The organism is Ciceribacter sp. T2.26MG-112.2 (assembly GCF_900492205.1).
GTDB lineage: Bacteria > Pseudomonadota > Alphaproteobacteria > Rhizobiales > Rhizobiaceae > Allorhizobium > Allorhizobium naphthalenivorans_A.
Map to the genome: position 1 here is coordinate 112,436 of NZ_UEYQ01000002.1, position 115,343 is coordinate 227,778.

Below are 115,343 nucleotides of genomic sequence, written 5' to 3' on the forward strand. Positions count from 1 at the left end.
AAATTTCTTCTCCGGTGGTTGGACGGCGCTCCACCTTGCGGAGCGCCGTCGAATGACCGTTCGGACCAGAACAGCGACCGCCTGCCGAGGGCGGGCCTGTCATGCGGATCGCAGATACTCGGATCAGTCGCCGTAGCCGACGATGCCCTTGATCTCGAGGAAGTCATGAATGCCCCAATCGGCATATTCGCGGCCATTGCCCGACTGCTTGTAGCCGCCGAACGGCGCGTGCGTGTCCCATTCCGGGTAATTGAGGTAGACGGAGCCGGCGCGCATCTCGAGCGCTACGGCCCGCGCATGTTCGATGTCCTGCGACTGGACATAGGCCGCAAGGCCGTAGACCGTGTCATTGGCAATGGCGATCGCCTCCTCCTCGGTCTTGTAGGGAAGGATCGCCAGAACCGGGCCGAAGACCTCCTCGCGCGCGATAGTCATGTCGTTGGTGACATTGCCGAACACGGTCGGGCGGACATAATAGCCGCGGTTCAGGCCCTCGGGGCGGCCAAGGCCACCGGTGACGAGGGTCGCCCCTTCCTTGATGCCGGCCTCGATCAGGCGCTGGATCTTGTCGAACTGCAATTGTGAGACGACCGGGCCGAGATCGGTGTCCTCGGCGGTCGGGCTGCCGACCTTGTGGGCTTCGGCGGCGGCCTTGGCAAATTTCAGCGCTTCCTCATGACGATCGGCCGGAACCAGCATGCGGGTGGGTGCGTCGCAGGACTGGCCGGAATTGCCGAAGCAGCCGCGCACACCCTTCCTGACGGCGCGCTCGAGGTCGGCGTCGGGCAATATGATATTGGCCGATTTGCCGCCGAGTTCCTGGGCGACGCGCTTGACGGTGTCGGCGGCGGTCTTGGCGACGATGATGCCGGCGCGGGTCGAGCCGGTGAAGGAGACCATGTCGACGTCCGGATGGCCGGCCATGACCTGGCCGACATCGGGACCGGTACCGTTGACGAGGTTGAACACGCCGTTGGGCACGCCGGCCTCTTCCATGATCTCAGCCCAGACGATGCCGGAGATCGGGGCGATTTCCGAGGGCTTCAGAACGACGGTGCAACCGGCGGCGATCGCCGGGGCAACCTTGCAGACGATCTGGTTGAGCGGCCAGTTCCACGGCGTGATAAGTGCGCAGACGCCGATTGGCTCCTTGACCACCATGGTCGAGCCGCGCTTCTCGCTGAACTCATAATTCTGGAGCGCCTCGATGGTCGACTCCATATGGGCGCGCCCGGCCCATGCCTGGGCATCACGCGCAAAGGACAGGGGCGCCCCCATTTCTTCGGATACGGCAACCGCGATGTCCTCGAAACGAGCATTGTAGACGTCGAGAATTTTCTTCAGCAATGCCAGGCGATCGGCGACCGGTGTCCTGGAAAAGCTGGCGAAGGCCTTCTTGGCGGCGGCAACGGCCCTGTCGACATCGGTCTTGGAACCGAGGGAGATACGGGTATAGGCCTCTTCGGTCGCCGGGTTGATGACGTCCAGGGTTGCCGGTACCGCGGGGTCTACCCAGACGCCGTCGATGAAGAATTTCAGGTGATGAGACATGCAAGGCTCCATTGAGAGGTCGATAAGGGCGAGGCAGGCATGCCGGGAGCAGCCGAGACGGCGATCGCCGTCGATCCTGGTTAGTCATAGAACGGGCGGCCCACGGCTTCCAGTGGTTCGACAGTTGCAGGAGAGCGATTGTCAGTCAGGCGACCGCGCGCAGTGCACCAGGCTGGTCCTGCCGCTGCTTTTGGCGCAGCGCCTCGTGCATCAGCACCTCGTCGGCGAAGGCGCGCGCATTGTCCCGCGCCTTGCCCAGGTTGCTGACGCTGGCAGTGGTGAGCGTGTGCAGCGAACCGCCGAAATCGAACACGTCGCGGAAGGCGGAGCGCTCGATGATCGGCGTGTCCATCACATGTACGCGCCGCTCAGCCAGCAGGGCCTTGACGGTCTGCAGCGCGCGTGTGGTGACCATCGAATTGACGCGGGTCAGAACGACCGAGAAGGGAATGTGGATGTTTCCCCTGTCGGCCAGGTATTGCATGAGTTCGATCACGTGGGCGCCACCCTGCGCATCCATCGAGCAACCCTGGATCGGGATCAGAACGTGGTTCGAATAGCCAATCGCCTTGGCGAGCAGCGGGGTGCGGGCGCCGGGCAGGTCGATCAATACGTAGTCGGCCTCGCGCTTGCCGTCTTGAATGTGCTTTTCGAGCGTGGCCTGGGTGACGTAGGGAACGACGTTGACCTTGGTCCGGTCGCCGGAGTTTTCCCGCCACCGGCTGATCCAGTATTGCGGATCGGCATCGAGAATGGTGACGCGGAATCCCATTCTCTCCAGCTCGGTCGCCAGCAGCAGCACCGCCGTGGTCTTTCCCGCGCCGCCCTTGGTATTGGCAAAGGTGATGACCGGCATAGTCGATTTCCCGCGTCTCAGAACTGATCGGAACCCATTGGGCTTGCGCCGTTTTCTACTGCGGATTCTCCGCCGGACATGGTTAATCTTGTTTGAACGGTCTCGGCGAATTGTAGCGCTGCGCTTTTCAGCGACGCCGATCCGCGGCGAGGATTTCATGGGCGACCAGTTCGAGCGGAACGATTTTGTCGACCCCGCCGCGGGCCACGGCCTCCTTCGGCATCCCGTAGACGACCGCGGTCGCCTCGTCCTGAGCAAGCGTATAGGCCCCGGCGTCGTGCATTTCCGCCATGCCGCGCGCGCCATCATCGCCCATGCCGGTCATGATCACGCCCATGGCATTCGATCCGGCGGCCCGCGCGGCCGAGCGGAACAGCACGTCGACCGAGGGCCGGTGTCGCGACACCAGCGGGCCTGAACGGACGGAGACGTGGTAGCGGGCGCCCTGCCGTTCGAGCAGCATGTGGTGGTCGCCCGGGGCGATGAGGACGTGACCGCGCAGCACGGGATCGCCGTCCACGGCCTCCTTCACCTCCACCTCGCAGAGCGTGTTCAGACGTTTGGCAAAGGCGGCAGTGAATTTTTCCGGCATGTGCTGCACGATGACGATGCCGGGGGAATTGGCGGGGAGCCGTTCGAGGAAATCACGCAGTGCCTCGGTTCCTCCGGTGGAGGCGCCGACGCAGACCACCATCTCGGTGGTCTTGGCCATCGCCTTGCCGCTCGGCGGCGGCAGCACGGCATCGGCCGTCAGCCGGGTCGCGGGGCCGCTCTGTGACGAGGCGCGCCTTGGCCGACCGATGATGCGGGCCTGGGCCGCACTCTTGACGGCCTCGCAGATCCGCATGCCAGACTCCGCCAGGTGATCGGCCGCGCCGATCTTCGGCTTCAGGATCACGTCGACGGCGCCGGCCTCGAGAGCCTGGAGCAGCGTTTCCGATCCCTGTTCCGTCAAGGACGAGCACATCACCACGGGTATGGGGCGTTGCGCCATCAACTTGCGCAGGAAGGTGATCCCGTCCATGCGCGGCATTTCGACGTCGAGCGTGATGACGTCCGGGATCTCGTCCTGGATCTTTCTCGCCGCCATGAACGGGTCCGAAGCCGTGCCAATGACCTCGATTTCCGGGTCGGCCTCGAGTACGCGGCTCAGTGTCTGCCTGACGCTGGCGGAATCATCGATGATGAGGACGCGGACTCTCTTGGTTATCAAGCTGTCTCATACCTTTTCGAAGACGGTGTTGGCCACCTGGCGGATCGGAAGGTCGAAGCCCGATACCGTCTCGGAATGTCCAATGAACAGGTAGCCCCCCGGGGCCAGGCATTCGATGAGCCGGGAAAGAACACGGTGCTGCGTCGGCTTGTCGAAATAAATCAGCACATTGCGGCAGAAGATGATGTGCATGGGGTCGCCGACGCCATAGCTCTGATCCATCAGGTTGAGGCGGGCAAAGCCGACCCTGGAGCGAAGGTCGGGATGGATGCGCACCTCGCGGCGGCTGGGATCGCGGGCCTGCATCACATAGCGGTCGTGATACACCGCGGGAACGGGCGCAACCATGTCCGCACTGTAGATGCCGCGGCGGGCGGTCTGCAGCACTTCCGTGCTCAGGTCGGTAGCCAGGATCGCATAGTCCTGATGCGGGTTTGCGCCGGTAAAGTCGTCGAGCACCATGGCGAGCGTGTAGGGCTCGGCACCGGTCGAGCATGCAGAGCTCCAGATCCGGAAGCGGCGCAGATCCCTTGCGGCCAGTTTCGGCAGGGCGTGATCCCGCAGGTATGTGAAGTGGTTCGGTTCGCGGAAGAAGTCGGTCTTGTTGGTGGTCACGGCATCGATCAGGTACACCTTCTCATGCTCGAGCCCGTCCTGCTTGAACAGGTAGTCGCAATAGTCGTCGAAACTCGAAATGCCCGTTGCCCGCAGTCGGCGGCGCAGGCGACCCTCCAGCATGGTCATCTTGGTCGGCGGCATCTTGATGCCGCTGTAATCATAGATGAACCGTGCGAGATGGTCGAAATTTCGCTTGCTGATATGGTCCTCGACGCAGGCAACTGTGGCGACTGCAGACATTCATTCGGCTCCAGTCGGATCAGGCGGCATTGCGCGCGGAAAGAAGGGCGGTGTCGCCGCTCGACAGAAGCCGGGCAAGATCGACGATGACGACGAAGCCTTCGTCGCGCCGCACGACACCGGCGATGTAGTCCGAACTCCAGCGCACGCCGATCTCCGGGGCCGCCTCGATCTGGCTGCGGCGGAACGGAATGACCTCGAATACCTTGTCGGCGACCATGCCGAGCGAGAGCACTCGGGTTTCGAGCGGAATATCAAGCACCAGCACGCGGGTACTCGATGTGGGCTCGGTCTTGGAGAGACCGAGCTTGAGTCTCAGATCAATGGTCGGCACGCCCTGGCCGCGCACATCGCGCAGCCCGAGCAGGTAGTCCGGTCCATTGGGAATGCGGAACAGTTCCTCGTAGTCGAGGATCTCGCGCACCACCCCGACGGGAACGGCAAAGACTTCCTTGCCCAGGGCAAAGGTGACGAACTGGGCTTCGTCGGACATGCCGGTGGCCATCATGCGCTCTCCTTGAATTCGTTGTCTGCGGCGTCCGGTCCGCCCATGCTGAGGTCGAGGGCAAAACCCTTGACCCGTGCCTGCTGGGCGACGACCGTCGAACTGACCTTTGCAGCCGGCCGTGACAGCGGCTTGGCGGCAGCTTGCGGACGAGCGACGGCAACCGGCTTCGGCTGAACGCCGCGGGCGGCGGTGTCGACCTTGAAGAAGGCGATCGAGCTTTGCAGTTCTTCGGCCTGGGCGGCCAGTTCTTCCGAGGTCGCCGACATTTCCTCCGAGGCGCCGGCATTCTGCTGGGTTACCTTGTCGAGCTGCTGGATCGCCTCGTTGATCTGGGCAGCGCCGATGTCCTGCTCGCGGCAGGCGGCCGAGATTTCCGCCACCAGTTCGGCGGTCTTGCGGATGTCCGGCACCAGCCGGTTCAGCATTTCGCCGGCATTCTGCGCCGACTGCACGGTCTCGCCCGACATGGCGCTGATTTCGGCGGCTGCCGACTGCGAGCGCTCGGCGAGCTTGCGCACCTCGGAGGCGACGACGGCAAAGCCCTTGCCGTGTTCGCCCGCACGGGCCGCTTCGACCGCGGCGTTGAGCGCCAGCAGGTCGGTCTGGCGGGCGATCTCCTGGACGATCGAGATCTTCTCGGCGATCGTGCGCATGGCGGCCACGGCGCGGTTGACGGCATCGCCTGAGGTCTCGGCATCCTTGGCCGACTGGCGAGCGATCTTTTCCGTCTGGGTGGCGTTATCGGCGTTCTGCTTGATGTTGGCGGCCATCTGCTCCATCGAGGCGGAGGCCTCTTCGGCGGAGGCGGCCTGTTCGGTCGCACCCTGGCTCAGCTGCTCGGAGCTAGCCGACAGTTCCTGGCTGCCCGACGAGACGTTGTCGGAGGCCGACAGCGCATCGGCGACAACGCCGCGCAGGCGCTCCACCATGCTGGCAAGCGAATGTCCGAGTATGTCCTTGTCGGATTGCGGCTTCGGCGTCACGGTCAGGTCGCCGTCGGCGATCCTTTCGGCAATGACGGCCATTTCCTTGAGGTTGGCGGTCATGCGGTTGATCGTGTCGACGAGGTCCTTGATCTCGTCATTCGTCTTCATCTCGACGTTCTGGTCGAGGTCGCCGATGGCGACTGCCTCGGCGACAGCCATGATCTTGCGCAGGCCGGCACTGATGCCCAACGCAATCCAGACGGCAGTGACGACGGCAATCAGGGTCGCGACGACGGAGGCGATGATCAGTTCCAGGCGCGCGAGTTCATATTCCTCGTCCGATGCCAGCTTGGCTGCCTGCATGCGGTCGCGATTGATCTGGACACCCTCGTCGAGCTTCGCCGTCAGGGCGACGGCCTCCTCGTGGCTCTTGCCGGCCGAAAGTGCCATTGCGGCTTCCTTGTTGCCGGAGCGCACGAGATCCTGGACGCGGTCGTCACTTTCGATGAAATGGTCGAGCACGACCTTCAGCTCGTCCCAATAGGCTTTCGTTGCCGCGCTTGCGGTCGAGGAGAGCTGGGTGAAATGCTGCTGGAGTTCGGCGTGGCCCTCGTTGCTCGCCTTGATGAAGCTTTGCGTCTCCTGCGGCGTGGCGGCCAGGATCATGCTCTTCTGCGCAGTCACGACATCCCTGGTAAGCGCGTTGAGTTCGTGGATCTGGTCGAGACGGGCGGCGGAGACGTCCACGACCTCGTCCATGCCGTCCTTCATGAGGGCGAGGTTGAAAATACCGAAGCCTGCGGAGCCCGCCAGCATGAAAATCAAGAAACTAAAGGCCAATGCCAATTTAAGTTTGATGGTAAAACGCATTCTAGTCCCCATTCTGCCCAAGATTCGCGGAAGCCAAGGGCATCCGACGGACTGCGTGTGTTCCGGAGCAGGGGGGCGATCCATTCACGCCTGCCTATTGTTGTCCTTCGACGGGATGGTCCGGGGCTCATGCTCCGGACCATCCTCCTGGCAAATTGCCGTGGACGAGAGGTCTGACGACCGGAAGGGTCAGGCGCTCTCCTTGAACTCGTTGTCCGCGGCGTCCGGTCCGCCCATGCTGAGGTCGAGGGCAAAGCCCTTGACCCGTGCCTGCTGGGCGGCGACCGTGGATGTGGACGTTGCCTGGCGTGGTGCGGGACGGGCCGGGCCCTTTGCCGGGGAACGGCTCACTACGGCTACCGGCCTCGGCTGAACGGCGCGGGCGGCTGTGTCGACCTTGAAGAAGGCGATCGAGCTTTGCAGTTCTTCGGCCTGGGCGGCCAGTTCTTCCGAGGTTGCCGACATTTCTTCCGAGGCGCCGGCATTCTGCTGGGTCACCTTGTCGAGCTGCTGGATCGCCTCGTTGATCTGGGCAGCGCCGATGTCCTGCTCGCGGCAGGCGGCCGAGATTTCCGCCACCAGTTCGGCGGTCTTGCGGATGTCCGGCACCAGCCGGTTCAGCATTTCGCCGGCATTCTGGGCGGACTGGACGGTCTCGCCCGACATGGCGCTGATCTCGGCTGCGGCCGATTGCGAGCGCTCGGCCAGCTTGCGCACTTCGGACGCGACGACGGCAAAGCCCTTGCCGTGTTCGCCGGCGCGGGCGGCCTCGACCGCTGCGTTGAGCGCAAGCAGGTCGGTCTGGCGGGCGATTTCCTGGACGATCGAGATCTTCTCGGCGATCGTGCGCATGGCGGCCACCGCGCGGTTGACGGCATCGCCGGAGGTCTCGGCATCCTTGGCCGACTGACGGGCGATCTTTTCCGTCTGGGCGGCGTTGTCGGCGTTCTGCTTGATGTTGGCGGCCATCTGCTCCATCGAGGCGGAGGCCTCTTCGGCCGATGCTGCCTGTTCGGTCGCGCCCTGGCTCAGCTGTTCCGAGCTTGCCGACAGTTCCTGGCTGCCCGACGACACGTTGTCGGAGGCCGACAGTGCATCGGCAACGACGCCGCGCAGGCGCTCCACCATGCTGTTGACATAGCCCAGCAGTTCGCCGATTTCGTCGCGGCTGGTGATCGCCGCCGTCTTGGTGAGGTCGCCTTCTGCAACATCACGCACGACGCTGACGGCGCGGCTAAGGCCACGGCTGATCGAAAGCGAAAGCCAGATCGCAGCGGCGACGGCGAGCAGTACGGCCACGCCGGCAACGCCCGTCAACAGCGTACGGGTGTCCGCGTAAAGTGCCTCATTTTCCGCGACGGCCGAGGTGAGTGCAGTCTCGTTGCGGTCCACGCTGGCATAGGCCAGCTCGGAAATCTCCGGCAACATATTGCGCAGTTCGCCCGACGAGATCTCCTTGGCGGCCAGCATGTTGCCGGCCAGGTGGAAGTCTCTCATCTTGGCATTGAGGGACTTCAGCGTTTCGCCGAGCGCGATCGTGCGCTGCCAGCTCGCTCGGCCCGTCTCGGAGGACACGACGAGCGACTCCTGCGCGTATTTGAGAAGCGCGTCGATGTGGCTATCCGCCGTCTTGTAGAAGCTTTCTGCCTCAGCAAGGGTCTCGGCGAGAAGTGCGTTCTTCTGGGCGCGGACGGTTTCGGCCTGTTCCGTCGTCACGCGCAAGGCATATTCCAGGCGCTTGACGTTGCCAGTGACGAGTTGCTCGGCCGATGAATTGATCGTGCTCAGGCTGGTGATGCCATAGAGCGTGATGCCCACCAGCATCAGGATGATCGCCGCAAAGGCGATCGACAGTTTCAATTTGATAGTCACGCGCATCTTACCCCTCTGAAGATCCGTTGGCTCACGCCGCCGCTGCGGCGTCTCGCTTCGCCGAGAAAATTTCGTTCAAGTTTGGAATGATCACGAAGTCCGCGCCCCGCTTGACGAGGCAGTCGATGTAGTCGGCGCGCCAGCGCATGCCGATGCTGGGAGGATTTTCCCGCGCCGCCCGGCTGAGTGTCGTTACCTCGTGCACCTTGTCGGTGCGCACGCCGACCAGGGTCGCCTCGCCCTCGATTTCGAGCTCCGCGACGATGATCCGGCTGTCGATGGTCGGCTTGGTCGCCGCCATGCCGAAGGCGAGCCGGATGTCGGCCAGCGGAATGACCTTGCCGCGGAAATTGATGACGCTGCCGACGAAGGGACGGGCGCCGGGAACGGCTGTTTCCGGCAGGAGATCGAGGATTTCCTGAACCATCGTGGCGTCGAAGGCGAAGGTCTCGCCGGCGAGGTCGAACGTCAGAACCTCGCGTTCTTCCTTGTCGCCCCACTGATCGGTCGTCTGCTGAACTGCTGTTTTCATCATCCGGCCGCACGCAATTGCGCCTCCTGTTGCTGTCCGGCCGCCACCAGGTGGGCGACGTCCAGAATGAGTGCCACGCTGCCATCCCCGAGGATGGTGGCGCCCGAGAAGGTCGCGACGTCGTGGTGAAGCTTGGACAGCGATTTGATCACCGTCTGGTGATCCCCGATGATCTGGTCGACGACGAGACCGACCCGTTCCGAGCCTGTGGAAATGACGACGATCTTCTGGAACGGATCGGGTTCGGTCCGGGTGTTGAAGAGTTCTCTCAGGCGAATGAACGGGACGAGGCTGTCGCGCAGCGAGATGAAGCTGCGACCGCGCGAGCGAAGGTCGGTTTCCGGCGAGAGCTCCAGGCATTCTTCCACCGCCGACAGCGGGATGACATAGGCACCGGTGCCGATGCGCACGAGGAGTCCGTCGATAATGGCGAGCGTCAGCGGAATCCTGAGCGCGATTTCCGAGCCGTTGCCGGGTGTGCTGGTGACTTCGATCGCACCACGCAGGGCTTCCACGGTCTTCTTGACGACATCCATGCCCACGCCGCGGCCCGAGAGGCTGGTGATCTGCTGGGCGGTGGAAAAGCCCGGCTGGAAGATCAGATGCAGCAGTTCCTGGTCGCTCAGGGCTGCGCCCGGCTGGATCAGGCCCGAGGATTCGGCCTTGGCGCGAACCCGCGCGCGGTTGATGCCGCGGCCATCGTCCTTGACGGTGATGATCACTTCGCCGCCCGACTGGCGCGCCGACAGGCGGACGTGGCCCGCTTCCGGCTTGCCGGCGGCGCGGCGCTCGTCCGGGGTTTCGAGGCCATGGTCGATCGAGTTGCGCACCAGATGGACCAGCGGATCGGCGAGGCGGTCGATGACCGTCTTGTCGACTTCGGTGGTCTCGCCCTCGGTCTCCAGTTCGATCACCTTGCCCGTCTCGCGGGACAGGTCGTGCACCAGGCGGCGGAACCGGCCGAACAGGCTGGCGACCGGCATCATGCGCAGGACCATCATCGTGTCGCGCAGTTCGCCCGACAGGCGTTCGATGTCTTCCGACACGGCACGCAGCTGGATTTCGATGCTGGCATCGGCAAGCTGGGACAGACGCGACTGGGCAATGACCAGTTCGCCGACGCGGTCCATCAACTCGTCGAGGCGCTCGGCCGGAACGCGAACATTTTCTGCGGCCTTTGACTGTTTCTGTTCGGTCGCTGTGGATTGAGGTGCGGGCGCTGCGGCGGGTGTCGCGGACCGGGCGGCAATCACCGGAGCCGGGACGGGCACGTCTGCGGCTGCGGCTGCGGTCCCGACGTCCGCTTCGGCCACCGGCTTCGTCTCGCGCAGGATCGGTTCGATCGACAGTTCCATCTCGTCCATGACGAAGATGAACACGTCCTCCACCGCCGTGCGGTCGGCATCGCCCAGGAGCTCGACGGTCCATCCGAGATGAATGTCCGACGGGTTGAGGCTGTCGAGGGGCGGCAGTTTGCTCTTGTCGACGGTGATGCGGCAGTCGCCGAGATCGCGCAGCTCGTCGAGAAGGCCGAGCGGATTGGTGCCGTTGGCCATGGCATTGGCCGGCAGCCGGAAGCGCACCGTCCAGCCGGCGCGATCGCTGCCGTCCTGTTTGACCGGCGCCGTTGCCTCCGGCTCGGCCGGTGAGACGGCAGCCGAGTTGCCGCTGCCATTGACGGCGGCATGGAGCGAGCCCAGCAGGGTGCTGCTCTTGTCATCGTGGTCGCCGTGCGGCGCTTCGATCAGGGCCTTCATGTGGTCCTGTGCGGCAAGGACCGCGGCAACCAGTTCCTGGCTTGCCGGCACGTCGCCCTTGCGGACCCGGTCGAAGGCGGTCTCGCAATGATGGGTAAAGGCGGCAAGGGCGTCGAAGCCGAACATGGCGCCGGAGCCCTTGAGCGTGTGAAGGCCGCGGAAGACCGCGTCGATCTGATCCTTGTCGTCGAGCCTGTGGGTGAGGTCGAGAAGGCCGATCTCGATCTGCTCGAGAAGTTCGGCGGCCTCCGTGAGAAAGACGGCAATCGGATCGGTGTCACTCATTTGCCGAGGACTTTCCGGGCGATCTTGACGAGGTTTTCCGGATCGAAGGGCTTGGTCAGCCAGCCGGTGGCGCCTGCGGCCTTGGCCTGGCTCTTGATCTCGCCATCGGATTCGGTGGTCAGGAAGATGACCGGTACGCCGGTATGCGCCGGCATCTTGCGCAGCTCCCGGATCATGGTCAGCCCGTCCATGTTCGGCATGTTCAGGTCGGTGACGATCAGATCGAATGTGCCGGCCGAAAGCTTGGCGATGCCGTCAGCCCCGTCTACGGCCTCCGTCACCGCATAGCCGGCATTGGACAAGGCGATCTTCGTCGTCATTCGAATGCTGGCCGAATCGTCGACGGTGAGAATATGTGCGCTCATTGGGCGGATCCCTTGTGAAGCCAGAAGAGTGCGTCCTCGTGCGACGCGTTTTCGATGAAGCCGGCTCGACCGAGCACGTCGAGCAAAGAGCCGCTGGCCGGTTGCGACAGCGACAGCGTTTTTCCATGCGTGCGGGCAAACAGCCGTGCGGCTTCCACGACCTGGACGAAGGCGAGGTCCACCTCGGGCTCGTCGGCGAGATCCAGTATCACAGGTTGCGTGCCGGAAAGTGCGGCCGATAGTTCGGGATAAAACTTGGAGATGTTTCGAATGCCTGTAGCTTTCTCTGGTTTAACTACAGTGCAGTTAAGGCCGTCATTTGACATTACTTTGAATAATCCACCCGAATAGCCTATCTTCCTGAAATCTTGGCGATCGTAAATTAAAGAACTGTAAAAATACTTGGCGACTTTAGGCACGCCAAATCAGGCGTGGAAAATGGGTGCGCGTCCTGGTGGCGTTCCATTAACTAAGCTGCCTTGATTTTTTCGATTTTTATCATGCTGTTAACGGGCGGAAGGGATGGTTTGCCGAAAGCGCGATTACCGGACGACGACTCGAGGATTGCCCTTAAAAATTGAGGGGTAAATACAGATTCGAAGTCAAACCTAAAGTAACGCGTTCTAAAGTTCTAAATTGAATAAATAGAAAAAGACTCTCGAAGCGGAGAAAAAGGTGTCGAGGAATCAAGCATCGGCCTTGGCCACACGCGTCAAGCTTGCAACCGGTCTCTCCGCAGGCCTCGAAAATGCCCGCTTGAGAATCGAAAGCCGCTTCCTCGAAGGGGGCACGGTTCTGCTTGGGGTGCTCGAGTCCGTGTCGAGGATGATCGATACGCTCGACGCCATGATGGTTTCGCTGAGCGGCGAGACGGCTGAGCGGACGCGAGCGGATCTTTCCCGCATCATGGCAAGGCTGGCGGAGCTGCCGCGGCTGGAAGAGAACCGGCAGGAGAACCTGTCCAGGATCGCCGAGATCGAACGGGACCTCGCCGAAGAGGTGGGACGCATGCGCGAGACGCTGCGCTATCTGCGTACCTTCGCGCTGACCGCGAAAATCACCGGCGCCGGCGTCAGCGAGTTTGCCGGTTTCGCCGAAGAGATCATCGATCGCATTCGCTACGGAAGCGACCAGGTCGAGAGCTTCGCCGCCAAACTGGTGGATCTTTCCAGGCAGCTCAAGCCGGCCGCCGCACGCGGCCAGCAGATCCTTGCGAGCTATCGCGATCTGGTCCCGGCGATTGCCGGCGAACTCGAGCGTGGCGCGGGCCAGTTGACGGATCATCACAACCAGCTTGCCGCTGCCGCCAACCAGGTGCGCAAGCTCGCCGGCGCTGTGCAGGCGAAGCTGGCGACCGTGCTTTCGGCCATGCAGATCGGCGACATCACACGCCAGCGCATCGAGCACTGCCAGTCGAGCCTCGCCATCATCGACGACTATCTCGACAGTGCAGCCGGACAGGCGCTCGACGGCGAACAGCGCCGGCGTCTGCGGGCCTGCGTCCTCACTCTCGTCAAGCGGCAGATCGACCAGACCTGTGCCGACTTCCGGCGGGACACAGCAAAGATCGTCTCAACCGTCAGCAGCTTCAAAACCGATGTTTCGGCCATCCTGTCCCTGCGGCAGGGCATGAACGACGACGAGAGCACGGGCAACAGCCTGATCCGGCAGCTGGAAACCAACATCGCCAGCGCCCAGGATGTGGTCAGGACCGTGACTGCGGCGGCCGGCGAGTCCGACGAACTGAGCCGATGCACCGGCCAGATCGTTCGCGAACTGCTGGACGGGATCGAGATCGTGCGGGTGGTGCGGACCGATATTCAATATATGGCGCTCAACACCAACCTGCGCTGCAGTCGCATTGGCGAGGAAGGCCGGGCGATCAATGTCGTAACTGCCGAGCTTCGAGCCTTTGCCGGCCAGATGGATGAGAGTGCCGAGGAAATCCTGTCCGATCTTCACCGGCTCGGCACGTGCGCCGATGCCCTTGGGGGCAGTGGTGAGGCGGCGGCGGAGAGCGAGATCGGCCTTTATCAGCAGCTGGCGCAGGCCCTCGACAGCATCCGCCAGTCGGCTGACCGGATGGAGCAGAGCCTTTCGGCGGTGGACCTGCAAGGCCGCCAGGCGGTCGAGCAGATGGAAGTTACCATCCGCAAGCTAGACTTTCAGGCAGAACTCGGCGACGTCCTTGACGACTGTGCCGCGCAAATCGCCGAAGAAGCCTTGTCCGTCATCCCGGACACCTCCGACATGGCGGGCGATATGGCAGAGATCGGAACGAAGATCGGGCGGCTCTATACCATGGCCGCCGAACGGGACTTGCATGCCGGGATCTTCGGCGCATCATCGGCCGTCGCGGAAAGCCAGGTCGTGGCCTCGGCTGCGCCAGTGTCGGATGAAGAGCTTTTCGACGACGCATTGTTCTAGGAGCGGCCGGACCAGAGGATGCATGTCCGTTGCGCCGGTGCCCTGTTGGCCTGTATGGGTCAAGGCGCGCCGCCGAGGGTTTGAACCACGCCCTCAGCCGGCCATGCGCCCTATTTCCGCTGTGGAGGACAGAATGCAGATCGCCATCGTTACCGTATCGGACCGGGCCAGCCGGGGGCAGTACGAAGACCTCAGCGGACCCGCGATCGAGGAATGGCTGAGGGAGGTCGTCACTTCCCCTTACGAGATCGTCAAGCGGATTATCCCGGACGGCGTCGCCTCGGTGCGCGACACGCTGATAGCGCTCTGCGACGAAAGCCAGGTCGACCTGATCCTCACCACGGGCGGGACCGGACCCGCGCCGCGCGATGAAACGCCGGAGGCCATGCGCGAAGTTCTGGTCAAGGAACTGCCCGGTTTCGGCGAGCAGCTCAGGCGTGCCAGCCTCGAACAGACGCCGACCGCCATCCTGTCGCGCCAGACGGCCGGCACGCGGGGCAAAACGCTGATCATCAACCTGCCGGGCAAGCCGAGCTCGATCCGTTTCAGCCTCGATACCATCTTTGCCGCCGTTCCCTATTGCCTTGACCTGATCGGAGCGGGCCGGATCGAGACCGATCCAGCCCGCATCAAGGCCTTCCGCCCGGCTTCCTGAAGGCAACGGCCGAAGGCAATCGAAGACTTTCGGGACAAGTCAGATGTCCCGCACCTCGACATCGAGGAAGGGCGCATATTGCTGTGCGCCGAAGATGTCGGCGTCGCCCGGGCTACCGCTCGGGCGAAGGCGCAGGATGGTGAACTTGATCGCATAGGCCGGATCGTATTCGACGAAGTCGGTGAGCCGGGCCTGGTCGATGCCGAGGATGGCGCAGACCGTTTCGGGCGTCAAAGCTTCGGAGCGTTTCACCCTTTCATAGGTCTCCCGCTCGCGGAAGATGATGTCGAAGGTGATCTTGTCGGTCCCGGCATTCTTGCTGCGGATCGTCTTGGCGAGATCGGAGAGTTTGGTCACGGTCATTGCGCAGCCTCGAGCTGTCCGTTGCCGATGATGGCGGTGTGGGTGGGGAAGAGCTCCAGCGGATCGCTGACAGCCATGGTGTGGTTGAGGGTCCAGCGGTAGGCGGGACTCGCCTGCATCACCTCATCGAGCACGAAGGAAACGCCGCCGGCAGTACCCTTGACGTCGGGGAGGCGGGCGTAGAACAGCTGGCGCGTGCCGGTGATGGTCACTTCCTCGGCCATTTCCTTCGTCGGTGCGACGCCCTGGACGACGATCATCAGTTCATGACCCGGCTTGTCCTTCAGCGGTTCCATGTCGCCCATGATGCCGTTGCGGCCGAAGACGTTGTAGTGCAGTTCCCAGCCATCCGGGCCGAAGCGCTCGCGCACCTGGGTTCGCGCCCATTCGATGACCTCGTCGACATGGGCGATGGTGTAGGGGTCGCGAATGCCGGCCATGCCGACGAAGCGCTCGCCAAGCTTGCCGGAGCCCTCAAGTTTGACCCGGAAGTCGGTTGCGGGAACGAATTCCATGCCGGTGACGCGGGTGGTCTTTTCCGAGACCTGCTCGTAGACGCAATTGGTCATGTCGAGCATGCCGCCGGCGACATATTCGAAGAAGGGATTGGAGCGCTCATACATGGCGTGGCCCGCAACCGAAGCCACGGTGCAACGCTGTTCCGGCGACATGGCTGTGACCTCGACCCAATCCTCGGTGATCTCGCCGAGAACCGTTTCCTTGGCGCCATAGGGCTCGGCGCAGAACGAGGCGCATTCCAGCACCTTGCCGAGATAGTAGGACTGCGCTTCCGGAAAGCCGCGGGCAAGGGCCGCGCAGGCAAACACGGCGCTGTCGGAGGATCGGCCGCCGATGATGACGTCGCAACCCTGATCGAGCAGCGCCCGGAACGGATGGACGCCGGCCATGGCGACGACGCGTTCGGTGGCGTCGAGTTCTTCTTCGGTCAGGGCCGGACGGGCGTCGAGTCCCTGGATTGTCGAGCCGGAACGGATCTTGGCGCGCACCAGTTCCTTGTCGACCTCGGAATAGAACCAGCCGATGCGGAAGGGCGGCAGGTTGTGCTTGGCGGCGATCTCGCGGATCATCTCGACATACATGTCGACCCGGCTGTTGGTGCCGGTATCGCCGGCCGAGCCGATGATCATCGGCACGCCGATGCGGCGCGAGGCCAAAAGCATTTCCTCGAGGTCATGCGCCTGCCAGGCCTTCGGGCTGGCGCAGGTGTCATTCCCGAGCGGCACCGGTCCGATGTCGTCGCTGCCGCTGTCGGCCGCGATGAAGTCGGGACCGGCATCAACGCCGATGTGGAAACTCTTGGGTTTCAGCGGCGCAAAACCCAGATGCCCGTTGGGGCAGATGATCTTCATAGATCGCATGCACTTTCTCCATGGAAGAACGAAATCCGTCTTGTCCTGGTGAATGCATGCACCGTGCCAAACGCGAATGGTTCGTTAAGCTGCTGTAATGTATTATGAAAAATCACGGACACGGTTTGCGCTCAGGGAGCTGCGCGAAACGCACGCCGCGTGTCGTGCAATGCGCGCCGGCTCAATCCGTGATCAGGCCAAGCTTGATCATCTGGTGGCGCATGGCGTGCCGGCTGATCTTCAGGGTTGTGGCGGCGCGCTGCAGATTGCCGCCGGCAGCCGCCAGTGCGGCCTCGATCAGATGCTTCTGGTAATGCGCCGTTGCCCCGTGAAACCCGAGCGACAGATCGTCGGCCGTCGGCTGGCCCCGGGCAACGGACAGGACACCCGCTGCCTTTGCCTTCACCGTGCGCAGGATGCGATCGGGTAGATGGCGCGGCAGGACCAGGTCGTCGTCTTCGAGGATGAAGATGCGCTCGATCAGGTTTTCCAGCTCACGGACATTGCCGGGCCAGGGATACTGCAGGAAGATCTGCTGCACCTCGTCGCTCAGCCCCCTGATGTTGCGCTTGTACTGGGCGTTGAACTTGTCGACGAAATGCTGCGACAAGATCAGGGCGTCGGAGGCGCGTTCCCGAAGAGCCGGCAGGTTGATCGCCACGACCTGCAGCCGGTAATAGAGATCTTCCCGGAAGCGGCCGGAATTCACCTCGCCAAGGAGGATCTTGTTGGTCGCCGCGACGAGCCGGACGTCGACCGAGGTCGAGGTGACGGCGCCGACCCGGCGAAAACTCTGGGTATCGAGGAAGCTTAAGAGCTTGGCCTGCAGCACGAGGTCCATCTCGCGGATCTCGTCGAGAAACACCGTTCCGTGGTTCGCCATCTCGACGAGGCCGGCCTTCTTGACCTGGGCACCGGTGAAGGCGCCGCGCTCATGACCGAAGAGTTCCGATTCCAGGAGGCTCGATGGGATGGCCGCGCAATTGATGTCGACGAATTCGCCCGCAGCACGCGCCGACTGCTGGTGCAGCATGCGCGCGACCAGTCCCTTACCGGTGCCGGTCTCGCCATAGATGAGCACGGTGCGGGCGGGGCTTTTGGCAACGCGCGTGATCAGCTTCCGCAGGGCATCGATGCTCGCATGCTCGCCGATCAGATCGCGCTCGTAATTCGCCATGGGCCGCCCTGCTTGAGACATGACGACTATACCGGCATTTCGAACAACCGCCACTCTCCCGAACAGGGATTGCCCTCGACAAAATGAAGGCTCGCCTTGTCGCAGCGGTAGATGACGGTCGAGATGGTCTGTGAGTCGTCGCGGCTGGGATGCTGGCAGAGCGGCGCCATGTCTGGCCCGTCCTCGGCGTGGCTCGCCATCAGGGCCGCTGCCGCCGCAACATTCCAGCGCCGGTTCGGCACCATGCGCGACAGGAAGTCGAACCGGATCGATGAGTTATCATCGATCCGGTCGCCATTCTCGAGAAGATTGCAGTCCGTCATTTTCGCTGTCACGAAATGATTGGTCCGCCAGGAAGCCGCGCCCCTCTCGATGCCAAATGTGTCGGTGCCGAACTCGATCGCCGCGGTTGCCCCGCCGCGGTCGGCAAGCACCAGGTTTCCGCCGCCGGCATGGCGCCGCGCGGCGATGAAGGCGACCGCCTCTTCGACCGTGCGGCAGGTCGCCAGGATCCGGGTCATGGCGAAATAGCGCAGCCAGCCGACACCATGGCGTTTGGTTCCGACATGGTTGTCGACAAGCGCGAGGCCCGCCGCATTGATCCCGCTGGAATAGGCGCCGGGGCTGCCGGCGCTGCCGACGCAGATCATCCGGCCCGTCGCGATGTCCGGGCCCTCATGCAGGAAGACCCGCTGCACGCCGAGATGGGTGCCGGAAAAGTCGCGGTTCTTGACCACCAGCGGCCCGTCCTCGCTGTCGCCGACCGCCCAGGTGCTGCAGCCGTCGGTGTCGATCTCCGCGGCCGTCTTGAGGTCGCGCAGGATGGTGATGTGCTGGTGGACGAAGAGATCGTCCTCCATCAGGCCGAAACCGTCGGCAATGCCGGCGAGTTCCGCCATCGTGTCGGGATCATGGTTGCTCAGGAAAGTGCGCTGCGCCTCAATGTAGCGCAGGCCGTCGGTATCGAGCAGGCCGGCGGCGCTGGCCTGGTCGACGCGGCCGAGAACGGCAGTGCGGATCTGCTCGTCGCTGACACCGGCCTTTGTCGCCTGAGCGCGGCCGCGCTCGTAAGCGCTGCCGGAAAGCAGAACAGGGCTGGCGGGCTTGGCATCGAAGGGCAACATCGCACTACCTCAGGATCGAGACATTGTCGTCTATCAGATGACAGGATGCCGTATGGCCGTCGCCGAGATCATGGCGCGGCGGCGCCTCGACCCGGCACAGGTCGGTCGCCAGCGGACAACGCGTGTGGAACTTGCAGCCGGGCGGCGGCGATTGCGGCGATGGCAGGTCGCCGGTCAGCCGCACGCGCTGATGCTTGCCCGGATGATCGACATCGGGCACCGCCGACATCAGGCTCTGGGTATAGGGATGGCGCGGATTGGACAGGACCGTCTCGACCGGTCCCATCTCGACGATTTCGCCGAGATACATCACCGCCACCCGATCGCTCAGATAGCCGATGACCGAGATGTCGTGCGAGACGAACAGGTAGGTCAGACCCATGTCGCGCTTGAGGCCGGTCAGCAGTTCGATGATCTGCGCCTGGATCGATACGTCGAGGGCCGAGACCGGCTCGTCGCAGACGATGAACTGCGGATTGCTGATCAGCGCCCGGGCAATGCCGATGCGTTGCCGCTGGCCGCCGGAGAACTGGTGCGGGTAGCGGTCGAGGTGGTTGGTCTTCAGCCCGACCTTGTCCATGATCGCCGCCACCTTGTCTCGCATATCGCGCCGACTGGCGGCGAGCCCGTGCAGCATCAGCGGCAGGCCGATGATGTCGGCGACCGTGCGGCGCGGGTTGAGCGAGGCATAGGGATCCTGGAAGATGATCTGCATGTGCCGGCGCATCGCCTTCAGCGCATCGGGCTTCAGTGCCGTGACCTCGGTCCCGTCGAAGACGACCTTGCCGGAGGTCGGCTCGTGCAGGCGCAGCAATGCTCGCCCGAGCGTCGACTTTCCGCATCCGCTCTCGCCGATCAGGCCGAGCGTTTCGCCGCGCCGGACCTCGAAGGAGACGCCGTTCAGCGCCCGGATGTTGATCGGCGGCTTGCCGGTTGCCCAGGAAATCGGGCCGCGCCGGCCGCCATAGTGCTTCACCAGGTTTTCCACGGTGATCAGCGGCGTATTCGAATTCTCGCTCATGCCTTGACCTCCGGCAGGCGGATGCAGCGCGCCCGGCGCTTATCGCCGAGTTCGCGCATGTCGATCCTGTTCATGCAGGCGTCCAGGCGTTCGCTGCAGCGGGAATAGAAACGGCATTGCGGCGGCAGGTCGATCAGCTCGGGCACCTGGCCCTCGATCGGCTTGATCTTCTGGCCGCGCAGGGAAAGCCGCGGGATGGATTGCAGCAGGCCCCGCGTATAGGGATGCTGCGGGTTCTGGATCACCGAGGCGGTCGGCCCTTCCTCGACCACCTGTCCGGCATACATGACCATCACCCGGTCGCAATATTCCGAGACCACGCCGAGGTCATGGGTGATCAGCACCACGCTCATGCCGAGACGCACGCGGATATCGGCGATCAGTTCCAGAACCTGGGCCTGGATGGTCACGTCGAGCGCCGTGGTCGGTTCGTCGGCGATCAGCAGCTTCGGCCGGCAGGCGAGTGCTATGGCGATCATGATCCGCTGCCGCATGCCGCCGGAGAACTCGTGCGGATAGTATTGGAGGCGATCGCCGGCCGAGGCTATGCCGACGAGTTCCAGCATCTCGACCGCCTTGGCGCGGGCGGCTCTCCGCCTTGCCATGCGACCTTCAGGAAGCGTCTCGTCATGGGCGTAGAGCACTTCGAGGATCTGCTCGCCGACCGTCAGTGCCGGATTGAGCGCGGTCAGCGCATCCTGCATGGTCATGGCGATGTCGCGGCCGCGGATCTTGCGCATGTCTGGCGGCGACAATGCCCGCAGATCGCGTCCTTCGAAGCGGATCGAGCCGCTGGCGATGCGGCCCGGCGCGCGCACCAGTCCCATGACGGAGGAGAAGGTGACGCTCTTGCCGGAGCCGCTTTCGCCGACGACGCCAAGACACTCGCCCGGATTGACGGTGACATCGACGCCATCGACGGCGAAGACGCGGCCGGCACGGGTTTCGAACACGGTCCGAAGATCCCGGACCTGGAGGAGGGGGGAGGGGGTGGTCGTCATTCGTTGAACCTCGGATCGAAAGCGTCGCGCAGGCCCTGGCTCGCCACGTTGATCACCAGCACGAGCAAAAGGATGGCAAGGCCGGGGAAGGTCGAGACCCACCAGGCTTCGAGGATGAAGGCGCGGCCGTCGGCGACCATGGAACCCCAGGAGGCGGTCGGCGGTTGAACGCCGAGGCCGAGGAAGGAGAGGCTGGCCTCGAGGATGATGACGTCGGCCATGCGGATGGTCGATACCACGATCACCGGTGACAGGATGTTCGGCATGATTTCGCGCAGCATGATGTGGAAGCGCGAGGCGCCGATGGCACGGGCGGCCTCGACATATTCGAGTTCGCGCACGGCAAGCGTTTCGCCGCGCACCACCCGGCAGGGAATGACCCATTCCTTGTAGGCGAGCGCCAGGATGATGTTGAACAGGTCGGGTCCCATCATCGCCATCAGGCCGATGGCGAAGATCAGGTAGGGAAAGCCGAGCAGGATGTCGACGAGCCTCGAAATGGCGATGTCGACCCAGCCGCGCAGATAGCCGGCGGCGAGGCCGGCGACGATGCCGATCGTGGTGGCGACCAGGATGACGGCAGTGCCGATGAAGATCGAGATGCGCGAACCATAGATGATGCGCGACAGGATATCGCGGCCGAGCCCGTCGCAGCCGAGAAGATAGCTCCATTCGCCGCCCGGCATCCAGGCGGGCGGTTGCAGGCGCCGGAAGAGGTCGGTCTCGTTCGGATCGTGCGGGGCGATCCAGGGCGCGAAGATCGCCATCAGCACGAAGATCAGCACCAGCACCGCGCTGGCAAGCGCCAGCCGGTTTTCGGCGAAGTTCTCCAGGTTGCGCTTGAACAGGGATTTGCCCTGATCGGCAGCCATTGCCGGCGCGGCGGCATCGTCGGCGACGGTCATAGTTTCACCCGTGGATTGAGCAGCGTGTAGAGGAGGTCGGCGACGAAGTTCACCAGCACGTAGGTGACGGCGTAGAACAGCACGGCGGCCTGGACGAGCGGGTAGTTGCGCACGAAGATGCTTTCGACGACCAGCCGGCCGAGGCCAGGCCAGCCAAACACCGTCTCGACGATCATGTTGCCGCCGAGCAGCGACCCGGTTTCGAGGGCGGCCACCGAAACGGTCGGGATCAGCGCGTTTTTCAGCGCATGGCGGAAGAGGATGCGGCGACGGCTGAGGCCCTTGGCTTCGGCGAAGGCGACATAGTCCTGGCGCAGCACTTCGAGCATGGAGGTGCGGGTGACGCGTGTCAGGATAGCCGTCATCGGCAGGCCAAGCGTGATCGCCGGCAGCAGGATATGCGACAGCGCGTCCCAGAAGGCGTCGAGGCGCCCGCGCAGCAAGGTGTCGACCAACAGGAAATGGGTAATCGGCGCCACTTCGCTGTCGAAGCCGATCCGGCCCGAGACCGGCAGCAGCCTGAGCTGGACCGCAAAGAGCATCAGGAGCAGGATGCCGAACCAGAAACCGGGCAGCGACACACCGAGCAGCGAACCGATCGTGGCGACACGGTCGATGATGGTATTCTTCTTGATCGCCGCCATCACGCCGAGCGGGATGGAGGTGACAAGCGCGATGATCAGCGCGACGAGGCTGAGCTCGATCGTCGCCGGCAGGCGCTCGACGATCACGTCGAACACCGGCCGCCGGTGGAACAGGCTCATGCCGAAGTCGCCGGTGACGGCGTTTTCGAGGAAGACCACGAAACGCTCGCCGATCGGCTTGTCGAGCCCGAGGTCCTGGCGGAGTGTCAGTTCCTCGGCCGGGGTGATCGGCTGGTCGCCGATCATGATTTCAACGGGATCTCCCGGCGTCAGTGCCATCATCAGGAAGACGATGGTGCTGACGCCCAGGAGAACCGGGACGAGCTGCAGAAGGCGCTCGACCAGTTTGCCCAATCGCATGACCTATTCCCGCCTGTGTCGGTTATTCGACGCAGGCGTCGTGCAGGTTGATGCGGCTGTCGGCGCTCGGCTTCCAGCCCTTCAGGCGTTTTGACACGCCGTAGATATCCTTCGGAACCCAGAGATAGATGTAGGGAAGCTCGGCGTTCACGATCGCTTCCGCCTGCTGGTAGAGGGCAGCACGCTTGGCTGGATCGAGTTCGATCGCACCCTGATCCAGAAGGGCGTCGACTTCCTTGTTGGAATAGCCGGAGGCGTTGCCGCGGCCCATCGTGTAATGGGTCGGCACGAAGATATCGAACGGATCGAGCGAGCCGTTACCCCACGAGGTGAAGTAGATGTCGCCGTCGTTCTTGTCGTTCTTCGGGTTCCACTTGGCGTCGATCATCGCGCTTTCGCCGATGGCGACCTTGGCGCGGATGCCGGACTTGGCGAGCACCGAGGCGATCGCTTCGACCGTGTCCTTGTCGGCGCCTTCGGCGTCTATGGTGATGTCGATTCCGTCGGGGAAACCGGCTTCCGCGAGAAGCGCCTTGGCCTTTTCGGCATCATATTCGTGTTTCGGCAGGTCAGGGGTCGATGCGAAGGCGGCAGGGCTCAGGATGCCTTCGATCGATACGGCATTGCCGCCGAGGATCTTGTCGATGATCAGCTGCTTGTCGAGCGCGTGCGCGACCGCCTGGCGAACCTTGATGTCATCGAACTTGTCGCCTTTGAGGTTGAGGGCAAGGAAGACGCTGCGCGTTCCGTTGACGGTCATGACCGCGGTATTGGGATTCTGCTCGACCTGGGCGATGGAGAAGGGCGGCAGGCCGTTGATGATGTCGACATCGCCGGCAAGCAGGGCCGCAACGCGCGAGGCCGTTTCCGGGATAATCTTGAAGATGACGCGATCGACGCAGGCTTTGCCGACCGGCGCGATGTCCGGCGAGCCGCCGTAGTAATCATCGAAGCGTTCCATGATGATGGAATCACCCTTGCGCCATTCGACCAGCTTGAAAGGGCCCGCGCCATTCTCGGCGGTTGCCATTCCGGCGGTACCGACCTTTTCGACGAAGGCCTTGGAGACGAATTCCTGGAAAGGCAGCATGGCCGGCAGGAGCGGCCAGGGCTCATTGAGATTGATGCGGATCGTGTCGTCGCCGACAATCTCGATATCCTTGACCGGGCCGAGCAGGCTCTTGCGCGGGCTGGTCTGGCCGTCGCCCATGGCGCCTTCGACCGTCAGCCGGTCGAGGGTGAACTTGACGTCCTCGACGGTCAGGTCGGAACCGTCATGGAACTTGATACCCTCGCGGATCTTGAATTCGAAGGCGGTCGGCGAGGTTTGCGTCCAGGATCTGGCGATTTCCGGGACGACCCTCATATCCGGATCGCGGGTGAGCAAGCCGTCATACATGTTGCGGATGATGGTCTCGGTCTCGCGATTGCGATGATTGGCGGGATCGAGGGTCAAGGCTTCGGCGGTGAAACCGACCCGGATCTCCGATGCCGAAAGCGATGTCGCCGGAAGTATCAAGGCGACGGCCGTGGTGATCAAAAAGCGCTGAAAGTTCCCCATTCTTTTATCTCCTTGTTCGAGAAGAGCCGCGGCATTATTGACTGGCCGCTGGTTCATAGCTTGGTTAGCAAGCCGCATGCCATGTCTCGGGAGCGCCGGCTTCCCGGGAGAAACTCCTTTTATCTCAGATGTTTATCCTTCGCCTCCTGGGTTTGCCTGTCCACTCTACGGCTGTTGCGCGTGAAGTGCACGCGCGATGTGTCAAATCTGCGCGACGGAAGTCAGGCGTCCTGCGCCGCCCACAACCGCGAATGCGGGGTGCCGAACAAGGCATGTGCCCGCCGACGGCATCCTATTCCACATGAGGCGCGGGGTTCGGGCGAAAGACAGGTGATTTCTAAGCGAAGAGGGCGGGCACAGACGTTCGCGCTTCTCGTCTCTGCCGGCGCGCGATCGCGTAAGCATTCTCTGGCATCGAAGCCGAGGTGCCTGCGAGAACGGCTTGGCCGGGGTCGGCCTTTCTTCAGCCGCGTCCGGCCGCGAAGGGGTGACCGTCACCCCATGATGGAGGAGGAAGGGAGATTGCGGCAGAGGGACGGTTGGCGGCGAGGGCGGGTCAGATCGTGCGGCGATCGACGCATGGGGGATGCCGGTCGCCGCGGATGTCGGATCTCGCCTGTTCAGATCGCCAGCCAGAGGCGGGGATTGTCCGGCGACTGGATCTTGACCCAGCGCAGGTCGGTGTTCTTCCACGGGCGGATGGCGCTGGTGCGGTTGTCGAGCACGAGATCGCCCTTGCTGGTCTTGACCACCAGCACGGCATGGCCTTCGCCGGAGCCGGTGCGGGCAACCGCGATCCTGAGAGCCCGCGGCGACCAGCCCATGGTGATCAGGCGCTTGCGCTTGATCAGCGCGAAGTCTTCGCAGTCGCCGCTGGTGCCGGAGACCTGCCAGACGTCGCCGCCGTCGACCGCAAGGGAATCGCTTTCGGCGCGGAGCTGGCGATTGACGCTTGCATTGATCCGCTTGAGCTGGCTTTCGCGATAGGCGGTCAGCGCGACGACCGGCGAGCCGGCATTCTTCCTGCATTCCGCCGGGTTTTGCATGCAGAACTTGACATGGGCGAAGGGCGCGAGGGTCGGCCTGGCGGCGGCGATGAAGCTGACCGGCGGCGTGTCGCGGAGATTGCGGGCGAAGCCGCCGGGGCCGGCGGCAGCGGCCGGCTGGACCAGGGTCAGCGCGGTCAGCGCGACGACGGCGGTTGCAAGCAGTGTCTTCAGCATGTCCTCGTTCCCTGTTCGGCCGGTACCCGCCTGCTTGGCCGCAGGCTGTTGATTGCGGATTGCTTCCGTTCGGATGTCCTTGCCGCATTTCGCTGCAAGGTTCTCCGCGGCTTCGAACAGAGATTAGCCGGTGCGCTTTTCGGTGCGCTTAAACCGTTCCCGACAATTTTAGTGAATTGCCGATTTTTCCCATTCCGGAACACGAGGCGGCCGCAGAAGAATGGCAGGCCGCCGGGAGAACCCTGTGCTGCCGTTGCGAGGCTGCCGGTGAAGGCGTCATCCCGTGCGTTTCGTCGTCAAATGACTTCAGTCTTGCCGTTCGCGATCTTCAAAACGGCCAGATGCCCGGTGGCGAAGGCGGCGGTGTCGATGCAGATGCGGCCCTTTCCATGGCTGACCTGCGGCGCTGGCGTGTGGCCGTGCACCACCAGGACCGGCAGTTCCGGGCCGCGACTGAGAAAGGGTTCCCGCATCCACAGCAGATCCTCGTCGCTCTGTTCGTCCAGCGAGAGGCCCGGCCTGAGGCCCGCATGAACAAAGACGATGGGGCCGATGGTCAGCAAGGACGGCAGCGAGCGCAGAAAGTCGACATGATGCTGCGGCACCGCTTCCCTCGTCAATGCCGCCAGCCGTTCCAGACCGCGGGGACGCTCGAGACTATGGCTCGCATCTATGCCGTAGGAAAAGAGGGTCTCGCGTCCTCCGAGCTGCAGCCAGCTCAAGTGTGCGGCAGGATCGAGCAGGAAGCGGTAAAACAGGTCGTCATGATTGCCGCAAAGGGCGACCCGTTCGAAACACGCCGGGGGTGGCATAAGGAGATGGTCTATGACCTGGCGGGAGTTGGGTCCGCGATCGATATAGTCTCCGAGCATGACGAGGAGCTTCCTGCCATCCGACGCCGCCGCGTCGTCGAGAATTCGCGCTTCGGCATCGAGCAAGGCCGCGTGACAGCCATGGACATCGCCGATGGCATAGATGACGGCGTGGTCTGCCTGATCGCCGAGCGACAGTCGGGTTCTCTCCCCGGTGGGGCCGCCCGGCCGCATTCCGAGCAGTTTGTTCAGTAGTCTTCTCATTCCTGTCCGCTCAATACTCTTCACTCGACGTGATCTGGGAACCGACCGGCACGATTCGTGACGGCAAGCGACCCCGCTTCTTCCCCATGCATCGCATGCCGAAGGGGTGACCGTCACCCCATGATGGAGGAGGAAGGGAGATTGCGGCAGAGGGACGGTTGGCGGCGAGGGCGGGTCAGATCGTGCGGCGATCGACGCGTGGGGGATGCCGGTCGCCGCGGATGTCGGATCTCGCCTGTTCAGATCGCCAGCCAGAGGCGGGGATTGTCCGGTGACTGGATCTTGACCCAGCGCAGGTCGGTGTTCTTCCACGGGCGGATGGCGCTGGTGCGGTTGTCGAGCACGAGATCGCCCTTGCTGGTCTTGACCACCAGCACGGCATGGCCTTCGCCGGAGCCGGTGCGGGCAACCGCGATCCTGAGAGCCCGCGGCGACCAGCCCATGGTGATCAGGCGCTTGCGCTTGATCAGCGCGAAGTCTTCGCAGTCGCCGCTGGTGCCGGAGACCTGCCAGACGTCGCCGCCGTCGACCGCAAGGGAATCGCTTTCGGCGCGGAGCTGGCGATTGACGCTTGCATTGATCCGCTTGAGCTGGCTTTCGCGATAGGCGGTCAGCGCGACGACCGGCGAGCCGGCATTCTTCCTGCATTCCGCCGGGTTTTGCATGCAGAACTTGACATGGGCGAAGGGCGCGAGGGTCGGCCTGGCGGCGGCGATGAAGCTGACCGGCGGCGTGTCACGGAGATTGCGGGCGAAGCCGCCGGGGCCGGCGGCGGCGGCCGGCTGGACCAGGGTGAGCGCGGTCAGCGCGACGACGGCGGTTGCAAGCAGTGTCTTCAGCATGTCCTCGTTCCCTGTTTGCCCGGTATCCGCCTGCTTGGCCGCAGGCTGTTGATTGCGGATTGCTTCCGTTCGGATGTCCTTGCCGCATTTCGCTGCAAGGTTCTCCGCGGCTTCGAACAGAGATTAGCCGGAGGCGCTTTTCGGTGCGCTTAAACCGTTCCCGACAATTTTAGTGAATTGCCGATTTTTCCCATTCCGGAACACGAGGCGGCCAGAGCGGAAGTGCCGCTGCGTGGCGGTTTCGCCGAGGACCGTGGTGCAGGAAGAGTTGGCGGGCGGTGAGTGGGAGGTTCTCAAGCGGCGAAGTCGCACGGCTCCCAATAAATTCGTCAGAATTCCGTAACCTGCAGAGGAGAACGAGCCACGTCTGACTGTTTTTCGGGCGCTATGCACATCTTACGCTCAGAATATTGAGATATGTTCAATATATCAGCACGAAATCGAAAAATTTTTGCAGATCATACTGCTTAAATGCAGAAATATCTAATATTCGTCGTATAGGAAAATTCATATCAAAGTCGAGTCAGGGATCTTAGACTCTACCAGAGTCTCTATGTTAAAATTATGTTGTATTGCAGTCACACTATTGTATCGTTTTGTGAATTAATGTCGAGCCGATCTATAAAACGGTTGCGTAAGTCGACAGCATGTCGGTTACTCAAAGATGAATTTTAGGATGATCATATGAGCTCCATGTCGTCTAAGCTGACAGTCGCCGTCATTTCATCTCTATTGGCCAGTTGTGCGGCCGTGCCGAATGCCGGGCCGTCTTACCATGCGATCGAGAATCAGGCGGCGGTCAAGCTGTCGACAAAAGAGAAGAAGGTCGGCATTGATTACGTGCTGATCGACATCAACAAATCGATCCTGGGATACTTCCAGTCCGAGACGATTTCCTCCCTCAAGGATGGCTTCGGAGGGGGGCGCGGCGGGGCGCCCTCGATCCCGCTGGGCATTGGCGATGCCGTGGAGGTGTCGATCTTCGAAGCGCAGGCGGGTGGCCTCTTCATTCCGAGCGACGCCGGTAGCCGCCCCGGCAATTTCATCACGTTGCCGCCCCAGCAGATCGACAGCAACGGCAATATTTCCGTTCCCTATGCCGGCCGCATCCGGGCGGCGGGACGCGCCAAGGAGCAGGTCGAGCGCGAGATCGAGGACCTGCTGGCCAATCGCGCCATCGAGCCTCAGGTCGTGATTACCGTGACGGAGCGCAAGTCGAGCCAGGTGGCCGTGCTCGGCGACGTCAATGATCCGCAGAAGGTCGAGATATCGTCGGGCGGCGAGCGGGTGCTAGATGTGGTCTCGACGGCCGGCGGCATCAGTGCGCCCGGGATCGAGACCTACATCACCTTGCAGCGCAAGGGCCGCACTGCGACGATTTCCTACAACAAGCTGTCCAATACGCCGGCCGAGAACATATATGTCGCCCCCGGCGATACGATCTTCGTCAATCGCGAGCGCCGCACATTCCTGGCCTTCGGCGCATCCGGCGCCAATGGGCGCTTCGATTTCGAGGAGTCGAGCCTGTCGATGGGCGAGGCCCTCGCTAAGTCGGGCGGCCTGCTCGACAACCGGGCCGAGCCCGCGCAGGTCGCGCTCTACCGAACGGTCGACGCAAAGACACTGCACAAGTTGAACATCGATACGTCGGCTTTCCAGTCGGAGGGGATCCCGGTGATCTTCCGTGCCAACCTGCGCGATCCGTCCGCCTTCTTTGCCGTGCAGAAGTTCGCGATGCAGGATAAGGACATCATCTACATTTCGAACCACGACTCGGTCGAACTCATCAAGTTCCTCGACATCGTCAATTCCGTTTCGTCCACCGCGTCCGGTGTTTCGTCCGACGTCGTTGCGACGCGCGATGCTGTCCGGGAGATTGCGGATTGATTGAAGAGCAAGATTATCCGAGTGGAGAAAGATGTATCCTCTGGATATTCTTGTTTGCATTGCAAAACGCCGCAGATGAAGTTATAGGTATTTAAGTTCTGTTAATCGTTGTTCTTGTGGAGAGATCGGGATGACAATGTATGAGGTAACCTGCAAGTTCGCCGCAAGCGTTGCTGTCGCCATGCTCGCCTCCTCACAATTGGTGTCTGGCGCGTCAGCGCAGGATGTTGCGCCCGTTATTGCCTGCTTCCAGCCGCCGGCCAAGCTCAACGAGGGCGATATATCGGCATTTCTTGCCAGTCCGGCCTCGTTGCTGACGGAAAACCCGAATGGCGGTCTGCCGCTGGCGAGCCGCGTTCGCGCTCTCGCCGGGTCCAGTTCCGCGACGATCGACGCCATTCTCGCCCTCGTGACCGATGCCAATGTCGACCAGAAGGCGGCTATCGGTTCCGGTCTTGCCCGTGCCGCCCGCGCTTGCGCGGCGACCAATCCGGAATATGCCGCGCTGATCCAGGAAAAGGTCGCCGGCGCCAGTTCGGCCGAACTCGTGACCGCCTTCCTGGCCGCCAGCAATGAAGTGCAGACCGCTGCGCTCGGCGGCTTGACGGGCGGCGCGACGGGTGGCGGCGGTGCGGCTGCCGGTATCGGCGGCGGCGGCAATGCCGGCGGCGGCACGGCGGGAATGGGCGGCGATAGCGTCTATACCCAAAATGCCGGCGGCTTTTCGACCGGCGGAAGCGGCCAGTATTTCGGTTCCACGACGGATGGCAACGGCAGCGTCAGCCCCACTCGTTGACCACCTCGGTGCAATGATTCAGCAGTCGTCACAAGTGGCGGCGGCATCTGATGACGCTTGTTTTATGAGGTGCTTTGTTGCTGTCGCCAGATAAGATCGCCGTGCGAGATGCAGATGAGTGGGGATCGGAAGTTTCGCTCGATTTCGAACGGCTGATTGCGATCGGGCGCCGTCAATGGCGCGTCGTGGCGTTGTCCGCGGCGGCAAGCGTCTTTCTGGCGATCGGCTACGTCCTGACGGCCGTACCGCTTTATACGGCTGATACGACCGTTCTCATCGACCGCAGCAAGAGCAACATCGTCGACCAGTTGTCCGCAATGGGCGGGGTCGATGCCGACGAGGCGACGGTTCTCAGCCAGGTGGAGCTGTTGCGTTCCGACACGATTGCCGGGGCCGTCGTGGCCAAGCTGCAGCTTGTCGATGATCCGATCTTCAACGCGGTGAACAGCACCCCGCTGACGGCGGTCAAGGGTGCCGTTCGCAGCGTCATGAATGTCTGGAACTGGTTCTCGCCTGCCGTCGAGACCGCGGAGGAGCTGGAGAGGAGGAAGAATGCCGCCATCTCGAAGCTCCTGTCGGGCCTTGAAGTCTCGCGGATCGGTCGCACCTTCGTTCTGAAGATCAGCTATACCTCGCCCAGCCCACGGCAGGCCGCCGCGATCGCAAGGGCGGTCGCCGATGCCTATCTGGTCGACAAGCTGGAATCGAAATACGACGCCACCCGCCGCGCCAGCATCTGGCTGCAGGAACGTATCGATGAGCTGAAGCAGAAGGCCGTCGAATCCGACCTCGCCGTCCAGAAGTTTCGGGCCGAGAACGGGCTGGTGACGGCGGATGGCCGCCTGATCAGCGACCAGCAACTGACCGAGCTGAACAGCGCCCTGATCGTCGCGCAGGCGGATGTCGCCAAGGCCCAGGCGCGGCATGACCGGATCAGATCCATCATCGATTCCGGCCGCACCGATGCGATCGTCACCGACGTGCTCGACAGCTCGATCTCCAACGATCTGCGCAAGAAATATCTCGAAGCTTCCAAGCTCGAGGCGGAGATTTCCAGCCGCCTTGGTCCGAACCACGTACAGGCCGTGCGGTTGCGCTCCGAAATGCGCGAGTTCGAGCGGCTGATGTTCGAGGAACTCGGCCGGATCGCCGAAAGCTACCAGAGCGAGGTGACGGTTGCCCAGTCGCGCCTCAAGTCCCTGCAGGAGAATGTCGCGGCGGCACAAGGGGCGAGTGCGATCGCCGGCGAGAGCCAGGTCCAACTGCGCGAGCTGGAACGCAATGCCGAGTCCTACCGCAGTCTCTATCAGACCTTTCTCCAGCGGTTCCAGGAGGCGACCCAGCAGCAGTCCTTCCCCGTGACGGAAGCGCGCGTCATATCTGTGGCGAACATCCCGGAAAATCCGAGCCATCCGCGCAAGGCACTGACCCTTGCCATGGCGCTTCTGCTCGGCATCGGGGTTGGCGGCGCGATCGGCGCGTTCCGCGAGTTCCGCGACCGCTTCTTCCGTACCGGCGACCAGATCCGCGAAGTCCTGGGTCTGGAATATCTCGGAAGTGCTCCTCTGGTCGCGGATGGCAATGCGTCGGCTGCCAAGGGGGGCGACCATCCGCGCAATATCCGTCGGGCGACCGTGATTGCCAGCTATGTGCTCGACCATCCGCTTTCGATGTTCGCCGAGACACTGCGCAGCACCAAGATCGCCATCGACCTCGGCGCGAATGCCGGCGGAGCCAAGGTCGTGGGTATGATCTCCACCCTGCCCGGCGAGGGCAAGTCAACCGTTGCGATCAATTTCGCCGAGCTGCTGGCGATGCAGGGTGCGAAGACCTTGCTGATCGATGCGGACCTTCGCAATCCCGGCGCCACCCGCGCCATCGGTCGCCATGCCGAGGCCGGGCTGCTGGAGGCGCTGATCGACAACCGGCCGATCCGCGATCTCCTGCTGCTCGACCCGAAGACCAAACTCGCCTTCCTTCCGGCCGTCGTTACCCGCCGTGTCCCGCATTCCTCCGAACTTCTCGCATCGCAGGCCATGCATGCGATCATCGAGACCGCCAAGGACAATTTCGACTATATCATTCTCGACCTTCCGCCGCTTGCTCCGGTCGTCGACGCGCGCGCCATCGCCCATCGGGTCGACAGTTTCGTTTGTGTGATCGAATGGGGCAAAACCTCGCGCAAGGCGGTGGCTGCCGCATTGTTCGCCGACCAGGCGATCGTCCGCAAGTGTGCCGGGGTCGTGCTGAACAAGGTCGATGAAGAGAAGATGAGGCTGTATCGCACCTACGGGTCGAGCGAATACTATTATTCCCGCTACTCCTCCTATTATCATGAGGACTAGGATCTACTGATGTTGCGCGTCCGGCCCGCGATCGCCCTGTTTGTCGTCATGTGCTCGATCCTGCTGGTCTTCGGCATCCGGGACCTCGCAGCATCGGTGCGTTTTGGTCGCGTGATGCAGCTCGCCCGTCATCTGGAAACCGGTACTCCCGTCAGTCGAGGGACCGTTGCCGGCCTCGCGGAGGTGGCCGACGAGGTGGTTTCGGGGGGGCATTGTCGCGCCGATATCGTCCGCGCCGGACTTACGGTGAAGCTTGCGGCGCTTGACCAGCGGAACTCTTACCACGACTATGATGCCTGGGCCGGCGCGCTTGCCGCGGCCGAGAATTACCTGCGGCACGCGATCGGCTGCCGTCCGACGGATGGAAACCTGTGGCTGCGGTTCGCCATGGTCCGCCGCGCGGTTGCGGAACAGCCGACCGAGATCGCCTTCCTCATGCAGCAATCGGTTTATTACGCGCCGGCCGAGCAAGGTGTGCTCGTCGGTCGTTTCGCCGTGTGGAATGACGCGGCGGCGACTACGCTCGAAGCCGCGCGATCCGCTGTGGAGACGGATCTCGCGACCGTTTTGCGGCACGGGGAGCTGCCATTGATCCGCCGGATCCTGCAGAAGCCGGGCGAGCGCCTGCAGCCCTTGGTGGACGCTGCTGTTTCTTCGCTAAGCACCGAGCGCCGCGCTGCGCTGGCCGGCGCCAAGATCGGGTCATGAGCCGCCTTCATCGGCAGAAATTCCGATGGACTTGGCCCCTGCGGCAAAGTTGCAGCCCCTTCCCGGCTCGCATCGCGCAGGCGTGGGGGAATTTGCTGGAGAATTGAACAGATCAGTGTTGCATTGTCGCAATACTTGATTTTCTGGAATCAATTTTGGTTAAGCAGAGTTTAATTTTGCGCATGACTTTCGATGATGTGCGTATTACGATCTTAATGGCTTTAGGTTTATCTGTGTAAATTGTAGAGGTTTCCATTGGCGATTCTCGATAGACCCGAGTGCTCAGATCGTCGTGGCGATGTGTTTGAGCTTAATAGATTAGAAAATTTCAATGTATTTGACGGCGCCTGGTCGAGGGGCCGGAACAAACCTTTTCAGCATGCCGCAAAGCGTGTGATCGACATAGGTGTATCCATGTCGGCGATCCTGATATTGTTGCCTTTCCTTCTTGTCGTCGCCCTTTTGATCAAGCTGGACAGTCCCGGCCCCGTCCTCTTCAAGCAGGAGCGATGGGGCATGGGCTGCCGAAGGATCAAGGTCTACAAGTTCCGCTCGATGAGAACCGATCGGTGTGATGTCAGTGGCGTCAACCAGACGGTGCGTGATGATCCGCGGATTACCCGGATCGGCGCGATCATCCGGCGCACCAATATCGATGAGTTGCCCCAGTTGCTCAACGTGTTGAGGGGTGAAATGTCGCTGGTCGGACCCAGGTGTCATGCGATCGGCATGTTGGCCGCCGGGCTTGCCTATGAAGAACTCGTGCCGGAATACCATCGCCGCCATGTCATGCGACCCGGCATGACCGGCCTTTCGCAGATGCGGGGTCTGCGAGGTCCGACGGACCGTCAGGCAAAGGCGCGGGCCCGCATTGCCTGCGATCTGTTCTATATCGACAATTTCTCGATCTGGCTCGACCTGCGCATCATCTTCGGAACGATCCTCTCCGAGCTGAGGGGTGGCACCGGTTTCTAGCCCGTTTTTCCGATGCGACGCGCATATTTGTCCGGAAATGCACAAAGAAGAGGGAGGTCGTAAGCTGCCGCATCTTCCAATGCCAACCATCGGCTCTCGTGGCGCACCGCCGCGACTTGCCAAACCTTTGGCCAGCGCGCTGTTGCTCCTAGTCCAGTGCTCCGGATCTTCGCGGCCGGCCAAGCGAAATGGACACGAGCGGCGCGAGGACTGCGGCCAGGAACATGCTCAGCCCGGGCAGTTGCAGGGAGAAATCGAAGGCGGAGTGCAGCAGGGCGAGAATGAGGATGGCGATCCCCACCGCCGGATAGATGCGGGCCTTGCGACGCTCCCGAAGGCCGGTCACGAAACTCTTGAACAGGACGCCGACAGCAAGGATGAGGCCGATCGGGAAGATCATGCCCAGTCCCAATTGGCCTTCCAGATAGAAGTTGTGGGCGCGGTCCCAAACGCCCCGGATGGAGCATTCTGCCCGCCGGTATGCGGGAAAGCCGGCCTCGAATGTGCCGAAACCCATGCCCGCGACCGGGTAGTCGGACAGGGCGTCGACGATGGCGGTCGCGGTGCAGAACCGGTCGTCGTCCAGTCCGCTGAGTTCGGTTCTGAGCATGGTCTGCCCGGCAAAGGTCAGGCCGATCGCGACCAGCCCCGCAATCGCCACGGCGATTGCGACCAGCCTGGAACCCCGTCGCCTGTTCGGGGCGGAGACACTGTATCGCGCCAGATCCCGGCCTGTTGCCGCGAGATAGGTGAGAAGGAACAGGAGGGCAATCAACGCACTGGCGATGCCGGCGCGCGACTGGGTCAGGGTCAAGCCGATGAAGGCTGTCGCGGCGAGGCCGAGAAGCAGAACGAACTGGCCGGTACCGCGCCGACCGCGTGCGGCCTTTCCATCGATCAGGCGGGTGAGCAGTCCGGCCGGCGCGCCTTCCTGCGCCGACTTCCACAGCAGGCCCGTCAAAAGGATCGTCGCGAGACCGAGAAACGTCGCCGCAGTGTTGCGGTTGACGAACACAGCGGTGAATTGTCCGAGGTAGAACTGTTTTTCCGCGAGCAACAGATAGCGAGGGAATGCGAGGTGTTGCGCGAGGCTGAATGCCGCGACGAAGCCGGCGGCGATGGCCAGGCGCCGAAACATGGTTTCCGCCCGTTCGTCCGAATGGCAGAGCAGAAGTCCGGCCATGAAGGTGATGAAGGGGCCGGCAAGGGACACCAGGGCAGACATCGTGTCGGCGGGTGCCACCGAGATTGTTGCGCCGCTCCGGCCGCTGACGGCATTCGCCTCGGGCCAGGCCGGATTTGCGAGCCCTGCCCAGGGGATGCTGGACGATTGCAGCACGATCATCAGCGCCATCGCGACGAGTATCGCCAGGGCGATGCGAAACACCATGTCGGTGCGCTGTCGTGCGGGAGCCTGTGTCGCGGCGGCGATGGCCACGATCGACATGAGCGAGGTGAAGACATGGGCGCTTTCGAGGGACACCGACCCGCGCGGCAGCAGCGCCGCCACCGCTACCGCAACGAAGGCGACGCACCACGCCCGGCTCGAGAGACCTGCGGTCGCCTGCGCTTGGCTTTGCTCGCTTTTGGCCGGCATTGCTCACTCCGTTGCCGTTCGAGAACCGCCCACGGGCGCGTTGCGCCGATGTGCTCCAGTTGCGGTCAGATAAGATGGCCTGCGGACATGTCTATCCCCTTGTTTCAACATGGATCTCATCGACGCGTCGGCCTGTCGATCCCTTTTCTAGTGGGTCGCTACGGATGCTCTCCAGTTCCAAGCGTCATCTTAGCGTAAAGGGTTCGTCGTCATCAAACTATAAAAGGGCTGCCAGAAGCAGAAATTCCGATATGGTGTAAGGTTCTATTTTTGATCGGCTCTTCGTTAAGCTTATGTATTGTTTGTTTTGTTTTCGGTCCAATCGAGGTTCGCAGCGCTTATGAAAATCGCGATGGAACTTTCGCCTTATTTCAGGATAATCGAAGATAAGTCTATAATTTAACCAATTGTAAACTGCCTTATTGCGTCGCAACATCGACAGATATATTATTGATGCACAAGATTTATATAGCTGAACTGAAATGTATACGAAAACCTGTAGAATTTCAGTGAAGGGGTGAGTGGATGGCCAAAGTTGCTCTCATAACCGGCGTAACCGGTCAGGATGGGGCCTATTTGTCCGAACTTTTGCTGTCGAAGGGCTATATCGTCCACGGGATCAAGCGCAGGTCTTCGTCCTTCAATACCGGTCGAATAGAGCACATTTATCAGGATCCGCATGAGATCGACCAGCGGTTCATCCTGCACTATGGCGACCTGACGGATTCCACCAATCTCATCCGCGTCGTGCAGGAATGCCAGCCCGACGAAATCTATAATCTCGCCGCCCAGTCCCATGTCGGCGTTTCCTTCGAGACGCCCGAATACACGGCGAATGCCGATGCGGTCGGCGCGCTCCGTCTGCTGGAGGCAATCCGCATCCTGAAGTTGGAGAGCAAGACCCGCTTCTATCAAGCCTCCACATCCGAGCTCTATGGCCTCGTCCAGGAAGTGCCGCAGACGGAGCGGACCCCCTTCTATCCCCGCAGTCCCTATGCTGCCGCCAAGCTCTATGCCTACTGGATCGTCGTCAATTATCGCGAAGCCTACGGCATGCATTGCAGCAACGGAATTCTGTTCAATCACGAAAGCCCGCTGCGCGGCGAAACATTCGTTACGCGAAAGATCACGCGCGCGGCCGCCGCGATACGTCTTGGAAAGCAACAGAAACTCTACCTCGGCAATCTCGATGCCAAGCGAGACTGGGGCCACGCACAGGAATATGTGCGCGGCATGTGGCAGATGCTGCAGCAGGACATTCCCGACGATTATGTCCTGGCGACGGGGGAGACCACCGAGGTCAGAAAGTTCGTCGAATGGGCTTTCGAGGATGTCGGCATGCGGCTCGACTGGCGCGGGCATGGCGTGGACGAAAAGGGTTTCGATGCGGTGACCGGCAAATGCATCGTCGAGGTCGATCCCCGCTATTTCCGCCCGACGGAAGTCGATCTTTTGATCGGTGATCCGCGCAAGGCCCACGAGAAGCTCGGCTGGCGGCACGAGACCAGTGTCCGGGCTCTGTGCCGCGAAATGGTCAACGAGGACCTCAAGGTGATGCAGACCGCGACGATCATGAAAGAGGCCTGACGATGTATTCGCTTTCGGGAAAGCGGGTCTGGGTCGCGGGCCATCGCGGCATGGTCGGATCGGCGCTTGTGCGCCGGCTTGCCTTGGAAGGCTGCGAGACGCTCACCGTCGACCGCGCCGAACTGGATCTTCGCCGACAGGGCGCGGTCGAGGCGTGGATGGAGAGGAACCGCCCGGATGCGGTCTTCCTGGCGGCCGCGAAGGTCGGCGGCATCCTGGCCAATGACACGCGTCCCGCCGAGTTTCTCTATGACAACTTGACCATCGAGACCAACATCATCCAAGCGGCCTATCGCACCGGCGTGGAGAAGTTGCTCTTCCTCGGCTCGTCCTGCATCTATCCCAAGTTCGCTCCGCAGCCGATCACCGAGGATGCCTTGCTGACCGGGCCGCTCGAGCCGACGAACGAATGGTATGCGATCGCCAAGATCGCCGGCATGAAGCTCTGCCAGGCCTATCGGCGGCAGTACGGCTGCGATTTCATCTCCGCCATGCCGACCAATCTCTACGGGCCGGGGGACAATTACGACCTGACGTCGAGCCATGTCATGCCGGCGTTGATCCGCAAGGCGGATGACGCCAAGCGTGCCGGCGCCTCGACCATCACCGTCTGGGGCACGGGCACGCCGCGCCGCGAGTTTCTGCACGTCGATGACTGTGCCGATGCCTGTGTCTTCCTGATGAAGTCCTATTCGGCGGAAGGGCATGTCAATGTCGGCTCCGGTGAGGACATCACCATTCTCGAACTGACAAGGCTCGTCTGCGACATTGTCGGTTTTCACGGAGTGATCGACCATGACCTGTCGAAGCCGGATGGTACGCCGCGCAAGCTTTTGAACGTCGAGAAGCTGCGGGCCATGGGCTGGGCACCGAGGATCGCCCTCGCCGACGGCATTGCAAAAGCCTACGAGGCGTTTCTCGCCGGTCGGTCCATCGATTGCGAGGAAGGTGTTCCCGGATGAGCGACGCATTCTCGGTGGCGCAGTTCGAGGATGTTGCCGTCGCCAAACCGGTGGCCGGCGATGCGAGCCTGTCGGCCCGCAAGGTTGTCGTCTACGGCATGAACTATGCGCCGGAAATGGCCGGTGTCGGTCGCTATACGGGCGAAATCGCCGAACATCTGGCGGAACTCGGCGCCGATGTAACCGTGGTCACCACTCCGCCCCATTATCCCGGCTGGAAGGTGCAGGCCGGGCATTCCAATCGTTATTCCAGGGCCAGTGAAGGCCGGGTCATGGTGTTTCGTGCTCCGCTGCTGCTGCGTCAGAAGATGGGCGGCATCTGGCGCCTGCTCGCGCCCTTGAGTTTCGCGCTCACCTCCGGCCCCGTGGTATTCTGGCAGATCGTCAAGCGCCGGCCGGCGACCATCTTCTGTGTCGAGCCGACCCTCTTTGCCGCGCCCGTGGCGCAACTGGCTGGCTGGCTGGTCGGTGCACGGATCGTCCTGCATGTGCAGGACCTAGAGGTCGATGCGGCCTTCGCCGTCGGGCACCTCGCCGGATTCCGGTGGCTGCGGGCGCTGGGCCTTGCATTCGAGCGTTTCACGCTCGGCCGCTTCCACAAGGTGGTGACGATCTCCAGCCGCATGGCGGATCGACTTCTGGACAAGGGCATCGCATCCGATCGTGTAACGATCGTTCGCAACTGGGTCGATCTCGCGCATATCCACCCGATGGAAGAGGTCAGTCCCTACCGGGCCGAGCTCGGCTTCACCGATGAGGATTTCGTCGTCCTTTATTCCGGCAATATCGGTGCGAAACAGGGCCTTAAGGTATTGCTCGGTGCGGCTGAGCTGCTTGCCGGCCAGACGCGGATCAAGTTCGTCATTGCCGGAGAGGGGCCGGTCAAGCGGGAACTGGAGACAGCCTACGGGCATCTGCCGGCTGTCCACTTCCTGCCGTTCCAGCCCTATTCCCGGCTCAACGAATTTCTCAACATGGCGGATCTTCACGCCCTGCCGCAGGAAAAGGGCGCGGCCGATCTGGTCCTGCCGTCTAAGCTCGGCGGCATGCTTGCCTCCGGCAAGCCGATCGTGGTGACCGCCGATCCCGGAACGGAGCTGGCGGATTTCCTCGGTGATGCGGCGATGATCACGCCGCCCGGGGATGCCGCGACGCTCGCTGCGGCGATCGCATCCTGTCAGCGCCCGGAACGGGATCTTGGCCGACAGAAGCGGCTGCGACTGGCGCTTCGGCTCTCGCGGCGGGAGGGTCTCACGCAGCTGGTCTCGGGTCTGGTCCAAGATGCTCAGGCGGGCAGCTGAATGCTCGAAGCGATCACATCCACGGGAATCGGGCGGCGAATCCTGTCGGGGTCATTGGCCAACACGGCCGGCATCGGCATGAGCGCCTTCGCCCAGCTGCTGTCCGTGCCGATCCTCCTTGGCGCCTGGGGCGCCGAGAAATACGGCATATGGATCATGCTGACCACCATACCGATGTACTTCGCCCTGACCGATCTCGGCTTCGTCCAGGCCGCTACCAGCGAAATGACGATGAAGGTCGCCAAGGGCGAGAGGGACGCGGCTCTCGAGATCTTTCAAAGCACCACGGCGCTCATCGCGTCGATCTGCGCAGCGGCCGTCGCCCTTCTGATCGGAATTGCCGCGGCTGTGGCAGCCATGGGCTATGTCATTGTCACACAGAATATGCAGCTTATCGTATTGCTGTGCTTTTTCTCGGCCTTCACTCTCCTTTCCCGGCTTCCGTTGGGTGCGCTCCGGGCGACCGGCCATTATGCGCTCGGAACTCTGGTCTATGATTTCCTGGTTCTGCTGGAAGGGCTGGCGGCTTTGCTGACAGCCCATGCCGGCGGGGATTTTTCCGCCGTCGCCCTGTGTCTGCTGGGCATGCGAACCGTCAACATGGCCGTGCTGAACATGCTTCTCAGCCGGCAGGTCCCGTGGTTGCGCTATGGGTTGGCGCAAGCCCGCATTCGCGAGATCCGACGCCTGTTCAAGCCGGCAATCGCCGGTATGGTCATACCCGTGGCATTGGCCACCAGTCTCCATGGCACTGTGCTCGTCGTCGGTGCGATCGTGTCGCCTGTCGCGGTGGCCGTCTACTCGGCCGTGCGAACCTGCAGCAGGCTGATGATCCAGGTCGTCGGCGTGGTCAACCGTGCGGCAATGCCTGAAGTGGCGAAGGCCTTCGCATCCTCGGAAAACAGAAGTCTCGGCGCGATGCTGAGCATGAACGGCCTGTTGATCGGCGCGGTCCTGCTGCCCGGTGCTCTGCTGTTCGCCGCTTTCGGCAAGGAATTCGTCGAGCTATGGAGCCGGGGCAGCCTGTCGCCGTCGCGCACCTTCGTCAGCCTGATGGCCGTGGCGACGCTCGTGCACGGCGCCTGGTACTTCCTGTCCAACATGCTGTTGGCGACGAATTCCCATGTCTCCCTTGCCAAATACATCCTGGGCGCTTCCGCCATCACGCTCCTGCTGGCCGTGGCCCTTGGCGGCTCGGTCGGCCTGAATGGAGCCGCGATCGCGGTCATTTCCGGAGAGCTATTGTGCCTGGCCGCGACCACAGTTGCCTTCCTCTCGCGATACCGGGATGGCGGATGGCGCAGACCGGTTCGCAGTGACAGCGCTGAACGCAAGAATTGAGATCGAGGACCTCCGTTGAACGACTGCCTCCCCGAAGTTGTGTTTCCAAACCACCGCAAGGATTGCCCGCGCCGATGCGGAGAATTCGCCATGAGCGGGAGAGCGTGAAGCATGGATGGCGTCTTACTTCTCGTCTATATCATCACCTTCTCCTGCGTCATCGCCTATGCGTGCTCCATCAGGCTCGATCACATCGGCTTTGAGGATGGTGTGCTCATTGGCCTCCTGTTCTTTATTCTGGCTCCGGTCACGATAGCCTTGATCGAGGGGGGAATATCGAGCCTCAGCATGCTGGCGGGGCCGTTCCGCCCCCTGCATGACCATGTGACTTCTCTTCAGATCTGCATCGGCTGCTTCCTGATCATTGCCTTTCATTGGCTTACCCGCCGTCTCATCCGACCCGTCAGGAAGGGCCGCGGTCCTGTCGATCGAAAGCATGGGGGTAAGCTCGTCATCGGCCTCTTCATGGCGACCTATGTCGTCTGCAATACGATCTACTTCCTTTCATCGGGAAAGATCGCCGGTGGCCATTGGCAGGGAAACCTCGAAATCGGCCTTAAGAACAACTTGCTCCTGATCGTGATCGGAAACTTCTCGAATGTCTTTCGAGGCGCCATCTTTGGTGTCCTCTACAATTCCTATACAAAGAATCTCGTGACCAAGAAAACGGTCATATTGGTTGGCTTCGTGGTCGTCGCATTCGATGTGTTGACGACGTTCAATCGAATTACGGCAGCCTATTATGCAATCACCCTGCTTCTCGTCTATCGTCGCCATTTTCCAGTCATTGCGTTGGCTTCGATCCCGGTGTTGCCGGTAGTCGGCTACCTCAGCATGATCTGGTCCTCCTTGCGGGGATTGGCCATCGTCGACGGTTATAGCCTGAGTGGTTTTGCCAATGCAGCCAGCGTGGTCAATTCGGCGATCGCGAGCGGTGCGATGCAGTTTGGCCAGTCCATCAACGGGATATTTGATTCCGAGAACATCATCGTTCTTGACTGGATCGTGAAGAACACCGGTCAACAGTTTCCGATACTCTATGGATATACGTTCTTTCTGCGTCCGATCACAGTGTTGATACCTTCGTTCTTCTGGCCGGAAAAACCAGGCGTGTTCGGAGTCATGGTCGGTGGCCACCTTCAGGGGATATCGGGCCTTGCGCTGAACTCGACGATCTTTGGAGAGGCGTTCGGAAACTTCTACTACTTCTGGCCGATTCCGCTCTTTTTCATGCTCCTGGTGTTGAGTTTCATCTTCACCAGACTGTCGCGGCGGTGGCCGTTCATCGATGGCGCCTCGTTCTTCGTCGGGTTTGCTCTTTGGCGATTTGACATGTCCTTTGCCTTCATCTCGCTGTTGGGGCTGTCCGGGGTGATCGTCGCCTGGACCGTTGTCAACAGGTTCTTCGCCCGAAGCCGAAGTCGGCATCGCAGGCCCCTCGGGGCACCTCCGGTCGTGATCGGCGGCCGGATGCCGCCGCGATCCTGGATGGAGGGCAATACGTGTCAGAGGTGAACGTCGTCTATCATCATTACCCACACTATCGCCGTCCGATAATGGCCGAATTGATGGCCAATGGCAGACACAGCTACCGGTTCTGGGGAAGCATCGAGCCGATTGCCGGGATCGTCGCTTTCGCGGGGGATGACGAGGTTCCCGTGATCCCGCTTCGTTTCCGGGTCTGGCGTGGACTGTGGTTGCTCAAGGGCTATTGGCCGGCGCTCCTTGATCGCCGCTGCGACGTGCTGATCGTGCTGGCCAATCCCAACATGCCGGCCAGTTGGTTGATGGCGATCGTCGGACGTGCGACGGGCAAGAAGGTCCTCTTCTGGGCGCATGGATGGCTGAAGCGGGAAGGGTTCGTCAAAAGGCGCTTGCGAAATCTCTATTTTCGTCTGGCGCATGGAATGCTGGTCTATGGCGAGCGATCACGCGAGATCGGGATTTCGCTTGGCTATCCGGCGGATCGGATCACCGTCATCTACAACAGCCTCGATTTCGACCGCGCCAGACGGCTCGTTGCGCAGATCGAAGGCGCTGCGGTGGTGGAGCGCCCGCAGGACCTCTTCGCTGACGGGAAACGCCCTCTGGTCATCTGCACGGCGCGGCTGACCCGGCATTGCCGGTTCGACCTGTTGCTCGAAGCGGCAGCGCGGCTAAAGAGGGAGGGAAGCCCCGTAAACATACTGCTCGTCGGGGATGGTGCGGAGCGCCCGTCTCTCGAAACACTGGCCCGCCAACTCGGCGTCGAGGCGCATTTCTATGGCGCCTGCTATGACGAAGAGGTTTTGGCGCGGCTGATCTACTTCGCCGACATCACGGTATCTCCCGGCAAGATAGGGCTTACCGTCATTCACAGCCTGAGCTACGGCACCCCCGCGATCACCCATGGGGATTTCGATGCGCAGATGCCGGAGGTCGAGGCGATCGTGCCGGGCAGCACCGGTGCCTTCTTCCGCAGGGACGACGCCGGAGATCTCGCGGATGTGATGAGGGCCTGGCTCACGTCCGGGAAGATCCGAAGCGAGGTCCGCCGGGCCTGCTACGACATGATCGCCGGCAATTGGAACCCCCGCCGGCAGCGTATGCTCATCGAGGAGGCCATTGACCGGGTCACGGCATTTCGGGGGAGCGGCGATGCGTAGACGGGGCGCGATCCCTCCTGTTCCGGAACCCATGCGGGTGTCGCCGGCCATTCTCGAGCGATGCCGCAAGATGGTGGATCGGCCGTTGAAGCGTCGGCTGCGGCAAGCCGCCAACTGGCTTTTGATCCGTAAGAATGGGCTGGCCGAAATGGGAGAGGGCGCCCAGTTGGCGTGGGAAACACGGGTCCCGGTCGGCAGCCGTCTAGGCCGGTTCGCCTATATCGGCAGCGGATTCCGTGCCCCGAGCCCGATCAGCGTCGGCGACTTCTGCATGATCTCGACCGATGTGACGATCGTCGCCAACGATCACGGGGTCGATGACCCTGAGACGCCCATGCGCCTCGCCTTCCGCTGGCAACACCATGTGACTGTGTTCGAAGCCGACGCCTGGATTGGCCATGGGGCGATCGTCCGCGCGGGTGTGAGAATCGGACGCGGTGCCGTCATCGCGGCCGGTGCCGTGGTGACCAAGGATGTGGAACCCTATGCGATCATGGGTGGCAATCCGGCCAGGACCTTGCGGCAGCGTTTTGCGCCGGAGGCGGCGGCCTGTCAGGACGCGTTGCTGTACGGAGAGATACAGGGGCGGGGCGGGCCATGGCGCGAAAGCTGAAGATCAACATCGTCATGGGCCCCTTCTACCCGATCCCGCCGGTGCGCGGCCTCGCGGTGGAAAAGCGGCAATATGCCATGGCTCTGGAATATGCCAAGGCCGGCCATGAGGTCACCATGATCTCCAGGCGTTTTGACGGTTTCCCGAACCACGAAATGCAGGATGGAGTGCGGCACATCCGTGTCCCGTCCTTCGATCCGCCCAAGCCGGGCCTCACCTACCGATTGATGGACGCGTTCTACAGCGTGATCGTCGGCCTCAAGCTGCCGAAGGCGGACGTGACCGTGACCAACAGCGTCAGCGCCCCGCTGATCCTGCCTCTGCGAAAGGCTGGCAGGATCGCGGTCAGCGTCGGTCGCTATCCGAAGGGGCAAATGGCCTTCTACCGCCGTGCGGCGCGACTGCACGCGGCGTCCACATACATTGCCCAGGCGATCGTGCAACAATCCCCGTCCATGCGCTCCAGGGTGCATGTGGTCAACAATGCCATCAGCCACGACTTCGCCCAGGCGATCACTTCCGAGCGCGGTCCCCGGGAGACCGAGATCGTCTATCTCGGCCGGATCAGCCGCGAGAAGGGCCTGGATATCCTGATCCGGGCCTTCAAGGCTATAGCGCCGCATTATCCCGACTGGCGGCTGACCCTGATCGGCCCGTGGGAGGTGGCGAGCGGCGGCGATGGCGGCGCCTTTCTTGACGAATTGAAGGCCATTGCTCCGGAGCTTGGGGAGCGCGTGACTTTCACCGGGCCGATCTACAACGGCCAGGCGATTGTCGCGCGACTGAGGGCGGCGGATGTGTTCGTCTATCCGTCCGTCGCCGAAAAGGGCGAGGCCTTCGGTGTGGCGCCGGTCGAGGCCATGGCCTGCGGCTGCGCAACCATCCTCTCGGCGTTGAAATGCTTCGAGGATTTCGTTTCGCCCGAGCAGAACGGCCTTGTTTTCGACCACGGCCGGAATGCCGTGGCCAACCTCACCGAGGTGCTCAACCGACTGCTGGGAGATTCCGACTTACGCGAGCGGCTGGGGCGGGCTGCCATGCGGACGGCACTTGGTTTTACGCCGGCACGCATCGCCCAGGCTATGCTCGAGGATTTCGAAAGGCTGGTTGCCGATGACGAACGCTAGGCACTTCAGTCACCAGAAGGCGCCCAACCAGAGCCCCTGGACCTTGCGCATGCGCATCGCCATGCTGGCCTGGGAATATTGCTGGCTTATCCTGTGCGCCTGGACGCCCAAGCCGGCGAATGCGTGGCGCCTGTTGATCCTGCGGGCCTTTGGCGCACGCATCGAAGGTCGCCCCTTCGTTCACCAGCGCGCCAGAATCCAGATCCCCTGGCATGTGACACTGCATCATCGCTCCTGCCTCGGTGACCGCGCCAATCTCTACAGTCTCGGCGAGATCGAGGTCGGTGCGCGCGCGACGGTCGGGCAGGAGGCCTATCTGTGCACCGGGACGCATAATTTCGACGATCCCTCGCTCCATCTCGTCACGGCGAAGATCACGATCGAGGCCGACGCTTTCGTCGGTGCCCGTTCCTTCGTCATGCCGGGCATCACCATAGGCAGGGCCGCCGTCGTCGGTGCCTGTTCCGTCGTCACCAGAGACGTGGCCGCCCTGGCATTCGTCGCGGGCAATCCGGCAAGACCCACCGGTCGAACAAGGGGAGATCCTCATGAAGGGTAGTGTGCTTACCAAAGTCGGCAGATTAGCGGATTACTTCATCGGACATCCTTCCGAACTGCCGCGCTATCTGCGGTCTGCCCGGGCGTTCCCGTTGCAGCTCGGCAAACCCTGGATTTCCTGGCCGGCCATCGATTTCCTCGCCGGCCATGTGCGGAAAGACATGGATGTGTTCGAGTATGGCAGCGGCGGATCGACGCTGTTCTTCGCGGAGCGGGCGCGCTCGGTAAGGTCGGTGGAGCATGACGCGAACTGGTACGCATTCCAGCGGAAGGGCTGGAATGCGCCGGAGGCGAGGGTGGTCCTGAAGGCCGTGGAACCGACGTCTGACGACGAGACACCCGTGCTCGACTATGTCAACGGGATCGACGGCGATTATGACATCATCCTGGTCGACGGTCTGGACGATGTTGCGGTGGCAAGCTTGCGACCGCTTCGCCTCAAATGCTTCGAGATGGCCAGATCCCACGTCAGGGCGGGCGGAATTATCGTGGTGGACGATGCCTGGCGCTATGACGACATCGCATTTGATGTCGGCGAGCCGCGCGACGTTCGCAGGTTCCAGGGGCCTGGGCCGGGGCGCTGGGGCATCACCCGAACGGACGTCTATTTCTACTGATGCTCGCCGTCCTGATCCTCACCTATAACGAACAGCTTCATATCGCCCGGGCGATCGACAGTGTCTCCTCCTTCGCGGGTCAGATATTCGTCATCGATTCTTTCTCCACCGACCAGACCGTGGAGATCGCCCGTTCGCTTGGCGCGAAGGTCCTGCAAAATCCGTTCGTCAACCAGGCCAGGCAATTCCAGTGGGGGCTCGACCACGCGCCGATCCGTTGCGACTGGGTGATGCGGCTCGATGCCGATGAGGTCATCGAGCCGGAACTGGCGCGCGAGATCGGCGAAAAGCTGCCGAAGCTCGGCCCGGACGTCGCGGGCGTCAATCTGAAGCGCAAGCATATCTTCCTCGATCGCTTCATTCGCCATGGAGGGCGCTATCCGCTCATCCTGACACGCATCTGGCGGCGCGGACAGGGACGCGTCGAAGACCGGTGGATGGACGAGCACGTGATCGTGCAGGGTGGGCGGACCGTGCTGTTCGACAATCCATTCAGCGACCACAATCTGCATGATCTCGGCTATTTCACCGACAAGCACAACAAATATGCGACCCGTGAGGCGGTCGATGTGCTCAATCGGCGCTATCGCCTGTTTGCCGAAGATGCGGGGCCGACGCGCGAGGGCAGTTCGTTGCAGGCCGCGGTGAAGCGCCTGATCAAGGAAAGAATCTACAACCGGATTCCCTTCCAGATTTCCACGCTCGGATATTTTCTCTTTCGCTATCTGCTCCAGCTCGGCTTTCTCGATGGCCGCGAGGGGCTGATCTACCATTTCCTGCAGGGCTACTGGTATCGCTTCCTGGTCGGCGCCAAGGTGCTGGAATTCGACCGGGCGATCCGCCACCTGCAAAGCGCGGACGAGAAGCGTCAAGCTCTCGCCCGCCTAACAGGGCTTGCGCTTTAGGCCGGTCCGTAGACTTGCCTCGACAGGAGTGCGCAACGATCACCCGGCCTGGCCGGTGCTGTCGTCGCGTCAGAAGCCCAGCGCATCCAGCCTTTCCACGATCGCGGCCGCGACGGCGTTCATCGCCGCAAGGGTCAGGTGGGTTCCGTCCGCCTGCAGGCAGGACGGCGGGATGAGGCCGGCGGCGACCTCGGCGATGTCTTCGGCCGATCCGGTCGCGAGCCCCTGAAGCGTCGGATGGGGGTCGAAATAGCGGTCACCGAAGCGCAACGCGAGCCAGTCGTTGCGTTGATGGGTTGCGGCGATCTTGTCGGTGCCGCTATTGGTCCGCCGGCCGGAGCCTATGAAAATGTGCCGAGATACCAGAGAGGCCATCTGCTCGACCGCCGCCTGGTCCGCCGCCAGGGACGCGCCGTTCGCATCGCCGTCCCAATGAACCAGTCCGCAGCCGTGAAGGCCGGGAGCGGCCAGCATTGCTGCCAGCTGCGCCGCAAGATCGCTGCCGCCGATACCGGTCGAGACGACCTGGCGGCTGGCGCCTGTCGTCTTGACAGCCGCCGCAAGGGCAACGCCGCCGGTGCCGCTGACATAGCTGTCGCCAACCGTCCAAAGAACGCGCGGCGGTGCATATTCATGCGCGAACAGGGCGACCGAGAGGATTTCGCCGGTCCATTCCTCGCCGGGCGTCGGCGACGCGCCGAGCCTGACCCAGCAGGCACCGGCAGGGGTGAAGGCCGCGTCCTGGCCGTAGAGATTGACGTCATCGAGCGCGACCAGATAGCGGGCCGCGCCATCGCTCGAAATATGCAGCCTGTGCTCGGCGTCGAGCGTGACAAGGCCGGCGGCGATCACATGGTTGATCTGGTTGACGCCATTGGCGTCGGCCACGACGGTGATCGTGCCGTCCGGGTTCAGCGCGGCACGGTAGCGATTGCGCGCGCCGTCGTCGTCGAAGGAGAAAAGCACCCCGGCGGAAGCCGGCAGGGTGGCGGGTGTGCGAAAGGTGATGACGGCGGCAAAGGCGGGTGTTGAAAACCCTCTAAACGCAAGGGCCTCCCTGATCGAGAAATCGTCGCCATAGACCGTGCCGTTTGGACCGGATGCCGTGCGCAGGCCCAGATAGTGCGTTGTACCTTCGCCGGCGAAGGTTCTTGTCGCGACGAGGGGACTGGTCGTCGCATTGGCGGACATGCCGTTTCCCGGCGGGCTCATGGCCGGGGACCGGGAGGGGAAGGCGAAGACGCTGCTGCTCGCCGTTCCCTTCCTGTAGGTGGCCTTGGCGCGGTACGCCTTGCCCTGCTGTGTCGCCACCGAAGCGGAACGCACCGTCGCATTGGTTAGGCCCGTACCGCTCATCTCCAGTTGACCGGCAACGATCGCCGCCGTTGCGCCATTGAGGGCGGTCCAGTCGCCAATGCCGGCGGCGAAGTCTCCGTTTGCCAGGAGTTCCGGCGCCTCGGGGGCGACGTAGTCGCCGATCCTGCGCGTGCCGCCGGAAGCCACGCCGTCGACGGCCGCGAGGGCCAGGGCCTCCGTCGCAAAGGCTTGGCCATCATACCAGCCGCGGTTCTTGGCGAGATCCAGATAGAGGATCGGGCGATTGCCGCTGCCGTCCCTCGGGACCCAGGAGGAATTGCCGACACTGACCGATGCGCCCGGTAGGGCGAGACCGAGACCGATCTTGAATTCATTCATGGCTATTTCCCTTTCTGTTTCACGTCTTGAGACGCCGGGACCGACAGGTTCCGGGCCGCTGTTCGCCCGATTGTACGGGGACGTGGACGAGCGGGGAAAACGCGTGAAGAATTTGTCTGAGGGGGGGATGATGACGTTCGAAGGCGGCTGCCGCCGAGTGTCAAGGGCGTTTCAGTGGGACCTGAACATGGCGCATGGCATTGTCGCGGAGGATGAGCTCATCTACGCCCGGGCCGACCTCGATGCCGATGTCCGTGTTCTCGATCCGATTCTGCTCGATCAGCACGCCGCGCACCGCCGGGATGGCGGCCGAGCCGCCGTTGACGCGAATGCTCGAGGCGGCGCGCAGCCTGTTGTCCCGGATCACCAGGCCGAAGGTCAGCAGCGTGTCGTTGCCCTTGAACTGCCGGCCGATCCCGGCGATTTCCGCAGATCGCCTGAAACCGGCGGACAGCGTCTCGTTGCCGAGAAACTGGATGTAGAAGTTCGGCTGCGGATGACGGTAATCGAGGGAAACGGCGGCGAAACCGCTGCTGCGAAGGGAACGGTTACCGGCAAACACATGGCCGTGGCCCGTGCCGAAAATCTGGGCGCTGCCGACATCCTCGAATGCGTTGTCGATAATGAGGAAGTTCTCCTGCATCGGCACGATCGTGACCCGTGAACTGCCATCCGTCAGGTCCGTGAGATCGCGGTCGAGGGCGATCAGGTCGCCGGTCCGGCCCGTGACGCGGGCGACCGCGCCAAGGCCGCGCCCCTTGAGCACGAACAGGCCGGCTCCTTGCCAATTGCGTTCCTTCAGAGTGCCAAGTCCGGCCGGATCGATCCGGATGCGCCCATCCGCCTGCATGGCGATCGGGCCCCGATAGAAGCCGCCGGGTCCGTCGGATGTCATGGCCTCGCGGTCCCAGGCAAACATGCTCTCGAAGCGGTTGCCGCGCATCAGCACGTTGCGGGCGGAGGAGCCGACAAGGGTGTTGATGCCGCCGCCCGAGCCCTGCAGATCCGCCCCGATCAGGTGGTTGTTCTCGAACAGGACCCCATCCGGCGCCGCGATGCTGTACCAGCCGCGCCGGCCGATGTGGAAGCGGTTGCCGGTGAGGCGGGCACCAAAAGCCCGGGTCAGCACGAAAGGCCGCATCGAGGTAAGCACATCGCAGTCCTCGACGACGATGTTGCTGCCGGCCAGCAGCAATCCGACGGCACCCGTCTTCGTCCGCTGTCTCATCGCCTCGAGGCGCCGGCCCGGCTCGTCGGGTTCCAGGCGCCCCATGAAAGACGAAGCACGGATGACCACCGCGCGGATCGTGATGTTACCCCCGTCGACGCCCGTAGGATCGGTGGCGAAGCCACCCTTGATGATGTGGAAGTGGCGGTCCGCATTGATGGTGAGGTCGGCGATGGAGAAATCGCGGAAACCGCTGACAAGCGCGTCCGGTGGGTTCTCCAAATCCTTCCACATCAGTGTCACGAGGTCCCGCGACTCGCCCTTCAATGAAACACCGTCCGGGATGGTCAGCGGCCCGCCCAGGCGATAGATTCCGGCGCGCAGCAGAAGCTCTCCTCCGCCGCGCCGGGCCAGTGCCGAGAGCGCTGCGTTGATGCGGGCGGTATCGTCATTGGTGCGATTGTCGGGATGGCTGCTCGACAACTCCATTTTTGCACGGTCGACCGAGGCGGGAGGCAAGACCTCGATCTCGCCGGCATCGCGCCAGGCGGAGGCGTCGCCATGACCGTTCCACAATCGGATCCGGTAGGTGGCAGCGGAAAGCTTCTCGGGTAGGTGAAATGTCGCCGACCAGATATCCGGCCGCTCCACCGCGATCTCAACTTCGACGTCGTCCCTGCCGGAGGCGGCAAGCCGGACGACCGCCTTGCCCGTTATGGCGATGTTGCGCCCCGACAGACGCAGCCAGCCGCCGGGGCTGGCCGCCTTTCCCCTGTCGCCCTGCGCCCAGTAGACATCCGGAAGGTTCAACGGGACCACCAGCGCACGGCTCGCTCCGCGGAGCGTGGCGGAAAACACGCCCGGTTCCATATCCGCCGGCACCACGAAGGCGAACGTGTTGTCGGACCTCGCCAGTACCTGCGCCGGACGGGCGGCCCGGGCGCCGCTGACCGCACTGCCGCTTGTGTCGGGGACGCGCGTGATATCGACCGTCTCGAACCCCGCAAGGTCGATGCCGGTCATCTGTACGGTCTGGCCGGGCTTGACCGGATCGCTGGCCCAAAAAATGGCCGGCTCGGCACAAATGTCATGGGCAGGAAGAAGCCAAGCCACGGCGATCAGAACCGCCGGAAGAAGCCGGCGCCGGCGTGAGATGATTCCATGTGGCATGGGCATCTCCTTCTTGCGCGCCATGCCGGCGCCGATCTGTCGAAGGGGTACTTCGTTCAGACTGACACCGTGTTTGTTGCGCTGCAACAAAAAAACCGATGCAACCGCCGCGAAGGGACGGAATCATGGACAAGGAGACGGGCGACTGACTTTGCGATCTGTGCGCGGCGGGACGAAACCGCGAGACGGGCCCAAAGTGTGGTGGCTCGGGACCTAGGTGGTGGACGGCGCGGGGGCCGGAAAGACCCGGCCGTCGAACAGTTTTCGCGCCGTCCGCAAGGTGCCGATGCCGGTAATCTCTCCGGCCGGCCCGCGCTCGACCAGGACTTCGGCTGCCCCCGTCGGATGTTCGATGCAGAAACGTCCGTCGGCGGGGATCTCAGCCATTTCCGCAGCGACCGATCCTTCCAGCGTGCAGGCGGTGGCGACACTGACGGCGGCAAAGACGCCGATGAAGGCGTGGCAGCGGTGCGGAATGAAGCTGCGGGTGCCGATCGTCCCGCCATTGCGTGACCGAGAGACCAGGGTCATCTTGGGCACGGAACTCTCCCTCACATCGCCAAGCTTCATCAGCGGCCCGGCTTGAAGACGGATCGCCTCGAGCCGTGCCTTGAGCGCGTTGTCGCCATCCAGATCCTCACGGCTTTCCTCGCCGGTCAGGCCGAAATCGGCGGCGCGCAGGATGACGATCGGCATGCCGTTGTCGATCAATGTGCAGTCGACGCCGTCGATCACGTCGCGGGCTCGGCCGGTCGGCAGAAGCGCGCCGCACATCGAGCCCTCGGTATTCTGGAAGAACAGCGGTACCGGCGCATGGCGTCCGGGAACGCCGTCGATCCGCGCATCTCCCTGATAGGTGACCCGGCCGTCCGGCGTGGCGACCTGGGCGAGCGACACTTCGCCGGTGTTGAGCATGTGGATGCGCACCGGCGTGGTGCCGTCTTGCGCCTTGACCAGCCCGCGTTCAATGGCCGCGGGGCCGACGGCGGCCAGGATATTGCCGCAGCCCTGGGCATCGGTCACGATCGCCTGGTCGACGAAGACCTGGAGGAAGAGATAGTCGACATCGGCGTCAGGCCGGGAGGAGGGCGACAGGATCGCCGCCTTGGAGGTCAGCGGATCGGCGCCGCCGATGCCGTCGATCTGGCGCGCGTCCGGCGATCCCAGAATGCGCAGCAGCAGCGCATCGCGCTTCGGCGGATCGGAAGGCAGGTCGGAAGCCAGAAAGACCGCGCCCTTGGACGTGCCGCCGCGCATCCACAGGCAGGGAATGCCGTCGGCATAGTCCTCAGACATATTTCAAGCCTTTCTCGGCGAGCCGCTCGCGCATTGCATAGATGTCGAGTCCGAGTTCGCCGGCGGCGAGCCGCTTGCGCTTCGCCTCTTCCGCTGCGAGGCGCTTGTTCGCTGCTTCAAGCACGCTTGCAGCCTCGGCACGTTTGACCACCACGACGCCATCGTCATCGGCGACGATCACGTCGCCCGCTTCGATCGCCGCCCCGGCGCAGACCACTTGCACGTTCACCGAGCCGAGCGTCTCCTTCACTGTCCCCTGGGCTGAAACAGCCTTGGACCAGACCGGGAACTGCATGGAGGTCAGATCGCGGATGTCGCGCACGCCGGCGTCGATGACGAGGCCGCGGCAACCGCGGGCCTGGGCGGAGGTCGCCAGCAGGTCGCCGAAATAGCCGTTGTCACATGGCGAGGTCGGCGCCAGCACCAGAATGTCGCCGGCTTTCAGCTGTTCGATCGCGACGTGCACCATCCAGTTGTCGCCGGGTGGTGCCGAAATGGTCACGGCCGAGCCGGCGATCTGGGCGCCGGCATAGATCGGGCGCATGTAGCTTGCCAGCATGCCCTTGCGCCCCTGCGCCTCGTGCACGGTGGCGACGCCTGCGCGTGCGAGGCCGTCGATCACGGCCGGATCGGCGCGCTCGATGTTCTGGACGACGACGGCCATGTCAGTGCTCCTTCTTCACCGGCGGAGTGCCGTGGGTGTGGAAAGTGTCGATCGTCTTCAGGCCCCAGGCCTGGCCCTTCTTGCGGTCGGTCTCTGTCCAGATGACAGGCTCCCAGTCGGGCTGGAGGATGAGACGGGCGCCGGAATTGGCAAGCTCGACGCGGTTGCCGGCTGGTTCCCAGACATAGAGGAAGAAGGTGCCCTGGACGGCGTGCTTGTGCGGCCCGGTTTCGATATGGACGCCATTCTGCAGGAAGATGTCGGCGGCCCGCAGGATATCCTCGCGCTGGTCGGTCGCATAGGTGACGTGGTGGAGCCGTCCGACGCCACCGCCATGTTCTTCGGTGCAGGCGAGATCATAGGTCTTGTTGTTGATGGTGAACCAGCAGCCTCCGATCCGGCCATTGTCGAGCTGGATGATCTCGGTGACGCGACTGCCGAGGCAGGTCTCCATGAAGCGGCGGAATTCGGACACGTCGGAGGACAGGAGGTTGAGGTGGTCGAGCCGGCGTGGGGCCGCCCCGGTAAAGGCGGAAGCGGTGTTCTTCAGCGCCGGCACGTCGGCGCCGGTCGCCTGGTATTTCACCGTGTCCCAGTAGATCTCGAAGACGTGGCCGAACGGGTCCTCGAAGCGGAAGGCCGGGCCATGGCCGAGATCGCCGTCGATCCAGCCGTGGACCTTGTATCCCGATGCCTCGATCGCCTTGACGCGCCGCTCCAGCGCTTGCGGGCTGGAGGCGCGATAGGCGATGTGGCCGACGCCGGTGGAGTGCGACCTGGTCAGCTTCAGCGAGCAGTATTCGTAATCGTCCCAGGCCCTCAGATAAGCCGAGGTCTCGTCCCGGCCGGACAGCTTAAGGCCGTAGACGCGGGTGAAGAAGTCGAGGCTTTCCTCGAACTTGTCGGTAAACATCTCGACATGGGCGAGATGGGCGATGTCAAAGCAGGGTTCCATGGCTCGCTCTCCCTTTAGAGTTCGTCGACGGTGCGCGGGAAAATCGACTGGAAGCCTTCCGCGTACTTGCAGGCCCGGCCGCCGGCCTGGCCGCCGGAATTGCGGGTGAAGTGGTTGGCGCGGTTGATGGCGACGCGGGTATAGTATTCCCACAAATGCTCCTGGCCTTCCATGCATTCGATGGCGGCGCGCTTCTTCTCCCAGACCGGCGTGATGTCGAGGAATGTGTCCGGCTTCCAGCCCATCTGTTCGGTCTGGTGCGGTTCGAACAGGTAAAGCTGCGGTGCGCCGAGCACCTTTTCTCCCGGATTGTGGCCCCAGGCCTGGGCGATCATGCGGCATTCCAGTGCCATCTGGGTCGCATACATATGGTCGGTATTGTAGGGGTCATATTGCGAATGCGACAGCATGAAGCGCGGCTGTACCTTGCGGATGACATCGACGAGATCGTTCTTGTCGTCGCGGCTGAGCTCCAGAGGATAGTCGCCGAGGTCCATCGAGATGAGCTCATGCACGCCGAGGGCTTCCGCAGCGCTTTCGGACTCGGCGCGGCGCGCGGCCTTGACGCGGTCGAGCGTCATGCCCGTTTCCTTCCACAGCTTGGCGCTTTCGCCGCGCTCGCCGAAGGACAGGCAAACCACCGTGACCTCGTAGCCCATCGCCGCATGCAGGGCGATCGCCCCGCCGCAGCGCCAGACGAAATCGGCCGCATGGGCGCTGATCACCAAGGCGGTTTTGGCCGCCGTATTTTCCGTGGACATGGATATACCTCCCTGATTTTTCTCTGTCGCTCAATAGGTGCTGCCGCGGTAGCCGCAGATCAAATCGAAAGGCTGCCAATGAGTATAAGTTCAAGCTATAGATACTGGAATTGATGTGCGGCATTTGCCACAGTCTCCGGCAAAGGGAGACGGAAGAGAGATGACTGGTATTACGGAACAATTCCCCGATATCGCCTTTGTCGGCTTCGGCGAGGCGGGCCATGCCCTGGCCTCGAGCTGGCTGCGTCCGGCCCGAGGAACGACCAGAGCTTATGACATCAAGCTGTGCGAGGCCGCCACGTCCGCCATCGTTCTTGAGCGTTGCGCGGAGGCGGGCGTCGAGCCCCATCCGGATCCTGGCCAGGCGCTTGACAAGGTGGGTCTGGTCTTCAGCCTGGTCACGGCGGACCAGGCGCTGGAAGCCGCCCGTGTCTGCGCGCCCCATCTCCTCCCCGGTGCCCTGTGGCTCGACTGCAATTCCTGCGCGCCGCAGACGAAGCAGGCGGCGGCCGAGTTCGTCGAGGCGGCCGGGGGACGCTATGTCGACGTCGCGGTCATGGCGCCGGTCTATCCCAAGCGCCACGAGGTGCCGCTGCTGCTCTCCGGTCCGCATGCGGCCTTGGCGGCGGCACGCATTGAGGTCCTCGGCCTGCGCCCGAAGCTCGCGGGCGAGCGGGTGGGCGATGCCTCCAGCGTGAAGATGCTGCGCTCGGTGATGATCAAGGGGCTGGAGGCGCTGACGACGGAATGTATTCTGGCGGCACGCAGGGCCGGGGTCGAGGATGCCGTTCTCGCCTCGCTGCAGGCCTCCGATCCGGGAATCGACTGGCGGGCACGCGCCACCTACAACATGGAGCGCATGCTGGTCCACGGGGCGCGGCGGGCGGCCGAGGTCGAGGAGGTCTGCGCGACGCTCCGCGCTTTCGGCCTGCCGGACTGGATGAGCCGCGGCACGGTGGAATGGCAGCGTCGCCTGGCGTCGCTGGAGATTGATCCGGGTGCGGACGATCTGGCAAATCGCGCTGACGCCGTGTTGTCCAGGCTATGATTTCCCGCAACCTGCGCCATTTACGCCTGTTTGCGGCAGTGGCGGATCTGAAGTCGCTGACGCTGACCTCGGAAAAATGGCACATCTCCCAGCCCGCCGTGACCCAGGCCATGAACAAGCTGGAACGCGAGGCGGGCGGTGCTTTGTTCGAACGCAGCCGCCACGGCTTCTTCCTCACGCCGCGCGGAGAGGTGCTGCTGCGGCGCGTCGAAGCAGCCTTCGGGCTGCTCGATTCCGTCTTGAGCGAGATCTCGCCGCGCCTGCGCATGTCTTTGAGCTATGCCCAGCTTCAGGCGCTGATTGCCGTCAGCGAAAGCGAAAATTTCACGCTGGCCGCACGCCGCCTCGGCCTGGCGCAGCCGACCGTCCACCGCGCCGTCACGCAGATCGAGCAGGAGGCCGCGCGCAGCCTGTTCGAGCGGACGTCCTTCGGCATCCTGCCGACGCGGCTGTGCCAGGCGCTTGCACAGGCGGCGCGGCTGGCGATCTACGAATTCGACCAGGCGGATACGGAACTTGCCGAATTCAACGGCGGCGAGGCGGGCGCGATCGTCATCGGCGCAATGCCGCTCGCCCGCTCCGGCATTCTGCCACAGGCGCTTGCCCGTTTCAGCGCCGAACGGCCAACCTATCCGGTGCGGATTCACGATGGTCCCTATGACGAACTCTTGAGCGCGCTCCGTCGTGGATCGATCGACTTCCTGGTCGGCGCACTGCGTGAACCGGCGCCGATCGGCGATGTGGTGCAGCAACGACTGTTCGACGACCGCCTGGCCCTTCTGGCACGACCGGGCCATCCGCTCGCCGGAAGAACAGAGCTGACGGCTGATGACCTGCTCGCCTTTCCCTGGGTGGTTCCGCGACGCGGCACGCCGACGAGGGACCAGTTCGAGACGCTCTTTACCTCGCAGGAGAAAAAGGCGCCGGAGAGGCTCATCGAATCCGGATCGCTGCTCCTGATGCGCGAGCTTCTGAACGAGAGCGACCATCTCGGCTGCCTCTCCCGCCATCAGTCGCAACGCGAATGCGATCATGGGCTGCTGGTCACCCTGACCTACCCGACGGATCATCTCATCCGCCCAATCGGCCTGACGTGCCGGGAAAACTGGCGGCCGACCAATGCGCAGAAGCGCATGCTGGAGCTGATCGCCGATGTCGCTCCTTAGACGAACGGCATAGCTAATAATTATAACAGGTTCCGATCGTTGAAACGGCTCGGTGGCTGCCGCCGGGCGCCAGATAGGATGAACCGCCGCCCAGATCTCCCCCATATCGCCAGGTTTCGATTCGCCTTCGCTTTCCATTCCACATTTGTGCAATGCGAAGCGTCCAAAGAATCCGCGAAATAACAAAAACTTGGCCAAGATGCAGCAAAACTGCGGCAGAATCTCTCTTTACAAGCGTGCAACAACGGATAAGACGAAAGAAGTGTGTCGGTCGGCACGGCTTCAGACGTCCATGCAAGCGCTTCGGATGCCTGTTTGTCCTGTCTATCGGCTCCGCTCCACGTGATTTGCCTCACGGACATAAGAACCATGGCGCGATTTTGGGGCGCGCCGTTTGCCAACGAAACCAGCGTCTTCGGCCTGGCCGAAAGAACGCAAAGGGGAGAATGTCATGAAGTACAAGTTCGGTTTTGCCGCAGCGGCCCTGCTCGCGGCCACCTTCCTTTCCAGCGCCGCAAGCGCCAAGACCTTCGTCTACTGCTCGGAAGGCTCGCCGGAAGGCTTCGATCCGGGTATGTACACCGCCGGCACCACGTTCGATGCCTCGGCACATCCGATCTACAGCCGCCTGATGGAATTCAAGCCCGGCACGACCGAAGCGGAAGCCGGCCTGGCCGAAAGCTATGAAGTCAATGCCGACGGCACCGAATACACCTTCAAGCTGCGCCCGGGCGTCAAGTTCCACACCACCGAATTCTTCACCCCGAGCCGCGAACTGAACGCGGACGACGTCATCTTCTCGCTCGAGCGCCAGATCAAGGCTGACCATCCGTGGAACCAGTACGTCGCCGGCACCTCGTGGGAATATGCCGCCGGCATGGGCTTCCCGGAACTGATCAAGACCATCGAGAAGGTCGATGACCTGACCGTCAAGATCACCTTGAACCGTCCGGAAGCTCCCTTCCTCGCCAACCTGGCCATGCCGTTTGCCTCGATCGTGTCGAAGGAATATGCCGACAAGCTCGAAGCCGATGGCAAGAAGGAACAGCTGAACCAGATGCCGGTCGGCACCGGTCCGTTCTCCTTCGTCGGCTACCAGCAGGACGCCGTCATCCGCTACAAGAAGAACGCCGACTATTGGGGCGGTGCGCCGAAGATCGACGACCTCGTCTTCGCCATCACCACCGATGCCGCCGTTCGCTACCAGAAGCTGAAGGCCGGCGAATGCCACCTGATGCCGTTCCCGAACGCCGCTGACGTCGGTTCGATGAAGTCTGATCCGAACCTGACCGTGATGGAACAGGAAGGCCTGAACGTTGCCTACCTCGCCTACAACACGACCCAGGCTCCGTTCGACAAGGTTGAAGTCCGCAAGGCGCTGAACAAGGCGATCAACAAGCCGGCGATCGTTGATGCCGTCTTCCAGGGCATGGCAACTCCCGCCAAGAACCCGATCCCGCCGACCATGTGGTCCTACAACGAAGCGACCCAGGACGACGCCTACGATCTCGATGCTGCCAAGAAGGAACTCGAAGCAGCCGGCGTCAAGGATCTCTCGATGAAGATCTGGGCCATGCCGGTTTCGCGCCCCTACATGCTGAACGCCCGCCGTGCGGCCGAGATCATGCAGGACGACTTCGCCAAGATCGGCGTCAAGGTCGAGATCGTCTCCTATGAATGGGCCGAGTATCTCGACCGTTCGAAGGCCAAGGATCGTGACGGCGCCGTCATGCTCGGCTGGACCGGCGACAACGGTGACCCGGACAACTTCCTCGACACGCTGCTCGGCTGCGAAGCCGTCGGTGGCAACAACCGCGCCCAGTGGTGCAACGAGGAGTTCAACGCCCTGGTGAAGAAGGCCAAGGTCACCTCGGATCAGGCCGAGCGCACCAAGCTTTACGAAGAAGCCCAGCTGGTCTTCAAGCGCGAAGCTCCGTGGGCCACCATCGACCACTCCCTGTCCATCGTTCCGATGCGCAAGGAAGTCTCCGGCTTCGTCCAGAGCCCGCTTGGCGACTTCACCTTCGAAAACGTGGATATCGCCGAGTAACGGTTGATCCTTGACGAATTTGCCGCGGGACAGCTTGCCTGTCCCGCGGCACTTGCATTAGGACAAGCGACAATCCGCGGCCGGGCCGCGATCCTCGGGAAGGGCGATGTCCTTTTCGGGCAAGATACGTCCGCTGCGTGACCAGCGGCCACAGACCTCCAAGAAGAACAACAGCAGGTCCCTCATGTTTGGCTTTCTCTTGCGGCGGCTTGCCGTCCTGATCCCGACTTTCATCGGGGTTTCCATCATCGCTTTCGCCTTCATCCGGCTTCTTCCGGGTGACCCGGTGGCACTTTTGTCCGGCGAACGCGTCATGTCGCCCGAGCGGCATGCCCAGATCAGCGCCAATCTCGGGCTCGATCGACCCATCGTCATCCAATATTTCGACTATCTGGGCGGCGTTCTGACCGGCGATTTCGGCACATCGATCGTCTCCAAGTCGCCGATCCTCGATCAGTTCCTGGCGCTGTTCCCGGCGACGGTCGAACTGTCGCTCTGCGCCATCCTCATCGCCATCGTGCTCGGCATTCCGGCCGGCGTCATCGCGGCGATCAAGCGCGGATCCTTCTTCGACCAGTCGGTGATGGGGGTGGCGCTTGTCGGCTATTCCATGCCGATCTTCTGGTGGGGCCTCCTCTTGATGATCCTGTTCTCCGGCATCCTGCAATGGACGCCCGTGTCGGGCCGCATCTCGCTGATGTTCTTCTTCCCCCCGGTCACCGGCTTCATGCTGATCGATTCCCTGCTGTCGGGCCAGAAGGGCGCCTTCATGTCGGCGCTCAGCCACCTGGCGCTGCCGTCGATCGTGTTGGCCACCATCCCGCTGGCCGTCATCGCCCGCCAGACCCGCTCCGCCATGCTGGAAGTGCTGTCCGAGGACTATATCCGCACGGCGCGCGCCAAGGGCCTGTCGCCGCTGCGCGTCGTCGGCCTGCATGCGCTCAGGAACGCCATGATCCCGGTCATCACCACGATCGGCCTGCAGATCGGCGTCATGCTCGCCGGCGCGATCCTGACCGAGACGATCTTCTCCTGGCCGGGTATCGGCAAGTGGATGGTCGACAGCGTGTTCCGTCGCGACTATCCGGTGATCCAGGGCGGTCTTCTGCTGATCGCCGGCATCATCATGGTCGTCAATCTCATTGTTGATCTGCTCTACGGCCTGATCAACCCGCGCATCCGCCACTAGAAGGAGAAAATCCCATGGCCGATACCGCCACCAATCAACCGGTCTCCACAGCGGCCCTGCGCCGCCAGATGCTGGCCGAATTCTGGTTCTACTTCTCCGAAAACCGCGGCGCGGTGATCGGGCTGTTCGTCTTCATCGCGCTCGTCCTGATCGCCGTCTTCGCACCGCTGGTCGCGCCGCATTCGCCGTTCGAACAGTATCGCGACGCGATCCTGATCCCGCCGGCCTGGCTCGAGGGCGGCAACACGTCCTTCCTGCTCGGCACCGATCCGGTCGGTCGCGACATTCTTTCGCGGCTGATCTACGGCGCCCAGTATTCGCTGTTCATCGGCGTGTTCGTCACGACCCTTTCGCTGACCAGCGGCATCCTGATCGGCGTGATCGCCGGTTATTATCGCGGCTGGATCGACACGGTGATCATGCGCCTGATGGACATCATCCTGGCCTTCCCGTCGCTGCTGCTGGCGCTGGTGCTGGTGGCGATCCTCGGTCCCGGTCTGACCAACGGCATGATCGCCATCGCGCTGGTTTTGCAGCCGCATTTCGTGCGCCTGACGCGTGCCGCGGTGATGACCGAGAAGACCCGCGACTACGTGACCGCGGCGCGGCTTGCCGGAGCCGGCCCGATGCGCCTGATGTTCCGCACCATCCTGCCGAACTGCATGGCGCCCTTGATCGTCCAGGCGACGCTGTCCTTCTCCAATGCCATCCTCGATGCGGCCGCCCTCGGCTTCCTCGGCATGGGCGCCCAGCCGCCGGCGCCCGAATGGGGCACGATGCTGGCCGAAGCGCGCGAGTTCATCCTGCGCGCCTGGTGGGTCGTCACCTTCCCCGGCCTCGCCATCCTGATCACCGTTCTCGCCATCAACCTGATGGGCGACGGCCTGCGCGATGCCCTCGATCCCAAGCTGAAGAGGTCCTGACATGGCGCTTTTCGAAATCGAAAATCTGACCGTCCAGTTCGAGACGGCGACCGGCTGGTTCAAGGCCGTCGACGGCGTCTCGCTGTCGGTCGAAGCCGGCGAAGTGCTGGCGATCGTCGGCGAGAGCGGTTCCGGCAAGTCGGTCTCCATGCTGGCCGTGATGGGACTTCTGCCCTGGAGCGCGAAGATCACCGCCGACAAGATGCTGTTCCAGGGCCGCGACATTCATGGCATTTCGCCTGCCGAACGGCGCAAGCTGATCGGCAAGGACATTGCCATGATCTTCCAGGAACCCGTGGCGAGCCTCAATCCGTGCTTCACCGTCGGCTTCCAGATCGAGGAAGTGCTGCGCATCCACATGGGCCTTGGCAAGACGGCGCGGCGCGAGCGGGCGATCGAACTGTTCAAGCTGGTCGGCCTTCCCGACCCGGCCGAGCGGCTGCATCACTTCCCGCACCAGATGTCGGGCGGCCAGTGCCAGCGCGTCATGATCGCCATGGCGATCGCCTGCAATCCGAAGCTTCTGATCGCCGACGAGCCAACCACTGCGCTCGACGTGACCATTCAGAAGCAGATCCTCGACCTTCTGATGCGGTTGCAGGCCGAGACCGGCATGGGCCTGATCATGATTACCCATGACATGGGCGTGGTGGCCGAAACCGCCGACCGCGTCATCGTCCAGTACAAGGGCCGCAAGATGGAGGAGGCCGACGTGCTTTCGCTCTTCGAGGCGCCGAAGAACGCCTATACCAGGGCCTTGCTTTCGGCCCTGCCTGAGAATGCGACGGGCGACCGCCTCACCACCGTTTCCGACTTCATGGCGGGCGCGGCAGCAGGAGAGAACGCATGAGCCAGACCGTTCCCATGCTCGAAATCCGCAACATCACGCGCGACTATCACGTGCCGACCGGCTTCATGAAGCCGGAGAAGGTGGTTCACGCCGTGAAGGGCGTGTCCTTCAAGCTCGATGCCGGCAAGACGCTGGCGATCGTCGGCGAGAGCGGTTGCGGCAAGTCGACGCTTGCCCGCATCCTGACCTTCATCGATCCGCCGACCTCCGGCGAACTGTTGATCGACGGCAAGGCGGTCGATACCCGTCCGGGTCATCTGACCGCCGAGATGCGCCAGAAGGTGCAGATCGTCTTCCAGAACCCCTATGGTTCGCTCAATCCGCGTCAGAAGATCGGCGATGTGCTGGGCGAACCGCTTTTGATCAACACGAAGATGAGTTCGGCCGAACGGCGCGAACGGGCCACCGAGATGCTGGTCAAGGTTGGCCTCGGTCCGGAACACTACAACCGCTATCCGCACATGTTCTCCGGCGGCCAGCGCCAGCGCATCGCCATTGCCCGCGCGCTGATGCTGAACCCGAAGCTTTTGGTGCTCGACGAGCCGGTCTCCGCTCTCGACCTTTCGGTTCAGGCGCAGGTGCTCAACCTTCTGGCGGACCTGCAGGAAGAGTTCGGCCTGACTTACGTCTTCATCAGCCACGACCTGTCGGTGGTGCGCTATATCGCCGACGAGGTGATGGTGATGTATTATGGCGAAGCGGTGGAATACGGCACGCGCGACGCGGTCTTTGCCGATCCCAAGCACGAATATACCAGGACGCTGTTTGCTGCGACGCCACGTGCCGACGTGGAATCGATCCGCGCCCGTATGGCCAAGCGCGTCCGTCCGGCGGCACAGACCGCCTGACCGGAGTGAAAGAGTTCCATGACGTCTGACCGCCCGGCTGGCTGCAACCCGCCGGGCGGTCGCATTTCAAGCTGTCTGTCGAGAATGGTGGATAAGCGCAGCGGTCTTTGCTATTTGCGACAGACCGTTAGGATTGGGGCCGCGACGAAGTGATGACGCAGGCGATGGCCGGCAAGACGAAGGAACAGAAGGGGCAACCGGCGCTGCGCATCGGTTTCATCCTGGCGCGCAGCTTCACGCTCAGCGCGTTCTCGCTGTTTGCCGATGCGCTACGGCTCGGCAGCGACGTCGAGGACCGGTCTGGCCGCGTCCATTGCGACTGGGCCGTGCTCGGCAGCACGCGTAACTTCATCACTTCGAGCTGCGGCATCCAGGTGGCGCCGACGGCGCCGCTCGGCAATCCGAAGCAGTTCAACTATATTGCAGTGGTCGGCGGGCGGCTCAATGTCGCCGAGCCGATCGACCGCGAGGCGGTCGCCTTCCTGCACCAGGCCGCGGCCGCCGGCGTGCCGATCATCGGGGTGTGCACCGGCAGCTTCATCCTGGCGGAAGCGGGGCTTCTCGACGGCCGCACCGCCTGCGTCAGCTGGCTGCATTATGTGGAATTTCGCTCCCGCTATCCGTCGATCGACGCCACCTCCAAGCGCCTCTTCGTCGAGGACCATGGCCGCATCACCTGCGCCGGGGGCTCCAGCGTCGCCGATCTCGCCACCTATCTGATCCGCCGCCATGTCGGCGAGGCGGCCGAGCGCAATGCGTTGGAGATCATGCAGATCACCCGACGGCGCGATGCGAGCGAGATGCAGACCCGCAATCCGCTCGGTACGACGCCGGTCAGGGACAAGCGCACCAACATGGCGCTGATGATGATGGAACAGCATATCGAGGACGTCGTGTCGATCGACGATGTCGCCGATGCGGTCGGTCTGTCGCGGCGCCAGCTGGAACGGCTGTTTCGTACCGAGTTCGGCGCGACCCCGGTCGCCATGTATATCCGCTTGCGGCTGGAGCATGCCCGGCGGCTGGTGGTTTTCACCGACAAGGCGTTGATCGACATTGCGCTGGAGACGGGGTTTGAAAACGTCTCGCACTTCATCCGCAAGTTCCGCAAGGAATTCGCGATCACGCCGGTTGCCGCGCGACGTCGGCACGCGGCGGAAACAGGGGCTTGAAACACAAAAGGCCGGCGAAAACGTCGGCCTTGCTCTTGGGATTTTCGAAGTTTCGTTCAGCGGTCAGAGGCGAACCTTGCGGAAGCCTTCCGGGTCGATGCCGAGCGTGCGCAGATCGCGTTCGCGCGGGCTGCGATGAGCCTCGACGGCTGCTGCGGCGGCGCTTGCTGCTCCGATGACGGCGAAGGCCCTACCAAGGAAACCCTTATGCATGGAACCTGTGAGGACAGACATTGTCTTTGCTTTCTCTGTGTGTTGACAAGAGAAAGATGGCCCTCATTAGCGGTTTCTACAATGGCGATAACTTCACTGCAGCCATGCAAGAAAAGCGGGCCGGAACTGTTGGGTTCCGGCCCGCCTTGATTTTCGTCATGTCTATCGGGGTCAGTCTTCGCTGGCTGCCAGATGCGACAGCATCTCGCCCTTGCCGCGGGCGCGCAGGATGAGCGGCAGAATGAGCGCCGTTGCGGCCAGCAGCAGCAGGCCAGCGGCGATCGGCGAGGTGAACAGCACCGTCACGTCGCCCTGGCTGATCGCAAGAGCGCGGCGCAACTGCTGCTCGGCGAGCGGCCCGAGGATCAGGCCGACGACGACCGGTGCGATCGGATAGCCGAAGATCCGCATGATATAGCCCATCACGCCGAAGGCGAGCAGCATGCCGAGTTCGTAGACCGAGGGGTTCGCGCCGATGGTGCCGAGCGTGGCGAACAGCAGGATGCCGGCATAGAGCCAGGGCTTGGGGATGGTCAGCAGCCGGACCCACAGGCCGATCAGCGGCAGGTTGAGGATCAGCAGCATGAAGTTGGCGATCAGCAGGCTGGCGATCAGGCCCCAGACGAGCTGCGGATTGGTGGCAAACAACAGCGGGCCGGGCTGCAGGCCGTATTGCTGGAAGCCGGCGAGCATGATCGCGGCTGTCGCCGTCGTCGGCAAGCCGAGCGTCAGGAGCGGCACGAGCGTGCCGGCGGCAGAGGCATTGTTGGCTGCTTCCGGACCGGCCACGCCTTCGATGGCGCCATTGCCGAACTCTTCCGGATGCTTCGTCAGCCGCTTCTCGGTGGCGTAGGAGAGGAAGGTGCCGATTTCGGCGCCGCCGGCCGGCATGGCGCCGATCGGAAAGCCGATCGCCGTCCCACGCAGCCAGGGTTTCCAGGAGCGGCCCCAGTCGGCCGCGGTCATCCAGATCGAGCCGCGCACCGCCTCGACCTTGTCCGGGCCACGATCGCCCTGGGCCGCCAGGAAGAGGCTTTCGCCGATGGCGAACATGGCAACCGCCAGCGTCGTCACCTCGATGCCGTCGAGCAGGTCGGGAACGCCGAAGCTCATGCGGGCCTGGCCGGTCAACTGGTCGATGCCGACGGTGGCCAGCGTCAGGCCGATGAACAGCGAGGTGAGCCCGCGCAGCGTCGAGTCGCCGAAGGCCGAGGAGACGGTGACGAAGGCCAGCACCATCAGGGCGAAATATTCGCGCGGGCCGAAGACGAGTGCCAGCTTGACGATGTAGGGGGCGATGAAGGCAAGTCCGATCGTGGCGATCAGGCCGGCGACGAAGGAGCCGATGGCGGCGGTCGCAAGGGCAGGGCCGCCGCGTCCGGCGCGGGCCATCTTGTTGCCTTCCAGCGCAGTCACGATCGAGGCGCTTTCGCCCGGCGTGTTGAGCAGGATCGAGGTGGTCGAGCCGCCATACATGCCGCCGTAATAGATGCCGGCGAACATGATCAGCGAACCGGCCGGGTCGAGCTTGAAGGTAATCGGCAGGAGCAGCGCGACGGTGAGCGCCGGTCCAATGCCCGGCAGAACGCCGACGGCGGTTCCGAGCGTAACCCCGACCAGGGCGTAAAAGAGGTTCATCGGCTGGGCCGCGACGAGCAGGCCCTGCCAGAGGAAGTCGAAAGTATCCATGTATGGCTACTCCTCAGAGGAACAGGCGTTCGAGCGGTCCGGCCGGCAGGGAGAGCTGCAGCAAGAGGGCAAAGACGAGCCAGACGGCGAGACAGATCGCGATGCCGAGCGGGAGGGAGAACCACAGCCGGCGTTTGCCGAAGGCGCGCGCGGTCGCGGCAAAAAGCACGCCGGTGGCAATAGAGAAGCCCAGCGTCGGAAGCAGCAGCATCTGGCCGGCAAGCCCGCCGATGATCCAGGCGACCGGAGCGATCTCCTGGTGTTCGCGTTCGGGGAAGTCGCGCCGGAAGGCGGCGACTGCCGTCCAGACTGCAAGACCCACGAGGCCGAAGGCGATCCATTGCGGCACGGTGGCCGGGCCGACGGGCGAATAGCCGACGACGTCGCCGAGACGATCGACGTCCCAGAAGATCAGCGCGGCGAGACCGGCGAGCACGAGGGCGATGACAAGCGCCGCCCCGTCGGGGCGGCGTGTCTCGGTCGTTGAGGTCTTAACCTCGCTCATTTCACCAGCCCGATGTCCTTGAGGACGGCTTCGGTGGCGGCAACATCCTTGTCGAGCTGGGCCTTGAAGGCGTCGCCGGCGAGGTAGGTGTCCTGCCAGCCCTTGGTCTTCAGGATTTCCTGCCAGCTGGCGGACTTGACCATCTTCTCGATGTCGGCGGAGACGGCGGCGGTCTGTTCCGGGGTGAGGCCCGGAGCGGCCGCGACCATACGCCAGTTCTCGACGACCACGTCGAGGCCGCCTTCCTTCAGCGTCGGGGCGTCGGCATTGGCCAGGCGCTCGGCGCTGGAGACGGCCAGCAGGCGCAGCGTGCCGGCCTTTACCTGGGCCTCGAACTCTCCATAGCCGGAAATGCCCGCGGTCACCTGGCTGCCGAGAATGGCGGCCAGAGCCTCGCCACCGCCGGAGAAGGCGATGTAGTTGATCTTGGTCGGATCGACACCGGCCGCCTTGGCAATCAGGCCGACGGCGATGTGGTCGGTGCCGCCGGCCGAGCCGCCAGCCCAGGAAACCGAACCCGGATCCTTCTTCAGCGCCTCTACCAGATCGCCCATGGACTGGATCGGCGAAGCGGCGGGTACGACGATGGCTTCATACTCGCCGGTCAGGCGGGCGATCGGGGTCACGTCCTTCAGCGAAACCGGGGACTTGTTGGTGAGGATCGCGCCGACCATGACATAGCCGCCGACGATTAGCGCATTGGCGTTGCCCTTCGACTGGTTGGCGAACTGGGCAAGGCCGATGGTGCCGCCGGCGCCCGGTACGTTCTGCACCTGGGCAGCCGGCGAAATGCCCTCCTGCTGCAGCACGGTCTGCATCGAGCGGGCGGTCTGGTCCCAGCCGCCGCCCGGATTGGCGGGTGCCATGATGGTGTAGTCGGCGGCAAAGGTCGGCAGCGCCATCGCGCCGGCCAGAATGGTTGCCAGGATAAACTGTTTCAAGATGAATTCCTCCGTCAGGGCACTGCTCTTTCGCAGCGCATTTCTTGTTGAGCGGACGGGGGGAGCGTTTCGGCTGACGACACGTCGGTGTCCCGCTGGGACCGTGCCGGATGTCCAGGTCTCCTCCCGACCATGCCGGCCAAGCGCCTCCACGCGCGACCGCATCGTCATAAGATCACAGCAAGCTGACATCTGCCTGACACCGCCGGTCCATTCGACCCTGCGATCCCGGTGCGGGAAAAAGCATACGCCGAACTATTGCAGCCGCAAGACTTCGTTCCAGCGGCTGATCAGCCGCGCGCGCTTCACCTGGTCGAGATAGACCATGAGGCCGGGGCTGACCGGGACGGGGCGCAGCTGCTTGCCCAGCTGTTCCTGCAGGGTGGTGGCGGTGTTCTCGCCTGCGACTTCGGGGCTGACCGCGGCGATCTGCAGCTGCCGCGCCATGATGGTCTGGCCCTCGCGCGACATGAAGAATTCGAGATAGGCCCGCCCGAGGTCGGGAGAACTGGCCGCCTGCGGCACGAGGCCGATGCGCGACATGACGACGGTGTAGTCCTTCGGCAGCACGATGCCGAGGTCGGGATGGCGCGAGGCCCAGTCGGCGGCATAGGAGCCGAGGATGTTGTAGCCGAGCACGAAGCGGCCGTCGGCGATGCGCTCGAGGATGGCGGAGCTGGTCGAATAGAGTTTCACCCCGGCGGCCCCCATCGTCTGGATCACCGACCAGATGTCGCCGAACTGTTCCTGGTCCCGCGCCATGAACAGGAAACCGACGCCGGAACGTTCGATGTCGTAGGTGCCGATGCGGCCGTAGACGGCATTGCCCTGGCGCTTCAGGTAGTCGACGAATTCGGCGCGGGTGGCGGGCGGCTTTTCCTTGGTGAAGCTCGGCTTGTGATAGACGAAGACGGCGGGCTCGAAGGTCAGTGCATAGGCCGTGTTGCGCCAGTTGGCCCAGGCCGGCCAGCGCGCGCTCATCGGCAGGTCGCTGCGCTGGGCATAGCCGTCATTCGACAGCTTCACTTGCAGGTCCATGGCGGATGAAAAGGCGAAGTCGGCGGTGCGGGCGCCGCTGTCGGTCTCCTTGACGATGCGGTCGTAGATCTCGCCGGTCAGCATGTCTTCGTAGCGCACGGCGACATCCGGATGGGCCTCCTGGAATGCCTCGATCATAGGCTGGGCGACCGGCTCGTCGAGGGAGGAGTAGACGACGAGGGTGCGCGCCTCGGCGCTTCCCGAGCGTGCCGGAAAGAGCGTGGTGCTGGCCTGCGCGGCAAGGGACTGGCTGAGGATGAGGGCGATTGTGAGGACAAAGGTGCGCATAAACTCATAATGCCGTGGCCGGCAGGCGTTCACAAGCCGCGGGGTCCCCGCTAGAGTGGTCCGGAGGGGGACGATCTTGCGCATACTTCTGGTCGAGGACAATGAGACGCTGGCGGACGGCCTGAGCTCCATCCTGCGTAGCAGCGGCTATGCGGTGGACGTGGTGCGTGACGGGGCATCCGCCGACGCGGTCACGGCGACCGAGACCTTCGATCTCGTCATCCTCGATCTCAACCTGCCGGAGATGGGTGGCCTGGAAGTGCTGCGCTCCATGCGGGCGAGGCAGGACAAGGCGGCCGTACTGATCCTGACGGCACGCGGCACGACGGAAGAGCGGGTCAAGGGACTGGATCTCGGCGCCGACGATTACATGACGAAGCCCTTCGACGTCAGCGAGCTCGAGGCGCGCGTGCGCGTTCTGTTGCGCCGGCGTGCCGGGCTGCATTCCTCCTCGGTACAATATGGCAATGTCTCCCTCGACCTGACCTCGCGGACCTTTTCCGCCGACGGCGTGCTGATCGACCTGCCGGCGCGCGAACTCGGCATTCTCGAAGTGCTGTTCATGCGGGCCGGCAAGGTGGTGCCCAAGGATGCGATCATCCAGTCGCTGGCCGGCTTCGACGACGATCTCAGTGCCAACGCCATCGAGCAATATGTCAGCCGCCTGCGCAAGCGGCTCGGGCCCTATGGCCTCACCGTGCGGACCGCGCGCGGCATCGGCTACTATCTCGACAAGGCGGCGGAGCCGGCATGACCGCCGCCGCCTATTCGCTGCGCAGGCGCTTGCTGGGCTGGCTGCTGCTGGCGACCGCCGTCCTCGGCATCGTCGCCCTGATCGATACCTACCGCGAGGCAGTACGCACGGCCAACACGGTTTCCGACCGGGTGCTCGCGGGCTCCGCCATGGCGATCGCCGAGCGGGTAATCGTCTCCGAGGATGGCACGCTCGAAGTCGACATTCCCTATGTGGCGCTCGAAATGCTGACCTCCGCGGCCCAGGATCGTGTGTTCTATCGCGTCGACGGCCCACCTGGCGAGTTCATCACCGGCTACCAGAACCTGCCGACCTTCGCGGACCTCGGCGGTCAGTCGTCCTTCTATACCGACGCGATCTTCCGGGGCGAGCCGATCCGGGTTGCGGTGCTGCAGCGCTCGGCCTCGACCGGCATCGCTTCTGTACCCTTTTCCGTGACGGTCGCGGAGACCACCATTGCCCGCCAGCAACTGGCGCAGGCGATCCTCTTGCGCTCGGCCGCCCGTCTGGCGCTGATGATCGGCGGCGCGGGCGCAATCGTCTGGATCGCGGTCACCTATTCCCTGCGGCCGCTCTATCGCCTCGGCGAGGCCATCGCCGAACGCAATCCCGACGACCTCCACCCGATCGAGCAATCCGTGCCGACCGAAGTCCAGGGGCTGGTCGACACCGTCAATTCCTTCATGATCCGGCTCGGCTCGGCGCTCGATGCGCTGCGCAACTTCACCGGCAATGCCAGCCACCAGCTGCGGACGCCGCTGGCCATCATCCGCACCCAGCTGGCGCTCTCGGCCCGGGCGACGACGCTGGAGGAAGCCCGGGCGGCGGCGCTGAAGGGCGACCGGGCCGTCGGCCATGCCGAGCACGTGCTGGCGCAATTGCTGCTGATGGCGAAGATCGATGCCGCCGGTTCGGATCATCGGCCGCCTGTTGGTCGGATCGATCTCGTCCGTGTGGCGCAGGAGGTGACGGCCGACAGCGTACCGAAGGCCACCCAGGCCGGCATCGATCTCGGTTTTGAAGGTGAGGGGACGGCCTTGGTGCTCGCCGAGCCGCTGTTGATCGGCGAACTGCTCGGCAACCTGATCTCCAATGCGATCGCCTATGCCGGATCGGGAACGGAGGTCACGGTCCGGGTTTTTACCCGTCCGGAAGGTGTCTGCCTCCAGGTGGAAGATGATGGTCCGGGCATCGCGGCGGAAAAGCTCGCCTCGGTGCGGCAGCGCTTTTCCCGTGGCGACAAGGGCGAGGGTGCCGGCCTCGGCCTGCCGATCGTCGAGGAGATCGCCCGCCTCTTTGCCGGCAGTCTGGACCTCGCGCAGGGTTCGAGTGGGCGTGGCCTCAAGGCGACCGTAACCTTTCCCCCGGCTGAACCGGCAGGCTGATCCCCGCGCCTATTTCAGGAAGGCGCGGAAGCGTCCGAGCGAGAACAGGAAGAGCACCGTCCCGATCCCGATCAGCCACAGGAAATCCGGCCATACCACATCCATTCCGGCGCCGCGGAACAGGATCGACTGCGCCATGGCGATGAAGTGCGTGTTGGGCGCGAAGTTCATGATCAGCTGGATGATCTCCGGCATGCTTTCGCGGGGCGTGAGCCCGCCGGACAGCACCTGCAACGGCAGCAGGATCAGCATCAACAGCAGGCCGAACTGCGGCATGGAGCCGGCGACGGTCGCCAGAAAGATGCCGAGCGAGGTTGTGGCGAAGAGCTGCAGCGCCGTGCCGGCCATGAAAAGGGGCACGGAGCCCTGCAGCGGTACTTCGAGAATCCAATGCGCGACGACGACCAGCGAGAAGGCCGAGGCCACCAGCACCACCAGACTCATGGCAAGCACCTTGCTGACCATGATCTCGAAGGCGGTCACCGGCATGACCAGGAGATGCTCGATCGTGCCGTGCTCGCGCTCGCGGATGAGGGCTGCGCCGGTCAGGATGATCGACAGCATGGTGATGTTCATGATGATGTTGTTGATCGCCCCGAACCAGACATTGTTCAGCTGCGGATTGAAGCGCGCCCGCAGGGTGAGGTCGACCGGCAGGTCGACCGTGCTGCGATAGCGGTTGACAAACTCGCTCACCTCGCTGTTGACGATGCTCTGTATGTAGCCCGAGCCGCTGAAAGCCTGGGTCATGCGGGTGGCATCGACATTCAGCTGGATCGTAGGCGTCCGTCCGGCCAGCACGTCCTGCTGGAAGTTGGCGGGGATGTCGAGCGCGAAGGTCGAGAGGCCCGCATCCATCCTTTTGTCCATCTCGTTCGCGGTGATGATCTCCGGCTTGGTGAAATAGGGCGGGTAGAAGGCATCCTGGATGCGCAGCGACAGCTGCGAAAGATCCTCGTCGACGATGGCGATCGCCGCCATGTTGAGCGTTTCGGGCAGCGCCCGCGCCTCGGTGTAGATCGACAGCGAGAAGGAATAGAGGATGAAGACCAGCAGCATGCGGTCCTGCACTAGGCCGCGCAGTTCCTTGACGATGAGATGACCGATATGGCGGATGCGCATGGCCTTACCTCGCCTGCTTTTTCAGGAGAATAGCGGTCAGCCCGACCAGGATCGGGATGGCGATCAGCAGGTAGATCATCTGCGGCTGCAGGTCTGCAAAGCCGAGGGCCTTGGAGAAGGTGCCGCGGGCGATGGTGACGAAATGGGTCGTCGGATAGATGCTGCCGATGAAGGCACCGGCACCCTTGAGCGACGAGACCGGGTCGATGATGCCGGCATATTGGACGGCCGGAATGAGGGTCAGGAGGGCCGTACCGAACAGGGCGGCGATCTGGCTCGACACGAAGGTCGAGACGAGCATGCCGAGCGCCGTGGTCGAGATGACGTAGAAGAGGGCGGCGACAGCGAAGGTCACGAAGCTTCCGGTGAACGGCACCTCGAAGATCAGGATGGCGAAAGCGGTCAGGAGCACGAAGTTCATCATGGCGAGCGCGACATAGGGAAGCTGCTTGCCGATCAAAAATTCCAGCCGGGTGGTCGGCGTGACGTAGAAGTTGATGATCGAGCCGAGTTCCTTTTCCCGCACGACGCTGAGCGCCCCGAGGATGGCCGGGATCAGCAGCAGGAGCAGGGGGATGACGGCCGGCACCATGGCCACCAGGCTCTTGACGTCGGGATTGTAGCGATAGCGGGTTTCGAGCGTGAAATTGCCCTTGGTCGCCTCCTCGCCATAGGCTTCGCGGATCTTCTCCGTGATCCAGTGGGAATGCATGCCCTGCACATAGCCGCTCACCGTTTCCGCGCGGGTCGGCATGGCGCCGTCGATCCAGGCGCCGATCTCGACCGCGTCGCCCCGGAGGGCATCCCGGCCGAAATTGGGCGGGATCTCGATCGCCAGGCTGATCTCGCCGCTGCGCATGCGCTTGTCGAGGTCGGCATAGTCCTTGAGCGGCGGGTGTTCGACGAAGTAGCGGGAGCCGGAAAGCTGCGCGACATAGTCGTCGCTGATCGTGGTCCGGTCGTAGTCGAGCACGGCGAAGCTGAGCTTCTCGATGTCGAGATTGATGCCGTAGCCGATCACGAACATGAGGATGACGCTGCCGATGGTAGCGAGCGTGCCACGGATCGGATCGCGTTGCAGCTCGAGCGCCTCGCGGCGCGAATAGCTCATCATCCGCCTGAGGTCGAAGAAGCGGCGGAACAGCGACTGCCGCGGCGCGGCCTTCGCCACGGGCTCCGGCTCGGCGACCGCACCCGTCTCCGGCGCCGCTTCCGATGCGAACTCGGCATTGCCGGCGATCGCGTCCTCGAGATAGGCGATGAAGGCCTCCTCGAGGGAGGCGGCTCCCCGCTTGGCGACGATTTCCTCCGGTGTGTCGCTGACCAGCACGGTGCCGGCATGCATCAGCGAAATGCGGTCGCAGCGCTCGGCCTCGTTCATGAAATGGGTGGAAACGAAGATGGTGACCCCGTCCTTGCGCGAAAGCTCGCCGAGGATCTGCCAGAAATCGTCGCGGGCAATCGGGTCGACGCCGGAGGTCGGCTCGTCGAGGATCAGGATTTCCGGCGCATGCACCATGGCGACGGCGAGCGACAGGCGCTGGCGGATGCCGAGCGGCAGCCCGTCCGGCATAGCATCCATCACGTCGATGAGGTCGAAGCGCTTCGCCATTTCCGCGACGCGCGGGGCGATTCGCTCCTTCGGGAGGTCGAACAGGCGGGCATGCAGGTCGAGGTTCTGCCGCACCGTCAGTTCGCCGTAGAGCGAAAAGGCCTGGCTCATATAACCGATACGGCGGCGGACGGCGAGATCGGAGCCGTCGACGGCGCGGCCAAAAAGCTCAGCCGTGCCTTCGCTGGCCGTCAGAAGCCCGGTCAGCATCTTCATAGTCGTCGTCTTGCCGCAGCCGTTCGAGCCGAGGAAGCCAAAAATCTCGCCGCGCTCGATGCGGAAGCTCACGTCGTTGACGGCGGTGAAATCGCCGAACCGCATCGACAGGTGGCTGGCCTCGATGGCGATCTCGCCGTCGAGTTCCGGATTGCGCGGCGGAATGGAGAGCTCGCCGTGACCGCTGCGCTTCTCCTCCGGCAGAAGGGCGATGAAGGCCTTGTCGAGGTTCGGCGCGCCGGTGCGCGCCAGCAGATCCTGCGGCGTGCCCGTCGCCAGCACCTTGCCGTCGTCCATGGCGACCAGCCAGTCGAAGCGGGCGGCCTCCTCCATGTAGGCGGTGGCGACCACCACGGTCATGCCGGGACGCCCTTCGCGGATGCGGTCGATCAGTTCCCAGAACTGACGGCGCGACAGCGGGTCGACGCCGGTCGTCGGCTCATCGAGGATCAGGAGGTCCGGATCGTGGATCAAGGCGCAGCACAGGCCGAGCTTCTGCTTCATGCCGCCGGATAGCTTGCCGGCCGGGCGATCGGCGAAGGGGGAGAGACCGGTGCTTTTCAGCAGTTCGGCGATGCGCCGTTCGCGCTCCTTGCGGCCATGACCGAACAGGCGGGCGAAGAATTCGACGTTTTCGAAGACCGAGAGTGTCGGATAGAGGTTCTTGCCAAGCCCCTGCGGCATATAGGCAATGCGCGGGCAGGTGCGCGCCCTGTGGCCTGAATCGGCCATGTCTCCGCCGAGCACGTGAACCTTGCCGGCTTGCACCGCGCGGGCGCCCGCGAGCAGGGACAAGAGGCTCGACTTGCCGACGCCGTCCGGCCCCATCAGGCCGACCAGGCGGCTGCTCGGCAAGTCGAGCGTGATGCTGCTGAGCGCCTGGGTCTTGCCGTAGGACAGCGACACGTCCTTCAGGCTGACCACCGGGCCGGTGAAATCGGCCGCCTCGTTGCGCGAGGGCTCGTTCATTGGACGACGTCGCCCTCGACGCCGGCCGGCCATTGCGCGGCGGGGTCAAGCCGCACATAGGCGACGCCAGGCAGGCCGGTCTTGACCATCTCGATGTGCTTGCGCAGCAGGTCGGGATCGATCTTGGCCTTGACGCGGAACATCAGCTTTTCGCGCTCGATCTGCGTTTCGACCGTCTTCGGCGTGAACTGCGCGACATTGGCGACGAAGGAGACGGTCGCCGGAATGATGTATTGCGGCGCCGCGTCGAGTTTCAGGCGCACTTCCGCGCCGATCGCCACTCGGCCCGCCTGGTCGGTCGGCAGGAAGAAGCTCATGTAGACGTCGCCGAGGTCGACCAGGTTGATGACCTTGCCGCCACCGGCGACGATCTCGCCGGGCTGAGCGACGCGGAACTGGATGCGGCCGTCGCGCGGGGCGGTGAGCGTGCTGTCGGCGATCACAGTTTCGATATTGTCGATCGCGGCTTCCGCCGCATCGGCGGCCGCCTCGGCGTTCACCACCTGGGCCTTGGCATAGCTGATGGCGGCATCGGCTGCGGCCGACTGTGCCTCGGCGGCAGCAAGGGCCGCGCGCGCGCCTTCGGCGGCGGCCTGGTCGTCCTCCAGCGTCTGTTGCGAAATGGTGCTGGAACTGGCGAGTTGCCTGGAGCGCACCATCTTGCGGTCGGCCGAATCGAGCAGGATCTGGCGTTGCGATACGGCGGCGACAGCCGCCTTCTTCTCGGCATTTCGTTGTTCAACGAGCGCCTGCGCGGTTTCGATGCCGATATCGGCCCGGCGCTTCTCGGCCTCGGCCTGGCGTAACTGCGATTCCAGCTGCTTGATGTCCATCTGGGCGAGCTTCTGCCCGGCTTTGACGAAATCGCCTTCGTCGACGAAGATTTCGGCGATGCGCCCGGCCGTCTTCGCCGCGACGTCGATCTCGACCGCCTCGATCCGGCCATTGCCGCTGGCGATGCCGTCCGCCAGTTCCGAGGCCTGCAGCGATTGCCAGAGATAATAGCCGCCGCCTGCCGCCAAAGAGAGGACGAGGGCGACAATGATCGCGTTTCGGCTGGCTGGTTTCACCGCTTCGATCTCCTGTAGAGCGGGACCCTCCCAACGTGGATCGGTCCCGCATCATTTCTAATCATTCGATTAAAACAACATCCTTCTCGCAGGTGCAATAGTGTGAACGTGACAGTTCGACGAAATCCGAAGCGATTTGGAACAGGCATGCGACAGTGCCGCCGCCCTTATATTCCCGGAGGCTGTGGCCACGTCTTGACGCCGCCGGTCCAGGTTTCGAACAGCTTGGAGAGCTTGAGCACCCGCATGTCGTCGAAGCGTGGGCCGACGATCTGCAGGCCGATCGGCATGCCGCTCTTGGAGAAGCCGCAGTTGATCGAGGCGGCCGGCTGTTCCGACATGTTCCACGGCACGGTGAAGGCGATGTGCTCGAAGGGCTGTTCGGGGTCGTTTGTGGGCGAGGCCCAATCGGCCGGGTAGGAGACGATGGGATTGGTCGGCGTCAGCATCGCATCGACCGTGGTGAACAGCCTGCCGCAGGTCTTGCGCATCTCAATAGTCTGGCCAAAACCCTGCACCGCCTCGACGCCGGTGACGTCTGCGCCCTTCTCCGCCCATTGATAGATATAGGGCAGGATCTTCGCGCGGCGTTCGTCGGGGAGGTTGCGGATATCGCCCCAGAATTTGGCCCGCCAGAACATGTCCAGCCCGTCGAGCATGGCGCGCGTCATCACCGGCTCGACCTCGAAGACCACGGCGCCCGCATCCTCGAAGCGTTTGGCCGCCGCCAGCACCGCGTCGCGGATCTCCGGCTCGGCGCCGAGGCCGCAGCCGGCGTCGAGCATCACGCCGATCCGCATGCCGCGCACGTCGATCTCGTGATCCATCCAGTCGAACTCGTTGGGAGGCAGACTGGTGCCGTCGCGCCAGTCGGGCCGCGACAGCGTCGCCATGGCGATCGCCGCATCGTCGACGCAGCGCGTCATCGGCCCGGCGCAGCGGCCGACATAATAGGGATCGACAGGAATGCGGCCATGGCTCGGCTTGAAGCCGAACAGCCCTGTCCATCCGGCCGGCAACCGCACGGAACCGCCGATGTCGGTGCCGATGTGCAAGGGGCCGTAGCCGGCCGCGCCGGCCGCCGCCGCGCCTGCGCTTGAGCCGCCAGGGTTCTGGCTGAGGTCCCAGGGATTGCGGCTCAAGGGGTGGAAGCTGGACAGGCCGGAGGACAGCATGCCGTAGTCGGGGCAGGTGGTCTTGGCGAAGATCACCGCGCCGTCCTCCTTCATCCGGGCGGCGACCGGCGCGTCCGTCTCGGACGGGATCAGTTCGACTGCCGCCGTGCCGAGCGGCACCGGCTGGCCCTTGGTGGCGATCAGTTCCTTGAGCGTCACCGGAATGCCGTCGAGCATACCCTGCGGTGCGTCCCTGAGCCAGCGTTCCGTCGAGGCTTTCGCCTGGGCGCGAGCGCTCTCCGGATCATAGGCATAGAGAGCGGCGATATGCGGCTCGAAGGCTTCGATGCGCGCCTCCACCGCCAGCCAGTATTCGTAAGGGGACAGCGTTTTCGCCCGGAAATGGGCGAGGAGATCCTTGATCGTCAAATGCAATAAATCGGTCATGTCGACATTCCGTCTCTGCTCAAATGCATTGGCTTGATCGTCTCTGGTCAGTCCGCCGAAGGTGGTCGTGCCGCCATGTCCTCGGCCCTGTGGCAGGCGGCGCGGCGCCCCGGTGCGATCGTCCGCAACTCGGGCCGCTCGGTGGCGCAGCGCGCGACGGCCAGCGGACAGCGGCTGCGGAAGGCGCAGCCGCTGGTCTCGGCGAGCGGGGCAGGGGGTGGCGCGCGTTCGGAAGGCTGCGGACGGCCGAAGCGCTCGATGCTCGGCTCGGCATCGGCCAGCACCTTAGTATAGGGATGCAGCGACTGTGCGAAGACCGCATGCGCCGGCCCCGTCTCCACCAGCCGCCCGCGATACATCACGCCGACCCGGTCGGCGATGCAGTCGACCACGGCGAGATTGTGGGTGATGAACAGGAAGGTTACGCCGCGCTTCTCGCGCAGGTCCATCAGCAGGTTGAGCACCTGTGCCTGTACCGACAGGTCGAGGGCCGAGACCGCCTCGTCGGCGACTACCAGCTTCGGTTGGGTGACCAGCGCGCGGGCAATGGCGATGCGCTGGCGCTGGCCGCCGGAGAACTCGTGCGGATGGCGCTCGGCGTGCTCGGCCTTCAGCCCGACGCTTTCCAGCATGTCGACGACCCGGTCCTTGATCTCGGCCCGCCCTGGTCTGCGCGCCAGCACATGCAGCGGCTCGGCGACGATGCGGCCGACCTTCTGGCGCGGATCGAGCGAGCCGAACGGATCCTGGAATACCATCTGGAAATTCTCGCGCCTGCGCATGAGGTCCTTCGGCGGCAGCGAAAAGAGATCGTCGCCGTCGAACAGGACATGGCCGGAGGTCGGCCTGTCGAGTGCCATGACGAGCCGCGCAAGCGTCGACTTGCCGCAACCGCTTTCGCCCACCACGCCAAAGATTTCGCCAGCGTCCACGGTGAGCGACACGGCGTCGAGGGCGCGGGTGTGGTGCGGCGCGCCGAACAGGGAGTGGCTGACATAGTCGCGCGACAGGGCGCGGATATCGAGGAGGAGGGGCTCGCTCAACGGGGACCTCCAATCCTGCCAGAAACGAGTCTGGCTCCGGGGAGGCACCATGCGTGACTTGCCCCCCTCTGCCCTGCCGGGCATCTCCCCCTCGAGGGGGGAGATTGATAGGCGACACGCACGCCGTCCCAATCAAATGTCACCGTTTGGGGATTTTGGATTGACTGTACTCTGCCTGTACCATTGACGCTTGCCACCTTTGGTCTCCATCGAGCGGCATCCGTTTGGCCGATCTCCCCCCTTGAGGGGGAGATGCCCGGTAGGGCAGAGGGGGGTAGCCGCGCAGTCCGCAAATCCGGCCAACCCATCACTTCACCTCCTCTTCCGCCCGGATGCAGCGCACGCCGCGTCCGTCGGCAAAGCTCGTCCAGCCGGGTTCGCCGGCATGGCAGGCGGCGATGACCTCCGGACAGCGGTCGGAGAAGACGCAGCCGGCGGGTAGCCGGTTGAAGCCCGGCACCGTGCCGCGAATGGTTGAAAGCCGGCCGCCGTCGCCGATGCGTTTCGGCACGGCGGCGATCAGTCCGCGCGTATAAGGATTGCGCGGTGCCGTCAGGACGTCGCGGGTCGCGCCTTCCTCCATCCGGCGCCCGGCATACATGACGATGGTACGCCGGCACATGCGGGCGATCACGCCGAGGTCGTGGCTGACCAGCATCAGCGCCATACCGTATTCGCGGGCCAGTTCGCCGAGAATGTCGAGCACTTCGGCCTGCACCGTGACGTCGAGCGCGGTCGTCGGTTCGTCGGCGATCATCAGGGCGGGCTTCAGCGCCAGCGCAATGGCGATGCCGACGCGCTGGCGCTGGCCGCCGGACATTTCGTGCGGATAGGTCTTCGCCCGGCGTTTCGCATCGGGGATCCGCACCTGGTCGAGCAAGTCCACGGCTTGCGCCCGCGCATCGTGCCAGGACAGGCCGCGGTGCCACACCAGCCCTTCGGCGATCTGGTCGCCGATGGTCATGGCCGGATTGAGCGCTGTCATCGGCTCCTGGAAGATCATGCCGATGCGGTCGCCGCGGATCTCGCACAGCCGTTCTTCCGATGCGGCAAGCAAGTTTTCGCCGGCAAGCGCGATCGTGCCGCTGGCTTCCGCGACGCCGGGAAGAAGCCCCATGATCGAAAGTGCCAGGAGCGACTTGCCCGAGCCGCTTTCGCCGACCACGCCGAGCGTATCCCCGACTTCGAGGTCGAAGGCGATATCGGTCAGGATTGGCAGGTGGCTTCCGTCGCCGTGGCGGATGGAGACTGAGAGATCGCGAACGGAAAGGAGAGGAGTGTCGGTCACGGTCACATCCTCCCCTTCTCACGCGGATCGAGCAGGTCGCGCAAGCCGTCGCCCAGCATGTTGAAACCGAAGACGGTGAGCGCGATGGCGAGACCCGGCAGGATGGCGAGCCAGGGAGCGAGGGCGAGATAGGTCTGGGCGTCGGCCAGCATGCGGCCCCAAGTCGGGGCCGGTGGCGGCATGCCGAGACCGAGGAAGCTCAGGCCCGCTTCTGTCAGGATCGCCAGACCGAGCTGGATCGTCGCCTGGACGATGATCTGGTTGGAGATGTTCGGCAGCACGTGTTCGACCGTGATCAGGAACGGCCCCTTGCCGGCGCCGCGGGCGGCGAGCACATAGTCGCGTGACCAGATCTGCTGCGCGGCGCTGGCCGTCACGCGGGCGAAGACCGGCACCATGAAGACGGCGATGGCGATGATCGCGGTGAACCGGCCCGAACCCATCAACGCGCCGAGCATCATGGCCGAGAGGATCGGCGGCACGGCGAAGATCACGTCGTTGGCCCGCATGACGAAGGCTTCGGTCAGCCCCCTGCGAGCGGCGGCGAGCACGCCAAGCGCCGTGCCGAGCGAGCCGCCGAGCGCCACGGCAGCGGCGGCGGTCGACAGCGAATTCCATGCACCCACCATCAGCATGGAGGCGATGTCCCGGCCGAACTGGTCGGTACCGAGAAGGCCGAAGGCGAGCGGCGGCTTCAGCTTGTGGATGATCTGCATCTTGGCCGGCGGCAGCGGTGTCCAGACGAGCGAGACCAGGGCGATCGCCACGAGCGCCAGGATGATCGCGCCGCCGATCGCCAGATTGGGCCGGCGCAGCAAGAGCCACGGGCTGTAGGCCGCAGGTCTGGCCTTGGTGTTCTCGACGGGGGCGCTCATCGGCCGCGTCCTCTCAGCCTGGGGTCGAGCACGAGATAGGAGAGGTCGACCAGGAAGTTCATGACGATGACGAGGCCGGCGAAGAATAGCACGACGTCCTGCATGACGATCACGTCGCGCTGGGTGAGTGCCTGATAGGCGAGGCGGCCGAGGCCGGGCAGGTTGAAGACGTTCTCGATCAGGATGGCGCCGGCGATCAGGAAGGTGAATTGCAGGCCGAGAATGGTGATGACCGGCACCAGCGCATTGGGCACCGCATGGCGCCAGAGTGCGGCACGGCGCGGTAGGCCCTTGGCACGGGCGGTGCGGACGAAATCCTCGTGCAGCACTTCGAGCACCGAGGACCGCGTCACCCGCGTCAGCACGCCGGCCTGCGGCAGGGCAAGGGCCACAGCCGGTAAGAGCAGGGCCTTGAGCCCGGCGATGAGGCCGGCCTCCCAGCCGGGAAATCCGCCGGCCGGCATCCAGCCGAGTGCGATCGAAAAGGCAAGGATCAGCAGGAGCGCCACCCAGAAGCCGGGCACGGCGATGAACAACTGGGAGAGCACGCCGGCGAGATAGTCGAAGCTCGAATTGCGTTTCGCCGCCGAGGCGACACCGAGCGGGATGGCGATCGCCACCGAGATCAGGATCGCCATCACGGCAAGCGGCAGGGTGACGGCAAGCCGTTCGGCGATCAGACCCGCCACCGGCACACCATAGGTATAGGACGTGCCGAGATCGCCGGTCGCCAGGCCGCCGAGCCACAGGAAATAGCGCACCGGCAAGGGCTGATCGAGGCCGAGTTCGTGGCGAAGGGCGGCCAGCGTGTCCGGGCTTGCCGACGTGCCGAGCATGATCGCCGCGGGATCGCCGGGCAGCACGTCCATGACGACGAAGATCAGGGCGGAGACTGCCGCGAGCGTCAGGACGAGACTTCCGAGCCGCCGGGCAATGAGGGTCAGCATGGGAGGCCATTCCCCGGCGCGACCAGGCTCGTACTTGCCTGTCTGGCGGCGGCGGTCGGGATACCCCCCTCTGCCCTGCCGAGCATCTCCCCCTCAAGGGGGGAGATCACCCGCAGCCGCCATCGTGCGAACTCCTGAGCGACGCAAGGCATTGCAAAATGAGGACCGAAGCGTGCGTATGAAATGACCCGCCTGCCCAAGCCAGCGGCACTGCGCCATGGGACGCTGCGGCCGGGCAAAGCTGAGCCGCCTTCGATCTCCCCCCTTGAGGGGGAGATGCCCGGCAGGGCAGAGGGGGGTGTCATGCGCATGAGCGTTCCGTGAAGGCCAGACAAACCGCGCTTGGTTCTTTCCGCCCTCACTCCTCCCAATAAACCTCGGTCAACACATTGGACGGGATGGGTTCGTTTTCCCACAGGCCCTTGAGCTTCTTGTCCCAGATGCCGAGCTTGGGCATGACGAACAGGAACAGCGCCGGCACGTCCTCGGCGAGGATCTTCTGCGCCTCGCCATAGAGCCTGTCCTGCTCGGCCGTGTCGGACGTCGCCTCGATCTTCTTCAGGATGTCGTTGAAGCCCGGGTTCTTGTAGCCGAAATAATAGGGGTCGCGGGCATAGATGTCGATGTCCATCGGCTCGGCATGGGCGACGATGGTCATGTCGAAGTCGCGGCCCTTGAATACGTCCTGCACCCATTTGGCCGGGAACTCGGTCGGTTCGATGTTCATCGTCACGCCGATCTCGGCAAACAGCGCCTGCATTACCTGGGCCGAGCGCGGCGCATAGGCCATCTGCGGCGTCTTGATGGTGAAGGTGAAGCCGTCCGGATAGCCGGCCTCCGCGAGAAGCGCCTTCGCCTTTTCCGGATCGTAAGCGTAGGTGCCGGTGAGGTCGACATAGCCACGGTCGTTGGGCGTATAATGGCTGCCGATCGGCGTGCCGTAGCCGGACCAGGCGCCGTCGACGATCACCGAACGGTCGAGCGCCATCATCAGCGCCTGGCGCACGCGCTTGTCATCGAAGGGTTTGCGCTCGTTGTTCATGCCGGCCACGACCTTGAGCTCGGTATTGCCGATCACGGTCGCTAGTCTCGCGTCGTCCTTGAAGCTCTCCACGAGCTCCGGCGCGCCGAATTCGGGGAAGGCGTCGACATCACCGGATTTCAGTGCAGCGGCCTGGGCCTGCGGATCGGCGATGAAGCGGAAGGTGACCTTGTCCAGCTTCACCTTGACGTCCTCGTTCCAGTAGTCGGGATTGGCGGCAAGCTCGACCTTGTCGCCCTTGGCCCAGTTGACGAACTTGAACGGGCCGGTGCCGATCGGCGTGGTCTTGGCCTCGGCCGCGCTCTTGGTGCCGACGATCACCGAGGATGGCCAGCCGAGCCAGTAGAGCAGGCTGCCGGCCGGCTCCTTCAGCTTCAGCACCAGCGTTGCGGCATCCGGCGTCTCGATCGTGTCGATGGCGGCGAAGAAGCGCTTCTGCGGGTTGACGCTGTCGGCGCCGCGGGCGCGCTCCAGCGATGCCTTGGCCACGGCCGAGTCGAAGGCCTCGCCGTCATGGAACTTCACGCCCTCCTCGAGCTTGAAGGTATAGGTCAGGCCGTCCGCCGAAATCTCCCAGCTCTTGGCCAGTTGCGGCTTGATCTTGCCGTCGCGGTCGATCGTCACCAGGCCCTCGAAGACGTTCTGCCAGGTCACCTGGCCGATGGCCACGGGCGCGGCGATCGTCGGGTCGAGCCCGGTCGGCTCGATGGTCATGCCGAGCGTCAGGTCCTTCTCCGCGGCCAGCGCCGGGCCGGAGAGGATGACGGCCACGGTAGCGGCCAGGCCGAGGGCAAGACTGCGGAGGAGGTTGGGCCTGACGGCCGGCAAAGCATCGGTCATGAAATTCCCCTGTTCCTGGCGCTCTTACCGTTCCGGCATATTGGCCGATGGCGCACTGCAACAAATACTGGCATCTCGCCGGCGCGGGCACAATGCGGTTTTTTGTGTTTGCCGCGTCGTGCAAGCGCCAGTCCGGTGCCCCCGCCCGGCGAAGGCCAGCCGTGTGCCGGGCGAGGACAGGAGAAACCGCGACCGCCGGGTCAGCGGAGGACCACGATGAAAAGAATCTCGGACCCCGACGGGGCCGCGTTTTCAGGCGACGGCCATCCGACCACCGGCGGAGTTGCCCCGCCCTTCGCCGTCGCCGGCCAGCATGCCCGCCTGGCGGGCAGCGGCAATGAACGCCTTGCGGGCGACGTCCGCCGCCTCGTCGGTTTCGATCGCCAGCCGGCACCAGCGCTTGGCCCGTTCATAGGCGACACCGCTGCGGGTCGGCCATTCCTCCTCGAGGAAATAGAGCGCGTCGTAGGGCTCGCGGAACGTCCGCTCCAGTCCTGATTGCAGGGTGAGTTCGACCGGATCGGTCCAGGTGGAATTTCCAGGGGGCATTACCTTCTCCATTGCGCCGACACGAACACGCGGAAAGGGAAAAAGTTCCTTGGAAATTTTGCCTTTATTTCAACTGTTTGTGAGTCCGTGTGCCGCTCACGCCGTGACGGCGGCTGATAGCGACGACGGCTCGTCTGCCCAGTCCGTTCCGGTGCAGGCGTCGCGTTGCCTGAGCCAATCTGCCGTCGCCTCGCCCGCCCATTCGGCGGCCTCCGAGAGGCTTTCTCCGCCAACCAGGGCATGCAGCAGGGCGGCGCTGAAACTGTCGCCGGCGCCAATCGTGTCCCGGCTTGATACCGGATGGACGGCATGCACGTCGCGGCGCTCGATGCCGTCGAACAGGGTGATCGCACGTGGGCCGTCGGTCAGGGCGAGTTGTCTCAGCCGCGGGCCCGAAATCTTTGTGGTCTTCTGCCAGATCTGCTCGAGGCTCTCTCCGGGAAAATCGGCTTTTGAACCGACGATGATGTCGGCGGGCCGTGGCGTGGGGGTGCCGAGCGGGAATTGGGATACGACCAGCGAGGCCTGTTCCAGCGACTGGAGGATTGCGTCGCACAGCCGGGCGCCGTTGACGTAGAAGGCCCTGCCTTTCACCGGCGCCGAAAGCGAGAAGCCCCGGCTGGCGCGCTTTTCGTCCGACAGAATGGTCCGCTCTCCGTTCGGCTCGAGCAGGATGTCGGCACATTCCGTCTCTCCCTCCACCGTGCCGACATGGGTCAGGTCATAAGCCTGGCGGGCCAGAACGTCGCGCGCCCAAACGCCGTAGCGATCGTCCTTGAGCGTCGAAACAAGGCAGACCGAATGGCCGAGGTCCATTAGCCGCCGCGCCGTGTAATATCCGCCGCCCCCCAGCCGCACGCGCCGGTCCGACCAGGATATCCGTGCGCCGGAACGCAAGGGTGCGTTCAGTCGCCAGATTCGGTCGTGGTTGATGTGGCCGATCACGATGATCGGGCCGCTTGCCGGCGGAGGGGAAGTGCGCATGCGGTGTTTGAAGCCCTTCTGTCTTGCGCCGCGGATGGCTTGATCCGTCTTTTTCGCCGTTTGCCGGAACCGCGCCGCGCTCGTGCCCATTTCTTGCCCAAGGATGAAGAGAGCGCAAGGAGATTGACTGTGACGATCAGGGCCGTTGTCTGGGGCGAGAATATCCACGAGCATACCAATGAGATCGTTCGCGGCATTTACCCGAAGGGAATGCACTCGACCATTGCGGCGGCGCTGAATGCCGACGATGGCATCGGGGCAACGACCGCGACATTGCAGGAGCCGGAACACGGGCTGAGCGTCGAGCGGCTGGCTTCAACCGACGTGCTGGTATGGTGGGGTCACAAGGACCACGGGGCGGTCTGCGACGACGTGGTGGAGCGCGTGGCACGGCGTGTCTTCGAGGGCATGGGGCTGATCGTCCTGCATTCGGGCCATTTCGCCAAGCCGTTCAAGCGGCTGATGGGTACGCCCTGCGCGCTAAAATGGCGCGAGGCCGGCGAGCGCGAGCGGATCTGGACGGTCAATCCGGGGCATCCGATCGCCGAGGGCATCCCGGAAAATTTTGTCCTGGAAAACGAGGAAATGTATGGCGAGTTCTTTTCCGTGCCGGAACCGCTGGAGACCGTCTTCATCTCGTGGTTTGCCGGCGGCGAGGTGTTTCGGTCGGGCATGACCTGGCGCCGCGGCGCGGGCAATATCTTCTATTTCCGACCAGGCCACGAAACCTACCCCACCTATCACGACGCTACCGTGCAGCGCGTGATCCGCAATGCGGTCAAATGGGCCCACAATCCGCGTCCCGCCTATGCCGGCGTGCATGATGCGCCGAACGTGCCGGTCGAGCGTGCGCTCGAGCCGATCGCCGAGCGCGGGCCGAAGCTGCACCAGGCCGGCGAAGAGGGCTACAAGTGATGATGCCGATCCGTCTCCTCGTGCTGGGCACGGGCGGCATGGCCAATACCCATGCGATGAATTTTGCCACGCTTCCCGATGTGCAGCTGGTCGCGGCGGTCGATGTCGATCTCGCCAGGGTGCGCGCCTTCGCCGCGCGCCACGATATCGCCCAAACCTTCACCTCGCTCGACGAGGCCATCGGCTGGGGCGAATTCGATGCCGTGACCAATGTCACCCCGGACCGCATTCATCATCCGACGACGCTTCCCATGCTCGCCGCCGGCAAGCACGTGATGTGCGAGAAGCCGCTTGCCGAGACCTATGCCAAGGCGGACGAAATGGCGACGGCGGCCGAAGCCTCGGGTCTCGTCAACATGGTCAACCTGACCTACCGCAATGTCGCGCAGGTGCAGAAGGCGCGGCAGATGGTGATCGATGGGGAGATCGGCCGGGTGCGCCACATCGAGGCGTCCTATCTGCAGAGCTGGCTGGTGTCCAAGGCCTGGGGCGACTGGGCGAGCGAGAGCCAGTGGCTGTGGCGGCTTTCCACCAAGCACGGGTCCAACGGCGTGCTGGGTGATGTGGGCATCCATATCCTCGATTTCGCCGGCTTCGGCGCAGCGACCGAGATCGACCATGTCTTCGCCCGGCTGAAGACCTTCGACAAGGCGCCGGGCAACCGGATCGGCGAATATGATCTCGATGCCAATGACAGCTTCACCATGACTGCCGAATTCACCAACGGCGCCATGGGCGTCATCCACGCAAGCCGCTGGGCGACCGGCCATCTGAACGAGCTTCGCCTTCGCGTTCACGGCGACAAGGGCGCGCTGGAGGTGATCCACCGGATCGACGGTTCGCGACTGAGGGCCTGCCTCAAGGAAGATGTGGAAACGGCGGTTTGGAAGGAGATCGAGGTCGACCCGGTCGAGACCAACTACCAGAAGTTCATCGCCGCAATTCGCGGCGGATACATGCAGGAACCGAGCTTCCGCCATGCGGCCAACCTGCAAAAAATTCTCGACCTCGCCCTGGTGACGGAGCGCGAACGGCGCGAACTTGCCGTTTAGGCGGCCGAAGCCCTTCTCCCCGGCGGGGAGAAGGTGGCGCGCAGCGCCGGATGGGGGGAGCCTCGAAGACTGGCGTCAAGCCTCAGTAGACGACCGTAACCGCCGCCTTCTGCTCCACCGACTTCAACGCAGCGTCGGCCAGCGCCAGCGCGATCAGGCCATCCTCGGCCGAGGGAGAAAGGGGCGTGCCCTTTTCCAGACTGTCGATGAAGGCCGAGATCTCGGCGGCATAGGCGGCCGTGTAGCGGGTCATGAAGAAGTCGTGCAGCGGCGGGCGGGTGTAGCCGTCCTTGGTGGCGACCTCTATCGACACCGGCCTCTGGTTTTCCGCCGAGACGGCGCCGAGCGAACCGTGCACCTCGATGCGCTGGTCGTAGCCGTAGGAGGCTCGGCGCGAATTGGAGATCAAGGCCTGGCGGCCGCTCTTGGTGGTCAGGATCAGGCTCGCCGAGTCGTAGTCGCCGAGTTCGCCGATCTTCGGGTCGACCAGGACCGAGGCGGAGGCCATCACGGTTTCGATTTCCTCGCCGAGCAGGAAGCGGGCCATGTCGAAGTCGTGAATGGTCATGTCGCGAAAAATGCCGCCCGAAACCTTGATATAGTCGGCCGGCGGAGCACCGGGATCGCGGCTGGTGATCGTCACCATCTCGACCTTGCCGATGGAGCCCTTGTCGATTTCCCGGCGCACGGCCTGGAAATGCGGGTCGAAGCGGCGGTTGAAGCCGAGCATGACCTTGCCGCCGACCTTGCGCACCGTTTCCAGGCAGGTCCGGGCGCGGGCGACGTCGAGGTCGATCGGCTTTTCGCAGAAGATCGCTTTGCCGGCCTTGGCGAAGCGTTCGATCAGGTCAGCATGGGTATTGGTCGGGGTGCAGATGATGACGGCGTCGATGTCCTTGTCGACCTCGATCTCGTCGATGGTCTTCACCGCCGCTCCGGAGGCTTCTGCAATGGCCTTGGCCGCCTCGGGAAAGGCGTCGGCGACAGCGACCAGTTTCGCCCGCTTGTCCTCGGCGATCGCGCGCGCATGTACCTTGCCGATCCGTCCGGCGCCCAGAAGGGCCAGTTTCGTTACCATCGTCTTCTCCTCCCTTGGTCGCCTTGCCGATCAGGCCTCAAGCGCCCTAAACACCGTTTGTGCCGGCTCCTCGTTTCGCCTTGCCATCCTGGCGGCGGCACTGAGGCGTAGATCGCCGAATGGAACCAAAACTCCATTTGGAATATTAATTCTATTTTGCTAGATTGCGATATCGCTTGTGTCAAGCGGCATTGCGGAAAGGACAGTCATGACGGAAACCGGCGGACCAGCCAGCATCAAGGCGTTCGAGGAACGATTGCTGGAAGTGTCGGAAAGCCTGCCGAAGCGGCTGCGCCAATGTGCCGACTATGTCGCCGCCAACAAGGACCGGATCGCGGTCTCGACCGTGGCGGAAATGGCGGAAGGCGCCGGCGTCCAGCCGTCGGCCTTCATGCGCTTCTGTCAGATCCTCGGCTTTTCCGGCTTTTCCGAAATGCAGAAGCTGTTTCGCGATTCCTTCGTCGGCGGTTGGCCGGATTATTCCACACGCCTGCAGCACATTCGTGACATGGGCGAGGGCAGCCCGACCGCCTTGCTCGCCGAATTCGTCGAGGCTGGTCGCACCTCGCTCGAGGGCCTGCTGAAGTCGGTCGAGCCGGACATGCTGGAACGGGCGGTCGATGTGCTTGCGAGCGCCGGGATGATCCACATCATCGGCCTGCGCCGCTCCTTCCCGGTCGCCAGCTACATGGCCTATGCGCTGGAAAAGATGAATGTTCCGGCCATGCTGCACAGCGCCGTCGGCAAGCTGGAAAATCACCACGCGATCAGGCCGGGTGACGCGCTGCTGGCGATCACCTTCTCGCCCTATTCCGCCGAGACCATGGAACTGGTCGAGGAGGTGGCGAAGAAAGGGATTCCGATCGTCGCCATCACCGATACGATCGTCAGCCCCTTGCGCCGGTTCGATGCGATTGCGCTCTCGGTCTCCGAGGTCGATTTCGGTGCCTTCCGCTCGCTCTCCGCGACACTGTGCCTTGCGATCACGCTCTCGGTCGCGGTGGGAACGGCGCGACAGGAGTCTTGAATATTTGTATTGAAAATTCCAAAAATGGAATTTAAAGTCCATTCCAAGAGGAGAGGAGGCCGTGGTTCCGCGGCCGCCTGACGGAATGGACGGCGAGGCCAGCGACCCGCCGCCCAAAGGGAGGTTTGCTTGGCACAACTCGATCTGATCACGATCGGACGCTCGTCGGTCGACCTTTATGGCGTACAGGTCGGCGGTCGGCTCGAGGACATGGCCTCCTTCAACAAGTATATCGGCGGTTCGCCCACCAATATCGCCGCCGGCACGGCCAGGCTCGGGCTGAAGTCCGCCGTCCTGACCCGGGTCGGCGACGAGCACATGGGCCGCTTCATCCGCGAGCAGCTGTTACGCGAGGGCGTCGATGTGCGCGGCGTCAAGACCGATCCCGAGCGGCTGACCGCGCTTGTGCTGCTCGGCATCCGCGACGAGCACCAGTTTCCGCTGATCTTCTACCGCGAGAACTGCGCCGACATGGCGCTCTGCGAAGACGATGTCGATCCCGACTTCATCGGCGCGGCGCGCTGCGTGCTGGCGACCGGCACCCATCTGTCCCACCCCCGCACCGAAGCGGCGGTGCTGAAGGCGCTGAAGATCGCCCGCGACGGTGGCGCGAGGACCGCGCTCGACATCGACTACCGCCCCAATCTCTGGGGGCTCGCCGGCCATGGCGCGGGCGAAAGCCGCTACGTCGAATCCAGGGCCGTCACGACCAAACTGCAGGCGACGCTGCATCTGTTCGACCTGATCGTCGGCACGGAGGAGGAATTCCACATCGCCGGCGGCACGACGGATACGGTCGAGGCGCTGAAGGCCGTGCGCCGCGTGTCGAAGGCGGCACTGGTGTGCAAGCGTGGCGCCATGGGCGCCGTGGTGTTCGAAGGCGTGATACCCGACAGTCTCGACGATGGACAGGCAGGTCAGGGCTTCCCGATCGAGGTTTTCAACGTGCTCGGCGCCGGCGACGGCTTCATGTCCGGCCTTCTGAAAGGGTGGTTGACCGGCGAAGACTGGCCGACCAACCTCAAATTCGCCAATGCCTGCGGCGCCTTCGCCGTCTCGCGCCACGGCTGCACGCCGGCCTATCCGAGCTGGGAAGAGCTGCAGTATTTCTTCAAGACTGGCATCCGCAACAAGGCGCTACGCAAGGACGAGGCGCTGGAGCAAGTGCACTGGTCGACCAATCGCAAGGGCGACTGGTCCAGGATGCGCGTCTTCGCCTTCGACCACCGCATGCAGCTGGAGGCCATGGCCGACGAGGCGGGCGTCCCGCGCGAGCGGATCGGCGCTTTCAAGACGCTCTGCCTGAAGGCGGCGCTTGATGTTGCCGGTGGCGTCCCCGGTTACGGCATCCTCTGCGACAGCCGGCTCGGCCGTGACGCGCTTTATGCGGCGAGTGGCTCGGGCCTGTGGATCGGCCGCCCGGTCGAATGGCCGGGCTCGCGCCCGTTGACGCTCGAGCCCGAACTGGGGCCCGACTTCGGCGGTCTGGTGGAATGGCCGGTCGAAAACGTGGTCAAGGTCCTGTGCTTCTATCACCCCGACGATACGGCCGAGATGCGGGCCGAGCAGGAGGCGACCGTGCTTCGGCTCTTTGCCGCCGCCCGCCGCAACCGCCTGGAAATGCTGCTCGAGGTCATTCCGTCCAAGGTCGGCCTGACCGATGACGACACGGTTTCCAGGATCATCGACCGCTTCTACGAGATCGGCGTCTATCCCGACTGGTGGAAGCTGGAGCCGATGCGCACCGAAGCCTCCTGGGCCAATGCCTGCGCCGCCGTCGAGCGTCATGATCCCTTTACCCGCGGGATCGTCGTGCTCGGTCTCGATGCGCCGCAGGCCGAGCTGGAGGAAAGCTTTGCCCTTGCCGCCCGCTTTGCGCTGGTGAAGGGTTTTGCCGTCGGGCGGACGATTTTTGGCGAGGCGGCACGCAAGTGGCTGTCCGGTGCGATCAGCGACGGCCAGGCCGTGGAGGAGATGGCGCAGCGCTACCGCAGCCTCTGTTCCGTTTGGGACAAGGCGCGGCAAGGACTGGGTGCCCAGGGAGAAAAGGCATGAAGACGGTGAGACTGACGGCGGCGCAGGCGATGATGCGCTACCTCGCCAACCAGCTGAACGAGGACGGCGTTCCCTATATCGCCGGTGTCTGGGCGATCTTCGGCCACGGCAATGTGGCGGGCATCGGCGAGGCGCTCTACGGCGTGCGGGATCGGCTGCAGACGCTCCGCGGCCAGAACGAGCAGTCGATGGCCCACGCCGCGATCGCCTATTCCAAGCAGCTACGCCGGCGACGCGCCATGGCCGTGACCTCGTCGATCGGCCCGGGTGCGGCCAATATGGTGACGGCGGCGGCGCTTGCCCATGTCAACCGCCTGCCGGTGCTCTTCATTCCGGGCGACGTCTTCGCCAATCGCGGGCCTGATCCGGTGCTGCAGCAGCTGGAGGATTTTGGCGACGGCACGATGACGGTCAACGACTGCTTCAAGCCGGTTTCCCGCTATTTCGACCGCATCATGCGGCCCGAACAGCTTCTGACGGCCCTGCCGCGCGCCCTGCGCACCATGACGGATCCGGCGGATTGCGGGCCGGTGACGCTGTCCTTCTGCCAGGACGTGCAGGCCGAGGCTTACGATTATCCCGAGAGCTTCTTCGAGCCGAGGATCTGGCGCCAGCGCCGGCCGGAGCCCGATGCGCACGAGTTCGAGACGGCGGTCGCGGCGCTGAAGGCGGCGAAGAACCCGATCATTGTCGCGGGCGGCGGCGTGCATTTTTCCGGCGCCACGGACACGCTCAAAGCCTTCGTCGAGAAACACGGCATCCCGGTCGTCGAAACGCAGGCCGGCAAGTCGGCGCTCGCCTGGGACCACGATTACAATTTCGGCCCGGTCGGCGTGACCGGCGCCGAATGCGCCAACATCATCGCCGAAAAGGCCGACCTGGTGTTCGGCGTCGGCACGCGCTTCCAGGATTTCACCACCGGCTCCTGGGGCCTGTTCAAGAACCCGGAGCGGCGCATCCTGGCGCTCAACGTCCAGGCCTATGACAGCACCAAGCACGACGCGATCCCCCTGATCTCGGACGCGAAGATCGGCCTTGAAAGACTGTCGGCCGCGCTCGGGGACCATCGCTTCACCCCACCGGATTCCGCCATCAAGGCCAGCTGGTTCGCCAAGGCCGATGCCGTCACCGCACCGCCGAAGGATGGCAATGCACTCCCGACCGACATGCAGGTGATCGGCGCCGTACAGCGCCAGTCGCGCGACAACACGGTCGTCATGTGCGCGGCCGGCACCATGCCGGGCGAGCTGCACCAGCTGTGGAAGGCCAAGCTGCCGCTCTCCTACCACATGGAATACGGCTTCTCCTGCATGGGCTACGAGATTGCCGGCGGCCTCGGCATCAAGATGGCCGAACCGGACCGCGACGTCATCGTCATGGTCGGCGACGGCTCCTACATGATGATGAATTCGGAGCTCGCGACCTCGGTCGCCATGGGTCTGAAGATCACGGTCGTGATCACCGACAATCGCGGCTACGGCTGCATCAACCGGCTGCAGATGGGCACCGGCGGCGCCGAGTTCAACAATCTCTACGCCCATACCAATGTCCATCCGATGGCGATCGACTTTGCCGCGCATGCCGCCTCCATGGGGGCGAGCGCCCGCAAGGTCTCCTCGATCGCCGAGCTGGAAGAGGCGCTCGCCGCCGCACGCGACGCGACCGTCACCACGGTCATCGTCATCGATACCGATCCCTATCCGACGCCGGAAGCCGGCGGGCATTTCTGGGACGTCGCCGTTCCGGAAGTCTCGCCCCGCGCCGAAGTCAATCAAGCCCGTCTCCGCTACGAGGCGGCCCTCAAGGAAAGAGGCTAAGCATGATCTCCTATGGTACCAATCCGATTGCCTGGTCGAACGACGACGATCGCTCGCTTGGCGCCCATATCAGCCTTGAGCGGTGCCTCGACGAAACCGCGATGATCGGCTTCGACGGCATCGAGAAGGGGCACAAGTTTCCGCAGGATCCGGCCGGCCTCAAGGCCGTGCTCGAGCCGCGCGGCCTGCGCTACGTCTCGGGCTGGCATTCGCTGAACCTGCTCACCCACACGATCGAAGAAGAAAAGGCGGCGATGCAGCCGGCGCTCGACCTGCTGAAGGCCATGGGCTCGAAGGTGATCATCGTCTGCGAGACGTCGAATGCCATCCACGGCAATGACGCGGTGGCGGTCAACGACCGTCCGAAGCTCTCCGAAGCCGACTGGGCCAGATTCGGCGCCGGCGTCGAGGCGCTGGCCGAATATGCCGCCGCCCAAGGCATCGCGCTCGTCTATCATCATCACATGGGCACGATCGTCGAGAGCGAAGAGGAGATCGACAAGCTGATGGCCCATACAGGCCCGCATGCAAAACTCCTGCTCGACACCGGCCATTGCCTGTTCGGCGGCGGCAATCCGGAGCGGGTGGCGAAGAACCACATGCACCGCGTCGGCCACATCCATGCCAAGAACATCCGGCCGGTGATCGCCCGGCAGGTCCGGGACGAGAACCTCTCCTTCCTCGAAGGCGTTCGCCGCGGCGTGTTCACCGTGCCGGGCGACGCGGAAGGCGGGGTCGACTTCCTGCCGGTCTTGCGGATCGCCGCCGAGCATGGTTACCAAGGCTGGTTGGTCATCGAGGCGGAGCAGGACCCGGATGTCCGCAATCCCTTCGAATATCAGAGCCTTGGTTTGAAATCGCTGAAGGCCATGGCCAGGGAGGCCGGGCTGGACAAGGAGACAGCGTGAAATTTCTCGACCCGCAGCATCCGTTCTTCAAGCCGCTCTGGCGCCGCATTCTGACCGTCGTCGCGCCGGTGGCCTGGGGCCTCGTCGAGTTCTCGAACGGTGAGGCGGGCTGGGCCATCGTCTTCATCGGGGCAGCGGCCTATGCGGGTTACGAGTTGTTCCTGGCACCGCAGCCGGCGCCGGGTGAAAAGCCCCAGGCTGACGAGACGGCCAGGGACGACAAGGGAGACGAGGGATGAACAATCTGCTGCGCAAGCCGAAGGGTTCCTCCGGCAAGGTGCATGACATCACGCCCGCCGATGCCGGCTGGGGCTATGTCGGTTTCGGCCTCTATCGGCTGAAAGCCGGCGAGACGGCTTCCGAGCCGACCGGCGAGACAGAGGTCATTCTCGTTCTGGTCGAGGGCAAGGCGCAGATCTCGGGCGAGGGAAAGGACTTCGGCGAACTGGGCGACCGCATGAGCGTCTTCGAGCGCACGCCGCCGCACTGCGTCTATGTGCCGGCCGGTTCCGACTGGTCGGCGACGGCCACCACCGACTGCACGCTTGCCGTCTGCACGGCGCCCGCCATGCCCGGCCGCGAGGCGCAGGTGATCGGCCCGGCCGGTATCTCGCTGGTTGAGCGCGGCAAGGGCGCCAATACCCGCTATATCTATCCGATCGCGATGGAAGATCGTGACGTGGCCGACGCGCTGCTGGTCACGGAAGTGTTCACGCCGTCGGGCAACTGGTCGTCCTATCCGCCGCACCGCCATGACGAGGACAGGTTTCCCGAGATGACCTATCTTGAGGAGACCTACTATCACCGCCTCAACCCCGCGCAGGGTTTCGGCTTCCAGCGCGTCTTCACCGAGGATGGATCGCTTGACGAGACCATGGCCGTTTCAGACGGCGACGTTGTGCTGGTGCCCAGGGGGCATCACCCCTGCGGCGTGCCCTATGGCTATGAGATGTACTACCTCAACGTCATGGCCGGACCCTTGCGCAAGTGGCGCTTCCAGAACCATCCGGATCACGACTGGATCTACCAGCGCGACAATCCGTAAGCGCTCAACGACGTTTCAAAATTCGACTTCTGGGAGGAAGACATGGCGGGACTCGGTATCGGGCTCATCGGCACGGGCTATATGGGAAAGTGCCACGCACTGGCGTGGAACAACGTGGCGAGCATCTTCGGCGATGTTGAACGTCCGCGCCTCATAACGCTCGCCGAGGTCAATGCCGAGCTGGCGGCGAAGAAAGCGACTGAGCTCGGCTTTGCCAATTCGACCGGCAACTGGCGCGACCTCCTGTCCGATCCATCGATCGACGTGATTTCGGTGACCACGCCCAATGCCTTCCACGCCGAGATGGCGATCGCAGCGCTCGAAGCCGGCAAGCATGTCTGGTGCGAAAAGCCGATGGCGCCTGCACTGGCCGATGCGATCCGCATGCGTGACGCCGCCGCCCGGTCGGGCAGGGTGGCGGTCATGGGCTACAACTATATCCAGAATCCGATGATCCGCCATATCCGGCGGCTGATCGGCGAGGGCGCGATCGGTGCCGTCAACCACGTCCGCGTCGAAATGGATGAGGACTTCATGGCCGACCCGGCCCAGCCCTTCTACTGGAAGAGCGAAGCCTCGTCCGGCTACGGCGCGCTCGACGATTTCGCCGTGCACCCGCTGTCGCTGCTGTTCACGCTGTTCGGCCATGTCGAGGCGGTGGTGACGGACATGGTGAAGCCCTACGAGACGCGGCCGCTCACCGGTGGCGGCGAGCGGCCGGTCGAGAACCACGACATTGCCAGCGTGCTTCTGCGCCTCGAGGGCGGCATTTCCGCCGCGCTGATGGCCAATCGTTCGGCCTGGGGTCGCAAGGGCCGCATCGCCGTGCAGATTTTCGGCTCGGCCGGCTCGATCCTGTTCGACCAGGAACGCATGAACGAGTTCCAGCTCTACCAGGCTTCTGGTCGCCCAGAGGAACAGGGCTTCCGTACCATTCTCGCCGCCCCGCATCACAAGCCCTATGACCGCTTCATCCCGGCGCCCGGTCACGGCCTAGGCTTCAACGACCTGAAGGTCATCGAATGCCGCGAACTGATCGCCGCGATCGGCGGCGACAAGGCGCATGTGATCGGCTTCGACGACGGCCTCAGGATCGAGCGCAGCGTTCATGCCATGGCACAGTCCTTTGCCGAACAGCGCTGGGTGTCGGTCGAGGAATAGTGTTGCCCCTCTTCCGGTCCGATTGATCCGCCGTCGCCTTCCGCCCGTAGTCCATGGCAGAGGCGTCGCGGCGGCTGTTCCATGCCTCGCCTTGTCGCGGAGGGTCGATCATGGAAAGCAAAATTCTGCCGTCGCTCGGGTTCGGCTATCACGCGCTGGTGCTCGGCGCATCGGGCGGCATCGGCTCTGCGTTTCTCAGCGCTTTCGAAGACGATCCGGCCTGCGCGCGGGCGACCGGCCTCTCGCGCCGCGACGATGGGTTGGACGTGACTAACGAGGCCTCCGTTACCGCCGCCGCCCAGCGGCTCGAAGGCGAGGGGTTCAGGTTCGACGCGATCATTTGCGCCACCGGCGCGCTCACCATCGACGGCGTCGGCCCGGAGAAATCGATCCGCGCCATCGAAGCGGATGCGATGGCGGCGCAGTTCGCGCTCAATGCCATCGGCCCGGCCCTGGTGCTGAAGCATTTCACCGGCCTGCTGCACCGCGACCGCCGCAGCCTAATGGCATTCCTGTCGGCGCGGGTCGGATCGATCGGCGACAATCGGCTCGGTGGCTGGATCTCCTACCGCGCCTCCAAGGCTGCGCTGAACCAGATCGTGCGGACCTCAGCAATCGAGATCGCCCGCACGCGACCGCAGGCGTTGGTGGCGGCGCTACATCCCGGAACCGTCGCCACCGCGCTTTCCGATCGCTTCTCGGCTGGACACGACCGGCTCACGCCCGACGACAGCGTGCGGCGCATGCTCGCCGTGCTCGACGGGCTCGATCCGACGGGGAGCGGCGGCTTCTACGCCTATGATGGCCAGATCATCCCATGGTGACGCGGGGCAGCGGCAGATCCATTTCCCGAGGCCATGCGTAGATGGGCCAGAACCTCACACAGGAGACGCTCCGATGACCAAGACCGGGTCCATGTTCTTCGCCCTTCTTCTTCCTGTCCTCATGCCCGCCTCCGGCGCCGCTGCTGCCGGGGCTTTCACGCTCGAAGGCTTCTTTGCCGGTAAGAGCAAGGCAGTCGGCTCGTTCAGCGCCATCAATGGCGTCAAACGCAAGTTCACCGTTGATCTGACAGGCAAATGGGACGGCAAGACGCTGACGCTTAGGGAGGACTTCGTCTTCGACGACGGCACCCGCGACACCAAGACCTGGCGCTTCGTCAAGACCGGCCCGGCCAGCTATTCCGGAACGCGCGAGGATGTGATCGGCCAAACCGAAGTAACGTTCCAGGGCAATGTCGCGCGCTTCAACTATCTCGTCTATCTCGATTCCGCCAGGCAGGCGAACAAGGTCCGCTTCTATGACAAGATGGTCCTGCGCAGCGATGGTACCGTTCTCAACACCGCGCTGGTGACGAAATTCGGCCTGCCGGTGGCCAAGACCGTGGTCGAGTTCGAGAGGTAAGGCGGCAGTTCCGCCACCCTTAAGCGGCAAAGGGCTTTCCTGAAGGAAAAGGGCGGCGCCGGGGCGCCGCCAGGTGGCTTTCGCTGTGGGAGTTATCTCTCATACCTTGCGCTTCTTCTGCCGGTAGACGTCGGCGACGACGGCGGTGACGATGATCATGCCCTTGATGATCTCCTGGTAATAGGCGTCGACCCGAAGGAAGGTGAAGCCGGATGTCATCACGCCGAGGATGATCGTGCCGATTACCGTGCCGGTAATGCGCCCGGCGCCGCCGGCGAGCGAAGTCCCGCCGATGACGGCCGCGGCAATCGCGTCGAGCTCATACATCACGCCCATGCCGGCCTGCGCGGTCTGGGCGCGGGCGGCGGTCACGACGCCGGCCAGCCCCGCCAGCATGCCGGCGATGGCATAGACCTTGATCAGATGGGCTTCGACATTGATGCCCGAGACGCGGGCCGCCTGGACATTGGCGCCGATCGCATAGGTGAACTTGCCGTAGCGGGTATAGCGCAGCGCAACGTGGAAGATGATCGCGACGACGAGGAAGACCACGACCGGGGCGATGCCAGTGCCGATGAAGATGAAGTCTTCGCTCAGGCCCGAGACCGGCTGGCCCTTGGTGTACCACTTGGAAATGCCGCGCGCCGTCACCATCATGCCGAGCGTGGCGATGAAGGGCGGGATCTTCGTGCGGGCAATCAACTGGCCGTTGATGAAGCCGGCGAGCAGACCGACGGCGATGCCGACCGCGATCGGTACGAAGAACGGCATGTCGGTAAGGTTCGGATAAAGCGCGCGCGGCCAGGTCGAGGCCTGGGCGAAGCTCGCCGAGAACATCGCCGTCATGCCGACGACCGAACCGGAGGAGAGGTCGATGCCGCCGGTGATGATGACCTGGGTCACGCCGACGGCGATGATGCCGATCACCGAGACCTGCAGGATCATGATCGTCAGCCGCTGCGGGTTCATCAGGAAGCTCTGGCCGACGAACAGCCAGCCGAGCAGTTCGAAGATCAGCGCAATGCCGACCAGGACGAGAAAGATGTTCGCCTCCGGTGGGATGCTCCGGTGCTGGGTTTTTCCGGTCCTCGGATCGACCTCGTTCTTGGCCATGGTTTCGCTCTTCATAGGTTCTCCTCCAAGGTTCATGATCGCCGGCAGCTCAGCGCGCGGCGAGATCCATCACCTTGATCTGTGTGGCTTCCGCGCGATCGAGGAAGCCTGTGACGCGTCCCTCGTGCATGACCATGATCCGGTCGCTCATGCCGAGCACCTCGGGCATTTCGGAGGAGATCATGATCACGGCGACGCCGTTCTTCGCCATCTCCGTCACCAGCCGGTGGATTTCCGCCTTGGCTCCGACATCGATGCCGCGGGTCGGCTCGTCGAGGATCAGGATGCGTGGATTGGTGAGCATCCAACGGCCGATCAGCACCTTCTGCTGGTTGCCGCCCGACAGGTTCTCGATCCGCTCGTTCATGTTCGGCGTCTTCACCCGCAGCTTTCGGCACATTTCCTCGCATTCGGCCGAAAGGCCGACCTGCTGGACGAAACCATTGCGGACGAACTTGTCCTGCAGGACGGCGAGCTGCATGTTTTCCAGCACGTTGAGGATCAGCAGGCAGCCGGTCTCCTTGCGGTCCTCGGTCAGAAAAGCCATGCGATGGCGGATCGCTTCCGTGGGGCTAAAGATGTCGACCGGCTTGCCGTCGATCTCGATCGTGCCGGACGAGGCCGGGGTCACGCCAAAAATCGTCTCGGCGACATTGGAGCGGCCGGAGCCGACGAGGCCGGCGACCCCGAGGATTTCGCCGGCGCGTACGTCGAACGAGACGTCGTTGAACACGCCGTCGAGCGTCAGGTTCTTGACCGACAGCACGACGTCGCCGAGGGGCACGTCCTCCTTGGGGAACATCTGGGTGATCTCGCGGCCGACCATCATGCGAATGATGTCGTCGCGCGTCACGTCGGTGGAGGCGTGGGTGCCGATATACTTGCCGTCGCGGAAGACCGAGAACTCGTCGGCGATCTCGAAAAGCTCGTTCATCTTGTGGGTGATGTAGACGATGCCGATGCCCTGGTCGCGCAGGCCGCGGATGATCTGGAACAGGTGGGCGACCTCGCGCTCGGTCAGCGCCGAGGTCGGCTCGTCCATGATCAGCACGTCGGATTCGTAGGAGACCGCCTTGGCGATCTCGACCATCTGCCGGTTGGCGACCGAGAGTTCGCCGACCTTGGTTTGCGGATGGATGGAAATGTTGAGCCGGTTGAAGAGTTCCGCCGTCTTGCGGTTCATCTCCTTGTGGTCGACGAAGCCGAGGCGGGTGAGCGGCTCGCGGCGGATCCAGATGTTTTCCGCCACCGTCATCGGCGCCATCAGGTTCAGTTCCTGGTGGATCATGGCGATGCCATTTTCCAGCGCGTCGAGCGGCGATTCCAGCCTGATGTCGACACCCTTCAATCGCACCGTGCCCTTGTCGGGATGGTAGATGCCGGCGAGGATCTTCATCAGCGTCGATTTGCCGGCGCCGTTTTCGCCCATCAGCGCATGCACGCTGCCGCGCTTCAGCCGGAAGGTCACGTCATCGAGCGCGACGACACCCGGGAACTCCTTGCGCACGCCCTCGGCCGTCAGCAGGTATTCCGAAGTGGGAACGGCGCCGCTCTTGCGGACCGCGGCCATCGTGGTCGGGCTGACCATGGCAGTTCTCCTCTCGCCTCATGCGAGGGAATGCGGGCCTTGGCCCGCATTCCCGTGATCCCCGAAGGGATCAGTTCTTGCTCTGGTAGTCCTTGAGGTTTTCCGGCGTGACGAGTTCAAAGGGAATGTAGACCTTCTTCTCGACAGCCTCGCCCTTGGCGATCTTCAGGGCCGCGTCCAGGGCTCCCTTGCCCTGGCCGGCAGCGTTCTGGAACACGGTGACGTCGAGGTCGCCCGCTTCCATGGCGGCAAGCGCGTCCTGGGTGGCGTCGACACCGGCGACGACATAGTCCTTCATGTCCTTGCCGGCGGCCTTCAGTGCCTGCACGGCGCCGATCGCCATTTCGTCATTATTGGCGATGACGGCGTTGAACTCCAGGCCGCTCGAGAGCCAATTGGTCACCAGGTCGGCGCCCTGCGTGCGCTGCCAGTTGGCGGTCTGCTCCTCGACGATCTCGATGCCCTTGCATTCGTCTGTGGCGACGACGTCATGGACGGCCTTGGTGCGCATGCGGGCGCCCTGGTTGGACAGTTCGCCCATCATCACGACGGCCTTGCCCTTGCCGCCGAGCAGACGGCAGACTTCCTTGGCTTCCAGCGTGCCGGCGACGATCTCTTCCGAGGCGACGAAGGACTGCTTGTCCGGCAGTTCGTTGACGTTGACCGGCTCGCGGTTGACATAGACCAGTGGGATGCCGGCATCGGCGGCGATCTTCGACATGGCGACGGTCGCGTCGGTGTCGACCGGGTTGACGATGATCGCATCGACGCCGGCGGCGATGAAGTTCTGAATCTGGCTCTGCTGCTTGGCGACGTCGTTCTGCGCGTCTTCGACCTGCAGCGTCACCCCGTCCAGCGTCTTGGCATAATCCTGCATGCCGTTGCGAAGCACGGTCAGGAAGTTGTCGTCGAACAGTGCCATCGACACGCCGACGGTTTCCGCATGGGCGGCCGTGCTCAACAGAACGGACATGGCGGCGCCCAGAATGAGCTTTCTCATGATTTCTCCTCCTCAAATGGTGCCCGGCTCACCTTCTCCTGCCGGAGATCGGCGTTCGAGCCGACCTGCACTTGTTCCGCGCTCCCGACGCGTCGGATAAAACGGAATGAATAGACCGCTGATCCTGAAATGCAGATAATTTATTCCATTTATTGGTCGATCCGTCAACGGAGAGATGGTGGCTTGAGCCAATTTTCGGCCATATCCTCGGAAAGACAGGGGAAATCGCCAGGAGGCGGGCCGCAGTAAATGGAATTTCCATTCCATTTCGCGCGGCGAGCGGCCGAGATCGGGAGGGCTTGGCGCGCCGGCTAGACCGCCGCCCGGATGTGGTCGATGCTTTCCCTGACCGCCGCGCCGGGATCGACGAGCGCATGCACGCTCGGGGCAAAGGGCTCGAATGAGAGGCAGCCGTCATAGCCGGCGGCGAGAAGTGCACGGATCTGTCCGATAGTGTCGAGACGGTCGTCGCCATCGACCAGAACTCTGTGGCTGTCCCGCATGCCGGCCACGGAAACGGCCGGGTCGGTCACGCCGGAAAGATGAACCAGTCCCGTCATCGCGGGAAATATGGCTGGTTCGCCCGCGAGGTGATGGTGGAAGGTGTCGTGCACCAGCTTGAACACGTTGCCTCCGCCCACTGCGTCGATCGCGTCGGCGGCCTCCTGCTTGGAGCGTAGCGAGCAGATGGTAAAGCCGAGCGGCTCGACCAGGCCGATCACGCCGGCCGCTTCGAGGCGCGGCTTCAGAGCCGAGAGTGATTCGCGCAGGTTCTGCTGGCGCGCGCCGTCCTCGCAGCCCGTGCCATCGTTCTTCGGAACCAGGACCAACGCCTTGGCGCCGCAGTCGCGGGCATAGGCGATCAGTTCATCGGCTTCCCGCGCACGCGCCTCGGTCCATTCGTTGAAGCGCTGCAGGGCGTTGATCGAGATGATCTCGATGTCGCGATCCTCAGCCAGTTTGCGGATCTCCCCGGGCATCGTGCCGTCGAGGATGGCGTTGCCGGCCAGATCGTTGCGAATCTCGACGGCGTGGATGCCGAGAGAGAGCGCAAGGTCGAGAACGTCCGCGATCGGCATAGCCGGCGCGGTCATGTGGTTGAGAGCAAATTTCATCGGCTTTCGTCTCCTCCCGGCAGCGCCCGATTGCGCCGCCCTCGCACGCGTGAGCGTAGGTTAGCGCCGTGGCAGCGTCAAAGCGTCAGCCTTGACGAACATAGCGCGCGGACGAGAGGCTTTCGGCCGGCGCCGGAAAGCCCGTATGGATTGCGCGATGGGTACCGGGATCCCGGTGCTAGCGGTTCTTCGCCAGCCAGGCTTCCATGCCGCGTGCCGCACTTCTTCCGCTTGCCAGACAAGCGGTCAGCAGGTAGCCACCGGTCGGCGCTTCCCAGTCGAGCATCTCGCCGGCGACGAAGGTGCCGGGCAGGGCCTTCAGCATCAGGTTCTCGTCGACGCTGTCGAAGGTGATGCCGCCGGCCGATGAGATCGCCTCGGCGATCGGCCGCGGCTTAACGACGGGAAGCGGCAGCGCCTTGATCGTTTCGGCAAGGCGTCGGTTATCGAGACGGTTGGCGTCGGCAATCAGTTCCCGCAGCAGGGCGGCCTTCACCCCGTCGAGGCCGGCACCCTTGCGCAGGCGGTTGGAAAAGCTCGCCTTTGCATCCTGCCGTTCCAGATCGCGGGCGAGCTTGTCGACGGTGCGTCCGGGTGCGAGGTCGAGTACCAGGCTGGCGGTGCCGTCCTTCTGCAAGGCGTCGCGCAGGGCGCTGGAATGGGCATAGATCAGGCTACCCTCGATGCCGTTGCGGCTGATGACGAATTCGCCCTGCGTGGTGCCGGCAGCGCTCGTCGCGGTCACGGATTTCACCGGCTCGCCGGCGAAGCGCTCGGCAAAGGTTTCGCTGAAGGCGCAGTCGAAGCCGCAATTGGCGGGGCGGAATGGCGCGACGCCGACGCCCTGGGCCTGAAGCCACGGAACCCATACCGCGTCCGAGCCAAGCCGCGGCCAGCTCGCGCCGCCGAGCGCCAGCAGCACGGCGTCGGCTTCTACGGTCTCTTGGCCATGCGGCGTGTCGATCCGGCAGGCATTGCCGTCGAAGCCGATCCAGCGATGCCGGGTGAGGATCGCGACACCTTGCGCCTCCAGCCGTTTCAGCCAGGCGCGCAGCAGCGGCGAGGCCTTCATCGCCTTGGGAAACACCCGACCCGAGGTGCCGGTGAAGGTCTCGGTGCCAAGGCCATCGGCCCAGTCGCGCACGTCCTGAGGGGTGAAGCCGTCGAGCATGGGACGCAACCAATCAGCCGCCGTGCCGAAGCGGGTGACGAAACGCTCATAGGGCTCGCCGTGGGTGATGTTCAGCCCCGACTTGCCGGCGAGCAGGAATTTGCGCGCCACCGTCGGCATGGCCTCGTAGACGGTCACCGCATGGCCGGCGTGCGACAGCTGTTCAGCGGCCATCAGGCCCGCCGGTCCGCCGCCGATGATCGCGATGCGCTTTGCCGTCATGTTCCCACCCGCCATGTCCCCGCCCGTTCTTTCGTGTCAGCCGAGGGTGAAAGCGGCGAGGCGGTTGGCCAGCGTTGCGATCGTTTTGCTGTCGGCATTGGCGAAGGCGAAGCGCAGGTAGTTCTCCTGGCCCTCGCCGAAATAGGCGCCGGGAATGCACACCACGCCGGCCTCCTTTGCCAGCTTCTCTGCTACCTCCGCCGAGGGTGTGCCGGGGAAGGGGTGGCGGATGAAGGCGAAATAGGCGCCGATCGAATCCATCTTCCAGTCCGGAAGCTTGGCCATCACGGCGCGCAGCGTCTCGGCCCGATTGGCGATTTCGGCGCGGTTGTCGTTGCGCCAGTCCTTCAGCGCCGGAATGGCGCGGGCAACGGCGGCCTGCGGGGCGCGCGGCGCGCAGATCTGCAGGTTGTCCATCACCTTGGCGATTTCGGCGACAGCGTCGGGGCCCGCCGTCACTGCACCGAGCCGATGGCCCGGAATGCAGAAGGATTTCGAGAATGAGTAGAGCAGGATCAGGTTGTCCTCCCAGCCGGGAACGGACAGCAGGTCATGGGGGCGCTGCCCTTCCGGCAGGAAGTCACGATAGGTCTCGTCCAGCATCAGCCAGGCGCCGGCCTTTCGGCAGGCCTCGAAGATCTCGCGCAGAAGACCTGCCGGATAGGTGGCGCCGGTCGGGTTGTTGGGAGAAACCAGACCGAGTGCCTTGACGCCGGTTGAGAGGATTTTTCTGCCGGTTTCGATGTCCGGCACGAAGCCGTTCGCCGGATCGAGCCACAGCAGGCGGCGCTCGATGCCCATCATGGCGAGCGTCGTCTCCTGGTTGAAGTAGTAGGGATCGGTCAGCGCCACCGCATCGCCAGGACCGGCGATCGCCATGGCCGCTGCCATGAAGGCCTGGTTGCAGCCGGAGGTGATGTGGATGTTCTCCGCGCCGACGGTCGCGCCGTAGACCTCCGCCATCTCCGCGGCATAGGCCGCGCGCAGCTCCGGTTCGCCTTCGATCGGACCATAACCGGCGTAAGTGCGCGACGCGGCGCTCTCGCCGAGCCAGGCCAGCATGTCCGGATGCGGCGGATAGCCGGGCACGGCCTGGGAGAGATCGATCAGCGGGCCGCGGGCGCCGTCATAAGCGCGTGCCCAGGCGAAGACCGAAGGCACGGGCGGCGGCGAGAGGCGGGAAATCAGCGGGTTGAAGGCGGATGCAGGCATTGTCTTGCTCGTTTGTTCAGGAGGTCTGCTCGGCGCTCTGGCCGGTGTCGGAAAGGCTGGTTGCAGGGGTCGGCGGTGCCTTCGGCGCGCGGGGCGCCCGGCCTCGGCCGGCCTGGCGGATCGCCGGGCTCATCTGTGAACTGCGTTCGTTTTCCAGCGTGGCAAACAACCAGTCGATGAAGACGCGAACGATCGGGGCCGCGCGCATCTCGTTGCGGGTTGCGACATAGAAGGCGTCGGATGCCGGCACGGAAAGGTCGAAGGGGATGACCAGTTCGCCGGCGGCAATCAGGCTGGAGGCAGTGATGCTGTCGCCCAGAGCGACACCCTGCCCATGGCGGGCGGCTTCGGTCGAAAGCCTTGCATCGCTCATGAAATGCTCCCGCCCGCGCGGCATGTCGAGCTGATCGGCGGCGGCAAGCCAGGTGGTCCATTCCCGGCCATCGTCGCCATGCAAAAGGACATGGTCGCGCAGGTCGCGGATCGAGCGCAGCGGTCGGGCGTTGAGCAGGGTCGGCGAGGCGACGGGGAAAAGCTGCAACGTGCTCCACTGGCGCGTCCAGCAGTCGCGCCAGCCGCCGGGGCCATAGAGGATGGCGACGTCGATGTCGGGTGAATGGATCAGCTCGGCGTCATTGCTCGAGGTCAGTGTCAGGCTGATCTCCGGATATTGTTCGGAGAAGCTGTTCATCCGCGGGATGAGCCAGAGCGACAGGAGGGCCGGCACGCAGGATATGCGCAGGCGTCCGCTGGTCGACGGCCGGTTCATCAGGGCCGTTGCGGCGGCAATGCCATCGAAGGCGGAGGAGACGGCGGGCAGCAGGAGTGCACCCTGCGGCGTCAGCTTCAGCCGCTTGCCGCCGCGCTCGAACAGCGCCGCCTTCAGCGTTTCCTCCAGCGTCTTGATCTGGTGGCTGACCGCGCCATGGGTGACGCTCAGCTCGCGCGCGGCTGCCGAGATCGAGCCGCGCCGGGCCGCCGCCTCGAAGGCGCGGAGCGGATTGAGCGGCGGCAGGCGGTTCGACATGGAGCTTCGACTCTGTGAATTTTTCTCACAGCGATTGCTATAACATCGTGAATTGCATTTCCATAGGCTTTGCGAATTAATGCTCACATTAAAGGCAGGTTGACGATCTGCCGCATAAAAAGCCGCTGGCGTCCGGTTGCGCCGTCGTGCCGATGAAGAGGGTGACGAAATGACGTTCGATGAAAAGAAGCTTGCGGAACTGCGCGCCAAATATGGCGGCGACAATGCCGGCGAAATCTTCGATCCGAAGTTCGCCAAGGTGGGCGAGAAGATCTTCCGGAACGGCACGCGTGCAGCGCCTTACGCCGGCGTTCCGACCTTCCTGTCGGCGCCGCATCATCCCGTCGATCCGAAAGACCCCGATTTCGGCGATCTGCAGGTGGCGATCGTCGGCGTGCCGATGGATCTCGGCGTCACCAACCGTCCGGGCTCGCGCTTCGGGCCGCGTGCGCTGCGCAGCATCGATCGCATCGGTCCCTACAATCACGTGCTGGACTGCGCGCCCGTGTTCGACCTCAAGGTCGGCGACATCGGCGACGTGCCGTTCTCCAGCCGCTACCGCCTGGAGCTCAGCCACGAGGATATCGAAAGCTATCTGTCGAAGATAGTCGAGGCGGGCGTCATGCCGCTGTCGGTCGGCGGCGACCATTCGATCACGCAATCGATCCTGAAGCCGATTGCCCGCAAGCATGGGCCGGTGGGCCTCGTCCACATCGACGCCCATTGCGATACCGGCGGCCCCTTCGACCAGTCGAAGTTCCATCACGGCGGTCCCTTCCGCAATGCCGTTCTCGACGGCACGCTCGATCCAACCCGCACCATCCAGATCGGCATTCGCGGTCCGGCCGAATATTTGTGGGAATTCTCCTACGAGTCCGGCATGACGGTCATCCATGCCGAAGAGATCACCGGTCTCGGCATGCCTGCGATCATCGAGAAGGCGAAGAAGATCATCGGTGACGGCCCGACCTATCTGTCCTTCGACATCGACAGCCTCGATCCGAGCATCGCGCCGGGCACCGGCACGCCGGAAGTGGGCGGACTGACCTCGCGCGAGGTGCTTGAGCTGATCCGTGGGCTCAAGGGCATGAACCTGGTCGGCGGCGATGTGGTGGAAGTCGCGCCGCAATATGACGCGACCTACAATACCGCCCATGCCGGGGCGCAGGTTCTCTTCGAAATCCTCAGCCTTATGGTCTATAGTCCGGCCATCAAGGGCCGCTGAGCCGCGCATCTTCGAGACGCGATCAGCGTCCCGCATCCCAAGTTCACAAGCAGCAAATCAACAAAAGGGAACGGAATATGAAGAAAATTCTCAATGCCTCCGTCAGCCGCCGCGGCGTGCTGGCCGGTTCGCTCGCCGGTGCCGGCGTGCTCGCCATGCCGTCGATCCTCAAGGCCCAGGATAAGTCGCTCAAGGTCGGCGTCTATGGCGGCTATTTCAAGGATTCGTTCGACAAGAACATCTTCCCGGAATTTACCAAGGCAACCGGCATCGCGGTTGAATCCGTCGCCGAGCCGACCGGCGAAGCCTGGCTCGTCCAGCTCGAACAGGCGGCCAAGGCCGGCCAGGCCCCGGCCGACGTCTCGATGATGTCGCAGGTTTCCATGCTGAAGGGGCAGTCTACCGAGCTGTGGACCCCGCTCGACATGGCCAAGATCAAGAACGCCTCGGGCCTGATCGACGCCTTCGTCAACAAGTATCCGGACGGCCGTGTGGCCGGCATCGGTGCGGTTGCCTGGTACATCACGCTGGTCACCAATACCGACGTGTTCAAGGAAGCGCCGACCTCCTGGGCTGCCCTTTGGGACCCGGCGAACGCCGACAAGCTCGGCCTTCTGGCGCTGGTTTCCAACTCCTTCCTGCTGGAAGTGACGGCGAAGACCCATTTCGGCGGCACCAATGCCCTGGACACCGAAGAAGGCATCCTCAAGGCCTTCGAAAAGCTCGCCGAAGTCAAGCCGAACGTCCGCCTCTGGTATCGTGACGAAGCGCAGTTTGAACAAGCGCTGAAGTCGGGCGAGATCCCGATGGGCCAGTATTACCACGACGTCACCGGTCTTGCCGCCGCCGACGGCCATCCGGTTCGCTCGACCTTCCCCAAGGAAGGCGGCATCATGGATTCGGGCTGCTGGGCGCTGTCGCGTGCTTCGCAGAAGTCGGAAGAGGCTCATGTCTTCATCGACTACATGTGCCAGCCGTCGATACAGGCAACGCTGTCGCGCAAGGTCGGCACGGCTCCGACCGTCAAGCGCGAGCTGCTCGACCTGACGGCGGAGGAATTTGCCGCCGTGTCGTCCGACATCGATCCGATCGTTCCGCGCTATGACCTCTACCAGACCAAGTCGGATTGGCTGAACCAGAAGTGGACCGAACTGATCGTCGGCTGAGGATAAAATTGCCCCTCGCCGTTCCCCTCGTCCCCGCTTGCGGGGAGAGGGGAACGGTAGGGCTTACGGCCTGTTTCCTTCTCCCCGCCCACGGGGGCGAGGTGCCCGACAGGGTGAACTTGGGGCAGATTTTTGCCCTTCCGCATGCTGAGAAAGCGAGTATCCCGCTCGCGCCTCGAATCGACCGCGCAACAATTTTTCCTTGATGGAAGAGCGCCGCCGGGGCAGACAGGGCCTGATTTCCATTGCCCATAGTTATCTCGGAGACAGAATGTCTGGTCTGACCCTCAACGCCATCACCAAGCAATTCGGTCCCTTCACGGCCGTGGATCAGGCGCAGCTCTCGGTGCCGGAAGGGTGTTTCGTCTGCCTGCTCGGCCCGTCCGGCTGTGGCAAGACCACTCTTCTGCGCATGATTGCCGGCCTCGAACAGCCGAGCGCCGGTTCGATCGTGCTCGACGGCACGGACATCACCACGGTCCCCACCCACAAGCGCAATCTCGGCATGGTGTTCCAGTCGCTGGCGCTGTTTCCGCACCTCACCGTCGGCGAAAACATCGCCTATCCCTTGAGGATCCGCGGTATCGGTCGCGAGGAGCAGGCGAAACGGGTCGAGGGATTGCTCGACATGATCCATCTCACCGGTTATGCCGACCGGCCCGTTACCAAGCTGTCCGGAGGCCAGCGCCAGCGGGTGGCGATCGCCCGGGCGCTCGCCATTTCGCCAAAACTGTTCCTGCTCGACGAGCCGCTCTCGGCGCTCGACGCCAAGCTGCGCGAGGCCATGCAGGTCGAATTGCGCAAGCTGCAGCAGCAGCTCGGCATCACCACCATCGTCGTCACCCATGACCAGCGCGAGGCGATGACCATGGCCGACACCGTCGTCGTGATGAACGGTGGCAAAATCCGCCAGGCAGCAAGCCCGATCGAGATCTACCGCAAGCCCGCCGATCGCTTCGTCGCGGACTTCATCGGCTCCACCAATCTCCTGCCCCTTACCGTGGAGGGCGGGCGCACGTTGGTGCTCGGCCAGGCGGTCGCGGGTTTCGCCCCGCCTGCGGGCCAGTCCACAGCAAGTCTGTCGGTCCGGCCGGAAGACATTCATCTGTCGGCGCCGGGCGAGGGGCGGTTGACCGGCCGCGTGACTTTCATCCGCGATCTGGGCGGCACGATCGAAACCTTCGTCGACGTGGCCGGCGCCGAAGTGGTGGCCGTTTCGACGCCGCGCGAGCGGCCGATGGTTTCGGTGGGACAGGAGGTCGGCGTGGTGATCAATCCCGCAACAGCCGTGGTGCTTGCCGCATGAGACGCGAACCGCCGCAGAAAGCCCTCGACTATGCGCCGCTCGCCTTTCCGGCGGCCATGCTGATCCTGTTCTTCGTTGTGCCGTTCGCGACGATGATCGCGGTCTCGTTCTTCCAGCGCAATCCGGCCGGCTTTTACTCCCCGGCCTTCGTGCTGGACAATTATGCCCGCTTCATCAGCCCGTTCTTCGCCGGCGTGCTCGGCTTCTCGCTGATGTTGGCGATCGCGGTCGCCGTGGTCTGCGTCGTGATCGGCCTGCCGTTCACCTATCTTCTCGCCCGTATGTCGCGCAAGGCGCAGGTTTTATGGCTGGTCGCGCTCTTGTCGATCCTGTCGCTCTCCGAGGTCATCATCGGCTTTGCCTGGTCGACGCTGTTTTCGCGCACGGCCGGCATCACCAATCTTCTGGTGATGATCGGGCTGATGGAGAAGCCGGTCGCGCTGATGCCGAATTTCGGCGCGGTGCTCACCGGCATGGCCTATCAGGCGCTGCCCTATACCGTGCTGGTGCTCTATCCGGCGCTGGTTCGGCTCGACCCGACGTTGACCGAAGCGGCGCGAACCCTCGGCGCCTCGCCGATCCGCGCCTTCTTCACCGTCGTCGTCCCGGCCCTGAGGAACACCATTCTCGCCACGCTGATCATGGTCTTCATCTTCGCGCTCGGCTCCTACCTTCTGCCGCAGATCCTCGGGCGTCCGCAGCACTGGACGCTGTCGGTGCTGATCACCGACCAGGCGATCTATCAGTCGAACATGCCGTTTGCGGCCGCCATGGCGGTCTTCCTGGTGCTGGTCACGCTTGGCATGGTGGCGCTGACGCTGTTTGTCGGCCGCAAGGGAGAGACGGCATGAACACGGTCCTGACCCGCCTTTACTTTGGCCTGATCGGCATCTTTCTCGCCGCCCCGATCGTCGTCGTTGCCGGGGTCTCGGTCAACGAGAAGCAGAGTCTGACCTTCCCGCCAGAGGGCTTTTCGCTCGCCTGGTACGGTGCGATCTTCACCGACACAGGCTGGCGCTCGGCCTTCTTCGCCTCGGTGGGTTTGGCGCTCGCCTCGGCGGCGCTTGCGGTGGCGATTGCCCTGCCGCTCGCCTGGTTCCTGTGGCGGCGTATCGCGCCCTGGGCCAACATCTTCCAGGTGCTCGGCATCGCGCCGTTCACCCTACCGCCGGTCATCACGGCGCTCGGGCTTTTGACCTTCTGGGCCACCACGGGCTTTTACGGCCAACCGTGGACGGCGGTGATCGGGCATGCGATCTTCTTCGTCACGCTGCCGCTGGTGACACTGTCGCTCGGCTTTTCCGCCATCGACCGCTCGCTGGTCGAGGCGGCGGCGACCATGGGCGCCGATGACAGGACGGTGTTCCGCACCGTCGTTTTGCCGCTGATCCGGCCCTATCTGGTCTCCGGCTATGCCTTTGCCTTCGTGCTGTCGCTCAACGAATACATCGTCGCCTACATGACGGTGGGCTTCACCATGGAGACGCTGCCGATCAAGATCTTCAATGCCCTGCGCTACGGCTATACGCCGACCATGGCCTCGGTGACGATCCTGTTCGTCGTGGTCGCGGCGCTCATTTTCGGTCTCGTCGCCCGCTTCGGCGATTTGCCCAAGCTGCTCGGCGCCATGGCCGCCGACGATCGCTGATCCGCATCCTGCAAAGGCGCCCGCGCCCGCCCCGGAACCTTTGCGTTTCGGAAACGTAAATGCGGGGGAAGAATCGACCGCATTTACCCTTCGTTTAGATTTGGGGCCTAACCCTTGCTCTGTTCCGGATGGAACTCCGCGCATGACGTAGCGGATGATGAAACATGGGGATGAGGCACATGACGTGCACAACAGGGTCCGCGATCATGGCGGACGCGAGTGATTTCTCGCCTTCACGGCCCGTGACGACCCCAAGGTCGCCGATCACGGCGTTGCTGAAGTTCAGCTGGCGATGCCCGGCATCCATGCATCGATCGATTTTTGCCCGCTTACGCGGTCCTTCGGCCGTCCGCGGCCCCTTGCGCATTCTGTGCGCCGTCCGAGCGACCGACGCGGTGCGCCCGCGACCTTCGAAATCCTGATAGTCACGCCATCGGTCCCATCTCGTATGGGACCGTCGCGATGCCTATCGGCGCCGTCCCGCTGCCCCATGCCGGACGGCCATGACCTCGATAGGCATCGCGGGAGGAGTACGACGACCCCACCCCCCCAGAGTCGTACTCCTCCACCCCCTTGAATGTAAAACGGCCGACGGAAGCGCTTCCGTCGGCCGTTTGCGTGCGGGCGAGGGAGGAGACTCAGCCGCGCAGCATCTCGATGATGGCGGAAAAATCGCGCCCGCCATGGCCCTGCTTGTCGAACAGGTCGAACAGTTGTGCGGCCTCCGCGCCGAGCGGGGTGGCGGCACCGGCGGCTAGCGCTGCTTCCTGCGCCAGCTTCAGATCCTTCAGCATCAGGGCTGCGGCAAAGCCCGGCTTGTAGTCGTTGTTGGCCGGCGAAGTCGGCACGGGGCCGGGGACCGGGCAATAGGTGTTGATCGACCAGCACTGGCCGGACGAGGTCGAGGCGACGTCGAACAATGCCTGGTGGCTCAGCCCCAGCTTTTCGCCGAGCGCAAAGGCCTCGCAGACACCGATCATCGAAACGCCGAGGATCATGTTGTTGCAGATCTTCGCCGCCTGTCCGGCGCCGTTGCCGCCGCAATGAACGATCTTCTTGCCCATGGCCTCGAGCACGGGCTTGGCCCGGTCGAAGGCGCCGTCGCTGCCGCCGGCCATGAAGGTGAGCGTGCCGGCTGCGGCACCGCCCGTGCCGCCGGAGACGGGCGCGTCGAGCGAAAGGCAGTTGGCGTCGGCGGCGAGCTCATGCGCCTTGCGCGCGCTTTCGACGTCGATGGTCGAGCAATCGATCAGCAGCGTGCCAGACTTCACCGCCGAGGCGAGATTGCTCCAGACGGAGAGGACATGCGCGCCCTTCGGCAACATGGTGACGACGGTATCGGCGCTAGAGGTCGCCTCCTCGATCGAGCTTGCCGGCGTCACGCCGGAGGCGGCAACCGACTTGAGGATGTCGGCCGAGAGGTCGAACCCCTTCACCGTGTGTCCTGCCTTGACGAGGTTGGCAGCCATGGGGCCGCCCATATTGCCCAGTCCGATGAATGCGATAGTGGCCATGTCTCTCTCCTGTCTTTCGCGTCAGCGATTGTCCGCAAGGATCATCTCGGCCGCCTTCTCGGCGATCATGATGGTCGGCGAATTGGTGTTGCCGGAGGTGATGGTCGGCATGATCGAGGCGTCGGCGATCCGAAGCCGCTTCAGCGCGCGCATCTTGAGCCGCGGATCGACGACGCTTCCCTCGTCCGCACCCATACGGCAGGTGCCGACCGGGTGGAAGATCGTCGTGCCGATATCGCCGGCGGCGCGCATGAGATCTTCGTCGGATTCGTAGGTCGGTCCGGGCTTGAATTCCTGCGGATTGTAGCGGGCGAAGGAGGGCTGGCTGGCGATCTTGCGGGTCAGCCGGATCGCCTTTACCGCCACCTCGCGATCGGCCGGTGCGGTGAGGTAGTGCGGTGCGATCACCGGCTGGGCGGCGAAGTCTGGTGCCGTCGCGTGGACCGAGCCGCGACTTTCCGGCCGCAGGTTGCAGACACTGGCGGTCACGGCCGGGAAGGGATGCACCGGCTCGCCGAACTTCTCAAGCGTCACCGGCTGGACGTGATATTGCAGGTCGGGCGTTTCCTTTTCCGGCCCGGAACGGGTGAATATGCCGAGCTGGCTCGGCGCCATGGCCATGGGACCGGAGCGCTTCAGCAGGTATTCGAGACCGATCGACGCCTTGCCGATCAGGCTCGTGGCCTTCTCGTTCAAGGTCGGCACGCCGGTCACCTTGAAGGCGAGGCGAAGCTGCAGGTGGTCCTGCAGGTTCTCGCCGACATCGCGCACGTCCTTCTTCACCTCGATGCCGGCGTTCTTCAGCACCTCGCCGCGGCCGATGCCGGAGCGCTCGAGGATATGCGGCGAACCGATCGCGCCGGCGCACAGCACCGTCTCGCGCCTAGCCGAGAACTGCTTGGTCACGCCGTCGTGATGGACCTCGACGCCGGTCACCGTGTCGTTCTCGATGATCAGGCGCTTGACATGCGCCTTGGTGAGGACGGTGAGGTTGCCGCGCTTGACGGCGGGTCGCAGGAAGGCCTTGGCGGTGTTCCAGCGGATGCCGGAACGCTGGTTGACGTCGAAATAGCCGGACCCCTCGTTGCTGCCGCGGTTAAAGTCGGCGGTCTCGGGAATGCCGGCCTCCTTGGCCGCCTGCTGGAAGGCTTCGAGCACCGCCCAGCGGACGCGCGCCTTTTCCACCCGCCATTCGCCGCCGGCGCCGTGCATCTCGTCGGCACCCTTGTAGAAGTCTTCCGATTTCCGGAACAGCGGCAGGACGTCGTCCCAGCCCCAGCCTTCGCAGCCCATCTGGCGCCACTGGTCGTAGTCATAGGCCTGGCCTCGCATGTAGATCATGCCGTTGATCGAGGAACAGCCGCCCAGAACCTTGCCTCGCGGATAGCTCAGCGAGCGGCCGTTCAGGCCCTCTTCCTTGGCGGTGGTGAAGCACCAGTCGGTGCGCGGATTGTTGATGCAATAGAGATAGCCGACAGGGATGTGCACCCAGTGGTAATTGTCGCTGCCGCCGGCCTCCAGCAGGAGCACGCGGGTCGACCGATCGGCTGCCAGCCGGTTGGCCATGACGCAGCCGGCGGTGCCGGCGCCGATGACGATATAGTCGTAGCTTTCCATGTCTTTACCCCGAGGGACACCGTTCCCGGCCCAGGGGCCGGGAATTGTCATTTCGCAATTTCAAAGCACTGTTCAGGCTGTCGGCAGCCGCGATCAGACGCGGTGGTCGAAGCCGAGCTTGCGGCCGATCCGCGAGCCGTAGAACTCGCCGACGAGGCCGCGACGGAAGAGCAGAACGCAGACCATGAAGACCACGCCGGTGATGACCGTCACGGGGAAGTCGGAGGTCGCGAGGAAGTTCTGCAGCGCGACAACCAGGCCGGCGCCAAAGATCGGGCCGATGATGGTGCCGATGCCGCCGAGCAGGGTCATCAGCACGACTTCGCCCGACATCTGCCAGGTCACGTCGGTGAGCGTCGCGAACTGGAAGACCAGGGCCTTGATCCCGCCGGCCAAGCCGGCGAGTGCCGCCGACATGACGAAGGCGCCGAGCTTGTAGTGCACCACCGAATAGCCGAGCGAGATGGCGCGGTTCTCGTTCTCGCGGATCGACTTGAGGATCATGCCGAAGGGCGAGTTGATGAAGCGCCAGATCACGGCCATGGCGATGAGGAAGGCGGCGAGCACGAAATAGTACATGTTGGTCGTCACCGACAGGTCGATGAAGCCGAACAGATGGCCGCGCGGCACCGACTGGATGCCGTCCTCTCCATGGGTGAACTCGGCCTGGAGGCAGAAGAAGTAGAACATCTGCGCCAGCGCCAGCGTGATCATGGTGAAGTAGATGCCCTGGCGGCGGAGCGCGATTAGCCCCATCAGCAGGC

General features: G+C 63.7%; 101 protein-coding genes (1 of these 101 cut by a window edge). 44 read left to right on the top strand and 57 right to left on the bottom strand.

The genetic code is table 11. The annotated features are described in order from the left end of the window. Positions 1 to 123: 123 nt before the first annotated feature. From DYZ14_RS04110 to DYZ14_RS04160, 11 genes are all read right to left on the bottom strand, one after another. The gene (locus DYZ14_RS04110; protein ID WP_154719510.1) at positions 124 to 1,551 is read right to left on the bottom strand and encodes an aldehyde dehydrogenase family protein; all 1,428 of its coding nucleotides are present in this window, start codon (positions 1,549 to 1,551) and stop codon (positions 124 to 126) included. Positions 1,552 to 1,696: 145 nt separating this feature from the next. Continuing rightward, a complete protein-coding gene (locus DYZ14_RS04115; protein WP_195949819.1) occupies positions 1,697 to 2,407 on the bottom strand; it encodes a ParA family protein in 711 nt (236 codons plus the stop codon). 127 nt (positions 2,408 to 2,534) lie between these two features. Beyond that, the gene (locus tag DYZ14_RS04120) at positions 2,535 to 3,617 is read right to left on the bottom strand and encodes a protein-glutamate methylesterase/protein-glutamine glutaminase (protein ID WP_154719786.1); all 1,083 of its coding nucleotides are present in this window, start codon (positions 3,615 to 3,617) and stop codon (positions 2,535 to 2,537) included. A 9-nt stretch (positions 3,618 to 3,626) separates the two neighbouring features. Beyond that, complete coding sequence (locus DYZ14_RS04125) at positions 3,627 to 4,478, bottom strand: CheR family methyltransferase (RefSeq protein WP_154719512.1); 852 nt, start codon at positions 4,476 to 4,478, stop codon at positions 3,627 to 3,629. A 19-nt stretch (positions 4,479 to 4,497) separates the two neighbouring features. Then, complete coding sequence (locus DYZ14_RS04130; protein WP_445292264.1) at positions 4,498 to 4,986, bottom strand: chemotaxis protein CheW; 489 nt, start codon at positions 4,984 to 4,986, stop codon at positions 4,498 to 4,500. After that, positions 4,983 to 6,782 carry a methyl-accepting chemotaxis protein gene (locus tag DYZ14_RS04135; RefSeq protein WP_154719513.1) on the bottom strand — a complete coding sequence of 600 codons (1,800 nt, stop codon included), beginning with the start codon at positions 6,780 to 6,782 and terminating at the stop codon, positions 4,983 to 4,985. Before DYZ14_RS04135 ends, DYZ14_RS04130 begins: the two co-directional genes overlap by 4 nt. A gap of 189 nt (positions 6,783 to 6,971) precedes the next feature. After that, on the bottom strand, positions 6,972 to 8,660 hold the full coding sequence (locus DYZ14_RS04140) for a methyl-accepting chemotaxis protein (RefSeq protein WP_154719514.1): 1,689 nt from the start codon (positions 8,658 to 8,660) through the stop codon (positions 6,972 to 6,974). 25 nt (positions 8,661 to 8,685) lie between these two features. Continuing rightward, positions 8,686 to 9,189, bottom strand: a complete 504-nt coding sequence (locus tag DYZ14_RS04145; RefSeq protein WP_445292265.1) for a chemotaxis protein CheW — start codon at positions 9,187 to 9,189, stop codon at positions 8,686 to 8,688. After that, on the bottom strand, positions 9,186 to 11,228 hold the full coding sequence (locus tag DYZ14_RS04150; RefSeq protein ID WP_154719516.1) for a chemotaxis protein CheA: 2,043 nt from the start codon (positions 11,226 to 11,228) through the stop codon (positions 9,186 to 9,188). The genes DYZ14_RS04145 and DYZ14_RS04150 overlap by 4 nt, the downstream gene beginning before the upstream one ends. Continuing rightward, positions 11,225 to 11,593 carry a response regulator gene (locus tag DYZ14_RS04155; RefSeq protein WP_154719517.1) on the bottom strand — a complete coding sequence of 123 codons (369 nt, stop codon included), beginning with the start codon at positions 11,591 to 11,593 and terminating at the stop codon, positions 11,225 to 11,227. Before DYZ14_RS04155 ends, DYZ14_RS04150 begins: the two co-directional genes overlap by 4 nt. Continuing rightward, positions 11,590 to 12,012: an STAS domain-containing protein gene (locus DYZ14_RS04160; protein ID WP_232365430.1), complete on the bottom strand. Its 423-nt coding sequence runs from the start codon at positions 12,010 to 12,012 to the stop codon at positions 11,590 to 11,592. The genes DYZ14_RS04155 and DYZ14_RS04160 overlap by 4 nt, the downstream gene beginning before the upstream one ends. A gap of 256 nt (positions 12,013 to 12,268) precedes the next feature. Between DYZ14_RS04160 and DYZ14_RS04165 the strand changes: the two genes are divergently transcribed. Next, positions 12,269 to 14,020, top strand: a complete 1,752-nt coding sequence (locus tag DYZ14_RS04165) for a methyl-accepting chemotaxis sensory transducer (protein ID WP_154719518.1) — start codon at positions 12,269 to 12,271, stop codon at positions 14,018 to 14,020. A 133-nt stretch (positions 14,021 to 14,153) separates the two neighbouring features. Continuing rightward, a complete protein-coding gene (gene mog / locus DYZ14_RS04170) occupies positions 14,154 to 14,675 on the top strand; it encodes a molybdopterin adenylyltransferase (protein ID WP_154719519.1) in 522 nt (173 codons plus the stop codon). A gap of 39 nt (positions 14,676 to 14,714) precedes the next feature. On the opposite strand, the gene DYZ14_RS04175 is transcribed toward mog, so the two are convergent. From DYZ14_RS04175 to DYZ14_RS04230, 12 genes are all read right to left on the bottom strand, one after another. Continuing rightward, on the bottom strand, positions 14,715 to 15,038 hold the full coding sequence (locus DYZ14_RS04175; RefSeq protein ID WP_154719520.1) for a DUF4387 domain-containing protein: 324 nt from the start codon (positions 15,036 to 15,038) through the stop codon (positions 14,715 to 14,717). Next, positions 15,035 to 16,417: an acyclic terpene utilization AtuA family protein gene (locus tag DYZ14_RS04180; RefSeq protein WP_154719521.1), complete on the bottom strand. Its 1,383-nt coding sequence runs from the start codon at positions 16,415 to 16,417 to the stop codon at positions 15,035 to 15,037. The genes DYZ14_RS04175 and DYZ14_RS04180 overlap by 4 nt, the downstream gene beginning before the upstream one ends. 172 nt (positions 16,418 to 16,589) lie before the next feature. Continuing rightward, entirely contained in the window at positions 16,590 to 17,585 is a 996-nt protein-coding gene (locus DYZ14_RS04185) for a sigma-54 interaction domain-containing protein (RefSeq protein ID WP_154719522.1), read from the bottom strand. A 26-nt stretch (positions 17,586 to 17,611) separates the two neighbouring features. Then, positions 17,612 to 18,709 (bottom strand): C45 family autoproteolytic acyltransferase/hydolase, encoded by a 1,098-nt coding sequence (locus DYZ14_RS04190; RefSeq protein WP_154719523.1) that lies wholly within the window; start codon positions 18,707 to 18,709, stop codon positions 17,612 to 17,614. Positions 18,710 to 18,713: 4 nt separating this feature from the next. Beyond that, entirely contained in the window at positions 18,714 to 19,730 is a 1,017-nt protein-coding gene (locus tag DYZ14_RS04195; RefSeq protein WP_154719524.1) for an ABC transporter ATP-binding protein, read from the bottom strand. Beyond that, entirely contained in the window at positions 19,727 to 20,731 is a 1,005-nt protein-coding gene (locus DYZ14_RS04200; protein ID WP_154719525.1) for an ABC transporter ATP-binding protein, read from the bottom strand. The genes DYZ14_RS04195 and DYZ14_RS04200 overlap by 4 nt, the downstream gene beginning before the upstream one ends. After that, complete coding sequence (locus tag DYZ14_RS04205) at positions 20,728 to 21,636, bottom strand: ABC transporter permease (RefSeq protein WP_154719526.1); 909 nt, start codon at positions 21,634 to 21,636, stop codon at positions 20,728 to 20,730. Before DYZ14_RS04205 ends, DYZ14_RS04200 begins: the two co-directional genes overlap by 4 nt. Then, on the bottom strand, positions 21,633 to 22,640 hold the full coding sequence (locus tag DYZ14_RS04210) for an ABC transporter permease (protein ID WP_154719527.1): 1,008 nt from the start codon (positions 22,638 to 22,640) through the stop codon (positions 21,633 to 21,635). The genes DYZ14_RS04205 and DYZ14_RS04210 overlap by 4 nt, the downstream gene beginning before the upstream one ends. A 22-nt stretch (positions 22,641 to 22,662) precedes the next feature. Beyond that, a complete protein-coding gene (locus tag DYZ14_RS04215; RefSeq protein ID WP_154719528.1) occupies positions 22,663 to 24,201 on the bottom strand; it encodes an ABC transporter substrate-binding protein in 1,539 nt (512 codons plus the stop codon). 620 nt (positions 24,202 to 24,821) lie between these two features. Continuing rightward, positions 24,822 to 25,424 (bottom strand): transglutaminase-like cysteine peptidase, encoded by a 603-nt coding sequence (locus DYZ14_RS04220; protein ID WP_154719529.1) that lies wholly within the window; start codon positions 25,422 to 25,424, stop codon positions 24,822 to 24,824. A 296-nt stretch (positions 25,425 to 25,720) separates the two neighbouring features. After that, positions 25,721 to 26,500: a metallophosphoesterase family protein gene (locus tag DYZ14_RS04225; RefSeq protein ID WP_154719530.1), complete on the bottom strand. Its 780-nt coding sequence runs from the start codon at positions 26,498 to 26,500 to the stop codon at positions 25,721 to 25,723. Between the two features lie 239 nt (positions 26,501 to 26,739). Beyond that, positions 26,740 to 27,342: a transglutaminase-like cysteine peptidase gene (locus DYZ14_RS04230; RefSeq protein WP_154719529.1), complete on the bottom strand. Its 603-nt coding sequence runs from the start codon at positions 27,340 to 27,342 to the stop codon at positions 26,740 to 26,742. 684 nt (positions 27,343 to 28,026) lie between these two features. On the opposite strand from DYZ14_RS04230, the gene DYZ14_RS04235 reads away from it, so the two are divergent. From DYZ14_RS04235 to DYZ14_RS04255, 5 genes are all read left to right on the top strand, one after another. After that, on the top strand, positions 28,027 to 29,229 hold the full coding sequence (locus DYZ14_RS04235; RefSeq protein WP_232365431.1) for a polysaccharide biosynthesis/export family protein: 1,203 nt from the start codon (positions 28,027 to 28,029) through the stop codon (positions 29,227 to 29,229). A 130-nt stretch (positions 29,230 to 29,359) separates the two neighbouring features. After that, positions 29,360 to 30,025, top strand: coding sequence for a hypothetical protein (locus DYZ14_RS04240; protein WP_154719531.1), 666 nt, complete (start codon positions 29,360 to 29,362; stop codon positions 30,023 to 30,025). A gap of 77 nt (positions 30,026 to 30,102) precedes the next feature. Continuing rightward, entirely contained in the window at positions 30,103 to 32,370 is a 2,268-nt protein-coding gene (locus tag DYZ14_RS04245; protein ID WP_154719532.1) for a polysaccharide biosynthesis tyrosine autokinase, read from the top strand. Positions 32,371 to 32,379: 9 nt separating this feature from the next. Then, complete coding sequence (locus DYZ14_RS04250; RefSeq protein ID WP_154719533.1) at positions 32,380 to 33,078, top strand: hypothetical protein; 699 nt, start codon at positions 32,380 to 32,382, stop codon at positions 33,076 to 33,078. A 300-nt stretch (positions 33,079 to 33,378) separates the two neighbouring features. After that, complete coding sequence (locus DYZ14_RS04255) at positions 33,379 to 34,053, top strand: sugar transferase (protein WP_232365432.1); 675 nt, start codon at positions 33,379 to 33,381, stop codon at positions 34,051 to 34,053. Positions 34,054 to 34,201: 148 nt separating this feature from the next. Here the strand turns inward: DYZ14_RS04255 and DYZ14_RS04260 are convergent, their stop codons facing one another. Continuing rightward, entirely contained in the window at positions 34,202 to 35,650 is a 1,449-nt protein-coding gene (locus DYZ14_RS04260) for an O-antigen ligase family protein (protein ID WP_154719534.1), read from the bottom strand. Between the two features lie 525 nt (positions 35,651 to 36,175). Here DYZ14_RS04260 and gmd point away from each other — a divergent pair. The 11 genes from gmd to DYZ14_RS04315 all read left to right on the top strand — a co-directional run bounded on the left by gmd (position 36,176) and on the right by DYZ14_RS04315 (position 47,306). Next, positions 36,176 to 37,237 (top strand): GDP-mannose 4,6-dehydratase, encoded by a 1,062-nt coding sequence (gmd, locus tag DYZ14_RS04265; RefSeq protein ID WP_154719535.1) that lies wholly within the window; start codon positions 36,176 to 36,178, stop codon positions 37,235 to 37,237. Between the two features lie 2 nt (positions 37,238 to 37,239). Continuing rightward, complete coding sequence (gene fcl / locus DYZ14_RS04270) at positions 37,240 to 38,199, top strand: GDP-L-fucose synthase (RefSeq protein WP_154719536.1); 960 nt, start codon at positions 37,240 to 37,242, stop codon at positions 38,197 to 38,199. After that, on the top strand, positions 38,196 to 39,500 hold the full coding sequence (locus DYZ14_RS04275; RefSeq protein ID WP_154719537.1) for a WcaI family glycosyltransferase: 1,305 nt from the start codon (positions 38,196 to 38,198) through the stop codon (positions 39,498 to 39,500). Before fcl ends, DYZ14_RS04275 begins: the two co-directional genes overlap by 4 nt. Then, positions 39,501 to 40,841, top strand: coding sequence for a lipopolysaccharide biosynthesis protein (locus tag DYZ14_RS04280; protein WP_154719538.1), 1,341 nt, complete (start codon positions 39,501 to 39,503; stop codon positions 40,839 to 40,841). A gap of 111 nt (positions 40,842 to 40,952) precedes the next feature. Next, positions 40,953 to 42,356 (top strand): hypothetical protein, encoded by a 1,404-nt coding sequence (locus tag DYZ14_RS04285; RefSeq protein ID WP_154719539.1) that lies wholly within the window; start codon positions 40,953 to 40,955, stop codon positions 42,354 to 42,356. Beyond that, positions 42,344 to 43,486, top strand: coding sequence for a glycosyltransferase family 4 protein (locus DYZ14_RS04290; RefSeq protein WP_154719540.1), 1,143 nt, complete (start codon positions 42,344 to 42,346; stop codon positions 43,484 to 43,486). Before DYZ14_RS04285 ends, DYZ14_RS04290 begins: the two co-directional genes overlap by 13 nt. Positions 43,487 to 43,517: 31 nt before the next feature. Further along, on the top strand, positions 43,518 to 44,099 hold the full coding sequence (locus DYZ14_RS04295) for an acyltransferase (protein ID WP_154719541.1): 582 nt from the start codon (positions 43,518 to 43,520) through the stop codon (positions 44,097 to 44,099). Beyond that, positions 44,084 to 45,226 (top strand): glycosyltransferase family 4 protein, encoded by a 1,143-nt coding sequence (locus DYZ14_RS04300; RefSeq protein WP_154719542.1) that lies wholly within the window; start codon positions 44,084 to 44,086, stop codon positions 45,224 to 45,226. Before DYZ14_RS04295 ends, DYZ14_RS04300 begins: the two co-directional genes overlap by 16 nt. After that, a complete protein-coding gene (locus DYZ14_RS04305) occupies positions 45,213 to 45,785 on the top strand; it encodes a DapH/DapD/GlmU-related protein (RefSeq protein WP_154719543.1) in 573 nt (190 codons plus the stop codon). Before DYZ14_RS04300 ends, DYZ14_RS04305 begins: the two co-directional genes overlap by 14 nt. Next, positions 45,775 to 46,401 (top strand): class I SAM-dependent methyltransferase, encoded by a 627-nt coding sequence (locus DYZ14_RS04310; protein ID WP_154719544.1) that lies wholly within the window; start codon positions 45,775 to 45,777, stop codon positions 46,399 to 46,401. The genes DYZ14_RS04305 and DYZ14_RS04310 overlap by 11 nt, the downstream gene beginning before the upstream one ends. Continuing rightward, the gene (locus DYZ14_RS04315; RefSeq protein ID WP_154719545.1) at positions 46,401 to 47,306 is read left to right on the top strand and encodes a glycosyltransferase family 2 protein; all 906 of its coding nucleotides are present in this window, start codon (positions 46,401 to 46,403) and stop codon (positions 47,304 to 47,306) included. Before DYZ14_RS04310 ends, DYZ14_RS04315 begins: the two co-directional genes overlap by 1 nt. A gap of 69 nt (positions 47,307 to 47,375) precedes the next feature. Here the strand turns inward: DYZ14_RS04315 and DYZ14_RS04320 are convergent, their stop codons facing one another. From DYZ14_RS04320 to DYZ14_RS04345, 6 genes are all read right to left on the bottom strand, one after another. Beyond that, positions 47,376 to 49,001 (bottom strand): hypothetical protein, encoded by a 1,626-nt coding sequence (locus DYZ14_RS04320; RefSeq protein WP_154719546.1) that lies wholly within the window; start codon positions 48,999 to 49,001, stop codon positions 47,376 to 47,378. A 160-nt stretch (positions 49,002 to 49,161) separates the two neighbouring features. Then, a complete protein-coding gene (locus tag DYZ14_RS04325; protein WP_154719547.1) occupies positions 49,162 to 51,339 on the bottom strand; it encodes a hypothetical protein in 2,178 nt (725 codons plus the stop codon). Between the two features lie 213 nt (positions 51,340 to 51,552). Further along, positions 51,553 to 52,635 carry a 4-oxalomesaconate tautomerase gene (locus DYZ14_RS04330; RefSeq protein ID WP_154719548.1) on the bottom strand — a complete coding sequence of 361 codons (1,083 nt, stop codon included), beginning with the start codon at positions 52,633 to 52,635 and terminating at the stop codon, positions 51,553 to 51,555. Then, on the bottom strand, positions 52,628 to 53,299 hold the full coding sequence (locus DYZ14_RS04335; RefSeq protein WP_154719549.1) for a 4-carboxy-4-hydroxy-2-oxoadipate aldolase/oxaloacetate decarboxylase: 672 nt from the start codon (positions 53,297 to 53,299) through the stop codon (positions 52,628 to 52,630). Before DYZ14_RS04335 ends, DYZ14_RS04330 begins: the two co-directional genes overlap by 8 nt. A 1-nt stretch (position 53,300) precedes the next feature. Next, positions 53,301 to 54,254, bottom strand: coding sequence for a VOC family protein (locus tag DYZ14_RS04340; RefSeq protein WP_154719550.1), 954 nt, complete (start codon positions 54,252 to 54,254; stop codon positions 53,301 to 53,303). A 14-nt stretch (positions 54,255 to 54,268) separates the two neighbouring features. Continuing rightward, positions 54,269 to 55,015, bottom strand: a complete 747-nt coding sequence (locus tag DYZ14_RS04345) for a PIG-L deacetylase family protein (RefSeq protein ID WP_154719551.1) — start codon at positions 55,013 to 55,015, stop codon at positions 54,269 to 54,271. 160 nt (positions 55,016 to 55,175) lie between these two features. Between DYZ14_RS04345 and DYZ14_RS04350 the strand changes: the two genes are divergently transcribed. From DYZ14_RS04350 to DYZ14_RS04385, 8 genes are all read left to right on the top strand, one after another. Then, a complete protein-coding gene (locus DYZ14_RS04350) occupies positions 55,176 to 56,063 on the top strand; it encodes an NAD(P)-dependent oxidoreductase (RefSeq protein ID WP_154719552.1) in 888 nt (295 codons plus the stop codon). Then, entirely contained in the window at positions 56,060 to 57,229 is a 1,170-nt protein-coding gene (locus tag DYZ14_RS04355) for a LysR family transcriptional regulator (protein ID WP_154719553.1), read from the top strand. Before DYZ14_RS04350 ends, DYZ14_RS04355 begins: the two co-directional genes overlap by 4 nt. 451 nt (positions 57,230 to 57,680) lie before the next feature. Beyond that, positions 57,681 to 59,279 carry an ABC transporter substrate-binding protein gene (locus tag DYZ14_RS04360; RefSeq protein WP_154719554.1) on the top strand — a complete coding sequence of 533 codons (1,599 nt, stop codon included), beginning with the start codon at positions 57,681 to 57,683 and terminating at the stop codon, positions 59,277 to 59,279. 184 nt (positions 59,280 to 59,463) lie between these two features. Further along, complete coding sequence (locus DYZ14_RS04365) at positions 59,464 to 60,468, top strand: ABC transporter permease subunit (protein ID WP_154719555.1); 1,005 nt, start codon at positions 59,464 to 59,466, stop codon at positions 60,466 to 60,468. Positions 60,469 to 60,482: 14 nt separating this feature from the next. Further along, positions 60,483 to 61,391, top strand: a complete 909-nt coding sequence (locus DYZ14_RS04370) for an ABC transporter permease subunit (protein ID WP_154719556.1) — start codon at positions 60,483 to 60,485, stop codon at positions 61,389 to 61,391. 1 nt (position 61,392) lies between these two features. Continuing rightward, positions 61,393 to 62,241, top strand: a complete 849-nt coding sequence (locus tag DYZ14_RS04375; RefSeq protein WP_154719557.1) for an ABC transporter ATP-binding protein — start codon at positions 61,393 to 61,395, stop codon at positions 62,239 to 62,241. After that, the gene (locus DYZ14_RS04380; protein WP_154719558.1) at positions 62,238 to 63,089 is read left to right on the top strand and encodes a dipeptide ABC transporter ATP-binding protein; all 852 of its coding nucleotides are present in this window, start codon (positions 62,238 to 62,240) and stop codon (positions 63,087 to 63,089) included. Before DYZ14_RS04375 ends, DYZ14_RS04380 begins: the two co-directional genes overlap by 4 nt. A 152-nt stretch (positions 63,090 to 63,241) precedes the next feature. Continuing rightward, entirely contained in the window at positions 63,242 to 64,261 is a 1,020-nt protein-coding gene (locus DYZ14_RS04385) for a GlxA family transcriptional regulator (RefSeq protein WP_154719559.1), read from the top strand. 63 nt (positions 64,262 to 64,324) lie between these two features. Here DYZ14_RS04385 and DYZ14_RS04390 read toward each other — a convergent pair whose 3' ends face one another. The 5 genes from DYZ14_RS04390 to DYZ14_RS04410 form a co-directional block, all read right to left on the bottom strand. Further along, the gene (locus DYZ14_RS04390) at positions 64,325 to 64,495 is read right to left on the bottom strand and encodes a hypothetical protein (protein WP_154719560.1); all 171 of its coding nucleotides are present in this window, start codon (positions 64,493 to 64,495) and stop codon (positions 64,325 to 64,327) included. A gap of 150 nt (positions 64,496 to 64,645) precedes the next feature. Continuing rightward, positions 64,646 to 66,163: a tripartite tricarboxylate transporter permease gene (locus DYZ14_RS04395; RefSeq protein ID WP_154719561.1), complete on the bottom strand. Its 1,518-nt coding sequence runs from the start codon at positions 66,161 to 66,163 to the stop codon at positions 64,646 to 64,648. A gap of 13 nt (positions 66,164 to 66,176) precedes the next feature. Next, entirely contained in the window at positions 66,177 to 66,668 is a 492-nt protein-coding gene (locus DYZ14_RS04400; protein ID WP_154719562.1) for a tripartite tricarboxylate transporter TctB family protein, read from the bottom strand. Then, positions 66,665 to 67,609, bottom strand: coding sequence for a Bug family tripartite tricarboxylate transporter substrate binding protein (locus DYZ14_RS04405; RefSeq protein ID WP_154719563.1), 945 nt, complete (start codon positions 67,607 to 67,609; stop codon positions 66,665 to 66,667). The genes DYZ14_RS04400 and DYZ14_RS04405 overlap by 4 nt, the downstream gene beginning before the upstream one ends. Positions 67,610 to 67,864: 255 nt before the next feature. Then, on the bottom strand, positions 67,865 to 68,935 hold the full coding sequence (locus DYZ14_RS04410) for an ABC transporter substrate-binding protein (protein ID WP_154719564.1): 1,071 nt from the start codon (positions 68,933 to 68,935) through the stop codon (positions 67,865 to 67,867). Between the two features lie 76 nt (positions 68,936 to 69,011). Between DYZ14_RS04410 and DYZ14_RS04415 the strand changes: the two genes are divergently transcribed. Then, positions 69,012 to 69,689, top strand: coding sequence for a response regulator (locus DYZ14_RS04415; protein ID WP_154719565.1), 678 nt, complete (start codon positions 69,012 to 69,014; stop codon positions 69,687 to 69,689). After that, complete coding sequence (locus DYZ14_RS04420; RefSeq protein WP_154719566.1) at positions 69,686 to 71,074, top strand: sensor histidine kinase; 1,389 nt, start codon at positions 69,686 to 69,688, stop codon at positions 71,072 to 71,074. The genes DYZ14_RS04415 and DYZ14_RS04420 overlap by 4 nt, the downstream gene beginning before the upstream one ends. A 9-nt stretch (positions 71,075 to 71,083) precedes the next feature. Here DYZ14_RS04420 and DYZ14_RS04425 read toward each other — a convergent pair whose 3' ends face one another. The 11 genes from DYZ14_RS04425 to DYZ14_RS04475 form a co-directional block, all read right to left on the bottom strand. Then, positions 71,084 to 72,196: an ABC transporter permease gene (locus DYZ14_RS04425; protein ID WP_154719567.1), complete on the bottom strand. Its 1,113-nt coding sequence runs from the start codon at positions 72,194 to 72,196 to the stop codon at positions 71,084 to 71,086. Between the two features lie 4 nt (positions 72,197 to 72,200). Continuing rightward, positions 72,201 to 74,993: a ribosome-associated ATPase/putative transporter RbbA gene (gene rbbA, locus DYZ14_RS04430; RefSeq protein ID WP_154719568.1), complete on the bottom strand. Its 2,793-nt coding sequence runs from the start codon at positions 74,991 to 74,993 to the stop codon at positions 72,201 to 72,203. Next, positions 74,990 to 76,063 carry an HlyD family secretion protein gene (locus tag DYZ14_RS04435; protein WP_154719569.1) on the bottom strand — a complete coding sequence of 358 codons (1,074 nt, stop codon included), beginning with the start codon at positions 76,061 to 76,063 and terminating at the stop codon, positions 74,990 to 74,992. Before DYZ14_RS04435 ends, rbbA begins: the two co-directional genes overlap by 4 nt. Positions 76,064 to 76,230: 167 nt before the next feature. Further along, positions 76,231 to 77,625: an amidase gene (locus tag DYZ14_RS04440; protein WP_154719570.1), complete on the bottom strand. Its 1,395-nt coding sequence runs from the start codon at positions 77,623 to 77,625 to the stop codon at positions 76,231 to 76,233. A 47-nt stretch (positions 77,626 to 77,672) separates the two neighbouring features. Beyond that, positions 77,673 to 78,668, bottom strand: a complete 996-nt coding sequence (locus DYZ14_RS04445) for an ABC transporter ATP-binding protein (protein ID WP_154719571.1) — start codon at positions 78,666 to 78,668, stop codon at positions 77,673 to 77,675. A gap of 307 nt (positions 78,669 to 78,975) precedes the next feature. Next, positions 78,976 to 79,956: an ABC transporter ATP-binding protein gene (locus DYZ14_RS04450; RefSeq protein ID WP_154719572.1), complete on the bottom strand. Its 981-nt coding sequence runs from the start codon at positions 79,954 to 79,956 to the stop codon at positions 78,976 to 78,978. A gap of 2 nt (positions 79,957 to 79,958) precedes the next feature. Continuing rightward, complete coding sequence (locus DYZ14_RS04455) at positions 79,959 to 80,831, bottom strand: ABC transporter permease (RefSeq protein ID WP_154719573.1); 873 nt, start codon at positions 80,829 to 80,831, stop codon at positions 79,959 to 79,961. Beyond that, positions 80,828 to 81,778: an ABC transporter permease gene (locus DYZ14_RS04460; RefSeq protein ID WP_154719574.1), complete on the bottom strand. Its 951-nt coding sequence runs from the start codon at positions 81,776 to 81,778 to the stop codon at positions 80,828 to 80,830. Before DYZ14_RS04460 ends, DYZ14_RS04455 begins: the two co-directional genes overlap by 4 nt. Before the next feature lie 358 nt (positions 81,779 to 82,136). Continuing rightward, positions 82,137 to 83,660, bottom strand: a complete 1,524-nt coding sequence (locus tag DYZ14_RS04465; protein WP_154719575.1) for an ABC transporter substrate-binding protein — start codon at positions 83,658 to 83,660, stop codon at positions 82,137 to 82,139. Between the two features lie 252 nt (positions 83,661 to 83,912). Beyond that, positions 83,913 to 84,209: a DUF982 domain-containing protein gene (locus DYZ14_RS04470; protein ID WP_154719576.1), complete on the bottom strand. Its 297-nt coding sequence runs from the start codon at positions 84,207 to 84,209 to the stop codon at positions 83,913 to 83,915. 96 nt (positions 84,210 to 84,305) lie between these two features. Then, the gene (locus DYZ14_RS04475; protein WP_154719577.1) at positions 84,306 to 85,193 is read right to left on the bottom strand and encodes a PfkB family carbohydrate kinase; all 888 of its coding nucleotides are present in this window, start codon (positions 85,191 to 85,193) and stop codon (positions 84,306 to 84,308) included. A gap of 129 nt (positions 85,194 to 85,322) precedes the next feature. On the opposite strand from DYZ14_RS04475, the gene DYZ14_RS04480 reads away from it, so the two are divergent. Further along, positions 85,323 to 86,108 carry a ThuA domain-containing protein gene (locus DYZ14_RS04480; RefSeq protein WP_195949821.1) on the top strand — a complete coding sequence of 262 codons (786 nt, stop codon included), beginning with the start codon at positions 85,323 to 85,325 and terminating at the stop codon, positions 86,106 to 86,108. Then, positions 86,108 to 87,160, top strand: coding sequence for a Gfo/Idh/MocA family protein (locus tag DYZ14_RS04485; RefSeq protein ID WP_195949843.1), 1,053 nt, complete (start codon positions 86,108 to 86,110; stop codon positions 87,158 to 87,160). The genes DYZ14_RS04480 and DYZ14_RS04485 overlap by 1 nt, the downstream gene beginning before the upstream one ends. A gap of 82 nt (positions 87,161 to 87,242) precedes the next feature. On the opposite strand, the gene iolG is transcribed toward DYZ14_RS04485, so the two are convergent. Further along, the gene (iolG, locus tag DYZ14_RS04490; RefSeq protein WP_154719579.1) at positions 87,243 to 88,238 is read right to left on the bottom strand and encodes an inositol 2-dehydrogenase; all 996 of its coding nucleotides are present in this window, start codon (positions 88,236 to 88,238) and stop codon (positions 87,243 to 87,245) included. A 208-nt stretch (positions 88,239 to 88,446) separates the two neighbouring features. Here iolG and DYZ14_RS04495 point away from each other — a divergent pair, with 208 nt between their 5' ends. The 9 genes from DYZ14_RS04495 to DYZ14_RS04535 all read left to right on the top strand — a co-directional run bounded on the left by DYZ14_RS04495 (position 88,447) and on the right by DYZ14_RS04535 (position 97,655). After that, a complete protein-coding gene (locus DYZ14_RS04495) occupies positions 88,447 to 89,265 on the top strand; it encodes a MurR/RpiR family transcriptional regulator (protein ID WP_154719580.1) in 819 nt (272 codons plus the stop codon). Between the two features lie 129 nt (positions 89,266 to 89,394). Further along, a complete protein-coding gene (locus DYZ14_RS04500; protein WP_154719581.1) occupies positions 89,395 to 91,320 on the top strand; it encodes a bifunctional 5-dehydro-2-deoxygluconokinase/5-dehydro-2-deoxyphosphogluconate aldolase in 1,926 nt (641 codons plus the stop codon). After that, positions 91,317 to 93,137, top strand: coding sequence for a 3D-(3,5/4)-trihydroxycyclohexane-1,2-dione acylhydrolase (decyclizing) (gene iolD / locus DYZ14_RS04505; protein ID WP_154719582.1), 1,821 nt, complete (start codon positions 91,317 to 91,319; stop codon positions 93,135 to 93,137). The genes DYZ14_RS04500 and iolD overlap by 4 nt, the downstream gene beginning before the upstream one ends. Before the next feature lie 2 nt (positions 93,138 to 93,139). Further along, the gene (iolE, locus tag DYZ14_RS04510; protein ID WP_154719583.1) at positions 93,140 to 94,045 is read left to right on the top strand and encodes a myo-inosose-2 dehydratase; all 906 of its coding nucleotides are present in this window, start codon (positions 93,140 to 93,142) and stop codon (positions 94,043 to 94,045) included. Continuing rightward, complete coding sequence (locus DYZ14_RS04515) at positions 94,042 to 94,284, top strand: hypothetical protein (RefSeq protein WP_154719584.1); 243 nt, start codon at positions 94,042 to 94,044, stop codon at positions 94,282 to 94,284. Before iolE ends, DYZ14_RS04515 begins: the two co-directional genes overlap by 4 nt. Further along, a complete protein-coding gene (iolB, locus tag DYZ14_RS04520; RefSeq protein ID WP_154719585.1) occupies positions 94,281 to 95,090 on the top strand; it encodes a 5-deoxy-glucuronate isomerase in 810 nt (269 codons plus the stop codon). The genes DYZ14_RS04515 and iolB overlap by 4 nt, the downstream gene beginning before the upstream one ends. Before the next feature lie 42 nt (positions 95,091 to 95,132). Beyond that, positions 95,133 to 96,251, top strand: coding sequence for a Gfo/Idh/MocA family protein (locus DYZ14_RS04525; protein ID WP_154719586.1), 1,119 nt, complete (start codon positions 95,133 to 95,135; stop codon positions 96,249 to 96,251). A 110-nt stretch (positions 96,252 to 96,361) separates the two neighbouring features. Then, on the top strand, positions 96,362 to 97,075 hold the full coding sequence (locus DYZ14_RS04530) for an SDR family NAD(P)-dependent oxidoreductase (protein ID WP_154719587.1): 714 nt from the start codon (positions 96,362 to 96,364) through the stop codon (positions 97,073 to 97,075). A 73-nt stretch (positions 97,076 to 97,148) separates the two neighbouring features. Continuing rightward, positions 97,149 to 97,655 carry a DUF3833 family protein gene (locus DYZ14_RS04535; protein WP_154719588.1) on the top strand — a complete coding sequence of 169 codons (507 nt, stop codon included), beginning with the start codon at positions 97,149 to 97,151 and terminating at the stop codon, positions 97,653 to 97,655. Positions 97,656 to 97,754: 99 nt separating this feature from the next. Here DYZ14_RS04535 and DYZ14_RS04540 read toward each other — a convergent pair whose 3' ends face one another. The 7 genes from DYZ14_RS04540 to gcvA form a co-directional block, all read right to left on the bottom strand. After that, entirely contained in the window at positions 97,755 to 98,768 is a 1,014-nt protein-coding gene (locus DYZ14_RS04540; protein WP_154719791.1) for an ABC transporter permease, read from the bottom strand. Positions 98,769 to 98,817: 49 nt separating this feature from the next. Beyond that, positions 98,818 to 100,356: a sugar ABC transporter ATP-binding protein gene (locus DYZ14_RS04545; RefSeq protein ID WP_154719589.1), complete on the bottom strand. Its 1,539-nt coding sequence runs from the start codon at positions 100,354 to 100,356 to the stop codon at positions 98,818 to 98,820. A gap of 70 nt (positions 100,357 to 100,426) precedes the next feature. After that, positions 100,427 to 101,356 carry a sugar ABC transporter substrate-binding protein gene (locus tag DYZ14_RS04550; RefSeq protein WP_154719590.1) on the bottom strand — a complete coding sequence of 310 codons (930 nt, stop codon included), beginning with the start codon at positions 101,354 to 101,356 and terminating at the stop codon, positions 100,427 to 100,429. Between the two features lie 311 nt (positions 101,357 to 101,667). Next, entirely contained in the window at positions 101,668 to 102,471 is an 804-nt protein-coding gene (locus DYZ14_RS04555) for a TIM barrel protein (RefSeq protein WP_154719591.1), read from the bottom strand. Positions 102,472 to 102,649: 178 nt separating this feature from the next. Further along, positions 102,650 to 103,864, bottom strand: coding sequence for a TIGR03862 family flavoprotein (locus DYZ14_RS04560; protein ID WP_154719592.1), 1,215 nt, complete (start codon positions 103,862 to 103,864; stop codon positions 102,650 to 102,652). Positions 103,865 to 103,900: 36 nt separating this feature from the next. Next, the gene (locus DYZ14_RS04565; RefSeq protein WP_154719593.1) at positions 103,901 to 105,076 is read right to left on the bottom strand and encodes an aminotransferase; all 1,176 of its coding nucleotides are present in this window, start codon (positions 105,074 to 105,076) and stop codon (positions 103,901 to 103,903) included. A 16-nt stretch (positions 105,077 to 105,092) separates the two neighbouring features. Next, positions 105,093 to 106,103 (bottom strand): transcriptional regulator GcvA, encoded by a 1,011-nt coding sequence (gene gcvA, locus DYZ14_RS04570; protein WP_154719594.1) that lies wholly within the window; start codon positions 106,101 to 106,103, stop codon positions 105,093 to 105,095. Positions 106,104 to 106,272: 169 nt separating this feature from the next. On the opposite strand from gcvA, the gene speB reads away from it, so the two are divergent. The 5 genes from speB to DYZ14_RS04595 all read left to right on the top strand — a co-directional run bounded on the left by speB (position 106,273) and on the right by DYZ14_RS04595 (position 111,448). Continuing rightward, positions 106,273 to 107,328 (top strand): agmatinase, encoded by a 1,056-nt coding sequence (gene speB, locus DYZ14_RS04575; RefSeq protein WP_154719595.1) that lies wholly within the window; start codon positions 106,273 to 106,275, stop codon positions 107,326 to 107,328. A 77-nt stretch (positions 107,329 to 107,405) separates the two neighbouring features. Then, positions 107,406 to 108,494: an ABC transporter substrate-binding protein gene (locus DYZ14_RS04580; protein ID WP_154719596.1), complete on the top strand. Its 1,089-nt coding sequence runs from the start codon at positions 107,406 to 107,408 to the stop codon at positions 108,492 to 108,494. A gap of 271 nt (positions 108,495 to 108,765) precedes the next feature. Beyond that, positions 108,766 to 109,800, top strand: a complete 1,035-nt coding sequence (locus tag DYZ14_RS04585) for an ABC transporter ATP-binding protein (protein ID WP_154719597.1) — start codon at positions 108,766 to 108,768, stop codon at positions 109,798 to 109,800. Continuing rightward, the gene (locus DYZ14_RS04590) at positions 109,797 to 110,651 is read left to right on the top strand and encodes an ABC transporter permease (RefSeq protein WP_154719598.1); all 855 of its coding nucleotides are present in this window, start codon (positions 109,797 to 109,799) and stop codon (positions 110,649 to 110,651) included. Before DYZ14_RS04585 ends, DYZ14_RS04590 begins: the two co-directional genes overlap by 4 nt. Further along, entirely contained in the window at positions 110,648 to 111,448 is an 801-nt protein-coding gene (locus DYZ14_RS04595; protein ID WP_154719599.1) for an ABC transporter permease, read from the top strand. Before DYZ14_RS04590 ends, DYZ14_RS04595 begins: the two co-directional genes overlap by 4 nt. A gap of 638 nt (positions 111,449 to 112,086) precedes the next feature. Here DYZ14_RS04595 and mmsB read toward each other — a convergent pair. The 3 genes from mmsB to DYZ14_RS04610 form a co-directional block, all read right to left on the bottom strand. Then, a complete protein-coding gene (mmsB, locus tag DYZ14_RS04600; RefSeq protein WP_154719600.1) occupies positions 112,087 to 112,962 on the bottom strand; it encodes a 3-hydroxyisobutyrate dehydrogenase in 876 nt (291 codons plus the stop codon). A gap of 21 nt (positions 112,963 to 112,983) precedes the next feature. Next, the gene (locus tag DYZ14_RS04605) at positions 112,984 to 114,579 is read right to left on the bottom strand and encodes a GMC family oxidoreductase (RefSeq protein ID WP_154719601.1); all 1,596 of its coding nucleotides are present in this window, start codon (positions 114,577 to 114,579) and stop codon (positions 112,984 to 112,986) included. A gap of 93 nt (positions 114,580 to 114,672) precedes the next feature. Further along, positions 114,673 to 115,343, bottom strand: the 3' portion of a protein-coding gene (locus tag DYZ14_RS04610) for a branched-chain amino acid ABC transporter permease (protein ID WP_232365440.1). The gene runs 241 nt beyond the window's last position; the window shows 671 of its 912 coding nt (coding positions 242-912); its start codon lies beyond the right edge, outside the window; its stop codon occupies positions 114,673 to 114,675.

Bases quoted from the DNA above. Each gene is read 5' to 3' on its own strand.
- DYZ14_RS04110 (WP_154719510.1), bottom strand. From the start codon at position 1,551: ATGTCTCATCACCTGAAATTCTTCATCGACGGCGTCTGGGTAGACCCC.
- DYZ14_RS04115 (WP_195949819.1), bottom strand. From the start codon at position 2,407: ATGCCGGTCATCACCTTTGCCAATACCAAGGGCGGCGCGGGAAAGACC.
- DYZ14_RS04125 (WP_154719512.1), bottom strand. From the start codon at position 4,478: ATGTCTGCAGTCGCCACAGTTGCCTGCGTCGAGGACCATATCAGCAAG.
- DYZ14_RS04130 (WP_445292264.1), bottom strand. From the start codon at position 4,986: ATGATGGCCACCGGCATGTCCGACGAAGCCCAGTTCGTCACCTTTGCC.
- DYZ14_RS04135 (WP_154719513.1), bottom strand. From the start codon at position 6,782: ATGCGTTTTACCATCAAACTTAAATTGGCATTGGCCTTTAGTTTCTTG.
- DYZ14_RS04140 (WP_154719514.1), bottom strand. From the start codon at position 8,660: ATGCGCGTGACTATCAAATTGAAACTGTCGATCGCCTTTGCGGCGATC.
- DYZ14_RS04145 (WP_445292265.1), bottom strand. From the start codon at position 9,189: ATGATGAAAACAGCAGTTCAGCAGACGACCGATCAGTGGGGCGACAAG.
- DYZ14_RS04150 (WP_154719516.1), bottom strand. From the start codon at position 11,228: ATGAGTGACACCGATCCGATTGCCGTCTTTCTCACGGAGGCCGCCGAA.
- DYZ14_RS04155 (WP_154719517.1), bottom strand. From the start codon at position 11,593: ATGAGCGCACATATTCTCACCGTCGACGATTCGGCCAGCATTCGAATG.
- mog (WP_154719519.1), top strand. From the start codon at position 14,154: ATGCAGATCGCCATCGTTACCGTATCGGACCGGGCCAGCCGGGGGCAG.
- DYZ14_RS04175 (WP_154719520.1), bottom strand. From the start codon at position 15,038: ATGACCGTGACCAAACTCTCCGATCTCGCCAAGACGATCCGCAGCAAG.
- DYZ14_RS04180 (WP_154719521.1), bottom strand. From the start codon at position 16,417: ATGCGATCTATGAAGATCATCTGCCCCAACGGGCATCTGGGTTTTGCG.
- DYZ14_RS04185 (WP_154719522.1), bottom strand. From the start codon at position 17,585: ATGGCGAATTACGAGCGCGATCTGATCGGCGAGCATGCGAGCATCGAT.
- DYZ14_RS04190 (WP_154719523.1), bottom strand. From the start codon at position 18,709: ATGTTGCCCTTCGATGCCAAGCCCGCCAGCCCTGTTCTGCTTTCCGGC.
- DYZ14_RS04195 (WP_154719524.1), bottom strand. From the start codon at position 19,730: ATGAGCGAGAATTCGAATACGCCGCTGATCACCGTGGAAAACCTGGTG.
- DYZ14_RS04200 (WP_154719525.1), bottom strand. From the start codon at position 20,731: ATGACGACCACCCCCTCCCCCCTCCTCCAGGTCCGGGATCTTCGGACC.
- DYZ14_RS04205 (WP_154719526.1), bottom strand. From the start codon at position 21,636: ATGACCGTCGCCGACGATGCCGCCGCGCCGGCAATGGCTGCCGATCAG.
- DYZ14_RS04210 (WP_154719527.1), bottom strand. From the start codon at position 22,640: ATGCGATTGGGCAAACTGGTCGAGCGCCTTCTGCAGCTCGTCCCGGTT.
- DYZ14_RS04215 (WP_154719528.1), bottom strand. From the start codon at position 24,201: ATGGGGAACTTTCAGCGCTTTTTGATCACCACGGCCGTCGCCTTGATA.
- DYZ14_RS04220 (WP_154719529.1), bottom strand. From the start codon at position 25,424: ATGCTGAAGACACTGCTTGCAACCGCCGTCGTCGCGCTGACCGCGCTG.
- DYZ14_RS04225 (WP_154719530.1), bottom strand. From the start codon at position 26,500: ATGAGAAGACTACTGAACAAACTGCTCGGAATGCGGCCGGGCGGCCCC.
- DYZ14_RS04230 (WP_154719529.1), bottom strand. From the start codon at position 27,342: ATGCTGAAGACACTGCTTGCAACCGCCGTCGTCGCGCTGACCGCGCTC.
- DYZ14_RS04235 (WP_232365431.1), top strand. From the start codon at position 28,027: ATGAGCTCCATGTCGTCTAAGCTGACAGTCGCCGTCATTTCATCTCTA.
- DYZ14_RS04240 (WP_154719531.1), top strand. From the start codon at position 29,360: ATGACAATGTATGAGGTAACCTGCAAGTTCGCCGCAAGCGTTGCTGTC.
- DYZ14_RS04250 (WP_154719533.1), top strand. From the start codon at position 32,380: ATGTTGCGCGTCCGGCCCGCGATCGCCCTGTTTGTCGTCATGTGCTCG.
- DYZ14_RS04260 (WP_154719534.1), bottom strand. From the start codon at position 35,650: ATGCCGGCCAAAAGCGAGCAAAGCCAAGCGCAGGCGACCGCAGGTCTC.
- gmd (WP_154719535.1), top strand. From the start codon at position 36,176: ATGGCCAAAGTTGCTCTCATAACCGGCGTAACCGGTCAGGATGGGGCC.
- fcl (WP_154719536.1), top strand. From the start codon at position 37,240: ATGTATTCGCTTTCGGGAAAGCGGGTCTGGGTCGCGGGCCATCGCGGC.
- DYZ14_RS04275 (WP_154719537.1), top strand. From the start codon at position 38,196: ATGAGCGACGCATTCTCGGTGGCGCAGTTCGAGGATGTTGCCGTCGCC.
- DYZ14_RS04280 (WP_154719538.1), top strand. From the start codon at position 39,501: ATGCTCGAAGCGATCACATCCACGGGAATCGGGCGGCGAATCCTGTCG.
- DYZ14_RS04285 (WP_154719539.1), top strand. From the start codon at position 40,953: ATGGATGGCGTCTTACTTCTCGTCTATATCATCACCTTCTCCTGCGTC.
- DYZ14_RS04295 (WP_154719541.1), top strand. From the start codon at position 43,518: ATGCGGGTGTCGCCGGCCATTCTCGAGCGATGCCGCAAGATGGTGGAT.
- DYZ14_RS04300 (WP_154719542.1), top strand. From the start codon at position 44,084: ATGGCGCGAAAGCTGAAGATCAACATCGTCATGGGCCCCTTCTACCCG.
- DYZ14_RS04305 (WP_154719543.1), top strand. From the start codon at position 45,213: ATGACGAACGCTAGGCACTTCAGTCACCAGAAGGCGCCCAACCAGAGC.
- DYZ14_RS04310 (WP_154719544.1), top strand. From the start codon at position 45,775: ATGAAGGGTAGTGTGCTTACCAAAGTCGGCAGATTAGCGGATTACTTC.
- DYZ14_RS04315 (WP_154719545.1), top strand. From the start codon at position 46,401: ATGCTCGCCGTCCTGATCCTCACCTATAACGAACAGCTTCATATCGCC.
- DYZ14_RS04320 (WP_154719546.1), bottom strand. From the start codon at position 49,001: ATGAATGAATTCAAGATCGGTCTCGGTCTCGCCCTACCGGGCGCATCG.
- DYZ14_RS04325 (WP_154719547.1), bottom strand. From the start codon at position 51,339: ATGCCACATGGAATCATCTCACGCCGGCGCCGGCTTCTTCCGGCGGTT.
- DYZ14_RS04330 (WP_154719548.1), bottom strand. From the start codon at position 52,635: ATGTCTGAGGACTATGCCGACGGCATTCCCTGCCTGTGGATGCGCGGC.
- DYZ14_RS04335 (WP_154719549.1), bottom strand. From the start codon at position 53,299: ATGGCCGTCGTCGTCCAGAACATCGAGCGCGCCGATCCGGCCGTGATC.
- DYZ14_RS04340 (WP_154719550.1), bottom strand. From the start codon at position 54,254: ATGGAACCCTGCTTTGACATCGCCCATCTCGCCCATGTCGAGATGTTT.
- DYZ14_RS04345 (WP_154719551.1), bottom strand. From the start codon at position 55,015: ATGTCCACGGAAAATACGGCGGCCAAAACCGCCTTGGTGATCAGCGCC.
- DYZ14_RS04350 (WP_154719552.1), top strand. From the start codon at position 55,176: ATGACTGGTATTACGGAACAATTCCCCGATATCGCCTTTGTCGGCTTC.
- DYZ14_RS04355 (WP_154719553.1), top strand. From the start codon at position 56,060: ATGATTTCCCGCAACCTGCGCCATTTACGCCTGTTTGCGGCAGTGGCG.
- DYZ14_RS04360 (WP_154719554.1), top strand. From the start codon at position 57,681: ATGAAGTACAAGTTCGGTTTTGCCGCAGCGGCCCTGCTCGCGGCCACC.
- DYZ14_RS04365 (WP_154719555.1), top strand. From the start codon at position 59,464: ATGTTTGGCTTTCTCTTGCGGCGGCTTGCCGTCCTGATCCCGACTTTC.
- DYZ14_RS04370 (WP_154719556.1), top strand. From the start codon at position 60,483: ATGGCCGATACCGCCACCAATCAACCGGTCTCCACAGCGGCCCTGCGC.
- DYZ14_RS04375 (WP_154719557.1), top strand. From the start codon at position 61,393: ATGGCGCTTTTCGAAATCGAAAATCTGACCGTCCAGTTCGAGACGGCG.
- DYZ14_RS04380 (WP_154719558.1), top strand. From the start codon at position 62,238: ATGAGCCAGACCGTTCCCATGCTCGAAATCCGCAACATCACGCGCGAC.
- DYZ14_RS04385 (WP_154719559.1), top strand. From the start codon at position 63,242: ATGACGCAGGCGATGGCCGGCAAGACGAAGGAACAGAAGGGGCAACCG.
- DYZ14_RS04390 (WP_154719560.1), bottom strand. From the start codon at position 64,495: ATGTCTGTCCTCACAGGTTCCATGCATAAGGGTTTCCTTGGTAGGGCC.
- DYZ14_RS04395 (WP_154719561.1), bottom strand. From the start codon at position 66,163: ATGGATACTTTCGACTTCCTCTGGCAGGGCCTGCTCGTCGCGGCCCAG.
- DYZ14_RS04400 (WP_154719562.1), bottom strand. From the start codon at position 66,668: ATGAGCGAGGTTAAGACCTCAACGACCGAGACACGCCGCCCCGACGGG.
- DYZ14_RS04410 (WP_154719564.1), bottom strand. From the start codon at position 68,935: ATGCGCACCTTTGTCCTCACAATCGCCCTCATCCTCAGCCAGTCCCTT.
- DYZ14_RS04420 (WP_154719566.1), top strand. From the start codon at position 69,686: ATGACCGCCGCCGCCTATTCGCTGCGCAGGCGCTTGCTGGGCTGGCTG.
- DYZ14_RS04425 (WP_154719567.1), bottom strand. From the start codon at position 72,196: ATGCGCATCCGCCATATCGGTCATCTCATCGTCAAGGAACTGCGCGGC.
- rbbA (WP_154719568.1), bottom strand. From the start codon at position 74,993: ATGAACGAGCCCTCGCGCAACGAGGCGGCCGATTTCACCGGCCCGGTG.
- DYZ14_RS04440 (WP_154719570.1), bottom strand. From the start codon at position 77,625: ATGACCGATTTATTGCATTTGACGATCAAGGATCTCCTCGCCCATTTC.
- DYZ14_RS04455 (WP_154719573.1), bottom strand. From the start codon at position 80,831: ATGAGCGCCCCCGTCGAGAACACCAAGGCCAGACCTGCGGCCTACAGC.
- DYZ14_RS04460 (WP_154719574.1), bottom strand. From the start codon at position 81,778: ATGCTGACCCTCATTGCCCGGCGGCTCGGAAGTCTCGTCCTGACGCTC.
- DYZ14_RS04465 (WP_154719575.1), bottom strand. From the start codon at position 83,660: ATGACCGATGCTTTGCCGGCCGTCAGGCCCAACCTCCTCCGCAGTCTT.
- DYZ14_RS04470 (WP_154719576.1), bottom strand. From the start codon at position 84,209: ATGCCCCCTGGAAATTCCACCTGGACCGATCCGGTCGAACTCACCCTG.
- DYZ14_RS04475 (WP_154719577.1), bottom strand. From the start codon at position 85,193: ATGCGCACTTCCCCTCCGCCGGCAAGCGGCCCGATCATCGTGATCGGC.
- DYZ14_RS04485 (WP_195949843.1), top strand. From the start codon at position 86,108: ATGATGCCGATCCGTCTCCTCGTGCTGGGCACGGGCGGCATGGCCAAT.
- iolG (WP_154719579.1), bottom strand. From the start codon at position 88,238: ATGGTAACGAAACTGGCCCTTCTGGGCGCCGGACGGATCGGCAAGGTA.
- DYZ14_RS04495 (WP_154719580.1), top strand. From the start codon at position 88,447: ATGACGGAAACCGGCGGACCAGCCAGCATCAAGGCGTTCGAGGAACGA.
- iolD (WP_154719582.1), top strand. From the start codon at position 91,317: ATGAAGACGGTGAGACTGACGGCGGCGCAGGCGATGATGCGCTACCTC.
- iolE (WP_154719583.1), top strand. From the start codon at position 93,140: ATGATCTCCTATGGTACCAATCCGATTGCCTGGTCGAACGACGACGAT.
- iolB (WP_154719585.1), top strand. From the start codon at position 94,281: ATGAACAATCTGCTGCGCAAGCCGAAGGGTTCCTCCGGCAAGGTGCAT.
- DYZ14_RS04525 (WP_154719586.1), top strand. From the start codon at position 95,133: ATGGCGGGACTCGGTATCGGGCTCATCGGCACGGGCTATATGGGAAAG.
- DYZ14_RS04530 (WP_154719587.1), top strand. From the start codon at position 96,362: ATGGAAAGCAAAATTCTGCCGTCGCTCGGGTTCGGCTATCACGCGCTG.
- DYZ14_RS04535 (WP_154719588.1), top strand. From the start codon at position 97,149: ATGACCAAGACCGGGTCCATGTTCTTCGCCCTTCTTCTTCCTGTCCTC.
- DYZ14_RS04540 (WP_154719791.1), bottom strand. From the start codon at position 98,768: ATGGCCAAGAACGAGGTCGATCCGAGGACCGGAAAAACCCAGCACCGG.
- DYZ14_RS04545 (WP_154719589.1), bottom strand. From the start codon at position 100,356: ATGGTCAGCCCGACCACGATGGCCGCGGTCCGCAAGAGCGGCGCCGTT.
- DYZ14_RS04550 (WP_154719590.1), bottom strand. From the start codon at position 101,356: ATGAGAAAGCTCATTCTGGGCGCCGCCATGTCCGTTCTGTTGAGCACG.
- DYZ14_RS04555 (WP_154719591.1), bottom strand. From the start codon at position 102,471: ATGAAATTTGCTCTCAACCACATGACCGCGCCGGCTATGCCGATCGCG.
- DYZ14_RS04560 (WP_154719592.1), bottom strand. From the start codon at position 103,864: ATGACGGCAAAGCGCATCGCGATCATCGGCGGCGGACCGGCGGGCCTG.
- DYZ14_RS04565 (WP_154719593.1), bottom strand. From the start codon at position 105,076: ATGCCTGCATCCGCCTTCAACCCGCTGATTTCCCGCCTCTCGCCGCCG.
- gcvA (WP_154719594.1), bottom strand. From the start codon at position 106,103: ATGTCGAACCGCCTGCCGCCGCTCAATCCGCTCCGCGCCTTCGAGGCG.
- speB (WP_154719595.1), top strand. From the start codon at position 106,273: ATGACGTTCGATGAAAAGAAGCTTGCGGAACTGCGCGCCAAATATGGC.
- DYZ14_RS04580 (WP_154719596.1), top strand. From the start codon at position 107,406: ATGAAGAAAATTCTCAATGCCTCCGTCAGCCGCCGCGGCGTGCTGGCC.
- DYZ14_RS04585 (WP_154719597.1), top strand. From the start codon at position 108,766: ATGTCTGGTCTGACCCTCAACGCCATCACCAAGCAATTCGGTCCCTTC.
- DYZ14_RS04590 (WP_154719598.1), top strand. From the start codon at position 109,797: ATGAGACGCGAACCGCCGCAGAAAGCCCTCGACTATGCGCCGCTCGCC.
- DYZ14_RS04595 (WP_154719599.1), top strand. From the start codon at position 110,648: ATGAACACGGTCCTGACCCGCCTTTACTTTGGCCTGATCGGCATCTTT.
- mmsB (WP_154719600.1), bottom strand. From the start codon at position 112,962: ATGGCCACTATCGCATTCATCGGACTGGGCAATATGGGCGGCCCCATG.
- DYZ14_RS04605 (WP_154719601.1), bottom strand. From the start codon at position 114,579: ATGGAAAGCTACGACTATATCGTCATCGGCGCCGGCACCGCCGGCTGC.